Consider the following 93,567-nt stretch of genomic DNA (forward strand, 5'->3'; position numbering starts at 1 on the left):
GCCCGGGGAGGACCAGAACTTTCTCTCCGAATGCATGCAGACGGCCAACTGGCTGACCCGCAGCCTCGACCAGCGCGCAAAGACGATCATGAAGGTGGCAACCGAGATCGTGCGCCAGCAGGATGCCTTCCTGCTTCATGGCGTCGACCACCTGCGCCCGCTCAACCTGAAGACGGTTGCCGATGCCATCAAGATGCATGAATCGACCGTCAGCCGCGTCACCTCCAACAAATACATGCTGACGCCGCGCGGCCTGTTCGAGCTCAAATATTTCTTCACCGTCTCGATCAGCTCGGCCGAAGGCGGCGACAGCCATTCGGCCGAAGCGGTGCGTCACCGCATCCGGCTGCTCATCGAAAAGGAAAGCCCGGACGCCGTTCTGTCCGACGACGATATTGTCGTCAGCCTGAAAAGCACCGGCGTCGAACTGGCGAGGCGGACGGTCGCCAAGTATCGGGAAGCCATGAACATTCCCTCCTCCGTGCAGCGCAGGCGCGAGAAGCGCGCCCGCGCAAAACTTGCCGCCTGCTGATCACGTCCGTTCACGATTCGACCGCCGCTCCAAGGGCAGAGCGGCCACCCCGACCCCTTTGTCGTCCTACCCCGGTTTCGTGCGCGGCCGCACAAGTGGTGCCCGAAGCGTTGACTTTCAGGGCGTGCGCCGCTAGAAGCGCGCCGCACCGGCAATTCAGCACAGGGTCGCCCCAAGGGTAACACTTGATAAAGGGCAATCGAGATTGAAATCGGCTTAGCCATGCGAGAGACGCTTGGATGAGTGGACCGCTTGACGTAGACTGGCACCGCAAGTCACGACAAGAAGGAAAGAATTCCATGAGTGTGCGTGTATCCGGAAAGCATATGGAAATCGGCGAATCGTTCAGAAAACGGATCGAAGACCATATCGGGGAGGCGGTTACAAAGTACTATGACGGAGGCTATTCGGGGCAGGTGATCGTTGAGAAATCCGGCTCCCGATTTGCAACGGACTGCAAGCTTCATCTCGACACCGGGATCGTGCTGCATGCCGCAGGCGAGGCCAATGATCCGCAGGTGAGCTTCGACGCAGCGGCTGTGCGCATTGAGAAGCGCATCCGCCGCTACAAGCGCAAGCTGCGCGACCACCATGCTGGCGAAAGCCAGAATGGCTACGCCGAAATCGCCTATACGGTGATGGACAGCGTGCCTGACGAAGCAGACGAAGTGCCGGAGGACTTTGCGCCCACGATCGTGGCGGAAAGCTCCAAGCCTTTGAGGACCATGACCGTCGCAAGCGCCGTGATGGCGCTCGACATGACTGACGAACCCGTTCTGTTTTTCCGGAATCCGGGCAAGCAGTTGAACATTGTTTATCGCCGCAACGACGGCAATATTGGCTGGATCGACGCCGCCAGTATCAAGGGATAGCCTGACGGGAGTGCCTTCGGGCACTCCCAATCCCCTTCGGGGGCAGAAGGATGAAAAGAATGGCGTTGGCAGACCTGTTGCAGCAAGATGCGATCCTCCCGGCCCTCAAGGTGAATTCCAAGAAGCAATTGCTGCAGGAACTGGCAGCAAGAGCGTCCAAACTCACCGGCGTGCCGGAGCGGGAGATCTTCGACGTCATCTTGCAGCGCGAGCGGCTGGGCTCCACCGGCGTCGGCCATGGCATCGCCATTCCCCACGGCAAGCTCGGCACAATCGGCTCGATCAAGGGCCTGTTTGCACGGCTTGAAACGCCCGTCGATTTCGAAGCGCTGGACGACGAACCGGTCGATCTGGTGTTTCTGCTGCTCGCCCCGGAAGGCGCCGGCGCCGACCACCTGAAGGCCTTGTCCCGCATTGCCCGCGTGCTGCGCGACCAGGAACTGGTGGCGAAATTGCGCGCGACCGATTCGGCTTCGGCCATCTACGCCTTCCTCAACGAAGAACAGGCGTCGAACGCCGCCTGATCCTTCTCACCCGCCTGCGTGCAGGCCGGGGTGCACACCGCACGACAAGCCCCGCTCATGAAAAAGGCCCGCATCCTTGTCGGAAACGGGCCTCTCGTCGTTCTGGGGTATCGTCGGCTCAGTTGCTGTCGCTGGATGCCGCCGTTGCCTCTGCGATGTCGGCGGCCTTCGGGCCACCCTTCGACACACCGACCATGGCCGGGCGCAGCACGCGCTCGCCGATCACGTAGCCGGCCTGCACCACCTGAATCACGGTATTGTTGGCAACCGTCGTATTGGGGATCTCGAACATGGCCTGGTGGAAGTTCGGATCGAACTTCTGGCCTTCCGGCTCGATCTTCTTGACGCCGTGGCGCTCGAGCGCCGAGAGCATGGAGCGTTCCGTCATGTCGACGCCTTCGATCAGCGCCTTGAGGCCCGCATCGCCGGCATCCTTCGTCTCCTGCGGGATCGAATCAAGCGCCCGGCGCAGGTTGTCGGATACCGCCAGCATGTCGCGGGCAAAGGCCGTGACGGCATAGGACTTGGCATCCTTGATCTCGCGATCGGTGCGGCGGCGCAGGTTGTCCATTTCGGCGGCAAGCCGCAGGAAGCGGTCGCGCAGTTCGGCATTTTCCGTCTTCAGGACTTCGATCGGATCGGGCGCTTGCGTCTCGGCGGTCTCGGTCGCGCTCTCGTTCAGCGCTGCGGCCACGGCTTCCGCCGTGTTCTCGTTCGCTGTGGCGTCAGGTCCGTTTTTGGTCGTCTCGTCGGTCATGACGTTCTCCGGTAGAGGGTTGGAATTTGTGCCCGATATCGAGGTTTGTCCCCCAAAAATCAAGACTCCAGGCCGATTAAGCTTGGGTCGTTTCGGACATGGGGTGGTTGAAGGGTCAGAGCGGCTTGCGGCTCAGCCGGGCCAGAAGCTGGGCCGTATAATCCACCATCGGCACGATGCGCGAGTAATTCAGCCGCGTCGGTCCGATGACGCCGACGGCGCCGACGATCCGGTCCTCCTCGTCGCGGTAGGGCGCGACGATCAGCGACGAGCCCGACAGCGAGAAAAGCTTGTTTTCAGACCCGATAAAGATGCGAACCCCCGGCCCGCTTTCGGCAAGTTCGAGGATTTCGATCAGGCTGTCCTTCTTTTCCAGATCGTCGAACAGAAGCCGCAACCGGTCGAGGTCCTCGGCGCCGCCCAGGCCCTCCAGCAAATTTGCCCGGCCGCGCACGATGAGGCGGGCAGGTTTGCCCTCCTCGCTATCGCCCGACCAGATGGCAAGGCCGCGCTTGACGAGATCCTGCGACAGCGCATCGAGCTCCGTCAGCACCTCGTCCTTCAAGGTCTTCAACTGCGTGCGCAACTCCGGCAGCGTCTGGCCGGCAAGATGTGCATTGAGGAAATTGGCCGCCTCGGTCAGCTGCGAGGAGGTAACACCCGCCGGCAGCTCGATGATACGGTTTTCGATCTGGTTGTGTTCGCCCACAAGGATCGCCAGCGCCTTGGTGGGCTCCAGCCGGATGAATTCGACATGCTTCAGCACGGAATCGCTCTTGGCTGTAATGACGATGCCTGCGCCGCGCGACACGCCCGACAGCATGCGGGTCGCCTCCGTCATCAGGCTTTCCATCGGCTGGGCGCGGTCGGCGGCGCGGATCTGCCGCTCGATCTCGGCCTGCTCCTCGATCGAAAGATCGCCCACCTGCATGAAGGCATCGACAAAGAAGCGAAGCCCCGTCTGGGTCGGAAGCCGACCGGCGCTGACATGCGGCGCATAGATGAGGCCAAGCTCTTCCAGATCGCTCATGACATTGCGCACGGAGGCCGGCGACAGCGACATCGGCAGGAGCCGCGACAGGCTGCGCGAGCCGAGCGGCTCTCCGGTATCCAGATAGCTTTCGACGATACGCCGGAAGATTTCGCGTGAACGGTCGTCGAGCATGGCTGAACCACCCTGCCTTCCCCCCGGTGTGTGAACGCCCATCTGCCGCATAGCTTCCGATCAATGACTTTTCCATGACAAATATAATGTCTCTCCGGCCTTTGGCAAAACGGAATTCGCAGGCACTGCAGCAAAGAACCCGCCAGTACCGGGTTTTTCTTTGCAAAAGCCCGGTGAGCCCCTTAAGACGCCCTTCAGACATCCTTTCAGGAGAACGATATGCGACCCTCAGGCAGAAAAACCGACCAGATGCGCAAGGTCAGTTTCGAGCGCAATGTCTCGAAGCACGCGGAAGGCTCCTGCCTGGTGAAGTTCGGCGATACGCATGTTCTGTGCACCGCAAGCCTTGAGGAAAAGACGCCGCCATGGCTGCGCAATTCCGGCAAGGGCTGGGTCACGGCCGAATACGGCATGCTGCCGCGCGCCACCGGCGACCGCATGAAGCGCGAGGCCGCAACCGGCAAGCAGGGCGGCCGCACCCAGGAAATCCAGCGCCTGATCGGCCGCTCGCTGCGCGCCGTGATCGATCTGGAAGCGCTTGGCGAAAAGCAGATCACGGTGGATTGCGACGTGATCCAGGCCGATGGCGGCACCCGGACCGCTGCCATTACCGGTGGCTTCATCGCCCTTTATGATTGCCTGAAGTGGATGGAAACGCGCCAGATGATCAAGCTCGATCGGGTGCTGAAGGATCATGTCGCAGCCATTTCCTGCGGCATCTTTGCCGGCCAGCCGGTGATTGACCTCGATTACCTGGAAGATTCGGCTGCCGAAACCGATGCCAATTTCGTCATGACCGGCTCCGGCGGCATTGTCGAAGTGCAGGGCACGGCGGAAGGCAAGCCGTTTTCCCGCGAGGAACTGTTGAAGCTTCTGGATCTCGCCACCGCCGGCACCGCCGAACTGGTGGCGCTGCAGAAGCAGGCGATCGCCTGAAGCGGAGAACGGCGCGATGATCGACGGCATTCTGGAGACGGCGCTTTACGTGGATGATCTCGACGCGGCCGAGGCGTTTTACGGCGGCGTGCTCGGGCTCGAAAAAATCACACGCGCCGACAATCGGCATGTGTTTTACCGGTGCGGCAAAGGCGTGCTTTTGCTGTTCAATGCGGCCGAAACGATCAAGCCTGCGCCGGAAGGTGCACTGCCGGTTCCCGCCCATGGCACGACCGGTGCGGGACATACCTGTTTTCGCGTCGAGGAACGGGCGCTCGATCAGGTTGTCGAGCATCTTATTGCCTCTAGCATTGCCATCGAGTCCGAGGTGACCTGGCCGCAGGGTGCCCGCTCGATCTATTTCCGCGATCCGGCCGGCAACAGCTTGGAATGCGCAAGCCCCGCGCTCTGGAACATTGAATAGGACATTTGCGATGCGCAAGCTCGAGACCCGCACCATCGTCGTTGCCAGCCACAATGCGGGAAAAATCCGTGAGATTGCCGACCTGATCGGCCCCTTCGGCTTTTCGGCAAAATCGGCCGCCGAGCTGAATTTCGTCGAGCCGGACGAGACGGGCACGACCTTTGAGGAAAACGCCGCCATCAAGGCACTTGCTTCGGCCAAGGCTTCCGGTCTTCCGGCGCTGTCGGACGACAGCGGCCTTGTCGTCGATGCGCTGGATGGCGCACCCGGCGTCTACACCGCCAACTGGGCCGAAACCGAGGATGGCACGCGCGATTTCGCCATGGCCATGCAGAAGGTGGAAACCGCGCTTGCCGAAAAGGGCGCTGTCACACCGGCTGAGCGCACCGCCCGCTTCGTCAGCGTGCTCTGCCTTGCCTGGCCGGACGGCCACACCGAAATGTTCCGCGGCGAAGTGGAGGGCACAATTGCCTGGCCGCCACGCGGCACGGCGGGTTTCGGCTATGATCCCCTCTTTCAACCGGAAGGGTTCGACACCACATTTGGCGAAATGAGCGCCGACGAAAAGCATGGCTGGAAGCCGGGTGACGACCACGCCCTCTCCCACCGCGCGCGCGCCTTCAAGATCTTTGTCGAAACCTGCCTGGAAGGCTGACACACAAGTGCTGACCGACGCCCCCCTGCTGCCCGATACTGGCGAACCGGGTTTTGGTCTTTACGTCCACTGGCCGTTTTGCGCAGCCAAGTGTCCTTACTGCGATTTCAACAGCCATGTGCGCCATCAGCCGGTGGACCAGCCGCGCTTTACCGCAGCCTTCCTGAAAGAAATGGACGCGATGCGGGCCTTGAGCGGACCGAAAACCGTGACCAGCATTTTCATGGGCGGTGGCACGCCCTCGCTGATGGACCCCCAGACGGTGGAAGCCATTCTCGATGGCATCGCCGCGCGCTGGCATGTGCCCGCCGGCATTGAAGTCACCATGGAAGCCAATCCCTCCAGCGTCGAGGCGGATCGTTTTCGCGGCTATCGGGCAGCCGGCGTCAACCGGGTCTCGCTTGGCGTCCAGGCGCTGAACGACCGTGACCTCAAATTTCTGGGCCGGCTGCATGATGTGGCCGACGCGCTGAAAGCCATTCGTCTGGCGCGAGACATCTTTCCGCGCATGAGTTTCGACCTCATCTATGCCCGCCCCGGCCAGACGGTGGAGGCGTGGGAGCGCGAACTGAACGAGGCGGTCTCCTATGCCGTCGATCACCTGTCGCTCTACCAGCTGACCATCGAGGAAGGCACGCCGTTTTACGGGCTGCACAAGGCTGGCAAACTCATAGTACCGGATGGCGACCAGTCGGCCGAGCTTTACGAGGCGACACAACAGATCACCGAGGGCTTCGGCATGCCGGCCTATGAGGTATCGAACCACGCAAAACCCGGCGCCGAAAGCCGCCACAACCTCACCTATTGGCGCTACGGCGATTATGCCGGCATCGGCCCCGGCGCCCATGGTCGCCTGACGACAGGCGGCTCCAAGCTTGCAACGGCAACCGAGCGCAAGCCGGAAGCCTGGCTCGATCTGGTCGAGGCAAACGGTCACGGCATGGTGGACGAGGAAATGCTCGACCGGGAGGCGCAATCGGACGAGCTTCTGCTCATGGGCCTTCGCCTGCGCGAGGGCATCGATCTTGCGCGCTGGAGCGCACTGTCGGGCCGCGAGCTGGATCCGGCGCGGGAAGAATTTTTACTGGGACACGGGTTTCTCGAACGGCTCGGCAATTCCCGCATCCGCTGCACGCCGTCGGGCATGCTGATCCTCGATTCGGTCGTGGCAGATCTCGCCAGCTGATTATTTTCGACGGAAAACCCTACGCGGTGCGCCGCGCACCGACAAATCGGCGCCAGAGCCTGCCGTCGATGGCCGCAAGACCGATCCCGATCAGCACGAGGCCGACGAGATGGCGAAGCGCCAGCTGCTCGCCGAGCACCAGTGCGCTGAGGAGAATGGCGCTGGGCGGAATGAGGATCGTCACCAGCATCAGGTTTGTGGCGCCGGCGGTTGCCAGAATGCGAAAGAACAGCAGATAGGCAACGGCGGTGGAAAGAAGCGCAAGCCCGAACAGCGCAGCCCAGGTGTCAAAGCCTGAAAGCGGCAGGGTCCAGGGGTGCTCGATCAGGAGCGCAAAGGGTAGGAGAAGAATGGCCGACGCCGTAACCTGCCCCGCCGCGGGCATGATGGGTGCCAGCCCCATGCGCTTGAAACGCCGGCCAAAGATGCCGGCAAAGGCATAGGAGATAGCAGCGGCCAGCACCGCCAGTTCACCGGCAAGATCGCCGCCGACATGGCCGAGCACCGAAGGACCGATCATGGCGACGACGCCGGCAATGCCGATCACCACGCCGGCGATGCGGTTGGCCGTCAGCTTTTCATCCGCCGTCAGCCAATGGGCGACCAGCACGCCGAAAAGGGGCGTCGTGGCATTCAGAATGGCGGCAAGTCCGCTGGCGATCTGCGTCTGGCCCCAGACGATCAGCGTGAACGGGATGACATTGTTCAAAAGCCCCATGCCGAAGAAGGACAGCCACACCGCCCGCCCGCGCGGCACGGCAAGGCCGGACAGTTTGACGACCAGCCAGAGGGCGACGGCTGCCAGAAACACCCGCGCCGTGACGATGGTGAGCGGCGGCCAGGCCTTCACCAGAATGCCGTTGAACAGGAAAGAGCCGCCCCACAGCAGCGACAACGCCACGAGCATCAGCCATTCGGTCGCGTTCATCTGTCTCTGCATGGCATGATCCCCTGTTTCTGGCCTGATTATAAGCCCTGTGACGGTGAAGGCGCCACCCGATTCCAGAAGCGACCCGCCATTCCCCGGCTTGAATTTTTCTTTTATATTGTGCCCGAAATTCCTGCGCAAACGAGCCTTTCTGACCCTATGGACGAGAAAAACTAAAGCATGAAGGATGACCTCCCGTCGCTGTCGGGCTTGCGCGCGTTTGAGGCGAGCGCCCGCCACCTCAGCATGAAACGCGCAAGTGAGGAGTTGCACGTCACCCCCGGCGCCATCAGCCTGCAGGTGCGCGAGCTGGAGGCTACGCTCGACGTAAAGCTTTTCGAGCGGCATCCGCGCCAGCTGTCCCTCACAGCCGCTGGAACGGAGTATTTCCTGTCGCTGCGCACCGCCTTTGGCCTGATGCGGGAGGCAACGCAGGCCGTGCGCCACCGTCGCGGGCCGCATATCGTCACCATGAGCTGCACCACTGGCTTTGCCACCCAATGGCTGATGCCGAAGCTCGACGGGCTTCAGGATGCGCATCCGGAGATCGATCTGCGCATCGGAACGACCGCGCGGCTGGTCGATTTCATGAAGGACGACATCGATATCGCCGTGAGGCATGGGCTGGGCGGTTATGCCGGGCTTATCAGCGAAAAGCTGCTCGACGACGACATGATCGTCGTGACCAATCCCGCGCGCGCAAAAATGCTGGGTCCGCAACCGGACCCGAACCAGCTGGACGGCCGGCTGCTGATCCATGATGTCGAACGCGAGCACTGGCGGCTATGGCTTGCGGGCGTCAATGCGCTTTCCGTCGACTGGCGCTCTGGCATCATGATCGCGCCCGATAGCAACGGTGCGCTGGATGCGGCCCGTGCGGGCTTGGGATTTGCCCTGGTGCGGCGCTCCTTCGTTGCGCAGGATCTTGCCGAACAGCGGCTGTGCGCACCGTTTTCGCAAAGTCTGACCAGCCGATACGCCTATTACCTGGTCTATCCGCCAACGGCTCTTGAGCGGCCGGCGGTGCGGCGCCTGCGCGACTGGCTTTGCCAGTGCGCCGGCCGTTGAGGCCGGATGCGTCAGCCAGAACGATGGCGGATCAGCGTCCGGAACGCGCCGTCACATGCAGCCAGCGGGTCGGCTTGCGATCATAGCCGGAGCCCGAAACTTCCTCGATGGCGATAGACGACCAGGCTTTGCCATAGGCGGCCATCAGCCATTGACGGTCGGGATAATTGTAATAGCGGCCGAGATCGTCAAAGCCTTCCGCCTCGCCCGCCTTGTAGCTTGCGTAAAACAGGCCATCCGGGCGAAGGGCATGCGCGATAGCTTGCAGAATGCCAGGCAGATCCTTGCGCGGCACATGCAAAAGGCAGGCATTGGCCCAGACCGCCTCATAGGCTGAGACGGCGGCGATTTCGGCAAAGGGCAGAACCGAAACCGGGACGCCGAGGCGTCGTTCGGCTTCGGCCGCCATTTCGGGCGTCCCATCGGTCGGCGTCACGGCAAAGCCGTGCGACAACAGCACGGCACTGTCGCGCCCGCTGCCGCAGCCAAGCTCCAGCACGCAAGCGCCCGCGGGCAAGGCGGCCATGAAGGCATCGAGATGGCGCGAGGGCGGGCTATCGCCCGTATCGGCGGCATAGCGCGCGGAATTTTGCGCATAAAAGTCGAGAGTGGCCTTCGGTTGATCGACCATGGCCACCCCCGTCCGAATCAGGCGTTGTTTTCGTTGATCAGCCGCTTCAGAAGCTCCACCTCGTGGGAGAGCTTGCTATCGCCGGAGATCAGGTCCTCGATCTTGCGCACGGCATGCAGCACCGTGGTGTGATCGCGCCCGCCAAAACGGCGGCCGATTTCCGGGAAGGAGCGCGGCGTCAGGGTCTTCGACAGATACATGGCGATCTGGCGCGGCTTGACGATGACGCGGGTGCGCCGGTTGGACACCAGTTCCTGGCGCGACACGTTGTAATGGCGCGCCACAATGCGCTGGATGTCCTCGATGCGCACGCGCTTGGCTTCACCGGCGCCGACCAGATGGGCAAGCAACTCGTCCACCCGTTCCAGCGACAGTTCCGGCTCGAACGACCGGCGGAAGATCAGCTGGTTGAAGGCGCCTTCCAGATCACGCCCGCTATTGGCGACATTGCGCGCGACATGGGAGAGGATTGCGTCGGGAATATCGAGCGCCGGATCGTCGCTGCGGGCGATTTCCAGACGGCGCTTCAGCATTTCGAAGCGCATCTCGTAATCGGGAATTTCCATCTCGATGGCAACGCCGCCCTGCAGGCGCGAGCGCACCCGCGGATCGAGCGATTCCAGCTCCCAGGGCGCCCGGTCGGCGGCCACGACCACCTGCTTTGCGCTGTCGAGCAGCATGTTGAGCAGATGGCAGAACTCGTTCTGGATCATCTTGCCCTGCAGGAACTGCATGTCGTCGATGATCAGAAGGTCGATATTGCGCAGGGTTTCCTTGAGCGTCAGGGCGTCATTGTCACGGATGGCGGTGGCAAAGCGCCACATGAAATATTCCGCCGTCAGATAGACCACGCGCGGATTGCGCGAGGAGGATACGGCCGCATTGGCAATGGCCTGCAGAAGATGCGTCTTGCCAAGGCCGACGCCCGAATGGATGAACAGCGGGTTGAAGCGCACGGCGCTCGCGCCGGCTTCGGCAATGGTCTTGGCAGCCGCCAGCGCCACACGGTTTGCCGGTCCTTCGACATAGGTGTCGAACGTGTAGCGGCCGTCGAGCGGCGAGCCGAACAGGGGGGCAGCGGCAGTTGCCGGGCGGGTCGGCGAGGGCTGCTGCTGCGCCGGAAATGCTGCAATCTGGCCGATCTCGCGCGGGGCGCTGACGCTTGCGCGGCGCGGTGCAGGCGCCGGGGCGGCCTCGCTGGCTGGCACCATGCGCTGCTCTTCGCTTGCCGGACGGGTGGCGCGGCTTGCCGTGCGCACCAGGATTTCCACCTTGAGGATTTCACTGTCTTCCGCCTGGAAGATGGTGGTGATGAGATCGAGGTAACGGTTGTTGATCCAGGACTTCAGGAAGGTCGTCGGCACCGTCAGGCGCACGACGCTCTTGGAGACCGAATGGAGCTTCAGGCGACCAAACCAGCTTGCGTAAACTTCCGGGCCAACCTGCGCCTTCAGACGTGCGCTGAACCGCTCGAAGAGCGCATCTGGCTTCATTTCGGATTTTTCCCCCGCCGCCTTGGCGCAAACTGAATCGAGAGGCTCGGACGTCTGGTTCCCGCTGTCCAGCGTCCGGGCTGATACCGTATTCATCTGCATTCTTTGCCGCCTTCTCATGTTTCATCCGCCGCTCGGCGCATGCCGAACGTCAGGTCATTTTTTTCTGTTATCGCCGTTGAAGCCGGTTCTCCTCGTCAGAACCCGCTGCAGCCGCCTTTGTTCGATTCCCCGCGCCATGCGCAGGCCGACACGCCGCAAGAGCGGATTGCCGGTCTGGCGCTCCCCGTGCGCCCAATCCGGTTTGCCACCCTCGCAAGGGCAAACCGACCATGCTCCTTCGTCTGCCACCGCCCCACGCCATGAGACGGCACAAAGAGACTGGCCCGGAATCTGGTCTGATTACCGGCACACAACCTCAAGTTACGTGAAAGAACGGGAAGTTTCCTTGACCCGTCGCAAGAGCCGAAAGATGGACGACCGGTGGTCCGGCTGGCATCCTATGCTTTCTGGAGAGTTCTCCGCGCCTCTTGCTGGATCGTATTAAGGCAGGATCACGGGGGGAGATCAACGATGAATTTTACGCAAAATTAATGGCGCGGCGTTGACTCTGGAGGCCCGATTTGACTCGGAATGGGCCTTCCGGAAAGAATCTCAATCGAATCAAAGAGATTCAAAAATGCCACAGTCGAGAGGGGCGTGTGAACGGTCCAAAATAAATTTCGCTTGACTCGCAGGCGGCGTGAACGGGCTCGTCACAAACTTTGGCGCCAACCAACATCCTCGCGCAAGCCATTGAAAATAAATGATATTTTCTGTCATGGCAGTGTCATCGGGGACAATTGGCCACAGACAACAAGTTCTTACGGGTAAGAATCACAAAAAGCCCGGTCAGGGACCGGGCTTCAATTATGACAGTCATTTTTGACGAAATTAAGCCGTCAGAGACTTCACGCGCTGGGCAAGACGCGACACCTTGCGCGATGCCGTGTTGCGATGCATGACGCCCTTGGTGGCGGCGCGCTGGATTTCCGGCTGCGCGACCTTCAGGGCCTCGGCAGCGAGCGCGATGTCGCCGGTGGCGATTGCTTCTTCGACCTTGCGGATGAAGCCACGAACGCGCGAGCGGCGTGCCTTGTTGACTGCAGTGCGGCGTGCGATCTTGCGGGTCGCCTTTTTCGCCGAAGTTGTATTGGCCATCTCTGCCTCTCTTCGAATTCGAACAAAAACTCCGCCGTCGCCGCGCCGGGTCCTGCGACCTGTCTTCCAGCAATTCGGGAGCAATGGAGGAAGCCGTCAATGGCTTTCCCAACTGTGGGCGGCGATATAACCGGAATACGAAGGGCAGTCAACGCGCAATTTGCGGCCCCGACATGAACCTTTCGCCGTAAGCTGCTGATCGCCGATTCATTTCTGGCACACGGCACAGAAGAAGGACGAGCGGCCGGACTGGACGATGCGCCCGATCGCGCCATGGCAGCCGGCCCGCCGGCAGGCCTTGCCCTCCTGATCATAGACCGAGAAGCTGTGCTGGAAATAGCCGAGCGAGCCATCCGTCTGGATATGATCGCGCAGCGACGAGCCGCCGGCCGCAATCGCATCGGCAATGACCGCACGAATGGATTCCGTGAGCAAAATCAGCGGTGCCGTCGGCTTGCCGGCTTTCGTGACGAGTGTTCCGGCCTTGCGCTCCGGCGAAAGCCCGGCCCGCCACAGCGCCTCGCAGACATAGATATTGCCAAGGCCCGCGATCACCGTCTGGTCGAGCAGGACCGATTTCAGCGGGGCGGCACGGCCGGCAAAGCGGGATGCCAGATGCACCGCATCGAGCGTGTTGCCGGTGGGCTCCGGCCCAAGCCCTGCAAAGGCCGGATAAAGATCGAGATCGGCGCGCACCCACAGATGCATGAAGCCGAACCGGCGCGGATCATTGTAGATGACGCGGATCGTCACGCCCTCGCGCTCCAGATGAAATAGCACGTGGTCGTGTTTCCCATCCTTGGAGCGAGCATGGTGAAACTCGCCCGGCATCGTCTCGGCCCGCTGTTCCTCGATGCGGAAGGAGCCGGACATGCCCAGATGCGCAATGATCGTCATGCCGTCATCAAGGTCGATCAGCAGGTATTTCGCCCGCCGCCCAAGCCCCAAGATGCGCCTTCCGGCCACCCGCTCGGCAAAGGCCTCCGGAAACGGAAAGCGCAGATCGGCGCGGCGCGTCTCCAGTTCCAGGATGACGGCGCCTTCCATGCTGGGGGCAAGGCCGCGCCTGACCGTTTCCACCTCTGGCAATTCCGGCATGGGCTCCCTAACTTCCTGTTTCCAACAGTGTACGCTGTGCTCTATAGACCAGCGGCAGAGTGCCGCAAGCACGCCAAGACATAGTATCGCCCCGCCGACTTCGCTATGGTCGGCGAAAACTGACAGGATGGAGTATCCCCATGGCCGAAAGCCGAACCTCTGCGAATGGCGGCATGGAAACGTCCTATGGATTTCGCGATGTGGCCGAGGGCGAAAAGCAGGCACTCGTCAACGACGTGTTCCACAAGGTGGCCAAGCGCTACGACATCATGAACGACGTGATGTCGGCCGGCCTGCACCGGGTGTGGAAGGATGCGATGATCGCCGCGCTCAACCCGCGCAAGGATTCGTCCTATTCCGTGCTCGACGTGGCCGGCGGCACCGGCGACATCGCCTTTCGCATCGTGGAAGCCTCGGGCCGCCAGGCGCAGGCCACCGTGCTCGACATCAACGGATCGATGCTCGCCGTCGGCGCCGAACGGGCCGCCAAGCGCAAGCTCTCCGACAACCTCACCTTCGTGGAAGCCAATGCCGAGGAACTGCCCTTCGAGGCCGGCACGTTCGATGCCTATACGATCGCGTTTGGCATCCGCAACGTGCCGCGCATCGATGTCGCGCTATCGGAAGCCTTTCGTGTGCTGAAGCGCGGCGGGCGCCTGCTGGTGCTGGAATTTTCCGAGGTGGACATGCCGCTGCTCGACCGGGTCTATGACGAATGGTCGTTCAAGGCCATTCCGCGCTTCGGCAAGATGATCACCGGCGACGCCGAGCCCTACCAGTATCTGGTCGAATCCATCCGCAAATTCCCCAACCAGGAGGATTTTGCCAAGATGATCCGCGCTGCCGGCTTCTCGCGCGTCACCTATACCAATTACACCGGCGGTATCGCGGCCCTGCACTCCGGCTGGAAGCTTTGAGCGGCATGGCAAAGACCGCTGAGAGAGCCGAGGGCATGGCATGAGCACGCTTGGCGCCTATTTTCGCCTGGCCCGCGTCGGCTGGGTTCTGGTGCGCGAGGGCGTGGTGGCGGCGCTGCCGACGGAGGGCCTGCCGGCCGTCGTCGGCCTTGCAAAGCGCGCCGCCCAGCTCTTCACCCGCCCGACCTCGATCCAGGAAAGCCGCAGCGTCCGCCTGACGAACGCCGTGGATCGACTCGGACCGTCCTATGTGAAGATCGGCCAGTTTCTGGCAACCCGGCCGGATGTCGTCGGCGTCGACTGGGCGCTCGACCTCTCCATGCTGCAGGACCGCATGGCTTTTTTCCCGACGGACAAGGCAAAGACGGCCATCGAGACTTCGCTCGGTCGCACGATGGACGATCTTTACGTCCGCTTCGACGAGCCGCTGGCAGCCGCCTCCATCGCGCAGGTCCATCAGGCCAGCGTGCGCTATCCCGACGGCGAGCGCACTGTGGCGGTAAAGGTGGTGCGCCCCGGCGTTCGCCAGCGCTTTGCCCATGATATCGAGAGCATGTACCTGATTGCGCGCATGCAGGAGCGGCTGATGCCCTCCTCGCGGCGCCTGCGCCCGGTCGAGGTGACGCGCACGCTGGAGCAGACCACCAAGCTCGAGATGGATCTGCGCCTTGAGGCAGCCGCCCTTTCAGAAATCGGCGAAAACACCAAGGACGATCCCGGCTTTCGCGTGCCGCAGGTGGATTGGGAACGCACCGGGCGCGACGTCATCACCATGGAGTGGATCGACGGCGTCAAGATGTCGGATATCGAGGGCCTGCGCGTCGCCGGCCACGATCTCGAAAAGCTTGCCGAAACGCTGATCCAGTCGTTCCTGCGCCACACGCTGCGCGACGGCTTCTTCCATGCCGACATGCATCCGGGCAATCTCTTCGTCGATCCGGACGGCATGATCGTTGCCGTCGACATGGGCATCGTCGGGCGGCTCGGCAAGAAGGAACGCCGGTTCCTTGCCGAAATCCTCTATGGCTTCATCACGCGCGATTACCAGCGCGTGGCGGAAGTGCATTTCGAGGCGGGCTATGTGCCCTCGCATCATGACGTGGCAAGTTTTGCCCAGGCGATCCGCGCCATCGGCGAGCCCATCCATGGCCAGCCGGCCGAAACCATTTCCATGGCGCGCCTGCTCGCCCTGCTGTTTGAGGTGACCGACCTCTTCGAGATGCAGACGCGGCCGGAACTCATCATGCTGCAGAAGACCATGGTCGTGGTCGAAGGCGTGTCGCGCATGCTCGATCCGCGCTTCAACATGTGGAAGGCGGCAGAACCCGTCGTCGGCAGCTGGATCCGCGACAATCTGGGCCCGAAGCGGATCGTCACCGACCTGCGCGACGGGCTGAAGGCCGCCGTGAAACTTGCCGAAGCGGCCCCGGAAATCGCTGCCAAGACCGAAAAATTCCACCAGCAGCTTTTGCACATGACCGAGCACGGCGTGCGCTTCGACGATGCCACGGCGGAAGCCATCGGCAAATCGGAAGCCAAACACAGCCGCGGCGGCCGTGCCGCCCTCTGGGTGATTGCGGCAAGCCTCGTCTATATCGCCATTCAGCTGAGCTGAGGGGGCCTGCGCGCAAAACGCGAGCAGGCCTTCATTTTGCCCGTTTCTTCATGGTTTGTTAAGAAAACATTCCTCGGAGAACGACGATCCATGGCGCTTGGCGCTTCGCACCGGCTGCATGACGGGGTTGCCGCCGTCGAAACCATGACACGCTTTGCGCTGGCCGTTCTGGCGCTTGCCTCCGGCGTCTACACCTATCTCGGCGTGCGCAGCATCCTGGATGGATCCGCAACCGCCGTCTTCTTTGCCGCCATCATCTATTCCGGCTCCGTTTCCGTCGCCATCTATGCCTTCTGGTCCTACATGGCGCGGTTTTTCCCGCATGTGACGGGTCCGGCCGCCCGCGGCGCCATGCTCGGCGTCATGGCGCTCGGTTGTGCCATGATCATTGCCATGTCGAGCTGGCTGAACGCGGCAGCGCTTGCCGGTTCGGCCGCGCTTGAACAGCATCTGGCCGAAACCGTCGAAGGCTATACCGGCGATCTCGACCGCGCCCACCAGAATGCGCTTGCCGCCCAGAGCCTGCTTCCCGATATCCAGCGCGCCTCCGAACGCTTTGCGCAGCTTGCAGATGCCGAGCGCCAGTCCGGGGCGCTCACCGGCACCACCGGCGCCGGCAGCGTCGTGCAGCTGCTCTCCCAGATGTCGGCCCAGCTGAAGGAGCTTGGAACCGGCATTGTCGCCTCGCGCGAGCAGGTGGCAAACCTTTTCGAACAAGGCCAGAAGCGGCTGGAGACCATGCGCACGCTCGTTTCCGCCCCCGGCGCCGTCGCCCCGCGCGCCGATCAGTTTTCCGCAGAGGTCGTGGCGCTGACCGGCGTCATCACCTCGCTCAACCAGACCTCGATTGCCCCCTCCATCCGCCGCGCCGCCGACGACCTGTCGCTTGGCTTCATCGCGCCCGTTGCCGATGGGCAGGCGCCGGATCTCGCCAATCGCCAGGATCAGGTCATGGAAACCATCCGGGCTTCCGTCACCGCGCAATCGAAGGTGCTCTCGCAGGCCGCCGACGAAATCCTCGCCCGCCCGCCGGTGGCCGAGCGCCGCTTCGTGCCGCTGTCGTCAGCGGAGGCCGTGCTGCGCTACGCCTCCGATTTCATTCCCGCCTGGGCCGGCGCCATCTCCATAGATCTCCTGCCGGCCGTTCTCGTCTTCATTCTGGCAACCGTTCATGGCGCAATCCGTCGGCAGGAGGAAAAACTGCCCTTCTCGCACCGCATCACGGCAGCCGAGCTTCTGGAGGCGCTGGAGGTGCAGAAGGCGCTCGCCGCGCACGGCATCGATGTCGAGGAAGCTGTTGCCCGCGCCGACCGGCGCAACAGCCACCGGGAGACGCAGGCGGTAGATCTGGCAGACGATCCGGATCGACAAGCACCGGAAGAGGCGGCGCCCGACGCCCGCGCCAGCGACAAGATCACCAGCCTTGACCGCAGCGCGCTTGCCCGCAAGGGGCCACCCGCATCGGGCCTGCCGGCATGAGGTCGGGAGACGCCTTATCCGGCGCCTGGCGCGCCCTTGCCCGCGCCGATGACGGCGTGCTGATGCGTTCTGCCTTCTACGCACTCCTCGTAACGGCCGCCATTTTCCTCGTCGTCGATATCCGCGAATTTGCAAACGAAGCGGCGGGATCGGGTGACGAATATGGTCCCGCCCGCGACCCAATGACCGATCAGCCGCTGCTGCCGCCGGCCGTCACCGATGGCAAGCCGCAGGATGCCCCCGTAGCGCCCAAAACCGATGCGACGGCGCTGCGCCAGCCGATCCGCTTCGAGCTTGCCGCAGGCGGCATCCTGGAGGCGCGCGGTACCATCGATCCGGGCTCGGCGGATCGTTTCAGGACAGAAATCGAGGCGCGCGGCGAATATGTGAAGGTCGTGTCGCTGGATTCGCCGGGGGGCGCGGTAAACGATGCTTTGGCCATATCCGCCCTCATCCGCGAGAAGAAGCTCACGACCCGCGTCCGCACCGGTGCGCTCTGCGCCTCCTCCTGCCCGCTCGTCATGGCGGGCGGCATTCTGCGGGAAGCAGAGAAGGACGCCGTCATCGGCGTCCACCAGGTGTTCAATGGCGGCACCACGCGCCCGACGGCCGAGGAAGCCATGGCCGGCGCGCAGGCGACCACCGCCCGCCTCGCCCGCCATCTCGATGCCATGGGCATCGCCCCCGGCCTCTGGTTCCATGCCTTGGAAACACCGCCGGACCGGCTCTACTATTTGTCCGAGGCTGAGCTGAAGGAATTCAGGCTGGTGACAGCACCCCCACCGCCGGCGGTGGCGCGCAAGAAAACGTAACAGTCTGTCCCTCCGGCGGGCTGCAAATGGCAATTTCTGCGCTTCCGGTCCAAACGTACGCTCCGCTCCGGTTCTCGAAATCACCATTTTCGCCTCACCGAAGGGAATTCTTGAACAGACTGTAAGACGACAGCGACACACTTTCCTGTGCCTCGCCCTCCCAACGATGCCCGACGTCAGGGCCGGCTCTGCTTTGCGCGACACAGCCCTCGATTTTTTATCGTGCAACGCAAACGTGATCACCCTTGCAGTTTCTCGTCTTTTCGGTTCAACTGCGCCGCAGTGCCAAAAAATTTGAGGCTTCAACAAAGAAGCCCGGGAACAGCTGAACCGAACGCGGAGCCAGTGAAACCATGCGCATCTCTCCTCATGTCATTCGCCTAGCCTTTGCCGCCTCTGCCGCGCTTCTCTCTGCCACGGCATCCATGGCGCAGACGACGCTCAACATGGCCAACTGGCTGCCGCCCACCCATCCGCTCGTTACCGAGGTGATGAAGCCTTATGCGGAGGCCGTGAAGACGGCGACCGAGGGCCGCGTGACGGTCAACATCATGCAGGCGCCGCTCGGGCCGCCAGCCGCCCATTTCGATTTTGCCGTCAACGGCGTCGCCGACATCACCTATGGCGTGCAGGGCTATAATCCGGGCCGCTTCAAGACGACCAACATCGCCGAAATCCCTTTCCTCGGCGATACGGCCGAATCCATCTCCGTCGGCTACTGGCGCGTGTTCGACAAGACGCTGCGCAAGGCCGGCGAATATGACAAGGTCCATGTGCTCGGCGTCTTCACCCATGGCCCCGGCCAGATCTTTCTGAAGGGCCGCGACGTTTCCGGGACCGAGCCGCTGAAGGGCGCCAAGATGCGCGTCGGCGGCGGCATCGTCGCCGATCTCGTGAAGGCGCTCGGTGGTGTTCCGGTCGAGGGCCCCTCCTCCAAGACCTATGAGATCATGTCGAGCGGCGTGGCCGACGGCATTACCTTTCCGTTTGAATCGGTTGCCTTCTTCAAGCTGATCCCGATGCTGGATACCGCCCTTGTCGTGCCCGGCGGCCTTTACAACACCTCCTTCTACGTGGCGATGAACAAGGCCAAGTGGGACGCCCTCTCGGACGCCGACAAGAAGGCGATCGACAGCGTCTCGGGCGAAGCACTTGCAAAGCTTGCCGGCAAGGCCTGGGATGCCGCCGACACCGCCGGCAAGGCGGCCATGGATGGCAAGATCAAATTCGTTCCCGCAACGCCCGAGCAGGTGAAGGCGATCGAGACGAGCCTGAAGCCCATCGTTGATGCCAAGCTTGCAGAAACCGCCTCCACCGGCATCGATGCGGCAGCCGCCGTTTCGGCCATGCGGGACGAAATCGCCAAGGCGGCCAAGGGCCAATGAGCGGCACGTCCGGGCCTGCGGGAGCAGGTGGAAAACGGCTGACGGCAACGCATGCGACCCTTTCGGTGATCTGCGGGCTGATGCTTCTTTCCATGATGTTCGTGACGCTGATCGATGTGGTCGGTCGCTACCTGTTTGGCAGTCCGCTGCAGGGGGCGACGGAACTCACCGCGCTGCTTCTCGTCTCCACGATCTTCATCGGCCTGCCGGCGGTCTGCCTGGACGAGGAAAACGTCACGGTCGACCTCCTCACCGACCACCTGCCCGCCTTCATCCACCCGGCGCGGCGGCTTGTCGTCCGGCTGCTGTCGGCCGTGGTGCTGATGGCCGCCGCCTGGTGCATCTTTGCCCACGGGCAGGCGCTCTCCTCCTATGGCGAAACCACCGTCAGCCTGCATCTGCCGGTGGCGCCTTTTGCCTATCTCTGTGCGGCAGCAACTGCTGTTGCCGCGCTCATCACGCTGCGGCACGCCATTTCCCGTTCCTGACCTGAAAGACACGCCATGAGCTGGCCGATCGGATGCCTTCTCTTCCTGGTGCTGATGTTTGCCGGCCTGCCCATTGCCTTTGCCATGGCGCTGATCGGCTTTATCGGTACCCTGTCGATCATCGGTGTGCAGCCGGCGCTCTCCCTGCTCGGCCAGACCTTTTTCGACAATGGCCGCGAATATTCGCTCTCGGTCCTGCCGCTCTTTCTGATGATGGGCAATTTCGTCGTGCAGTCGGGCGTGGCGGATGATCTCTACAAGGCAGCCCATGCCTGGCTGCGGCACCGCAAGGGCGGCCTTGCCATCGCCACCATTCTGGCCTGCGGCGGATTTTCCTCGGTCTGCGGCTCCTCGCTTGCCACGGCCGCCACCATGGCCAAGATCGCACTGCCCTCCATGCGCCGCTACAATTATCCCGACGGCCTCTCCACCGCCTCGATTGCGGCCGGCGGCACGCTCGGCATTCTCATCCCGCCCTCGGTGATCTTCGTCTTCTACGGCATCATTGCCCAGCAGGATATCGGCAAGCTGTTTCTCGCCGGCATCATTCCCGGCATCATCGGCATGGTCGGTTATACGATAGCCGTGATGATTTCGGTGCGCGCCCGTGGCCTCGACCTGCCGACCGAGGAAAAGCTGCCGCTGCGCGACCGGCTCATCGCCACCCGCGGCGTCTCCGGCGCCCTCCTCCTCTTTGCCTTCGTCATGGGCGGCATCTATCTCGGCGTCTTCACCGCAACCGAATCCGCCGGCATGGGTGCGGCCGGCGCCATGGCGCTCACCGTGCTCAAGGGGCGCTTCCGCCTCAAGGAAACCTTTCGCACGCTCTATGACACGGCCAAGAACACCGCCATGATGTTCTTCATCCTGTTCGGGGCGCTCACCTTCACCAATTACGTCAACCTGTCGGGCATGACAGGAGACCTGCAGGCGGCGCTTTCGGGCTTCGACAACCCCTGGGCCATCATCTTCATCATTCTGGCCATCTATCTCGTGCTCGGCAGCCTCCTGGAAAGCCTCTCGATGATCACGCTGACCGTGCCGATCTTCTATCCGGTGGTGGCGGCTGCCGGTTTCGATCTCATCTGGTTCGGCGTGTTCGTGGTGGTGGTGACGGAAATCAGCTACATCACGCCGCCGGTCGGCATGAATGCCTTCGTGCTGCGCTCGGTGGTGAAGGATGTGCCGCTGTCGACCATCTTCCGCGGCCTCGTCCCCTTTGTCGCGCTAGACCTCGTGCGCATCCTTCTCCTGATCTTCATCCCCGCCATGGCGCTCTTCATTCCCTCGCGGATGTGAACGCCGCGGACGAGATTGCTTCTTTGCCGTCAACCGCTTAGGGTCCTGGGCAAAGAGATGGGTGCGGCCTTTGGCGTTATGACCAGCCGCCCCTCACCCCGACGGGAGAGGCTGATGGAGCTTCACGACAAACGCATCCTGCTGATCATTTCCGGCGGGATTGCCGCCTATAAGAGCCTCGACCTGATCCGCCGGCTGCGCGAACGCGGGGCAGCCGTGCGCCCGGTGATAACGCGCTCGGCGCAAGAATTCATCACGCCGCTTGCCGTCGGCGCGCTCTCTGCTTCCCATGTCTATACCGATCTTTTTTCCCGCGAGGACGAGCAGGATGTCGGCCATATCCGGCTGGCGCGCGAATGTGACCTCGTTCTCGTCGCGCCGGCAACCGCCAGCCGCATGGCGAAGATGGCGCACGGCCTTGCCGATGATCTGGCCGGCGCCGTGCTTCTCGCCACAGACCGTCCGGTGTTGATGGCGCCCGCCATGAACCCGAAAATGTGGGACGCACCCGCCACGCGCCGCAACCTTTCCACCCTGCAGGGCGACGGCATCCATGTCATCGGCCCGAAGAGCGGCGAAATGGCCGAAAGCGGCGAGGCCGGCACCGGGCGCATGGCCGAACCGCTGGAGATTGTCGCCGCTGTCGTGGCACTTCTGTCGCCCGGCGAAAAGCCGCTCGCCGGCAAACGTGCCATTGTCACCTCCGGGCCGACGCATGAACCCATTGACCCCGTGCGCTACATCGCCAACCGCTCCTCCGGCAAGCAGGGCCATGCGATTGCCGCTGCCCTTGCAAAACTTGGCGCCGAGGTCACGCTCGTCTCCGGCCCGGTGACGATCCCCGATCCGGCAGGCGTCAGGACCGTGCATGTGGAAACGGCGAAGGACATGCTCTTGGCCGTCACCTCTCACCTCCCCGCCGATATTGCCGTGATGGTGGCAGCCGTTGCCGATTGGCGTGTGGCGTCCTCTTCCGGCCAGAAGATCAAGAAACAGCCGGGCGAAGCGCCGCCGCCACTGCAGCTTGCGGAAAACCCGGACATCCTCAAAACCGTCGGCCACCATGAAAACCGCCCGCGCTTCGTTGTCGGTTTTGCCGCTGAAACGCAGAATGTCGAGGAAAACGGCCGCCGCAAGCTTGCCGCCAAGGGCGCCGACCTCATCGTCGCCAATGACGTCTCGCCGCAGACCGGCGTGATGGGCGGCGAGCGCAACCGCGTCATGCTGATTGCCGAAAACGGCATCGAGACCTGGCCGGACCTCGACAAGGCTGAGGTGGCGGAAAGACTGGCGGCGACGATTGCGAAGCGGCTGAACGCGCTCTGAGCGCGCTCAGAAGCCGCCGAAAGCGAGCCCCATGAGCGCGCCGAGCCCCAGCAGAGCCACTGGGTGCGCGCGGGTAAAGGCTGCAAGGCCACCCGTCACACCCGTGATGGCCGCCAGCAGCCAGGAATGCACCGAGGCCACAGTAATGACGGCGGCACTCGCCGCCACCAGCCCTGCCGTGACCGGCACCAGCCCCGCCTGCACGACAGACCGCCACGGCCGGTCGCGAAACCGGTCCCACAGCGTCACGGCAAAGGCGGCGATCAGCGAAGAGGGCAGGAATTTCGCAATCGAGCTGACGAGAAGGCCGGAAATGCCCGCCACATGCCAGCCGATCAGCGGCACGATCATCATGTTCGGGCCGGGTGCCGCCTGCGCCAGTGCAAAGAGCGCGCTGAATTCGTCGGCCGTGACCCAATGCTGGACCTCCACCACGCGCCTTTGCATTTCCGGCAGCACGGAATTGCCGCCGCCAAAGGCAATCAGGGAAAGTTCGGTGAAGATCACCGCCAGTGCAATCAGCGTCCCACTCATCGTGAAAGCCTCCACGACAGGAAAATGGAAATGGGCGCCATCACCAGCATGGTGGCAAGCAGCGGCAGACGCAGCACGGCAATTGCCACGAACAGCACGACCACTATGGCAAGCGCCAGCGGCCTGTTGAGGAGCGGCTTCATCACCTTCCATGCGAGAGACACGAGCAGGCCGGCCGCGGCCGCCGCCAGTCCGGCAAACAGATGTTCAACAGACGGATCCTGCCGATAGCGGTCATAGATCGCGCCGAGACAAATGACGATGGCCGTGGGGGCCGCGATAAGGCCGAGGATGGAGGCAAGCGCCCCGCGCCAGCCCTGAAATTTCATGCCGACCGCCACCGACATGTTGATGATATTGCCGCCCGGCAGGAACTGGCAGAGACCGAGCAGATCGGTGAATTCCTCCGCCGTCAGCCAGCGCCGGTCATCCACCATCATCCGCCGCGCCATCGGCAGCACCCCGCCAAACCCCATCAGTCCGAGCCCGAGAAACCCTGTGAACAGCGCGCCGATGCCCGGCCTCTGCGTCCTGTCTTCGTCTGTGTCGATCATCGTCATGCGCATGCCTCTGCCTGATGAGAGCCCAAGAGGTATCGCGCGTCTGGCACGATGTCCAATATATGGATATGACGCTTGCCATATGCTGGAGATATGACGATGCTTGAGATCCGCCATCTGCGTTATGCCATTGCGGTGGCCGAGGAAGGCCATATGACGCGGGCGGCCGAACGGCTGGGGCTCCAGCAGCCGCCGCTCAGCCAGCAGATCAAGGCGCTGGAGACACTGGTGGGCGCACCGCTCTTTCGCCGCCTGCCGCGCGGCATGGAGATGACCGATGCCGGCCGCGCCTTCGTGGACCGGGCCCGCCAGGTGCTGGCCGATCTCGATGCCACCGTCGATGCGGCCCGCCGCGCCGCACGCGGCGAAACCGGGGCACTCGCGGTTGGCTTTACCAGTTCGGCAGCGTTTCATCCGCTCGTCTCCTCCATTTTTCGCGGGCTGCGGCAGGCCCTGCCGGACCTTGCGCTGCGGCTGGAGGAAGGCGCGACAGACGAACTGACCGGCGATCTTCTGGCCGGCCGGCTGGATGCCGCCTTCATCCGCTCGGCAAGCGACACCCAGTCATCGCTGGTGATAAACCATGTCGACACGGAGGAAATGCTGCTCGCCATTCCCGACGTCCATCCGCTGGCGCATCCATCGCAGAAGAAGCGGCGGATCGAGCTTGCCGATCTCTGCGAAGATGTGTTCATCCTCTACCGGCGCCCAAGCGGCCAGGGACTCTACGACCGCATCATCGCCGCCTGCCAGAGGGCAGGGTTCAGCCCGCGCGTTGCCCAGGAAGCGCCGAAAATGGTGTCCACCTTAAGCCTTGTGGCCGCCGGCCTCGGCGCCTCGATCATTCCGGAATCCATGGCGCGGCTTGAAACCTCCGGTGTCGTCTACCGCCGCTTCACCCAGAGCTCCGGCCTCGTCGCGCCGCTTTATCTCGCGCTGCGTCGGGATGAACAGACAGGCGCTCTTGCCCGCTTTGTCGAGGAAGTGCGCCGCAACGTCAAAGGCGCCGGCAACCCGCCCGACGCATCCTGAGATCAGGCTGCTTCGAGCGCCGTCTGCGGCTGAAACGCAGTGCGCGAAAGACCGCTTGCCGACACGGTGACGGCGCTGCCGTCGGGGATCTCCTCCCAGGCGTCCACATCGTCATTCAGCGGTTCGGAGACAAGACAGTGGCCGGCAGTGCCGCCCATCGGGGCGGCATAGAGGGTCGGCGGACGGTGATCGGTGGCATAACGCACCGCATAAAGGCTTGCGCCATCGGAGAAGGCCGCCGTGAAGCGCACCAGCGGGCTGACATCGTGAGCGCGCGACAGATCCTCGACCGTCGCAATGGCGCGCGCCATGGCGCCGAGCGGATCCCCAGCCATTCCCATTTCAAGCGCCAGCAGGAACAGAAGCTCCGAATCCGTCGTGCCGTTGCGCGCCTCGAACAGTTCGTCCGACAGAAGCGCTTCCATGCGCCGGCGGATACGGTCAAAGCCGGCGATCTGGCCATTGTGCATGAAAGACCAGTTGCGGTGAACGAAGGGATGGCAATTGTCGCGCCGGGTTGCCCCGTGGGTTGCCGCACGCACATGCGCCAGAAACAGAGGCGAGCGGATCTGCCGCGACAGGCTGCGCAAATTGCAGTCCGACCAGGCCGGCAGGATATCGCGGTAGCGGCCCGGTTCCGGATGATCGCCATACCAGGCAATTCCAAAACCATCGCCGTTCGTCGCGGTCTTGGCACGGCTGGCGCAATGGCTCTGCTCGATGAGCGAATGGGCGGGCGAGGAGACAAGCTCCTCCAGATACAAAGGATTGCCGCGATAGGCAGCCCAACGGCACATGATCTCGTCCTGTTGCCAAACGTGCCACCGGAACGGCGGCTCTCACTGTTAAAAAGATCGACCTAAAAACTTAAGCGAGGGTTACCACGCATGCGCCCGGTTTCAACCCCTCGGCAATGGCGTTCGACCGGCAAGATGTCGATTTGATGACGGCGACCCGTCCTCTCCGAAAGCTCGCGCGCTTGGCCGCGGCCTTGCCTTTTGTTCCAGCCGTCCTACCTCCCCCTCATGTTACCGACCGATACATCACGTGAAGACGGGGCGAGCGCCTTGCAACCGGATGGACAGGCCCTCGACGTCCTTTCGAGCGAGCCTCACGGCTGGGCGGTGTTTCTCGACATCGATGGAACGCTGATCGATCTGGCGGAAACGCCGGAAGGGATCGTCGTGCCGCCGGATCTTGCGGGCCATCTCGAGACCCTGTCGAAACGGCTGGGAGGGGCGCTTGCACTGGTGACCGGCCGTGCCCTGCCCTTTGCCGATGCGTTGTTTTCGCCCCTCGTTCTGCCGATTGCCGGCTTGCACGGCGCCGAGCGCCGCCGCGCCGACGGCAGCATCGACAAGGTGGACGACACTCCGGCCTTTGCCACCCTCAAGCGCTCGCTGGAGCGCGTCACGGCCGACTGGCCGGGTGTCCTCATCGAGGACAAGGGGGCCGCCGTTGCCGCCCACTACCGGCAGGCGCCGGACAGGCAGGAAGCCCTCCTTTCCGTCATGACTTCGGCGCTGGAAGAGGCCGGCCCCGATTACGCCCTGCAGCGCGGCAAGATGGTGATCGAGATCCGGCCTGCCCGCGCCAGCAAGGGGGCTGCCCTGCGCGCCTTCCTGTCCGAACCCGCCTTTGCCGGCAGAAAGCCCATCGCCATCGGCGACGACCTGACGGACGAGGCGATGTTCAAGGTCGCAAACGAATTGGGCGGCCTTTCCATCCGCATCGGCGAGGGCGGTGAAACGGCAGCCCGTCTCAGCCTTCCCTCGGCCGAAGCCCTGCGACAGATCCTGAAGCGACTGGCCTCTGCCTGAGAAAACCCGCGTCCAAAGCCTCAAAAAGGAGTATGTCCCTTGAGCCGTCTCGTCGTCATTTCCAACCGCGTTCCCATGCCGGAGAAAAACGGCGATGCGCCCGCTGGCGGCCTCGCCGTGGCGCTGCAGGCTGCGCTGGAAGAGCGCGGCGGTGTCTGGATGGGCTGGTCGGGCAAATCCAGCGGCAGCAAGGAGCCCGCGCCGCTGAAGCTCACCGAGCGCGGCAACATCACCTATGCGCTGACCGATCTCACCCAGACGGATGTCGAGGAATATTACCACGGCTTTGCCAACCGCGTGCTCTGGCCGATCTGCCACTACCGGCTGGATCTCGCCGAATATGCGCGCAAGGAAATGGCCGGCTATTTTCGCGTCAACCGCTTCTTTGCCCATCGCGTCGCACCGCTGATCCAGCCCGACGACGTGCTGTGGGTGCATGATTATCATCTGATCCCGCTGGCCGCCGAACTGCGCCAGATGGGCTTCAAGAACAAGATCGGCTTTTTCCTGCACATTCCCTGGCCGCCGGCCGATGTGCTGTTTGCCATGCCGGTGCATGAGGAAATCATGCGCGGGCTTTCCCATTACGATCTCGTCGGTTTCCAGACCGATCATGATCTTGAAAACTTTCGCGGCGGCCTGGTGCGCGAAGGCTTTGGCAACGCCATCGGCGATGGCTTGTTCACCTCCAACGGGCGCACCTTCAAGGGCGATTTCTATTCGATCGGCATCGAGACGGCCGCCTTTGCCGAGTATGCCCGCAAGGCCGCCAACAGCGTGATGGTGCGCAAGGCGCGCCAGAGCATGGAAAACCGTGATCTCATCATCGGCGTCGATCGACTGGACTATTCCAAGGGCATCACCCAGCGCATCGATGCGTTCGAATCCTTCGTGCTGCGCAACCCGGCCCACCAGGGCAAGGTCACCTATCTGCAGATCACACCGAAATCCCGCTCCGAAGTGCCGGAATACGAGCAGATGCAGCGCACGGTGGCCGAGCAGGCCGGCCGGGTTAACGGTGCGCTCGGCGCCGTCGATTGGGTGCCGATCCGCTATATCAACCGCTCCATCGGCCGTCCGGTTCTGGCCGGCCTTTACCGGCTGGCGAAGGTTGGCCTCGTCACGCCGCTGCGCGACGGCATGAACCTCGTCGCCAAGGAATTTGTCGCAGCGCAGGATCCGGAAGATCCCGGCGTTCTCGTCCTGTCGCGCTTTGCCGGCGCCGCGCGCGAGCTGAAGGGTGGCCTTCTGGTCAACCCTTACGACATCGAGGGAACCGGAAATGCGATTGCGCGCGCGCTCACCATGGGGCTGGACGAGCGCAAGCAGCGCTGGCGCGGCATGATGGATCATCTCCTGGAAAACGACGTCAAACGCTGGTGCGACGATTTTCTCGCAGACCTCACCACCGATCAGCCGGCAGACGCACGCGAACCTGCAGAGACGGCCACACCAGAGGCAAAGCCGGAGACGAGCCAGGCGCAGAGTTGATCGGTTTCCGCCGTTGCCTCTTCCGGCGGCAGGATCCAGTATCCCCGCTCCGGCGCCTGAAGTACCGGCCCGGTCTTGATGAGCAGCCCGGCCTCCAGGAGCGGATCGACAAGCCCGAGCCAGCCGAGCGCCAGCCCCTCGCCGGCAATCGCTGCCTGTACCACAAGCGCATAGGTGTTGAAGCACAAGACGCCCCGCCCGTCCGGAAGATCATGGCTGGTGCCAAGGTCGCGCAGATAGGCCTGCCAGTCATACCAGGGCGAGGGCCCTTGCGTATCGAGATGCAGCAGGATCGCCCGTGCGATGGCATCGGGACTGTCGAGCGGGCCGTTCTGTTTCAGGAAGCCTGGCGCGCAGACGGGCACCACCCGCTCGGGCAGGATGAGCGTTCCGACCCGCCCCAACTCGTCCCGCGTGCCGAACACCACCGCCACCTCGCTCTCGGCCGGGCGCGCCCGTTCTTCCCGATGGGTGGCGACCAGCTGAATATCGACATCCGGATAAAGCGCGCGATAGGCATGCATGCGCGGCATCAGCCACAGCGCGGAAAAGGCATAGTCGGTGGAAAGCCTGAGCGCCGGGCGGCGTGGACTGCGCCGAAAACCCTGCACCACGCCATCCACATCCTCCACCGCCCGCCGCACCGCCTCGAATAGCCGCCGCCCCTCCGGCGTCAGCGCGACACCGCGATGGCGCCGCTCCAGGAGGGCGACCTGCAACTGCGCCTCGATGCGGCGGATCTGGTAGCTCACCGCGGGCTGGCTCAGCCCCAGTCGCTCGGCGGCGACCGTGAAATTGCCGCTGCGCCCAACCTCGAAGAAGATCCGCATCCACCCCAGGTCAATCGGGCGAGCTGGCATAGAAAATCCTTTTGGCAAGCATCGAAACTAGCCCTCTTCACAGGCGTTCAGGCCTTTGTGATCAATAAACTGCTCGAAGAGAAGGGGAACTTCAATGAAAACCGTTTCGTGCCTTGCCCGGCTGATCGCCGGCCTCACCCTGTCCGCCTGTGTCGCCGGTGGCGCTCATGCCGCAGACGACGCCGCCTGCAAGACCATCCGCCTGTCCGATCCCGGCTGGACGGACATTACCGCCACCAATGCGGTTGCCTCCGTCGTTCTGGACGGCCTCGGCTACACGGCGGATGTGAAGACGCTCTCGGTGCCGATCGGCTACCAGTCGATGAAGAACGGCGAGATCGATGTCTTCCTCGGCAACTGGATGCCGGCCCAGAAGGCCTTTATCGACGACCTGACGAAGGCCAAGGCCATCGAGCAGATGGGCACCAATCTTGAAGGTGCGAAATTCACGCTGGCCGTCCCGACCTATGTCGCGGACAAAGGCGTCAAGGATTTTGCCGACCTGCAGAAACAGGCCGACGGCTTTGGCAGGAAGATTTATGGCATCGAACCCGGCGCGCCCGCCAACGCCAACATCCAGAAGATGATCGACGCCAATGATTTTGGCCTCAAAGGCTGGGAACTGGTCGAATCTGGCGAACAGGCCATGCTGGCGCAGGTGGAGCGGGCGGGCCGCGACAAGGGCGATATCGTCTTCCTCGCCTGGGCACCGCACCCGATGAACACGAAGTTTTCGCTGACCTATCTCTCCGGCGGCGACGCTTATTTCGGCGCAAATTACGGCGGCGCGGAGGTCCATACGCTGGCCCGCACCGGCTGGCCGGCCAAATGCCCGAATGCCGCCATGCTGTTTAAGAACATGCGCTTTGAGATCGGCATGGAAAACGAGCTGATGGGCGCGATCCTTGGCGGCGAGGAGCCGAAGGCGGCGGCAAAGACCTGGCTGAAGGCCAACCCGAAGACCATCGAGCCCTGGCTTGCCGGCGTTTCGACGCTGGATGGCAAACCCGGACTTGCCGCCGTCACCAAAAGCCTCGGCCTCTGATCCCAAAACACGATCGCAGCAGGATATCCGCATGACCCGGCCAAACATTCTCATTCTGATGGTGGACCAGTTGAACGGTACGCTGTTTCCCGACGGGCCGGCGGATTTCCTCCATGCGCCGCATCTGAAAGCGCTGGCAAAGCGGTCCGTCCGCTTTGCCAACACCTATACGGCAAGCCCTCTCTGCGCGCCGGCGCGGGCAAGCTTCATGTCCGGCCAGCTGCCGAGCCGCACCCGCGTCTACGACAATGCCGCCGAATTTGCCTCCGATATCCCGACCTATGCCCATCACCTGCGCGCCAGCGGCTATTATACGGCGCTGTCTGGAAAAATGCATTTCGTCGGACCCGACCAGATGCACGGCTTCGAGGAGCGCCTCACCACCGACATCTACCCCGCCGATTTCGGCTGGACGCCGGACTATACCAAGCCCGGCGAGCGAATCGACTGGTGGTATCATAACCTGGGCTCCGTCACCGGCGCCGGCATTGCCGAAATCACCAACCAGATGGAATATGACGACGAGGTGGCCTTCCATGCCTCCGCCAAGCTCTACGACCTCTCCCGCCGCGCCGACGAGCGCCCGTGGTGCCTGACCGTCAGCTTCACCCATCCGCATGATCCTTATGTCGCGCGCAAAAAATATTGGGACCTCTACGACGATTGCGCCATGCTCGACCCGCCGGGCTACATCCCCGCCTTCGAGGATCTCGACCCCCATTCGAAACGCCTGCTGGAGGCCTGCGACTTTCGCGCGTTCGACATCACGCGGGAACAGGTGCGCCGCGCCCGGCAGGGCTATTTCGCCAATATCTCCTATGTCGATGACAAGATAGGCGAGCTTCTGGACGTGCTGGACCGCACAAGGATGGCAGAGAATACCGTGATCCTCTTCGTCTCCGACCATGGCGACATGCTGGGGGAAAAGGGCCTGTGGTTCAAGATGTGCTTCTTCGAGGGATCTGCCCGCGTACCGCTGATGATTGCAGCGCCCGGCTGGCAGCCGACGCTGGTCGATCAGCCCGTCTCGACGCTCGACGTGACGCCGACGCTTGCGGGCCTTGCCGGCATCGACATCGCTTCGCTGGCCCGCTGGACCGACGGCGAAGACCTGTCCGTGTTGGCAAAGGGTGCCGGGTCACGCGGTGTCGTGCCGATGGAATATGCAGCGGAAGGTTCGATCGCGCCGCTGGTTGCGCTGCGCGACGGCCGCTTCAAGCTGACGCTCTGCGCGGCCGACCCGCCGCTGCTGTTTGATCTCACCTCCGACCCGCACGAGCGCGAAAACCTCGCCGGCAATCCGGACCATGCGGCAACGATGATCCGCATGACGGGCGCCATCCTGGCGCGCTGGGATCTTTCCCGCTTTGATGAGGCCGTGCGCGAAAGCCAGGCGCGACGCTGGGTGGTCTACCCGGCACTGCGCAACGGCGCCTATTTTCCGTGGGATTACCAGCCGCTGCAAAAGGCATCCGAGCGCTACATGCGCAACCACATGGACTTGAACGTGCTGGAAGAGAGCAAGCGTTTTCCGCGGGGGGAGTGAACTCGCAGATTCAACCCGTTCTCGATTCCAGTCCCCCTCTGGCTGCCGCCATCTCCCCCACAAGGGGGGAGAACCCGTGTGGTAAACACCCCGGTTTGAATCGCCAGCAGAACGACTGGGTTAAGCCTCCCCCTTGTGGGGAGGGTGGGGAGGGGCAAGTTGCTTTCAGGCCTGTATCACGCCGCCTTGGCGACGTGGTATTCCTTGATGGCGACCATCTTGATCGCCGGATAGCGCTCCGCCTCGTAACGCAGCGAAAACTGGTCCTGCGCCAGAAACACCGGATCGCCATCAAGGTCGCGGGCGATATCGCCGCGTTTGACGGTGAGGAATTTTTCCAGCTCCGCCGGCTGGTCCGACGAAATCCAGCGGCAGACGGAAAAGCGCGACATTTCGAACGACACCGGCAGCGTATATTCCGCCGACAGCCGCTCCTTCAGCACGTCGAGCTGCAGCGCGCCGACGACGCCGACGATGGCGGGCGAGCCGTCTTCCGGCGAAAACAGCTGCACGACGCCTTCTTCGGCCATCTGCTGCAGCGCTTCCTTCAGCTTTTTCGCCTTCATCGCATCCTCCAGCCGCACGCGGCGCAGGATTTCCGGCGAGAAGTTCGGCACGCCCTGGAAGACGAGGTTTTCGCCTTCCGTCAGCGTGTCGCCGATGCGCAGCGTGCCGTGGTTGGGGATCCCGACCACGTCGCCGGCATAGGCCGTATCGGCGAGCTGCCGCTGCGAGGCAAAGAAGAACTGCGGTGCCGTCAGGCCCATCAGTTTTCCCGTGCGGGCAAGCTTTGCCTTCATGCCGCGTTCCAGCTTGCCCGAGCAGATGCGGGCAAAGGCGATGCGGTCGCGGTGGTTGGGGTCCATATTGGCCTGGATCTTGAAAACGAAGGCCGTCATCTTGTCTTCGGCCGCATGCACCTTGCGCACATCCGCCACCTGGTCGCGCGGCGGAGGGGCAAAATCGCCAAGCGCGTTGATGAGATCGCGCACACCAAAATTCCTGAGCGCCGAGCCGAAGAAGACCGGCGTCATGTGGCCTTCGAGAAAGGCCTGGCGGTCAAACGGGCGACAGGCCTCCCGCGCCAGTTCTAGCTCGTCGATAAAGGCATCGCGCTCGTTTTCCGGAAGGTTTTCCGCCACGCTCTGCGGGCCGTTCACCGGCGTCGGCTCCACCTGCGTATCGGAGCCGCGATAGGTGTTTTGCGCCAGATTGTAGGAGCCGCAGAAATTCTTCGAGCGGCCGACAGGCCAGGTCACCGGGGCCGTATCGAGCGCCAGCTTTTCCTCCACCTCGTCCAGGATCTCAAACGTGTCGCGCGCTTCGCGGTCCATCTTGTTGACGAAGGTGATGATCGGGATGTCGCGCATCCGGCACACTTCAAACAGTTTTAGCGTGCGCGGTTCGATGCCTTTGGCGCCATCGATCACCATGACGGCGGCATCCACCGCCGTCAGCGTGCGATAGGTATCGTCGGCAAAGTCCTCGTGGCCGGGCGTATCGAGAATGTTGAAGACATTGCCATCAAATTCGAAGGTCATCACCGAGGTCACGACCGAAATGCCGCGTTCGCGCTCGATCTTCATCCAGTCGGAGCGCGTCTGGATGCGGTCTTTCTTCGCCTTCACCTCACCGGCAAGCTGGATCGCGCCGCCGAACAGCAGCAGCTTTTCCGTCAGTGTCGTCTTGCCGGCGTCCGGGTGCGCGATGATCGCGAAGGTGCGGCGGCGGGAAACCGCCTCTGCAATGCTTTCGGCCATAGGTCAGAAATCCTTTGAGTTGCCGCGTATCTAGCGATTTAAGGCCGAGTATGCAATTGACCTCGACAACAGGAATGGCCCGCGCCGCAGAAGGAGAGCCTGACATGTCCGACACGCGCCCTGACCCGAATGCGGATCCCGGCTTTAGCAGGAGCGGCCCGATGCTCAGCCCGATGCTCAACCTCGTGCGCCTTGCCCATGGCGAAGGCCTGGAGCTTCCCGCCTATGAGACGGCCGGCGCCGCCGGCATGGACATCCGCGCCGCCGTGACCGAACCGCTCACCCTTGCCCCCGGCGCGCGCTGCCTGGTGCCGACCGGCTTCATCTTCGAGATCCCGCACGGCTTTGAAATGCAGGTGCGCCCACGCTCCGGCCTTGCCTTCAAGCACGGCGTGACCTGCCTCAACACGCCCGGCACCATCGACAGCGACTACCGCGGCGAAGTGAAAGTGCTGCTGATCAACCTCGGCGAGGCCGATTTCATCATCGAGCGCGGCATGCGCGTGGCCCAGCTCGTCATTGCCCCCGTGGTGCAGGCGGGCGTCACGGAAACCGATACGACGAGCGAGACCGCCCGCGGTGCCGGCGGCTTCGGCTCGACAGGCGTCTGATCATGCCCCGGGCCGCCGACACGTCCGGGCTTGTTCTGCGGTCGGATTATTTTGACGATCCCCGGGCCTGGCATGCCTTCTGCGACCTTCTGAAAGATATCTTCGACATCGATGTGACGCCGCTGGAAGGCCTCGGCGGCCCGGACCCGACCTGCAGCCCCACGGGCTTTTTCAACCAGGACGGCTGCTGCATCGCCAATCTCAGCGCCTTCTCCATGCCGCTCATGATGGAGGGAAGGATCGTGCACGCCGCCGGCTGGCAATCCGGCGCGGTACGCCCCGCATGGCGCGACCGCGGCCTGTTCCGGCAGCTCATGGACATCACCTTCGACCGCTGCCGCGCCGCCGGCTATGAGGCAATGGTGCTGACGACCCGGCATCCCGGCCTCTACGAGCCCTACGGCTTCAAAACCCTGCCGCAGGCGCGCTTTTTTTGCCCCACTCCGTCACGGCCAGTCTCTGCACGGGTTGCGTCGACCACATATCCACGCGCACGCCAGCTCGATATCCGCGATGCCTCAGATCTTGCCCTCCTCCGCAAAGCCCTTGCGGACCGCACGCCGGTCTCAAAAAATTTCGCCGTGCTCGATCAGTCCCACATGTTCCTGCTCAACGCCTGGCTTTCTCCCTCCGTTTCCCTGCACTGGCTCGAACACGCAAACTGCATCGTGGCTACGGATGTATCATCGCCCGACCGCCTGTCGCTCCTCGATGTCATCGCAAGCGAGATGCCGACGCTGAGCCGGCTTCAAGCCGCCCTCGCCCCGACGGCCGTTGAGGTGGAGGTCCATTTTCCGCCGGATCTCCTGTCGATCGACGGCGGCTTTGCAACAACAGCTGCCGACGACGGGCTTGCACTGATGATGTGGCACCGCGACGGCATGTTTCCCACGGGCCCGGTGCGGCTTTCACCCATGGCCGATTTCTGATCGGATTCTCCTTCGTCTCCCGCTGGCTTCCCTGAAATTGATGGCGCCTTGCGGCCAGAAGCCGGTTTTCCAATGCGCGATGTTGGAGTATTGGCTTTTCCAGCGGAGGAACCCATGACCATCACCACACTCATTGCCTATGCTGCTGCCCTCTTCATTGCCGCCGCCATTCCCGGGCCCGGCATGACGGCGATCGTCGCGCGCGCATTAGGCTCCGGCTTTCGCCCGACCTTCTTCATGGGGCTCGGCCTCATTCTCGGCGATCTCGTCTATCTTACCGCCGTCGTTCTGGGCCTTGCCATCGTCGCGCAGAATTTCACCACGCCCTTCCTCATCATCAAATATGCCGGCGCCGCCTACCTCATCTACATTGCCTTCAAGCTCTGGACCGCCGGCCTCCTGCCGCAGGAGATCGAGGCAAGGCGCGCCCCAAGCATCGGCCTTTCCTTCCTCTCCGGTCTGCTCGTGACACTCGGCAATCCGAAAACCATGCTGTTCTACGTGGCGCTGGTGCCGACGCTCATTCCGCTGCAGTCGATCGGCCCGAAAGATTATGCAGCGCTGGTCGGGCTGACCTTCGTCGTGCTGATGGCCGTGCTCATTCCCTATATCCTGCTTGCCTCCCGCGCCCGGCTTCTCCTCAAGAGACCGGCGGCGCTGACGGTTCTCAACCGGTCTGCCGCGAGCATCTTGGCCGGCACCGCCGCCTATATCGCTGCCCGCTGACGCCGCTCCGCCTCGGCCGAGGCTTCCCGCCGGTTCCCATACCCCCGCGGCCTCCTTCGTGCACACGTCGCCCGAGCGCATCGGACACGATGAGGGCAGCCGCGCCGTCTACGCCGCAGCCGTCAGCCGCTCGCCGGCAATCCGGTAGGAAATCGCTTCGGCCAGATGAATGCGCCCCACCCGCTCCTGCCCGTCGAGATCGGCAAGGGTGCGGGCAACCTTCAGCACCCGGTGATAGCCGCGCGCCGAAAATTTGAGCTTTTCCGCCGCATCGCGCAGAAGCTGCAGTCCGCCGGCATCCGGTTCGGCAAAGCCCTCGATCAGCGCTGTCGAGCAGCGGGCATTGGTGCCGATGGCCGGAAAGCCGGCCTTTGCAAAACGCTCGCGCTGGCGGTCTCTTGCTGCAGCAACCCTTGCCGCAACCGTTGCGCTGCTTTCCGCCGGGCGCGGGCGGATGAGGTCGGTGGCCGAAACCGAAGGCACGTCGATGCGGATGTCGATACGATCCATCAGCGGCCCGGAAATCCGGCTCTGGTAATCGCTGACGCAGCGCGGGCCACGGGCGCAAGCGTGCCCCGGTTCTCCCGCCATGCCGCAGCGGCACGGGTTCATCGCCGCCACCAGCTGGATGGCCGCCGGATAGGTGATCCGGTGATTGGCGCGAGCAATGACGCATTCGGCCGTTTCCAGCGGTTGGCGAAGCGCATCGAGCACCTGAGGAGAAAATTCGGGAAACTCGTCGAGAAACAACACGCCATGATGGGCAAGCGAGGCCTCACCGGGCTTTGCCCTTAGGCCACCACCGACAAGCGCTGCCATGGTGGCCGAGTGATGCGGCGTGCGAAACGGCCGCCGGTCCGAAAGCTTGCCGCCCGAAAGCTGGCCGGCAATCGAATGGATCATCGAGACCTCCAGCAGTTCCGCCGCCGAAAGCGGCGGCAGGATGGAGGGAAGCCTTGCCGCCAGCATGGATTTGCCCGAGCCGGGAGGCCCCACCATCAGGAGATTGTGGCCGCCGGCCGCAGCCACTTCCAGCGCCCGCTTGGCGCTTTCCTGCCCCTTGATGTCGGCGAGATCCGGCAGGTTGGCAGGGGCTGCCCGCACCGCCGGCTGCGGGCGCGACAGAACCTGCGTGCCGCGAAAATGGTTGGCCAGCGCAATCAGGCTGCGCGGCGCCAGGATATCGATGCCGCTGCCGGCCCAGGCCGCTTCCGCGCCGCTGTCGAAGGGGCAGATCAGGCCCTTATCCTGCGCATTGGCGCCGATGGCGGCCGGCAGCGCGCCGGCAACGGCCGCAAGCGTGCCATCCAGATTAAGCTCGCCCAGCACCACATAGCCGCCGAGCGCATCGGCCGGAATGGCGCCGAGAACCGCCATCAGGCCGAGCGCGATCGGCAGGTCGAAATGCGAACCTTCCTTCGGCAGGTCGGCCGGGGCAAGATTGATGGTGATCTTCTTCGGCGGCAGCGCAAGGCCGGAGGCATGAAGCGCTGCCTGCACCCGTTCCCGGCTTTCGGCCACCGCCTTGTCCGGCAGGCCAACGATATGCATTCCCAGCTTGCCGGGGCCGACCATGACCTGCACATCCACAGGCACGCCCTCTATGCCCTGGAACGCCACCGTGCTGACGCGCGCCACCATGCCCCTGCCCCTTTTTGCGCCCGCGTTCCACTCACTGAAGTTGTTGTGGCGCCTAAATACAATCAAACACAATCACGGGACTAAAACAAGAACATTCGCGGAACAATTTTATCCAGTTACTGTATTAGATTTTTCTGTATTTCCATAAACAGAACAAAGGAGAACAGGGGTGACGAGCACACGGGCGCGACGCAGCATCAGCCCCGCTTTTCTTCGATAGCGTCCCACAACAGAGCTGCAACATCGGCGCCGCCGAACTTCTTCACCTCGCGAATGCCGGTGGGCGAGGTAACGTTGATCTCCGTCATGAAGTCGCCGATGACATCGATGCCGACGAAGAGAAAACCGCGTTCGCGAAGGGCAGGCCCGATGCGGGCGCAGATCTCTTCTTCGCGGGGCGTCAGTTCGGTTGCTTCCGCCCGCCCGCCCACATGCATGTTGGAGCGCGCATCATGTTCGGCCGGCACGCGGTTGATGGCGCCGACGGGCTTGCCGTCGACGAGCAGGATGCGCTTGTCGCCCTTGCGCACCGCAGGCAGATAGCCCTGCGCGATAAAGGGTTCGCCGCGATACATCTGCGAGAACATTTCCAGGAGCGAGGTGAAATTGCGGTCGTCCCGGGCCGAATGGAAGACGCCGGCACCGCCATTGCCATAGAGCGGCTTCAGGATGATATCGCCGATCTCGTCGCGGAAGCGGGTGATTTCGCCGACATCGCGGGAGATCAGCGTCGGCGGCATCAGGTCGGCAAATTCGGTGACAAAGATCTTTTCCGGCGAATTGCGCACCCAGGCCGGATCGTTCACCACCAGCGTCTTCGGGTGCAGCCGCTCCAGCAGATGGGTCGAGGTGATATAGCCCATGTCGAAGGGCGGATCCTGGCGCAGATGAATGACATCCATCGTCGACAGATCGACGCGTTCGCGTTCGCCCAGCGTGAAATGGTTGCCCTTTTCGTCGCGCAGCGCCATCGGCTCGATGGCCGCGAAAATGCGGCCGTCGCGCATGGTCAGCCGGTCGGGCGTATAGTGGTAAAGCTCATAACCGCGCGCCTGCGCTTCCAGCGCGATGGCGAAGGTGGAATCACCCGCGATGTTGATGCTGGACACATGGTCCATCTGGAACGCGACTTTGCGGATCTTGGCCATACCCTGCCCCTTGTCAAATTGCCCGCCAGATGTAGGACGACGGCTCCTGGATGGCAACGGGCTTGCCCTCCTCAAAACGCATCCGGGAAATGGCGCGGCAACCGCCACGGCCTGATGGCAATGATATCATAGCGTTGCGACAGGCGGGCCGCATCGCTACGGCGCGAAAGCCAGAGGTCGCTGGCCGCCCTGATACGCTGTTGCGACAGCGAACCGACGGCATCCACGGCCGCGGTCTCCAGCCGCCTCGCCTTCACCTCGACGAACGCCACAAGGTCACCCTTGCGCGCCACGATGTCGATTTCGCCCAAGGGCGTGCGCACCCGAAGGGCAAGGATGCGGTATCCCTTGGCCATCAGGAACAGGGCGGCGAGATATTCCGAAAAGCGGCCGCGACGCTCGGCTTTTCGGCGCCTCCCCTGCGTGCCGCCCTTAGCCGCCATCTGCGTCCTTCAGTTCGATGAGGCGCTGGTAGAGATCCTTGCGTGACAGGCCGGTGAGACGCGCCGCTTCCGCAGCTGCCTTTGTGGCCGGCATGGAGAGCGCCAGTTCCCTCAGCATCACGTCGACATCGACGGCGGCTGGAATATCGTCATAGGCCGGCGGGCCGATGACGAGCACGATCTCGCCCTTTACCGTGCGCTCTTCGTCGTAATAGGCCGAGAGTTCGCCAAGCGTGCCGCGACGAAACTCTTCAAATGTCTTGGTGAGTTCCCGGCACACGCAGGCCGCCCGCGTCGGCCCCAGCACGTCGGCGGCAATCGCCAGCGTATCGCCGATGCGGTGCGGCGATTCAAAGAAGATCAGCGTGGCCGGAATTTTGGACAGTTCCGCCAGACGGTCGCGCCGGCCCTTGTCCTTCACCGGCAAAAACCCGGCAAACAGGAAGGCATCGGACGGCAGGCCGGAGCCGACAAGGGCTGCGAGCGGCGCCGAAGGTCCGGGGATCGGCACCACCCGGTAGCCCGCCTCGATCGCCATCTGCCCAAGCCGGTAGCCGGGATCGGAGACGAGTGGCGTGCCGGCATCCGAGACCAGCGCCACGGATTTGCCCGCCTCCAGCGCCGCGAGAAGCCGCGGCCCCGCCTCATTGGCATTGTGCTCGTGATAGGCATACGGGCGGTTGACGATGCCGAAGCGGTCGAGCAGCACGCGGGTCACGCGCGTATCCTCGCAGGCCAGCACATCGGCCCCGGCCAGCGTCTCCAGCGCCCGAAGCGTGATGTCGCCGAGATTGCCGATGGGGGTCGCCACCAGATAGAGCGCCGGCTCCAGCGGGCGTGCCGGCACTGCCACATTGGCCACCCGATAGGTGCGCCCCGAGGTATTTTCGTCTTCCGTCACGGTCTCATCAGGCCTTTCATTTTCAGGATGCCTTTATGCGGGACGCGCCTTCATTCAGCAAGCACGCGCCGCATCCTGCGGAAAGCTGTGAGCCGATGAGCCCCTGGCAGGAAATAAACCCCGCCGGACCCGGCCACCCCTTGCCTTTTCGTTAAAAACTCTGCCATTTTGCCCGTCCACATCGTCCGACCAGACTGCGGACAGAAATAACATGCCGGCTCCCCTTGCGAACCGGCACGGTCGAAAGCGGTAGCGTCCATGCGTATAACTCTTGAGCGGTCCAACCTCCTGAAGTCGCTGAACCATGTCCACCGGGTGGTGGAGCGGCGCAACACGATCCCGATCCTGTCGAACGTGCTGCTGAAGGCTTCCGGCAATGATCTGGCCCTGAAGGCGACCGACCTTGATCTGGAGATCACCGAGGAAGTGCCGGCCATGGTCGAACAGGCAGGCGCCACCACGGTGCCGGCGCATCTTCTGTATGAAATCGTGCGCAAGCTGCCGGATGGCGCCGAAGTCCGGCTTGCCACCAATCCGGATGGCGCCAGCATGACGGTGCAGTCCGGCCGCTCAAAATTTTCGCTGCAATGCCTGCCGGAATCGGATTTTCCGGATCTGACGGCCGGCACCTTCAGCCACGGCTTCAAGATCAAGGCGACCGATCTGAAGATGCTGATCGACCGCACGCAGTTTGCCATCTCGACCGAAGAGACGCGCTACTACCTGAACGGCATCTTCTTTCACACGATCGAGGCCGGCGGCGAACTGAAGCTGCGTGCCGTCGCCACCGACGGCCATCGCCTCGCCCGCGCCGATATCATCGCGCCCTCGGGCTCGGAAGGCATGCCCGGCATCATCATTCCGCGCAAGACCGTGGGTGAATTGCAGAAGCTCGTCGACAATCCGGAGACGGTCGTCACCGTGGAAGTGTCGGATGCCAAGATCCGCCTCACCATCGGTCAAATCGTGATGACGTCGAAGCTGATCGACGGCACGTTCCCCGATTACCAGCGCGTCATCCCGACCGGCAATGACAAGGAAATGCGCGTCGATTGCCAGAGCTTTACCCGCGCCGTAGACCGCGTCTCGACGATTTCCTCCGAGCGCGGCCGCGCCGTGAAACTGGCGCTCAGCGAGGGCCAGCTGCTGCTCACCGTAAACAATCCGGATTCGGGCAGTGCGACGGAAGAAGTCGCCGTCGGCTATGACAACGACGCGATGGAGATCGGCTTCAACGCCAAGTATCTGCTTGATATTACTGCACAGCTTTCCGGCGAGGATGCCATCTTCATGCTGGCCGACGCCGGTTCTCCGACACTGGTGCGCGATACCGCCGGAGATGACGCATTGTATGTTCTGATGCCCATGCGGGTATGATTTTGAAAGGGGCCGGTTCGCCGGTCCCTTTTTTTGCCGCATTTTGGATGCGACATTTTTTCATGAATTTGCGTCATCACGACGCGATCACGTGAGGCTTTGATGGCCGGGAGATCATGCATGGAGTTGCGCCTGAAAGAGCGGCTTGGCCGCAAATTCGATGAGGAAATTCGCTTCTTCAAGGGCTGGATGGACGGGCCGAAAAGCGTCGGCGCGATCCTTCCGACCTCCGGCGTCACGGCGCGGCGCATGGCAAGCGTCATTAACCCGCAATCGGGCCTTCCCGTGCTGGAGCTTGGACCCGGCACCGGCATCATCACCAAGGCCATCCTGCAAAAGGGCATTGCGCCGGAAAATCTCGTCTCGATCGAATTCTCGACGGATTTCTACCAGCACCTCACCCGGACGTTCCCGCGCGTGAATTTCATCAATGGCGATGCCTTCGATCTGGACAGAACGCTGGGGGATTTCCGCAACCGCCAGTTCGACGCGGTGATTTCCGCCATTCCGATGCTGAGCTTTCCGATGGAGCGGCGCATTGCGCTTCTGGAAGATCTGCTTGACCGCATGCCGCGTGGCCGCCCGGTGATCCAGATCACCTATGGTCCGGTCTCGCCCATCGTCGCCCGACCTGACCGCTACCAGATCAAGCACTACGATTTCGTCGTGCGTAACATTCCCCCGGCGCAGCTGTGGACCTATACAAGGCCCTGACGGTTTCAACGGGGACGCGCCTTCCATGTTTGCCCTTTACATCACCCATCCGCAGGTGAAGATTTCGGCTGACGTGCCGGTGCCGCAATGGGGCCTTTCCGAGATCGGGATCGAGCGCACGCGCAAGGCGGCGGCCTTGCCTTGGGTGAAGCGCCTGTCGCGTATCGTCTCAAGCGGCGAGACGAAGGCCATCGAGACAGCGGTGATCCTTGCCGAAGCGGCCTCGGTCATACCCGAGGTCGATGAGGCCATGCACGAAAACGACCGTTCGGCGACCGGTTTTCTGCCGCCGCCGGCCTTCGAGGCGGCCGCCGACTGGTTTTTTGCCCATCCGACCGAAAGTTTCAAAGGCTGGGAGCGGGCGGTGGATGCGCAGGCGCGCATTGTCTCCGCCGTCTCCCGTGTGCTTGCCGATCACGATCCGGCGCGGCCCATCGCCTTCATCGGCCATGGCGGCGTCGGCACGCTGCTCAAGTGCCATCTCGCCGGCAAGGCGATTGCGCGGGACGGTGACCAGCCGGGCGGCGGCGGCAATCTTTTTGCCTTCTCGACTGCCCGCTCCCTTGTCGATTGCCGCCTCACATGCGACTGGACGCCGATGGAATTCTGGCAAGGAGACAGACAATGACCCCACGCGACCGCCTGATCGTCGGGCTCGATGTTCCAACCGTCGCCGAGGCTGAAGGTCTTGTCGCAACGCTCGGCGCGGATGTCTCCTTCTACAAGATCGGCTACCAGCTGGTGTTTGCCGGCGGCCTTGAATTTGCCCGCGACCTGGTGGCCGATGGCAAGCAGGTCTTTCTCGACATGAAACTGCTCGACATCGACAATACGGTGGCCAAGGGCGTCGAAAACATCGTCAAGATGGGCGTGACCATGCTGACGCTGCACGCCTATCCGAAAGCCATGCGCGCGGCCGTGGACGCCGCAAAGGGTTCGAACCTCTGCCTGCTTGGCGTTACCGTTCTCACCTCCATGGACGATGCCGATCTGCGCGAGGCCGGCTATGAATACGACCCGCACACGCTGGTGCTGACACGCGCCGAGCAGGCGCGAGCAGCCGGCATGGGCGGCATCGTCTGCTCGGCGGAAGAATCGGCCGCCGTGCGGAAGATCATCGGCCCGGACATGGCGCTCGTCACTCCCGGCATCCGCCCGAAAGGGGCAGACGCCGGTGACCAGAAGCGCGTCGTCACCCCCTACGACGCCCTGAAGGCCGGCTCCAGCCATCTCGTCGTCGGCCGCCCGATCGTCAAGGCTGCGGATCCGCAGGCAGCGGCCCGTGCGATCCTTGCCGAGATGGCGACGGCGCTTTAAGCCTTCGGTTCTGGAAAAATCATGCACAAGGAGAGGCAAGACATGGCCAAGGGATACTGGATCGCCCGCATCGATATCAAGGAGCCGGACCGCTACAAGGATTATGTCGCGGCCGCCAAGCCGGCGTTTGAGAAATACGGCGCGGTGTTTCTGGCCCGCGGTGGCGAGGCCGTGGCGCTGGAAGGCACCGGCCGGGCCCGCAATGTCGTCATCGAATTTCCCTCCGCACAGGCCGCCATCGACTGCTTCCATTCGCCCGAATACCAGATTGCCGCAAAGATCCGCCAGGAAGTGGCAGACGGCGAACTTCTGGTCGTCGAAGGCGTCTGATCCTGCCGAATGCCGGCCATTCGGCCGGCATTCAAACCTGCCTGCGGTTTTTGGCCGCCCGCACGCGCCTGAACCTTGAAGGACACTTCACCTTGCCGGGCGGATCGGCTAGAGACAGAGGACATAGATCTCTCCCAAGGCTTCCGGAGCACTGCCATGACCATGTCCAATCTTCCGCCGCTCGTCACCGTGTTCGGAGGCTCTGGCTTTGTCGGCCGGCACGTGGTGCGCGCGCTCGCCAAGCGTGGCTATCGCATCCGGGTGGCCGTGCGCCGTCCCGATCTTGCAGGCTTTCTGCGCCCGGCCGGCTATGCGGGCCAGATCCAGCTGGTGCAGGCGAACCTTCGCTACCGCGCCTCGATCGATCAGGCCGTTGCCGGTTCGAGCCATGTGGTCAACTGCGTCGGCATCCTGTTTGAAAGCGGCAAGAACTCGTTCGATGCCGTGCAGGAATTCGGCGCCAAGGCCGTGGCCGAGGCTGCCCGCGCCGCCGGCGCCGGCCTGACGCATGTCTCGGCTATCGGTGCCGATGCCAAGTCGGCCTCCTCCTATGCCCGCTCCAAGGGCCGCGCCGAAGAGGCGATCCGCTCGATCCTGCCGGGTGCGGTGATCCTGCGCCCCTCGATCGTGTTCGGCCAGGAGGACAATTTCTTCAACAAGTTCGCCGACATGGCCCGCACCATGCCGTTCCTGCCGCTGATCGGCGGCGGCAAGACGAAATTCCAGCCGGTCTTCGTGGAAGATCTGGCTGAAGCCGTGGCGCTCTCGGTGGACGGCAAGGCCGTGCCCGGCGCCACCTACGAACTCGGCGGCCCGGAAGTGCTGAGCTTCAAGCAGTGTCTCGAGGAAGTGCTGCGCGTCACCTATCGCAAGCGCAGCTTCGTTGGCCTGCCGTTTGGCGTTGCCAGCTTCATCGGCAACATCGCCTCCAAGATCCCGCTCATCACGCCGCCGCTCACCGGCGACCAGGTGACGCTGCTGAAGACGGACAATGTGGTCTCGAGCGTAGCCGAAAAGGAAGGGCGCACGCTGAAAGGCCTCGGCATTGCCCCGACGCTTCTGGCGAGCGTCCTGCCGAGCTATCTCGTTCAGTATCGCGTGCATGGCCAGTTCACCGGTACCGGCAAGGCCGCCTGAGGCGCTTGCATCTTCTATCTGATCCAGGATGCGACACAAACAGGCAGGCGGAGCGTCTGCCTGTTTTCATATCTCCTAATGTGACACAAAAGTCGCAGGCTCTGACCGCATGTCGTTAACCGGCGGTTCATCAAGATGGCCTATTGAAGTCTTGAGGCTCGGCCCGTAAACCGCAGCCTCTCTCAACGACGACTCGTATGGCCGTGACACAGATTTCATCCTCCGAAAGGCACTCCTCCATGGGCAAGTCCATCGCACTGTTTTTTGCGTGTGCGGCACTGGTCATTCTTGCCGGCTCCTTCCTGGCGCCGGGCACGGTTGCGGCCAACAAGGGCGCCTGCGCCCCGGCCTATGGCGTCGATCCGTGCAGCACCACAAGCTCGATCCGTCGCTAATCACGTAAGCGCGTGCCCGCCCCGCCCCCAAGGGGTCTGAGGCACCGATCGCGAACCGAGCCGATCCCATCAAAAAAGCCGGGCCGCTTCTGCGACCCGGCTTTTGTTTTTGGTCCCGTTAACGGTGGATCAGGCGATCATGCCGAAGGAGGCAAAGCCGAGCAGCAGGACGCCGAGGATGATGCGATAAACGGCAAACACGGTGAAGCGGTTGGTCTGGATATAGGAGAGCAGCCATTTGACCGCGATAAAGGCAACCACCGTCGAGGTGACGAAGGCGATGCCGAGCGATGTCCAGTCTTCACCCGCCACGCCCTGGTCCTTCAGCGTTTTCAAAAGCTGATAGGCGCTCGCCGCATACATGGTGGGAATGCCGACGAGGAAGGCAAATTCCGTGGCAGCGGCGCGGTTGCCCGTTCCGGCCAGCATGGCAACGAAGATCGTGGCGCCCGAGCGCGACGTGCCCGGAAATACCCCGGCCACCACCTGCGCAATACCGACCAGAATGGCCGCAAGCCAGGTGATGCGCGTGCTCTGCGGCCGCTTGGCAGCCGCCCATTCGGCAAAGATCATCCAGAACCCGCCGATGATCAGCGCCCAGGCAATCGGGCTTGCATCTTCCGGCAGTTCAAAGCCCAGCTTCTTGACGAGGAGGCCGAGCACGGCGGTGATCAGGAAGGCCACGATGAGCTTCAGCGCATAATCGCGGTTTTCCGGTTCGCGCCAGCCGAGAACGAGGTTCAGAAGCCGGCGCCAGTAGATGATGGTGACGGCGATGATCGCGCCGGCCTGGATCACGATGTTGAACGTGTCGGACCGGCTGCCCAGCCACTGCTCGGCAATGATGAGATGGCCGGTGCTGGAAATGGGCAAAAATTCGGTGATCCCCTCGACCACCCCAAGAATGAACGCGCTAAGTATGCTCTGGTCCGCCATTCTTAATCCTTTATTGAGTAGATGACGACAGTTTGAAGGAGTTGGGTCGGCATTGCTTGTGCTGGGCTTATCAAACCCATATAGCTGCATTACGTCAGGCCTGTGCAAGATGCGAGCCATCCTCCCTGTCGAATAATCATAAAGTTCATGTGTCCATGCCCACCCTCTACCATCACCCGATGTCTTCCGCGTCGCGTTTCGTCCGTCTGATCCTGGCGGAATACGGCTTTCAGACGGATCTGGTCGAAGAGCAGCCCTGGGAGAAGCGGCGCGAATTTCTGGCGCTCAATCCGGCAGCGACGCTTCCCGTCTATGTGGACGACAGCATGCGGGTTCTGTGCGGCCCCAATGTTCTTCTCGAATTCCTCGACGAGACGCACGGCGTCCTGAAACGTGATCGCCGGCTTCTGGCGGAAGATCCGTTCCAACGCGCCGAGATCCGTCGGCTCACCGAATGGTTTCTGCTGAAGATGGAGCAGGACGTCACGCGGCCCCTGACGCGCGAGCGCGTCTACAAGCTGCAGATGACGCCGGCCCAGGGCGGCGGCGCGCCGGACAGCAAGGTCTTGCGCATGGCGCGCGCCAATATCCGCCAGCATATGAAATACCTCTCCTGGCTTGCCGGATCGCGCACCTGGCTTGCCGGCGGGCGCTTGAGCTACGCGGATCTGGCCGCCGCCGCCTCGATCTCGGTGCTCGATTATCTCGGCGAGATCGATTGGCAGGAGACACCGGTTGCCAAGGAATGGTATCAGAGGCTGAAATCGCGGCCTTCGTTCCGCCCCATGCTGGCGGAACGCATCCGCGGCATCACGCCGGTATCTCATTATGCGGATCTCGACTTCTGAGGCGAATAAGCCCGCCGATCCAGACAAGCAGGCCTTGCGAAGCCGCAAGCTTTCCGCCTTCATCCGGCAGGAGGCCGAAGCGCAGGGCTTCGATCTCTGTCGCATCACCCGCCCGGACGCGATCCCCGAGGCACCTGCCCGGCTTGCCAGTTTTATTAAGGCCGGTCGCCACGGCACGATGGAGTGGATGGAAGAGACCTATGCCCGTCGTGCCGATCCGCGCACATTGTGGAGCGAGGTGCGCTCCATCGTCATGTTCGGTCTCAACTACGGCCCGGACGAAGATCCGCGCGGCCTTCAGGCCAAGCCCGATCGCGCCGCCATTTCCGTCTATGCCCGCAACCGCGACTATCACGACGTCATCAAGGGCCGGCTGAAGGAGATCGCCACCCGCTTTGCCGCCCGCGCCGGCGAGGATGTGAAAGTCTTCGTCGACACCGCGCCGGTGATGGAAAAGCCGCTGGCTGCGGCCGCCGGCCTCGGCTGGCAGGGCAAGCACACCAATCTCGTCTCGCGCAGCCACGGCTCCTGGCTGTTTCTCGGCAGCCTGTTTACGACGGCCGAACTTGAAATCGACGAAGGCGAGCGCGACCATTGCGGCTCCTGCCGCGCCTGCCTCGATGCCTGCCCGACCAAGGCCTTCCCCGCCCCCTACCAGATCGATGCGCGCCGCTGCATTTCCTATCTCACCATCGAGCATAAGGGCCCGATTGCCGCAGAATTTCGCCCGCTGATCGGCAACCGCATTTATGGCTGCGACGACTGTCTTGCCGCCTGCCCGTGGAACAAGTTTGCCGCCAGCGCGTCTGAAATGAAGTTTTCCGCACGCGAGGACCTCAAGGAACCTGAGATCGCCTTTCTGCTCGGCCTTGACGACAAAGCCTTTCGCGCCTTCTTCTCCGGCTCGCCGGTGAAGCGCATAGGCCGCGACCGGTTCGTGCGCAATGTGCTGATCGCGGCGGGCAATTCGGGCGAGGCGTCCCTGATCGAGCCCTGTCTTGCCCTTCTGACGGACGCAGCGCCGGTGGTGCGCGCCATGGCGGTCTGGGCGCTGTCGCGGCTGATGCCGGCATCCTCCTTCGCCGGCCTTTGCGCCGGACGCGGCAAGGACGACGACCCGCTGGTGGAAGCGGAATGGCAGATGGCAGGAGCGTGACCCATGCAGATGATGATCTTTGGCGCCGGCTATTCCGGTCAGGCGATTGCCGCAGAGGCTCGCGCGGCAGGGGCGACCGTCTCCGGCACCACCCGCAGCGCCGAGCGGCTGCAGGCTCTGGCCGACCAGGATATTGCTCCCTTCCTGTTTGATGGCGAGCGGCTGTCGGACGCGCTTGTCGCCGAGATGGCGCGCACCACTCATCTCGTCCAGTCGATTGCCCCCGGCCGAACCGGCGATCCGCTGCTGATGCTGACCGGCGGCGATCTCAAGGCATTCTTTCCGAACCTTGCCTGGGCCGCCTACCTCTCCACCGTCGGCGTCTATGGCGATCACGGCGGTCAATGGGTGACGGAAGAAACGCCCTGCCGGCCGGTGTCGCAGCGTTCCGTGGAACGGGTGGCGGCCGAAGAGGCCTGGGCGGAGGCGGCGATGCAGGCGGGCATCCCGATGGCGGTGCTGAGGCTCTCCGGCATTTACGGCCCGGGCCGCAACGGCTTCGTCAACCTGTCACAGGGCACGGCGCGCCGGCTGGTGAAGCCCGGACAGGTGTTCAACCGCATCCGCGTTGAAGATATCGGCGCCGCCACGCGGTTTCTCGCCGCACAAAACCTCGGCGGCATCTTCAACATCACCGATGACGAGCCCGCTCCGCCGCAGGATGTGGTGAGCGAAGCTGCCCGCCTGATGGGCGTGGCGCCTCCCCCGGAACAGGCCTTCGAGACGGCCGATCTCAGCCCCATGGCGCGCTCCTTCTATGGCGAGAACAAGCGCGTCTCCAATGACAGGATCTGCAACCTCGGATTTCAATTTCGCTATCCCGAATATCGCATGTCGTTGGCGCAGCTGTGGGCGGACGGACGCTGGAAGCCTTGATCTGCGGGGTTACGAGTCCCGGAATGAAACAGGTCGCTCCGGGTGAAAATTCCATCCTTCCGGCCTTTTTCGGTCATTCTTTCTTAATCTAATGGGCACGGCGCCACAAATTCTGTCCAAATAAGGCGTTTCGGCCCCTCGCACGATAAAAAAATTTCGGCCGATTTCGTGAGCCGGTGCAGGCCCTGAATCGGGTCGGAACAGTTTTCCAGTTGGTGACTGATTCGGTTAAACTTTTTCCAATTTCAGCGCAAATTTCCTTAGCTGGCTTACGTTCACGAATGTTACAGCCATTAACATTGCGTGATAGCAAACCCCACGTTTTCGCCTTTTTTGGCCGTGCCTAAGCCTCCCACGCGCCAATTCCTGGCGCTGGTCTCAGGGGATACTGAAATTTGACGCTCGTTAAACGCACGACTTTCGTAACGGTTGCCATTGCCACCTTAAGCCTTCTCGGCCCCATCAACGCCCATGCAGCACCCGGTTGTGGTCACGCCTCCTGGTATGCGCTGAATTCCAAGACAGCCTCGGGCGAACGCATGAATGCTTCGACGCTGACTGCCGCGCACAAGTCGCTGGGCTTCGGCACGAAGGTGAAGGTCACCAACAAGCGCAATGGCAAGACCGTCGTCGTGCGGATCAACGATCGCGGTCCGTTCATCAAGGGTCGCGTCATCGATCTCTCCAAGGCTGCCGCCCAGAACATCGGCATGGTGGCCGCCGGCACTGCCCAGGTCTGCTACGAAGTCATCGGCTGACCGGCGCCCGCCGCCCGCCTCTGACGCCCGCCCTTGCTCTTGCCATGGATCGCGGCTAAACGCGGCTCTGACACCGAAGGAGATGGAAGATGCGTTTGGGCGGACGAATGGCGGCGGCCATCGAGGTATTGGCCGATGTCGAGGCGCGCAAGCGGCCCGTCACCGATGCCCTCAAGGACTGGGGCCTTGCGCATCGCTTCGCCGGCTCCGGCGATCGCGCCGCCATCGGCAATATTGTCTATGACGCGCTGCGCATGCGGCTGTCGCATGCCTATCTGATGCAGGACGAAGGCGAAGCCGCCCTCGTCTACGCGGTGCTGCTGCGCCAATGGGGCTTTACGCCGGACACGCTCGGCGCAGAACTCGCCGACGACAAGTTCGCCCCCGCCGCACCGGACCTGACGGCCTTCCTCGCCCGCGATCTGGGGCAGGCGCCGGCGCATGTGCAGGGCGACATTTCCGAATGGCTGGTTGACGCCTTTCAGGCCGCCTTCGGCGCCGACCGCTGGCTCGCCGAGGCGAAGGCCATGGCCGAGCGCCCCTCGCTCGATCTGCGCGCCAACACGCTGAAATCCTCCCGCGACAAGGTGGTGAAGGCGCTGGATCGCTCTGGCGCAAAGCCCACCCGTATTGCCCGCCACGGCATCCGCATCGAGAGCGGCACCGGCGCCTCGCGTCTTCCCAATGTCACGGCCGAACTGTCCTTCCAGAAAGGCTGGTTCGAGGTGCAGGACGAGGGCTCGCAAATCGTTGCCGATCTCGTTCAGCCGTCCGAGGGCCAGCAGGTGCTGGATTACTGCGCAGGCGGTGGCGGCAAGACGCTGGCGCTTTCGGCAGCCCTCAACAACAAGGGCCAGGTCCATGCCTATGATGCCGACCGCAAGCGTCTCGCGCCGATCATCGAGCGCCTGCGCCGCGCCGGCACCCGCAATGTGCAGGTGCATGACGATGTGGCCCAGATGAAGGCCTTCGAGGGACGCCTCGATACGGTTCTGGTCGATGCGCCCTGCACCGGCACCGGCACCTGGCGCCGCCGGCCGGACACGAAATGGAAGCTGACGCAGAAGAATATCGAGGAGCGGCTGGACCAGCAGCGCGACGCGCTTGCCTCCGCCTCCGCCTATGTGAAGCCGGGCGGCGCGCTCATCTACGTCACCTGCTCGGTGCTGCCGGAGGAAAATGCCCGCCAGGTCGAACGCTTCTTGGCGGAAAATCCTTCATTCCAGCCGGTGGCGAGCCTGCCGGCCTACGAAAAGCTGTTTGGCGCAGACGCACCAAAGCCCTATTCCACCGATGGATCGGGCCTGACGCTGACGCCGGCAAGTACCGGTACGGACGGGTTCTTCTTCTGTCGGCTGCAGCGCAACGCATAGCGACGGTTGCGGCCGGACTTGCGCTTCGTCAAATCCGGCGTATTAGAGTGTCCCTGGCCCGACCACCGCTTCAAATCGTTCTAATCTAGATTATTTGACACTGGTTTTTGTTTGCGTCATGACACGGCAATCGAGATCCGCCGACGCAGGAGAAACCATGATCCGTAGAACGCTATTGAACGTGAGCCTTGGAGTGCTGGCCGCCTCCGCCGCTTTCATCGTGACGCCGGCCGGCGCTGCAGAACCGGCAGCGGTTCTCACCCACTACGCCGATCTCGCCCATGCCAAGTATGAGGATGCGCTGACGACGGCAAAGGCGCTCGACGGCGCCATCGACGCGCTTCTCGCAAAGCCCTCCGAGGCAACGCTGATCGCAGCGCGCAAGGCCTGGATTGCCGCGCGCGTTCCCTATCAGCAGTCGGAAGTCTACCGCTTCGGCAATCCAATCGTCGATGAGTGGGAAGGCAAGGTGAACGCCTGGCCGCTGGACGAGGGTCTCATCGATTACGTCGATGCTTCCTACGGCACCGAAAGCGATGCCAATGCCTTCTACACCGCCAATATCATCGCCAATCCGAAGCTGAAGGTGAATGGCGAGGAAATCGACGCTTCGAAGATCACGCCGGAACTGATCCGCAGCCTGCATGAGGCGGGCGAAGTGGAAGCCAATGTCACGACCGGCTACCACGCTATCGAATTCCTGCTCTGGGGCCAGGACCTGCACGGCACCGGGCCCGGCGCCGGCGAGCGTCCCTATACCGATTACGACAAGGCCCATTGCACCAACGGAAATTGTGACCGTCGCGGCGATTACCTGAAGGCGGCCTCCGCCGCTCTGGTCGAAGACCTGCAGGAAATGGTGACCGCCTGGGCGCCCGAGGGCGAAGCCGCAAAGGCGGTCGAAGCCGATCCGAAGGCCGGCCTCACCGCTATCCTCACCGGCATGGGTTCGCTCTCCTATGGGGAACTGGCCGGCGAGCGCATGAAGCTCGGCCTTCTGTTGCACGATCCGGAAGAAGAGCACGACTGCTTCTCCGACAACACGTTCAACTCGCATCTGAACGACGCCATCGGCATCGCGTCGGCCTATAACGGCACCTATACGCGCATCGACGGCACGAAGATGACCGGCCCGTCGCTGTCGGAGATCGTCAAGGCGAAGGATCCGGCGCTCGATGCCGAAATGACCGCCAAGCTCGACAAGACGCTTGCCGCCATGCACGCCATGGCCAAGCGCGGCGAAACCGTCGAAGCCTATGACCAGATGATCGGCGAGGGCAATAAGGAAGGCAATGCCGTGGTGCAGGCCGCCATCGACGGGCTGATCGACCAGACCAAGACTGTCGAGCGCATCGTCACCGCACTCGATCTCGGCACGGTCAAGCTGGAAGGATCCGACAGCCTCGACAATCCGAACGCCGTGTTCAAGTAAGAAGATCGGAGGGCCGGCCGTTGAACCACGGCCGGCCCGCACCTCCTATGACCCAGCGCCCGGCATTTCTCGCCCTCGTCATTGCCCTGTCCGGCGCAGCCTGCCTTGCTCCTGCTGCAGCCCTTGGCGCAGCGCCTGGCGCAGAGCAGCGCACCGATCTTTCGCCAAAGGACCGCCAGCGCGTCGACGCCGTCACGGCCGTCACCACCGACTTTTCAAAGCCGGAACCCTTCGAGGCCATGGCCGGCGGGGCCGCCACGTCGACAGCACCTGTCGATGCAAACGCCTTCTCGCAATTCTCCGCCAATCTGGATTTTTCCGCGCGCGAACAATTTTCGCTCGGCAATGCGCTGTTTTCCAAGCTCTGGGTCGCCGCCCCCTCCTCCACGCAGGCCTCCGACGGGCTCGGGCCGCTTTACAATGCCCGCTCCTGCCTCAGCTGCCATATCCGCGATGGCCGCGGTCATCCGCCGGAGGGATCCGGCGACGCGACCTCGATGCTTTTGCGGCTTGCGCGACCGGCCCGCACGCCCGCCGAACAGGCGATGATCGACCGCCACGATCTCCTCAATTTCCCCGATCCGACCTATGGCGAACAGCTGCAGGATCTGGCGGTGCCCGGCCTTGCCGCCGAAGGCGAAATCGACATCCGCTACGAGGAACAGCCGGTCACGCTAGCCGACGGCACCGTGGTCACGCTGCGCAAACCCCGGTATGACGTGTCCAAACGCGCCTATGGCCCGCTTGCCCAAGACACCACGCTCTCCCCGCGCATTGCCCCGCCCATGCCCGGCATAGGACTGATCGAAGCCATCGCCGAGGCCGATATTCTGGCCAATGTCGATCCGGGCGACCGCAATCATGACGGCGTCTTTGGCAAGGCGGCTGTGGTGAGGGACCACCGCACCGGTCGACTGACGCTTGGCCGCTTCGGCTGGAAGGCGCAGAATGCCAGCGTGCGCGATCAGGTGGCGGCCGCCTTTTCCGGCGACATGGGAATTTCAACGCCCGACCGGCTCGACCCCTATGGCGACTGCACGGTTGCCCAAACCGCCTGCCATGCGCTGGCCAATGGCGTTCAGCCCCGTCTTGGCGACAGCGAGGCGCCCGATCCGGTGATGGATCTCGTCACCTTCTATTCGGAAAACCTCGCCGTCCCCATGCGCCGGGATGTCGATGCGCCGGAGGTTCTGGCCGGCAAGGCGCTGTTTTACGCCTCGGGCTGCGCGTCATGCCACAGGCCGAAATATGTCACGCAACGCAACGCTGATGAAAAGGCGCTCGCCTTCCAGCTGATCTGGCCCTATTCGGATTTTCTGCTGCACGACATGGGCGAAGGCCTGGCGGACGGCCAGACGGTCGGCACGGCCGGTGGCCGCGACTGGCGCACCCCGCCGCTCTGGGGCATCGGGCTCACGAAGACCGTCAGCGGCCACAGTTTTTTCCTGCATGACGGCCGCGCCCGCTCCCTCACCGAAGCCATTCTGTGGCATGGTGGCGAGGCGGAACGCGCCCGTACCGCATTTTCCGCACTTGCCCGGCACGACCGGGATCTGCTTTTGAAATTCCTGGAGACGCTCTGATGTCGAGATGGCTGTCTGCTCTCGCGCTCACCCTGTTCCTTGCCACGCCGGGCCTTGCCGAGGAGGTGGATGCGACGGCCCCGTCAAAAACCTTGAGCGAGGAGGCGACGAAACAGGTGATGGCAAAGGTGGTGGATGACTTCATCCGCCCCGGCTATCGCGCATTTGCCGGAGAGAGCGCCATGCTGACCGATGCCATGGCAGGTCTCTGCGCGGCCCCTTCGCAAAAGAGCTACGAGGCGGCCCAATCGGCCTTCGAACATGCGGCCAGAAGCTGGTCGCGCATCGAGATCGTCCGGGTCGGACCGGTGCTGGATGCCTACCGCTTCGAGCGCATCCTGTTTTATCCCGATCGCAAGGGTACCGGCCTTCGCCAGGTGCAGGCCGTGCTGGCAGGCGCCGACGAAGGGGCGACATCGCCGGCCGGTCTTGCGCAGAAAAGCGTTGCCATACAGGGGCTCGGCGCCCTGGAATTCGTGCTCTACGGCACCGGCAAGGACGTCCTCCTCAGCGAGAAAGACAGTTTTCGCTGCCGCTATGGCCTGTCCATTGCCGGCAATGTACAGCGCATCGCCACCGAACTCACCCAGCTCTGGGACGAGCCGGACGGCATCCAGGAGGACTGGAAGAACCCCGGCGCCGACAGCGCCGTCTTCCGCGACGGCCATGAAGGCGTCACCGAGGCGCTCGGCATCCTCGTGCATTCGGCAGAGGCCGCGCGCGACCAGCGCATTGAAACCTTCTACAAGGGCGAAGCCAACAACACCTTTCCCCGCCAGGCGCTGTTCTGGCGCTCGAAGCTGACCTTCACCATGCTCGCGGGCAATCTCGAGGGCATTCACCGGCTGCTCGACACCTCCGGCTTTCGCGATCTTCTCGCTCCGGACCAGCAGCCGATTGTCGGCTCCATCGATGATCTGCTGATATCGCTGACAAAGCTGGCAAACGAGATGGAGCCCGATGTGGAAGTGGCCGTTGCCGACCAGGCACAGCGCCAGAAGCTCGATGTTCTGCTGAAAGACAGCCGTGACCTCATTCTACGTCTCAGCGACGGGCTGGGGGGCGGCCTGGGGCTCGGTGCCGGCTTCTCCTTCTCGGATGGGGACTGACATGGTGCGCACCGGCGAGATCGACCGGCGCCAGTTCATGCGCGCCGCCGGCATCGGCTTCCTGGCCGCCCTTGCGCCGCAGAACCTTTATGCGCTGGAGCGGGCGGATGCCGTCTTTGCCGCGGGCTTCAGAAGCCCTGATGGCGCCTATGGCATTGCCACGACCACTGCCGAGGGCCGGATCATCGACCGCATTGCGCTTCCTGCCCGCGCCCACGGGCTTGCCTATTGCAAGGCCACCGGACGCGGCGTTGCCTTTGCCCGCCGCCCCGGCACCTTCGCAATGATTTTCGATCCGAAGGGGGGTGAACAACCGGTGCTGATCCATGCGCCGGAGGGCCGCCATTACTATGGCCATGGCTATTTTTCCCCCGACGGGCGCCTGCTCTATGCCAGCGAAAACGACTTCGACGGCAATCGCGGCATGATCGGGCTTTACGATGCAACAAACGGCTTTGCCCGCATCGGCGAGTTCGAGGCCGCCGGCATCGGCACCCACGACATGACCGTCTCCGATGACGGGCGCCACCTGATCGTTGCCAATGGCGGCATAGAAACCCATCCGGATTTCGGCCGCACCAAGCTTAATCTCGACCGCATGCAGCCGTCGCTCGTCCTTCTGGATGCCGCGACCGGCCATGTGGTGCAGCGTCACGCGCTGCCGGCTCATCTCAGCCAGCTCTCCACCCGGCATCTGGATGTGGATGAGGGCGGGCGCATCTGGTTTGCCTGCCAGTATGAAGGGCCCCGCAGCGACCTGCCGCCGCTTGCCGGCTCGTTTGCGCTGGGGGAAGACCTGCGCTTCGTCTCGCTGCCGGACGACACCACGCAGCGGCTGGGCAATTATGTCGGCGCGATTGCGGTAAACAGGGCCGAACGGCTGGTCGGTCTTGCATCGCCCAAACTCGGGGCGGCCGTCATCCTGGATGCGCAGACCGGCCGGGTGATTGCCGAACAGGCGATTGCCGATGCGGCAGGCATTGCCGGTGCGCCGCAGGGTCTTGCCGTTTCCTCCTATGACGGGCGCCTCGCCGCAACCCGCTCGGAGGTTGCCTGGGACCAGCATCTCGTGCACCTTGCCTGAGGGCAAACGTCCGTCGCGATGCTTCGCCTCAACCCATGGTTATCGGCGCAAACTGCCCTAGTTAGGCCGCATGAAAAAGCTTCTCGTCCATCTCCTGTTCATTCTCGTCGTGGTCGGCCTTGGGGCTTTGATCGGCGTCTCAAACGTGCCGGGCCACTGGTACCAGTCCTTGCAGAAGCCCCCTTTCAATCCGCCGAACTGGATTTTCGGGCCGGTCTGGACGGCGCTTTACGTGCTGATCGGCATCGCCGGGGCGCGTCTGTGGCTTCAGGCGCCGGCCTCCAGCCGCACGCAGCTGTGGTTTGGCCAGATGGCGCTGAACTTTCTCTGGACCCCGGCCTTTTTCGGCATGGAAAGCACCGCTCTCGGCCTCTTCGTCATCATCCCGCTCCTTGCCTCTATCCTCGTCTTCATCGGCAAGAACTGGCAGCCGGACCGCGTGAGCGCCCTCCTCTTTGTGCCCTATGCGGTCTGGGTGGGGTTTGCGAGCCTGCTCAACCTTTCGCTTTTCCTTCTGAATTAGCCATAGGCTTGCGGGCCGGCCTCTGCCATGCCACTTTCGCGGCCGCACAAGGAATGGCAGGGCATGGACGATATCGATCCGGGAGATTTTCGCGCACGTGTGAGGCGCAGTTTCGATCGCCAGCAGGCGATGGTGACCATCGGGGGGAAACTGACCCGCGTCGAACAGGCCATGGTCGAGATCGAAATGCCCTTCGATGCAAAACTCACCCAGCAGCACGGCTTTCTGCATGCCGGCGTCATTGCCGCCGGCCTAGATGCCGCCTGCGGTTATGCCGCCTATACGGTGATCGAGCCGGAAGCCTCGATCCTGACCATCGAGTTCAAGGTCAACCTGATGTCGCCGGGACGCGGAGAGCGCTTTCTCTTTCGAGGCGAAATCACCAAACCCGGCTCCACCATCATCGTGGCCGATGGTCGCGCCTATGCTTTGAGCGACGGCCCGGCAAAACTGATTGCCTCGATGAGCGGCAGCATGATGGTGATCCGCGGCAGGCAGGATATTTCCGGATGAGTTTCGAGCTTCTGACCATCGCCGACCGATCCGTCCTCTTCGTCATGGCCGTGGATGCCGAATATGGCCCGCACCTGAGGGCGCGCATCCGCCCGCTGATGACCGGCGTCGGACCGGTGGAGGCCGCCATTGCCGTGGCAGGCACGCTGACGAGGCTTCAGGCGCAGGACAATCTTCCCGATCTCGTCGTCTGCCTCGGATCTGCCGGATCGCGGAGCCTCAAACAGACAGGCGTCTATCAGGTCTCCTCGGTCGGCTACCGCGACATGGATGCCTCGCCGCTTGGTTTCGAAAAGGGCCGCACACCTTTTCTCGATCTGCCGGCCGCAGTCGTCCTGCCGCATGCCATTCCCGGCATCCCCGCAGCCTCGCTCTCCACCGGCGGCCACATCATTTCGGGCTCGGCCTATGATGCGATCGAGGCCGAGATGGTCGACATGGAAACCTTTGCCGTGCTGCGCGCCTGCCAGGGTTTTGGCGTTCCGCTCATCGGGCTTCGCGGCATTTCCGATGGCAAGGCGGAACTTGCCCATGTGGGAGACTGGACCGAGTATCTGCATGTGATCGACGAAAAACTCGCAGATGCCGTCGATCGTCTCGCACAGGCCCTGATTTCCGGCGATTTGGCGCTCTGACCCGGTTGCGAAAAGCGGAAGTTTTCATTAAAGGCTCGCCATGACCCAGACAGCCCATCCCGACAGCATCCTCATCATCGATTTCGGCAGCCAGGTGACGCAGCTGATCGCCCGTCGCATCCGCGAGGCCGGCGTCTATTGCGAAATCCACCCCTTCCAGAATGCGCGCGACGCCTTCCTGAAGCTTTCGCCGAAAGGCGTCATCTTCTCCGGCGGCCCGGCTTCGGTCACCACCGAAGGCAGCCCGCGCGCGCCGGAAGAAGTCTTCGAGACGGGCGTGCCGATCCTTGGCATCTGCTACGGCCAGCAGACGCTCTGCACCCAGCTCGGGGGCACCGTCGAGGGTGGCCATGCCGCCGAATTCGGCCGTGCCGATGTCGAGATCCGGAAGGACAGTCCGCTGTTCGAGGGCTTCTGGACCGCCGGTGGCCGTTATCCCGTCTGGATGAGCCATGGTGACCGCGTGACCGAACTGCCGGACGGCTTCGAGGTCATCGCGACCTCCGAAAATGCGCCCTTTGCCATCGCAGCCGATGAGAAGCGCCGCTACTACACCACCATGTTCCACCCGGAAGTGGTGCACACGCCGGATGGCGCCAAGCTCCTGTCCAACTTCGTGCACAAGATCGTCGGCCTGAAGTCCGACTGGACCATGGCCGCCTACCGCGCCGAAATGATCCGCAAGATCCGCGAGCAGGTCGGCACCGGCCGCGTGCTCTGCGGTCTCTCCGGCGGTGTCGATTCCTCCGTGGCCGCCATTCTCATCCACGAGGCGATCGGCGATCAACTCACCTGCGTCTATGTCGATCACGGCATGATGCGCATGGGCGAGAGCGAGCAGGTGGTCGGCATGTTCCGCGACCATTACAACATCCCGCTTGTTCATGTGGATGCGTCCGACCTCTTCCTCACCGAGCTTGCCGGCGTCACCGACCCGGAAGTGAAGCGCAAGACGATCGGCCGCCTGTTCATCGAGGTCTTCGAAGCCGAGGCCGGCAAGATTGCCAATGACGGCAAGGGTGCGCCAAAATTCCTCGCCCAGGGCACGCTCTATCCGGACGTTATCGAAAGCGTCTCCTTCTCGGGCGGTCCGTCCGTCACGATCAAGAGCCACCACAATGTCGGTGGCCTGCCTGAGCGCATGAACATGGCTCTGGTGGAGCCGCTTCGCGAACTGTTCAAGGACGAAGTGCGCGCGCTTGGCCGCGAACTTGGCCTTCCCGACAGCTTTATCGGCCGCCACCCCTTCCCGGGCCCGGGCCTTGCCATCCGCTGCCCCGGCGCCGTCACCCGCGAAAAGCTCGATATCCTGCGCAAGGCCGATGCGATCTATCTCGACGAGATCCGCAAGGCCGGCCTCTACGACACCATCTGGCAGGCCTTTGCCGTGCTGCTGCCGGTCCAGACCGTCGGCGTCATGGGCGATTACCGCACCTATGATTTCGTCTGCGCCCTGCGCGCCGTCACATCCGTCGATGGCATGACGGCCGATTTCTACCCTTACGACATGAACTTCCTCGGCCGCACCGCCACCCGCATCATCAACGAAGTACGCGGCATCAACCGGGTCGTCTACGACGTAACCTCGAAGCCCCCGGGCACGATCGAGTGGGAATAATCTGAACCGGCGGCCGTGAGCAATCACGGCCGTTTTTTACGACCGATCCGGCCCATTCCTCGCAGCGCGCGCCATCGGCACAGGGCAGCGTCCATCGGAAAGGGCGTCTGCCGGCCTGCCCGCCCCCGCCTCACGCCACCGTGTCGCTCCGACAGGCTGCCGCAAGCTGCGCGCGCAGCCATTTCTGCGCCGGAGAATAATCGCAGCGTTCATCCCAGATCTGGTAGAAATGCGAGTGCGGAAACGGGACCGGACACATGATGACCGCAAGCGGCAGCATGCTGGCGTAATGAACGGCGACGCTGCGGGTGACAGTTGCCACGAGATCCGTTCCAACCAGAAGATAAGGTGATGTCAATTCGTCGGTTGCCGTGATCGTGCGCTCTCGCGTCACCTGCAGTGAGAGGCTGCGCTTCTCCAGGCCGAATGCACCGGTCTCGGCACAATCCTGCGTCACCACATGGCGGGCATTGGCGTAATCGACAAAGGTCGGAGTTGCGCGCGTGAAGGCATGGTCGCGGTCGACGAGACAGACGAAGTCCTCCTCGAACAGCAGAGCCCTGTTGAGGTGAGCCGGCGGGTCGATCCAGGATCCGACGGCCAGATCGGCCACGCCGGCAACCAGCAGGTTCGCGACCTCGTTGACGTCCGTCACCTTTCGCATCAAGAGCTTCACGCCCGGTGCCTGCCGCGTCACCTCGCGAACAAAACGGGCAAGCAGCGATGGCGACAGGTTTCCGCACAGCACCAGTGAAAATGTCTGGTGCAATCTCTGCGGATCGAAATCATCGGGGTTGACAATCAGTTCGTTGAGGTCGGCAAGCGCACGGATTGCGGCGTCGCGCAGCATCAGCGCGCGCTCCGTCGGCACCATGCGCCCGTCGCCGCGCAAGAGAAGCGGATCGCCGAATATTTCACGCAATTGCTTCAGAACAAGACTGGTGGCAGGCTGTGACAACTGCAGCTTGTTGGCCGCCTGCGTCACATTCCTTTCTTCCAGAAGTGTACAAAATACCTTCAGATTAAACGCAGTCAGCGGATTATCCAGTACGCGCAATCCGACCCCCTTCCGCTCACGGAACCCGATCAGATCCTTTGGCCAGAGGGTGGCAAGGACACCTCCCCCCAGGCATTGTCAGGGCCACCAGACCTTGCATACGATCAGGAACAGTTGAAATTCGCAGCCGATCGCATTTCTAATTGAATTATATCAATATTGTCGAGTTGTATTTCCAAAAAATACAAAACTTCTTTATGTAAAGTTTTCGTATTTTATAATATAATTCCCCATTAATAGTTTTTATATCATAAACATCAATGACTTCCAGGCACCTCTACAAGGCAAAGCCTTCTCAGACAAAATTAACGGTCGGGCTATTTCCAAAGCGGCTCATAGGCAAAGAGCGAAAAATCCGCCGCAACGGCTCGGCCGGTGATATCGAAGACGAACATGCCGGTAAAGGCACCGGTGAAGGAACCGTGTTCGCCGCGTCCGCCTTCGTCGGAAATCACGCCGGCATCGAGCACCGGGCCGAAGGGCTGCCAGTCGCCGCCCGGCGAAGTGCGATGGAAGAACTGCAGGTCATTGTCGTTGACCTCCAGCGCCAGATGCACCGGGCCATCCGCCACCGCCTCGCCGCTGCCGACGGGAAAGATCACCCGTGAATGCGGGTAATCGCCGGGGCAGGAGTACAGCGTGATGACGCGGCCGAGCTGTTCATGCAGGGTGACCGCCACCGCATGGAACTTGTGGCGGTTATAATAATGCGTCAGCCCCGCCGCCTGCTGATAGGTATCGGGCGAAAAATCCAGCACGGTTTCCGCCCGAAACGCGTGATGCTCCTGCCGGCGCGCCACAAGCGCCTGCTCGAACCATGATCCGATGCTTTCGCGCCCGTAAAGCCGCAGAGCGCCCGGCCGGGCGGTCAGGCTGAAGATACGCTCCGGTTCCGGCGTGCGCAGCCACTGGAAATCCGCAGGAAGCTCCGGGCCCTCGAAGGTCGTTTCAACGCGGGCGGTTTTCGGATGCGTCTCGGCGCCGTTCGGCGCTTCCACCTCGACAGCCGGTACGGTTCCGCCGTCGGCGAGATACAGCCAGTCGTCCCGCCAGACGCATTTTTGCAGCGCCGTCTCGCGCCCGAGCGTGCAGCGGCGTTTCGGCGCAAGCGGCCGGCCGCAGAGATGGGTGTGATAGGCCTCGCCCTCCGGCGTCTCGACATATTGCCCGTGGCCGGCGCGCTGCAGCGGCGCCTCCGGGTGATCCTTGGACGTGATGAGATGCGTGTCCGGATGCATCTCGTAAGGCCCGTCTATGGTTTTCGCGCGCGCCATCGTCACCGCATGATCATAGCCGGTGCCGCCTTCGGCCGTCGTCAGATAGTACCAGCCGTTGCGCTTGAAGAGATGCGGGCCTTCGACCAGCCCGAGCGTGCTGCCGGCAAAGATGTTCTTGACCGGGCCGACGAGGCGGCCGGCCTTGGCATCCCATTCCTGCAGCAGAATACCGTCGAAGGCCGGCGTTTTCGGCGCGCCGCCATAGCTTTCGGTGCGGTGGTTCCACTGCATGTTGACGAACCACTTTTTCCCGTCATCGTCGTGAAACAGCGACGGGTCGAAACCGGAAGAGTTCACATAGACCGGATCGGACCATTCGTCCTCGATGTTTCTGGCCGTCACGATGTAGTTGTGGGCATCCTTGAAGTTGCCATCCAGCCGCTTCACGTCCGTATAGACCAGGTAGAACAGGCCATCCGCATAGGAGAGGCACGGCGCCCAGATGCCGCAGCTGTCGGGATTGCCGCGCATGTCGAGCTGGCTGCGGCGTTCCAGCGGCCGTCGCACCAGCGTCCAGTTGGCAAGATCCTTCGAATGGTGGATCTGCACGCCCGGATACCATTCGAAGGTGGAGGTGGCGATGTAATAATCCTCGCCGACGCGGCAGATCGAGGGATCGGGGTTGAAGCCCGGCAGAATGGGATTGCGGATCATGGTTGCTCTATCTCCGGTGCAGCGTCGTTCAGGTTACGGCCGACCGCGCCCTGTCCCGAAGGCGCGGCCGGCGTCCGCTCTCAGCGCAGCAAGGCCTGGGCCTCGTCGATGCCCAGTGCCGCCGGCTGTGTGCAGGTCGTGGTCATATCGATGAACCGGCCCTCCTCGCCCGATTTGAGGATAGAGGTCATCACGTCGATGCCATGCAGCGCGCGCTCCAGCGAGCAGCGCGGATCACGCCCGTCGATCAGCGCGATCGCCATGTCGGCAAGGCCGGCGGTGCGATAATTGGCGCGCGGGCCGTTCGGGCTCTCCTGGTTGACCTTGCCGAAGGGATGATCCCAGGCCTCCAACGGCTTGATATCCTTGTTGCGGCCGGAAGCTTCCACGGTGCCACCGAAGAAGTTCGGGTCCGGCACGTAGAGCGAGCCTTCGGTGCCATAAAGCTCCATATTGGCGTGGCGGTGCGACCAGACATCCCAGCTCGCCGACAGCGTGATCGTCGCGCCGCTTACAAATTCCAGGAGCGCGTGAATGTTCGTCGGGGTTTCCACCGGGATCGTCTGGCCTGCCAGCGGCTGGCTGGAGATCGTACGCGTCGGATTTGCCATAGAGGTGAGCGCCCCCACCCGCTTCACCGGCCCGATGAGGTTGATGAGGCTGGCGATGTAATAGGGCCCGAGATCGAGGATCGGCCCGCCGCCGGCCAAGAAGAAGAAGCCGGGGTTCGGATGCCACATTTCCATGCCGGGGCTCATCACATGGCAGGTGCCCGACGTGATGCGGCCAACACCGCCCTCGTCGATATATTGACGGGCCAGCTGATGCGAACCGCCGAGAAAGGTATCAGGCGCACAGCCGACCGCCAGCCCCTTCGCCTTCGCCAGCGCCTGCAGCTCCTCGCCCTCTTCAAGGGACAGAACCAGCGGCTTTTCCGAGTAGACGTGCTTTCCCGCCTGAAGGATCGACTTCGACACGGCAAAATGCGTGGCGGGAATGGTGAGGTTGACGATGACGTCCAGCTCGTCATTGGCCAGAAGCTCGTCGATGGATTGCGCCGCCACGCCATACTCTTCGGCGCGTAGTTCGGCGGCGCTGCGGTTGATATCGGCGCAGGCGCGGATGTTCAGGCCCTTGAACAGCGGGGCCAGCGAAAAATAGGTGGTGGAGATATTGCCGCATCCGATGATGCCGACACCGAGTTCCTTGGCCATGGGGCGCTCCGGGAAGATGACATGTTTGGGAAATAGCGTCTGCCAGCACCCCCTCATCGAATGGCGGGGCCGGCAGTGTTGCGGACGATAGGAAGGGGCAGCCGTCACAGCCCACCCCTTCCAAAAGCGGTCAGTAGCCCTCGAAGGCCGCGATCGAGCGCGTGATCAGCCGGTCGAGATCGTTTGGATTGTCGTGCTCAACGACGTAATATTCGACGGCCGTCGAGGAAAGCGCCGCGACCAGATCCTTCCACGCCACCGTGCCATGGCCGACATCGGCCCAGCCGTCCTCGTCCGTGTTCTCGCCGGCGGGCGCGATGTCCTTCACATGCACGGCGCTGATGCGCTTGCCATAGCTTTCGATCCAGGCGAAGGGATCGGCCCCGCCGCGCACCACCCAGGCAATATCGGCCTCCCAGGACAGTTCCGGCCCGCCGGCCAGGATCTGCTCCTGCGGCGTCGAGCCGTCGGACAACGTCTTGAACTCGAAATCGTGGTTATGCCAGCCGAACACATAGCCCGCATCGCGAAAGGGTTTTCCAGCCTCCTGCAGGCGCTGGCCGAAGGCGAACCAGCCGCTGGCATCGGAGGGGCGCAGGTCCGGCAGCAGATAGGGGCAATAGATGGCCTTGATTCCCAGCGTTTCGGCCACTTTCAGCGCCCGCCGTGGTTCCTTTTCCAGCATGTCGAGGCCGAAATGGCCGGTCAGCATGGTAAGCCCCGCCGTATCGAGATCGGCCCGCAGCGCCTTCAGCGCCGCATCGTCCATCGTCGCATAGATGCCGCCGTAACCTTCCACATGGGCATAGCCTGCCGCCGAAAGCTTGGAGAGCGTTTCGCTGAGCGGCGGAAAGTTGCGGGCACTATAGAGCTGGAAGCCGAGTTTGGTCATGTCATCCTCCCGGGCCGGACGGCCCTTTTCTTGACGTATGGTTCAGCCTGCGACCGATGAAGAGGCAAGGTCGTAGATGCGAAATTGCGGAGCCTCCGACAGCGGTTCGCCGGCGGCGGGCAGATAGGTGATCCGCCGGCTTTCGCCTGCCGCCAGATCAAAGGCATTGTCGGAAAAGCGCCCGGGCGTATCGGTCTCGATCATCACGAAGAGCGCCAGACCGTCGGACTGCACCAGGATGTCGAACCCGCCCGCAGGCGCCGTTGACACGGTGGTGGTGAGCCGCGCCGGCTGAAGATCCAGCCCCTTGTAGGTGCCGGGCACGAAATGTCCCTCGCCGCCCATGCCGTTCGAAGCCGAAAAGTGCCAGGCGAGCAGGCAATCGGGCGGGATGTCCGCCGCCGGAATGGTGATCGCCGTTACCGCCGCATCCGGCGCGACCAGCGAATCGATCGACAGAAGGTCGCGCCGTTCACCCGACAGCGTCAGCAGCGACACGGCAAGGCTCACCGTCACGTCCGACAGCGTATCATTGACCAGCGACATCCGGATCTCGGACCCGTCTTCGGAGGGGATGGCGGCCACGGCAACCGGCTGAAAAAACCGCCGCGCGAGATAATGCAGCAGTTTCCAGCTGCCGCCGTAATCGAGGCTCGACCAGGACGCCACCGGCCAGGTGTCGTTCAGCTGCCAGTAGAGCGTGCCCATGCAATGGGGTTTGAGCGAACGCCAGTAATCGACCGCGGTGCGGATGGCGAGCGCCTGCTGCACCTGGGACAGATAGACGAAATTGGCAAAGCCTTCCGGAAAGCGGAAATACCGGAACATCGTTGCCGCGATCCGCTCATTGCCGCCGGCATTCTTCTGGTGCCATTCCATCACCGGCGAGGCGATGTTCATATCCCGATCACCGGCATAGGTCCCGATCACCGGCAGCGACGTATAGGACTGGAAGCCGAATTCCGAGCAGAAGCGCGGCTTCACCGCACGGTAATCGGCAAACGGCTTGTTCTCGTGCCAGACCGACCAGTAATGCATGTCGCCGGAGCCATCGGCATGCCAGGCATCGCCATAGTCCATGTAGCCGGTGGCGGGGCTCGACGGCCACCAGATCGCCTCCGGCACGGCTTTGCCCAGCGCCTGCTCGATCGTCCGGTTCAGCCGGTCGTAAGAGACGAGATAGCGGTCGCGGTTCTCGACGGATTCCTTGAACCAGGTGAGCGCGCCGACCAGCTCATTGTCGCCGCACCAGAGCACGATGGATGGATGCGAAGAAAGCCGGCGCACCTGGTAATCCACCTCGGCTGCGACATTGTCGAGAAAATCCGGCGTCGAAGGATAGAGGTTGCAGGAAAACTGAAAATCCTGCCAGACCATCAGCCCCAGTTCGTCACAGAGATCGTAGAACCAGTCGGCCTCGTAGAAACCGCCGCCCCAGACGCGGATCATGTTCATGTTGGCATCGACGGCCGATTGCAGAAGGTCGCGCGTCTTGTCGCGGGATGTCAGCGAAAACAGCGCATCGGCGGGGATCCAGTTCGCGCCCCGGCAAAAGATCTCGCGGCCATTGATGGCGAAGGCAAAACGGCTGCCTGCCTCGTCCGGGTCGGTGATGAGTTTTACTGTGCGAAGACCGATCTGCCGAATAACGGTCTCATCGGGCAGGTCCACCGTCAGCCTGTAGAGCGCCTGCTCGCCGTTGCCGGATGGCCACCAGAGGCGCGGCTCATCAATGCGAAAGACATAACTGACGTTTGTCTCGCCGGGCTTTACCCCGCAATCAAGCTTGACGCGCTCATCACCCAGTTCCAGCGTCAGCGCCACGTAGCCTTGTGCTTCGGCATGCAGCGTCACCGTCACCGTGACGTCGACACCGGTCTCATCATGCGCCTGATGGGTGACGACATGCTCGATGCGGGCCGTTTCCAGCTTCTTCAGGGCAATCGTGCCGTAGAGCCCGAGGGGTGCCAGCGCGATATTCCAGTCCCAGCCGAAATGGCATTGCGGTTTGCGCAGCATGTTTCCGTTGGGGATCGGCGAATTGGCGGTGGAATAGGGAATATAGAAGGGCTGGCGGGCCTGCCGCGCGGCCCCTTCGCGGATGCTGGAGGAAAAGACAATGCGGATGCGGTTGTCGCCCGCCTTCAGCGCCTGAGTCACATCCGGCCGGTAGCGGCGAAAGGCATTGTCGGCGGCAAGCACCACCTGCCCGTTGATCTCGATCGTCGCCACCGTATCGAGATCGGTCACGTCGAGATACCAGTCGCCGGCACTATCCTCGAGCCAGAAATCCTGCTCGATCTGCCAGTCGGTCTCAGCCACCCAGCGAAGATCCAGTTCATTGCGCCCGACATAGGGATCGGGGATCAGACCGGCATTCTTCAGCGCGGTGTGCACATCGCCGGGCACCGGCATCAGGGCGGTGGTTTCCTCGTCCAGCGAGGAGAGGCGCCAAGTGCCTGAGAGATCGATCATGGTCATGGCGATTTTCCTTCTGCTGCGCTTTCAGGAGGGAGAAGCCCCCTCTGGCTGCCGCCATCTCCCCCACAAGGGGGGAGAAAGGATGCCGGAAACCGTTCAATCCTCAAGACCGGCCCATGAGACAAAACCCTACCCGTCATGACATCAATGATGGAGCCGGGCCGATCACCACCTGCGGTCTCCCCCCTTGTGGGGGAGATGGCCGGCAGGCCAGAGGGGGCCTTCTGTCGGCACGGCACGACCATCAGATGCGGTCTTCCGTCTCGGCATCGAACAGCGAGGCCATGCTCATGTCGAAGGCCATGCGCACGCGGCTTCCCGGCGCATAGCGGCGCGCGCCCCCGATGCGCACCGACATCAGGTGGCCGGCGTGTTTCAGCCACAAAAGATTGTCGGCGCCCATCGGCTCTTCAATGTCGACCACCGCCTCATGCGCCTCGCCGCCCATGACATCGCTGTCAATGGCGATATGTTCCGGGCGCGCGCCAAGCACCACCTTGCGCCCGGCCGAGAGCGGTTCAGACGTCTGATAGCCGGCAAGCGAGAAATTGACGCCATGGGTGGTGAACACCGGGCGGCCCTCCACCTCGCTGATTTCGCCGCGCAAAAAGTTCATCGAGGGTGAACCGATGAAGCCAGCGACGAAGAGGTTTTTCGGACGGTTGTAAATGACGATCGGATCGTCCAGCTGCTGGATGACGCCGCTTTTCATGATGGCGATGCGGTCGGCGAGCGTCAGCGCCTCGATCTGGTCATGCGTCACGTAGATCATGGTGTTCTTCAGCTGCTGGTGCAGCCGCTTGATTTCGACGCGCAGTTCCGAGCGCAGCTTGGCGTCGAGGTTGGAGAGCGGCTCGTCGAACAGGAAGACGTCGACATCGCGCACCAGGGCACGCCCGATGGCGACGCGCTGGCGCTGGCCGCCGGACAGTTCCGCGGGCTTGCGCTTCAAAAGCGGGCCGATCTGCAGGATTTCGGAGGCGCGGGCGACGCGTTTGTCGATATCCGGCTTCGGCATCTTGGCGACCTGCAGGCCGAAGGAGAGGTTTTTCTCCACCGTCATCTGCGGATAAAGCGCGTAGGACTGGAACACCATGCCGATGCCGCGATCCTTGGGTTCTTCCCAGGTGACGTTGCGGTCCTTGATGTAGATCTGCCCTTCGGTCGGCTCCAGCAGGCCCGCAATGCAGTTCAGAAGTGTCGACTTGCCGCAGCCGGACGAGCCGAGCAGCACGAGGAATTCCCCGTCATGGATGTCGAGGTTCAGGTCCTTCAGCACTGTCACGGCGCCGAAGGAGAGCGATAGATCGCGGATGGATACGCTGTTGGCCATGAAGTTCAGCCCTTTACTGCGCCGGCGGCAATGCCGCGGACGAACAATCTGCCGGAGACGAAATAGACGATCAGGGGCACGGCGCCAGTCAGAAGCGTGGCGGCCATGTTGACGTTGTATTCCTTCACCCCCTGCACGGAGTTGACGATATTGTTGAGCTGCACGGTCATCGGATAGCTGTCCGGCCGGGTGAACACGACGCCGAACAGGAAGTCGTTCCAGATGCCGGTCACCTGCAGGATCATGGCGACAACGAAGATCGGCAGCGACATGGGCAGCATGATGCGCAGAAAGATCTGCCAGAAACCGGCGCCATCGATACGCGCCGCCTTGAACAGTTCCTCCGGCAGCGAGGTGAAATAGTTGCGGAAGAGCAGCGTCAGGATCGGCATGCCGAAAATTGTATGGACGATGATCAGGCCGGTCAGCGTGCCGTAGATGCCCAGTTCCCGGAGCAGGATAACGATCGGATAGATCATCACCTGATAGGGAATGAAGGCGCCGACGATGAGGATCGAGAAGAACACGTCCGATCCCTTGAAGCGCCAGTTGGCGAGCGCATAACCGCTGACCGAGGCAACCGCGATGGAGACCACGACGGAGGGAACGAGGATGCGCACGGAATTCCAGAAGCCGCGCGACAGCCCGTCGCAGTTGAGACCCGTGCAGGCGCTCGCCCAGGCTTTTGCCCAGGGCTCGAAGGTAATTTCCATGGGCGGCGAGAAAATGTTGCCAAGCCGGATTTCCGGCATGCCCTTCATCGAGGTGACGATCATCACATAGAGCGGCAGAAGGTAGTAAAGGGCGGCAACGATCAGCAGTCCGTAGAGGATGATATTGCGCTGCGACAGCACCTTGCGGGGCCTTGCGCCGCTCGGGCCGGAGCCGAGCCGGCCGGATACGGCATCAAGGCCGGCGGCGGTGGTGTTGAGGGTGGAAATGTTAGCCACGCTTCTTTCCTCCGAATTCCAGATAGGCCCAGGGGATGATGATGATGGCGACGGTAAGCAGCATCATGGTGGAGGCGGCAAAGCCCTGGCCGAGATTCTGCGCCTGGAACATGTAGTCGTAGACATACTTTGCCGGCACTTCCGATGCGATGCCCGGACCGCCGCTCGTCTGCGCCACCACGAGATCGTAGACCTTGACGATGCCGCTTGCGATGATGACGAGCGTGGTGATGAAGACCGGCCGCATCATCGGAATGACGATGAAGAGATAGGTGCGCCACATCGGGATGCCATCGACGCGCGAGGCCTTCCAGATGTCTTCGTCAATGCCGCGAAGCCCCGCCAGCATCAGGCACATCACGAGCCCCGTTCCCTGCCAGAGACCGGCAATCAGGACGCCGTAGATGACGATGCTGGAATCATAGAGCGGATCGAAGGTGAAGGTGGACCAGCCGAGGCTGCGCACGATGGACTGCACGCCATATTCCGGGTTGAGGATCCACTGCCAGACGAGGCCGGTGACGATGAAGGAAAGCGCAAAGGGATAGAGAAAGATCGTGCGGAAGGTGTTTTCAAAGCGGATCTTCTGGTCCATCAGGGCGGCCAGCAGAAAGCCGATGGCGAGGCTGAAGATCAGCGACAGCACGCCGTAGATGGCGAGATTCTGGATCGAGATCACCCAGCGCGGCGCATCCCACAGGCGGTAATACTGGTCGAGCCCGACAAAACTGGAGCGCGGCAGAAGCTTGGAATTGGTAAACGAATAGACCACCGTCCACAGCGTGCCGCCGAGGAACACGCAGACCGCGACAAGGATCATCGGGATCGAGGCGATCTTGGAATTCAGGTTTCGAAAGAGCTGGTTCGGCCGGCGGGTTACGGCGCGGCTCCCGGAGCTGGAACTTGAACCGGCACCGATGCCGGGCTGGGCGCTGGCGGTCGCGCGGGTGCTCATGCGGGCATCCTCCTCAATGGCTGCCTCGGGCGGCAAAGCCTTACCTATGTCAGGCAAGGCTTCGCCGTCAGGCGGTCGCGCAAGTGGCCGCCGCTCAAGGCTGTCTGACGTCTGCAGGATAAGCCTTCCGGGCAACGGATTGGCCCGCGCCCGAAAGAAGTCGTGCCGGCCTCACGCAAAGAACCGGCACGATGCTGATCAGTCGGCCGCGGCAATGATCTCGGCAAACCGCTTCTGGGCGGCATCCGGGGTCATGGCGGGCTTGGCGAAGAATTCCGAGAACAGATCCTCCAGCTGCTTCTGGCTGTCGGCCGACATCAGCTGGTTGGTGGAGCGCACCACATTGCCCTTGGCCAGGATTTCCAGACCCTTCTTCATGCAGTCATTGGCGGCGGCAAGATCGATATCGCCGCGGATCGGCAGCGAGCCCTTCTTCAGGTTGAACGCCACCTGCACGCCGGGGCTGACGATGGTCGACGCCAGCACTTCCTGCGCCTTGGACTTTTCCGCATCCTTCAGAAGCGGGAAGTAGAAGGCATCGCCATCGGTGGAGATGACTTCGTTGACGCCGAGGCCCGGAAGGCAGGTGTAATCGACGCCGGCCTTCTGGTTGGCGAGCGCGAATTCGCCCTGCGCCCAGTCACCCATGATCTGGCCGCCGGCCTTGCCGGTGATGACCATGTTGGTGGCCTGGTTCCAGTCCTGGACATTGCTGCCCTTGGACATGCGGCGCGCATCGTCGGCTGCCTTGAAGACCTTGGCGATCTCAGGACCGGCCGCCACCTTGGCGTCCTTGTCGGCAAACACCTTCTGGAACACGTCCTTGCCGCTGATGGCAATCATCAGAACGTTGAAGGCGCCCGTCGACTGCCAGGGCTGTCCGCCGATGGCAAGCGGAATGATGCCGGCCTTTTCGAGCGCCGGCGCGGCTGCGACGAATTCGTTCCAGTTCTTCGGCACGGCGACGCCGGCCGTCTTGAAGGCGGCGTTGGACAGCCACAGCCACTGCCAGGAATGGATGTTGACCGGGGCGCAATAGATCTTGCCGTTGATCGTGCAGCTGTCGAGCAGGCTTGCCGGCTTGATGATGTCCTTCCACTTTTCCTTTTCGGCAACCGCCGTCAGGTCGCGCATCAGGCCGGATTGCGCCAGTTCCTCGGCCTGGCGGCCATGGTTGAACTGGGTGGCGCCCATCGGGTCGCCGCCGGTAATGCGGGAGATCATGATCGGGCGGGCGGTGCCGCCAGATCCGGCGATCGCGCCGTCGATCCATTTGTTACCGGTGGCGTCAAAGGCCTTGGCCAGCTCCTTGACGGCTGCGGCCTCCCCTCCGGAGGTCCACCAATGGGTCACTTCCAGGTCCGCCGCCCCTGCATAGGTTGCGGGTAACATCGCGCTTGCCACGAGAATGGCCTTCAATGCACGCATATTCATGAGTCTCCTCCCTCACTGAAACGTTGCCGTAAAAAAACCTATGCCAAAGTCAGATCGCATGCAACCGGCCTGAGACGGATTTTTTACCAAGCCTCGCTCAATCAACCTGAACGGGCGAAGATAGCCGTTACGATCCGAACCCAATGTTTGCCTAACCTTTTGATTTTAATTTATAATTTTAGGTTTTAAACCGGCTGAAAGAATTCATACCTTCGCAGGTGCAAAATTTATTCCGCGCATGCGTTGTACAACCAGCGGGGCATGAATTGCGGAGCAAGGCACATTTAGCCCTCGACATTTCGACTGTAACGTTACAGTTTGTCGATCCGGAAAAATCCGGAAGGCGAGGAGGCATTCGTATTCAGGGACGAAGAAGGCGGCTATAGTGCCGCGCCTGAACCGGATGGATGTGCATGGACGACAGCAGCATTTTAAAGATCCCCGAGCGCACCGGCAGCGCGCGCCCGACCTTGAAGACGATCGCCTATATGACCGGGCTTGGCATCACCACCGTCTCGCGGGCGTTGAAGGATGCACCCGATATCGGTGCCGACACGAAAGAGCGCGTGCGTCTTGTGGCAGCCCAGCTCGGCTACCAGCCGAACCGCGCCGGCGTGCGCCTGAGGACCGGCAAGACCAATGTCATCGCGCTTGTTCTGAGCATCGAAGAAGAGCTGATGGGTTTCACCAGCCAGATGATGTTCGGGATTTCCGAGGTTCTGGCCGGCACGCAATATCATCTCGTGCTGACGCCGCATGCCCATCAGAAGGATCCGATGGCGCCGGTGCGTTACATCCTGGACACCGGCTCGGCCGATGGCGTGATCATCTCGCGCACTTTGCCCGACGATCCGCGCGTCGCCCTGATGACGGAGCGCAATTTCCCCTTCGCCACCCATGGCCGCACGGATATGGGCGTCTGCCATCCGTTTCATGATTTCGACAATGAAAGCTTTGCCTATCAGGCGGTGGAAAAGCTGGCCTCGCGGGGAAGACGCCGCATCGCGCTTCTCGCCCCGCCGGCCAAGCTGTCCTATTACCTGCACACCCGCATCGGCTTCGAGCGCGGCCTGAAGGCCTTCGGCGCCACGGAAGTTGCGATGGGCCGCCTCACCAGCGAGGCGTCTCTGGATACGATCCGCACCCATATGCAGGGGCTGATGTCCTCGGCGGAGCCGCCGGATGGCATCATCTCGATCAGCGGCAGTTCGGCAATTGCGCTGGTGGCCGGGCTTGAAGCGGCCGGCGCCCGCCTCGGCGACAGCATCGACATGGTGTCGAAGCAATCGGCGGAGTTCCTCAACTGGATCCGCCCGGAAATTCACGCCATCAACGAGGATGTGCGCCAGGCCGGCCGGGAACTGGCCAAGGCCGTCATCGCCCGCATCGATGGCGTGGCACCGGAGCTCCTGCAAAGCGTGAGCAAACCGGTCTGGTCAGACATGACGCCGAAGGACTAGCGGCCGATTGCGGGCGCCTTGTCCTTGGATAGACCGGCCGCAGGTCAGGCGATGGTGTCGAAGGCCTTGGGATCGATGCCGAGCGTCACGAGGTCGCGCTTCAAGGGCTTGCGGCCACCTTCAACGGCAGCAGACGCAGCAGCAGCGGCACCGAAGACAGCGATGGCACGACCAATGAAGCCACCGCGCATCCTGCTCAAATTCGTAGACATGTTCATCTCCTTTGTGATGACTGAGATATGGGAGCCAGAGCCCCCGATCACAACGCACAAGGCAGGATGGGAGCCATGCAGCGCCCGCATGTCACGGCACTTCAGGCTTTACCATTTGGCAATTTTATAGACAGTGGCGGGCCGACTGACCCGAAGGGAGACACGCATGATCACGCTTTACGGCATCAAGGCCTGCGACACGATGAAGAAGGCCCGCAGCTTTCTGGACGCGCAGGGCGTTGCCTATCGCTTCCACGACTACAAGACCGATGGCATCGATCGCGCCCATCTGGAGGAATGGACGGACAAGCTCGGTGTCGACACGATCCTCAACCGCGCCGGCACGACATTTCGCAAGCTCGATGAGGTCGACAAGGCCGAACTCACCCGCGAAAAGGCCATCGAGCTGATGCTGGCGCAGCCCTCGATGATCAAGCGGCCGGTGCTGGAGACCGAAGGCGGCTTGACGGTCGGCTTCAAGCCTGAAACCTATGAGGCCCTGTTCTCCAAATCCTGATCCCGCCTTCGAAAACCAGCGTTTCCACCATGTCGAAAACCACCCGCGCCACGCAGGCGCTTGCCAAAGCCGGCGTCGCCTTTACCGTCCACACCTATGATTACGATCCGAATGCCGAACGCATCGGCCTTCAGGCGGCAGAGGCGATCGGCGAGGAACCGCACCGCGTGTTGAAAACGCTGATGGCGGAAGTGGATGGGAAGCCGGTCTGCGTCGTCGTGCCCTCGGATCGCGAAGTCTCGATGAAGAAGCTCGCGGCGGCCTTTTCGGGCAAGTCGGCGGCGATGATGAAACCGGCCAATGCCGAAAAGGCAACCGGTTATGTCGTCGGCGGCATCAGCCCGTTTGGCCAGAAGAAGACGGTGCCGACCGCCATCGAGGCGGCCGCCATGGATGAGCCGCTCGTCTACATGAACGGCGGCCAGCGCGGACTTCAGGTGCGCCTTTCGCCATCGGATGCAAAAACGGTGCTGGCGGCGATCGTCGCCAGCGTCGTTGCAGAGGCTTAGCCCACGACCTATCTCCCCGTCACACCCGTTCTGAAACTTTGCAAGGAAGCAGGCCGCCCATGACCCAATCGCTCGTTGAGACCAGCGCCATCGATCCCGTCAAGCTGGAGAAGCTGGCGGAAGTGGCCGTGAAGGTTGGCCTGCAGCTGCAGAAGAACCAGGATCTCATCATCACCGCGCCGATTGCCGCTTTGCCGCTCGTGCGCTTCATCACGCGCCATGCCTACCGCGCCGGCGCCGGCCTCGTCACCACCTTCTATTCGGACGAGGAAACCACCCTTGCACGCTATGCCGAAGCGCCGGATGAAAGTTTCGACAGGGCATCCGGCTGGCTCTACGAAGGCATGGCAAAAGCCTATGCCGGTGGCGCGGCCCGCCTTGCCATTTCCGGCGACAATCCGATGATGCTGGCCGCCCAGGATCCGGAAAAGGTGGCGCGCGCCAACAAGGCCAATTCCATCGCCTACAAGCCGGCGCTCGAAAAGATCTCCAATTTCGATATCAACTGGCATATCTGCTCCTATCCAAACCCGGCCTGGGCGCGGCAGGTGTTTCCGGATATGGCCGAAGACGATGCCGTGCGGGCGCTTGCCGAAGCGATCTTTTCCGCCTCGCGCATCAATACGCCGGACCCGATTGCCGCCTGGGCAGACCACAACGCCAACCTGAAGAAGCGCTCGAGCTTTCTCAATGGCGAACGGTTTGCCGCGCTGCATTTTTCAGGTCCCGGCACGGACCTGACGGTGGGCCTTGCCGACGGTCACGAATGGCATGGCGGCGCATCGAAGGCTAAGAACGGCGTCACCTGCAACCCCAATATCCCGACGGAAGAAGTCTTCACCACGCCGCATGCGCTGAAAGTGGAAGGCCATGTCTCCTCGACCAAGCCGCTGTCCCACCAGGGAACGCTCATCGACAACATCCAGGTGCGCTTCGAGGCAGGCCGCATTGTCGAGGCCAAGGCGTCGAAGGGCGAAGAGGTGCTGAACAAGGTTCTCGATACGGATGAAGGCGCCCGTCGCCTCGGCGAAGTGGCGCTGGTGCCGCATTCCTCACCGATTTCCGCCTCCGGCGTGCTCTTCTACAACACGCTGTTTGATGAAAATGCCTCCTGCCACATCGCACTTGGCCAGTGCTATTCAAAATGTTTCCTCGACGGCGCATCGCTGACGCCTGAGCAGATCAAGGCGCAGGGCGGCAATTCCTCGCTCATCCACATCGACTGGATGATCGGCTCGGACAAGGTGGATATCGATGGTGTCCGGGCCGATGGCACCAAGGTTCCGGTCATGCGCAAGGGCGAGTGGGCGTAAGCCTTCTCTGACGCTTCCTGTCAGGCCGCCGGGGCTTTGCGCCCGGCGGCAGAGGCGGCGCGCTGGCTTGCCCAGACGCTGGTGAGGACCACGACGACACCGGCCACCTGCACCGCATCCAGCGCCTGCCCCAGAAGCCCCCAGCCCAGCAGCACCGCAACCAGCGGACTGAGGAAGCCGAGCGCCGACGCAGCCTGCGGGCCGATACGGCCGAGCCCGCGGAACCAGAGAATATAGGTCAGCGCCGCACCAATCAGCCCCAGATAGACAAAGCCCATATAGTTTTGCGCCGAGAGTACCGGAAGCCCCGGCTCCAGCAGAAAGGCAACCGGGGCCAGCAGCAGACCGCCCGCCGTCAACTGCCATGCGGTAAACGTCAGCGGCGACACCGCCGGCTTCCAGTGGCGGCTGAGAACGGTGCCGAAGGCCATCGACAATGCGCCGGCCAGTCCGGCTGCGATACCGAGCGGATCAAGCGCGGCTCCCGGCCGCAGCACCAGAAGCGCCACACCGCAAAGCCCGGCAATGCCGGCTGCAATCGACAGCGGCCGCACCGGCGTCCCCATCACCAGCCGTGACAGCACAATCACGATCAACGGCTGCACCGCGCCGACCGTTGCCGCGACACCGCCCGGCAATCTGTAAGCTGACACGAACAGAAAAGCCCAGAACAGCGCAAAATTGAGGGCGCCCAGAACAAGGCTTTTCCACCACCAGGCCCCGGTCGGAAGCTCGCGCACGATCAGCAACAGCAAAAGCCCCGCAGGCAGGGCCCGCAGCATGGCAACCGTCAGCGGCACGCCCGGCGGCAGAAGCTGGGTCGTCACGATATAGGTCGATCCCCAGATTGCCGGGGCGAGAGCCGTAAGGCCGATATCACCAACACGGGACATACGTCATGCTCCATTTATCTTGACATCAAGATAGTTGGAGAAATCTTGACGTCAAGATATATTTCGCCATAGTGGCCGCATGGACCATGTCGACAAAATTCTGGCGCAGTGGCGCGCCGAGCGCCCGGACCTCGACACCGCACCGATGGGCCTGCTTGGCCGGCTTGGTCGTCTCCACGCCCATCTCATCCGCGAGACGGAAGCCGTGCTAGCTGCCCACGGCCTGTCGCGCGCCAGTTTTGACGTGATGGCAACGCTCAGGCGCTCCGGGCGGCCCTACCGCCTGTCACCGGGCGATCTGCTTGCCGCCACCATGGTCACGTCAGGCACCATGACCAACCGCATCGATCAGCTGGAAAAGCAGAGCTTCGTGGAGCGCATCGCCAATCCCGGCGACGGCCGCAGCGTGCTGATCGGCCTCACGGCCAAAGGCCTGTCCCTCATCGATGAGGCCGTCACGGCCCATGTCGAAAACCAACACCGGCTGACAGCGGCGCTGGATGAGCCCGATTTTCAGGAGCTGGATGCGCAGCTCAAAAAATATCTCGCGGCTTTCGAGGGGTAAGCTTGCCTTAAAACAGGCTGCCCTGCTCCGTTCCATCCGGCGCGGATTTTGGCGCCTTTTTCTTCGGTGCGGGCGAAGCGGCCGGTGGCGGGGATGCGGGGGAGACGGCGGGCGCCGCTGTGTCGCCGGCGGTTGCCGACACCGCACCATCGGCAAACTGTATGGCGAGCGCCTGTCCGCTTGCTACCTCGGCTGCGCGCGTCAACAGTTTGCCCTCGGCCGTCTGGATCACCGCATAGCCGCGCTTCAGCACGTTCTTGTAGGAAAGCGATTGCAGCACGCGGTCCTGCGCCATGACGGCCGCCTTGCGCCGCCCCATGGCATTTTGAAGCGCGCTGTCGGCATGGCGCATCAGGGAGGCCAGTTGCAGGCGTTCGCGGCCGATATGGGTGAGCAGCCGGCCCGGAAGCCCGGAGAGAGCCACCTGCGCCCGTTCGATGCGGCCGCGCTCGCGTAAGACCTGCCGTTCCACGCAGCGGTCTGCGCGCAATGCCTGCTCCACCAGATGGCGTCTGCGTTCTGCAAGCCGCACGGTGAGAAGATCGAGCCTCAAGCCCGCACTTGCCCGCTCCAGACTGCGGCGCTTGGCAATCGCGGTTTTCTCCAGGCCCCGCCCCAAGCCCGTTGCCGCCTCGTCGAAACGCCGGCGCGGCAGCGCCAGCAGCTGGTCGAGCGACGGCAGTGCCCGCACCAGCGCGCGAAGCCCCTGGCGGCGGTTGTCCATCTGGCGCGATGTCGATCCCTGCAGGCGCGCGCCAAGATTGGCAAGCTGCGCCTGCAGCTCGGCCTTTACAGGCACCGCCATTTCGGCAGCCCCTGTCGGCGTCGGCGCCCGCACATCGGCGGCATAATCGATGAGCGTCCAGTCGGTCTCGTGGCCGACGGCCGAGATCAGCGGGATGTCGCTCGCCGCTGCCGCCCGCACCACCGCCTCGTCGTTGAAACTCCAGAGATCCTCGAGACTGCCGCCACCGCGGGCCACGATCAGCACGTCCGGGCGCCGGATCGGCCCGCCGGGCAAAAGTGCATTGAAGCCGCGGATGGCGTTCGCCACCTCGTCGCCCGACCCCTCGCCCTGCACCTTCACCGGCCAGACGATGACATGCACCGGAAAGCGGTCGGCAATGCGGTGCAGAATATCGCGGATTACCGCGCCGGTCGGCGATGTGACGACGCCGATCACCTGCGGCAGAAACGGCAGCAGCTGCTTTGCCGCTGGGTCGAACAGGCCCTCGGCAGAAAGCTTTCGCTTACGCTCCTCGATCAGCGCCATCAGCGCGCCGGCACCGGCGGGTTCGAGGTTCTCGATGACGATCTGGTATTTGGAAGAGCCCGGGAAGGTCGTCACCTTGCCGGTGGCAATCACTTCCATGCCCTCTTCCGGGCGGAAGCGCAGTTTCGAAAATGAACCCTTCCAGATGACAGCGTCGATGCGCGCCTTGTCGTCCTTCAGCGAGAAATAGGCGTGGCCGGAGGAATGCGGCCCGCGATAACCGGAAATCTCGCCGCGCACCCGCACGTGATCGAATGCGGTTTCCACCGTCCGTTTGATCGAGCCCGAAAGCTCCGAGACAGTTTGCTCTGCAAGATTGGTCTGGGGGTCGGAGGAGGACAGCCTGTTCATGCCGGGGTTTTAGCGCAGATCGGGTGCCATTTCACCTGTCTTGGCGCGAGAAACGGCTCTTCTTTCCCGATGCTACAAGAAACCAATGACTACAATTCGAGTTATCCGCTTTAAGGCCCGTTAAAGCTAGGAACGATCATTTAGGGCCAAGGCGGCCTGGAGCCGGACTCTGTTAGCGTTTTTCCGTCTAATCGTGGACGCAACGCCCAGAGAGACAAAAGGAGACCGAGCGTGCTCTTACTGACGGCTACCTGCATCGGCTTTACAACGGGCGCCCTGCGCTCGATGTTTTCCATCGCCTTCGTCGCAGCGATGATCCTGGTCATCTTCGCCGTGGCCGCTTTCGTGTCGCCCGCACCGGTTTCGTTCTGGAATCTGGCCATCGCCATTGCCGGTTACAATCTCGGCATCATCGGCCTGATGGGCGCCATCTTCGTCACCGAAGGCCGCAGCCAGACCGCCTGAGCCAGACCGGCCGATCGCCGCAGGCCCGTCGGTAAGCGGTCGGCAATGCATGCGTCAGCGTGGACGCACCACGTAAAGCTGAAAACCTGTCATCGCGGCCGCCACCGGCCGCAGGTATTCCGGCAGATCCCCGCGCGCCAGATGCGCATAGAGCCCGTCCGGCTTCAGCCGGATCAGATCGCGCGTCTGCGGATCCGCCGGACAGAATGCGATGATTGCCACATTCGCCCCATCGAGGAAGGCCTTGGCCTCCGCAGGCGTCGCAAGCCCGATATGCAGTTCCGTCAGCATGCCCGCCTGGTTGCGATGGTAAGGCGCCGACAGCACCCGGTGATGGGTGAAGCGCAGGATGGCCGCACCGCTGTCGGAGGGGGCCGCCACCGTGCGGGCCGGCAGACGCTTCAACAGCGCCATGTCCGCCTCGCTCCGGCAGCCGTTTTCCGCCTGCATCGGTGTGGCTGCCTGCGTCAGCGCATTCATGCTGAGCGAAGCCTCAAGGCCGCGCGCTCCGACAATGCCGGCAAAGAACCACACCACCGGCACCGAGGCGAGCACGGTAACGATATAGGCAAAGCCGGCATTCATGTTTTCCGGCTCGGCATGGGACGTCCGGCGCAGATCGTTGATGAGGAGGGACAGCGGCAGGATGGCCAGCGCATTGGAGAAATAGGCGCCGCGCACCTGGATCAGCGCCACGGCAAGAGCTGCCACAAGGAGTGCGCCGAGAAGCATGTGCTGCTCTACGCGGGCGGCATCCTCGCCGCGAAAATCCAGCGCGCGAAAAATGCACACGGCAATGGCAAACAGGCCGACGGCATAAAAGCCGCCCGCCGCCTCAGGTGCGAGGCGGATCTGCGACAGAACCGGCTGCGCCTCGCTGACCTTGCTCAGCCAAAGCTCCTGCAGCATCGGATCAAGGCCGGCAAGCGGGTTTGCCAGGCATTCGGGCGCAATCACCATGGCCGTTCCGAGAACCACCAGGGCAAGCAGGCCAAGCAGCAGCAGGCGGCCGGGCACCCCGGCGTGTCCCCCGAAACGGGCCAGAAGAAACAGCCCGCCGCCGCCGACGGCTGCCAGCGCGTAGAAGCCGAGAGACAGGTTATCGCAGGTGACCACCCGATAGGCCGAAGGCGGCACGGTCGCGAAAAAGAAGAGGCTGATCGAGATCGCCAGCGACAGGCCGAACTGCCCGGCCTTTCGGGAAAACGCCGTCCCGTGAACCGCCCATTGTACGGCAACGCAGGCACAGGCGACTGCCACCAGCGGCAGCGTCTCGGCGCCGATGGCCATGGCGAGCGCCGCAAGACAGCCGGCAATCGCATGGCTTGGCCCTTCGCGCCGCTCCACCAGCGAGGCCGCCAGAAACATCATCACCACCATCTGGATATTGTGGTGGTCGATCGCGCCGGGATGGAATTTCAGCGAGGTAAAGACCGAGAGCGCCGCAAGCCCGAAGGCGATATGCATGGTGGCGGCCCCGCCGAGCCTGCGCCCACCAAGCCCCGCCGCCACCATGAACAGCACAGCCATTAAAAGCGGCCAAACGGCAAGCGCCAGCGCCTCTGCGCGCTCCTGCGTCTCACCCGCGAGCTGGAACAGCCGGACAAGGCCCGCAATCGGCAGATCCACCAGCCGCGACCAGTGCATCAGCGTGCCGCCGTCAAGCCCCAGCCGGTATTGCTTGAGATCGAACCAGCCTTGGCCGGCCAGAAAATCGCGCACCTCGACAAGGCGCATCACATCGTCATTGTCCGGCCCGACATAATCGGCGCCGCTGCCCATAACCGCGATGGCGGCAACCACCACCACGGCATAGGCCATCAGCGAGGGAAAGAACCGCTGCCAGGAGCCGGACTGTCCGGCACCGGTCCCGGCATGTTTGCGGGCCTCTGTCATGCCGCCGCGCGTGGTCTTCGTCATCTGTCTCATCCCGCTGGCGGCCGCGCGAGGCCTTTTTGAGCAGAGGCGTAACGCCGTCCTGAGGGGCTTTCGCCGGATTGCCCTTGCGGCGAAACCTAGCCTTAACCTTCTCAAGAAATAGTAAAGTCAGGCGTGCCGGCACCGCGCTCAAGGATTGATGTGTAGCCGAGTGACATCCATGGACAGTTTTGCCGCCGGCCATCGCAGGATTGCCGTGCTTCTTCCCTGCTATAACGAGGCGCCGTCGATTGCAGCGGTGGTGCGCGGCTTCCGTTCGGCCCTGCCGGAGGCGCGCATCTATGTCTATGACAACAATTCCACCGATGGCACGGCGCTTCTGGCCATGCTTGCCGGCGCCGAGGTGCTGCGCGAGCGCCGCCAGGGCAAGGGCCATGTGGTGCGCCGCATGTTTGCCGATATTGATGCCGATATCTACCTGATGGCCGATGGCGACGGCACCTATGGGCCAGACGATGCGGAAGACCTGATCCGCACCCTGATTACCGAACGCGCCGACATGGTCGTCGGCACCCGCCGGGACCTGTCCGACACGGCCGGACGCCACGGCCACGCCCTTGGCAACCGCCTGTTCAACCATCTTTACCGGCGCCTGTTCGCAGACGGTTTCACCGATATCTTTTCCGGCTACCGCGCCTTTTCCCGCCGCTTCGTCAAAAGCTTTCCCGCCGTCTCCGACGGGTTCGAGGTGGAAACGGAAATGTCGGTGCATGCCTTTCGCCTGAAGATGCCGGTCTGCGAACTGCCGCTCGATTACGGACGGCGGCTGGAGGGATCTGCCTCGAAACTGTCGACGCTTGGCGATGGCGCGCGCATTCTTCTGATGTTTGCCATGCTGCTCAAGGAGACCCGGCCCTTCGCGCTGTTCGGCGGCCTAGCGCTGGTCCTGATGGCGGCGGGCCTTGGGCTCGCCTTGCCGGTTCTCACCGAGTATCTTCAGACGGGCCTCGTGCCGCGCCTTCCCACCTGGGTCCTGTCGCTTGCGCTTGCCGGTCTCTCGGCCATGTCTCTGACGGCCGGCGTGGTGCTGGATAGCGTGGCGCGCGGGCGCGCCGAACTGCTGCGCCTGCATTATCTGAGCGCGCCCCACATCTCCTTTGACGTGAGCCGGCCTGCGGCTGCCGACCGCCCAAAGGTCGAAAAAGGTTCGCCGCCCGCCATCGCGCTCAAACGAAAGCGGCGTGCGTGAAAAGGCCTGTCGGGTTCCTGGTGGCCGGCGGTTTTGGCTTCATCATCGATGCGGGCCTTACCCATCTGCTGATTTCCGCTGCAGGCTTCAGCCCTTTTGCGGCGCGCATGCCGGCGATTGCCGCCGCCCTCTCCTTCACCTGGGTGTTCAACCGCACCTTCACCTTTGGCCGCTCGCCGCATTCGCTGGCGGGAGAAGGTTTTCGCTACTGGGCCGTCGGCGCAACGTCTGCCGTTCTGAATTACGGGATCTATTCGGCGCTTATCCACCGCCTGCCGATGATCCAGCCCGTGGCGGCGGTGGTGCTGTCGTCCGCCGCCGCCACGCTCTATTCCTTCTTCGGCTATTCCCGCTTCGTCTTTCGCCACCGCAACGGCCCGGCGAAAGACGAATGAACGACGGTGATCAGACGGCTTCCCACCCATCCTTCTCGCTTGCCCGGTAAATGGCATCGATGAAGCGCTGGTTCGCGGCAGAGCTTTCAAGCGACACGACCTCGGCATCCCCGCCCAACGCCTTTTTCGCAAAGGCTTCCGCCTGGCGCCGATACTGGCGGCTGTCGGGAAAGCGGAAGATTTCCGAACGGCCATGCTTCTGGTCGGTCAGTTCCACCTCCTCGGCTCCCCAGCGGTCGGCATTGAACGGCGATTTCACCTCGATGAAGCCTTCGGTGCCGTGGAACACCATCAGCTGGCGCGCGGCAAGCTGGGTGGAGATGTAGAAGGTCAGGTCGAAATCGCCGAAATCGGCCTTCACGGTGGAATAGATGTCGGTGCCGAATTCCTTGTCGCGCTCCGTCGTCGCCTGCACCCGGATCGGCTCGCGGCCCGTGGAGAAGCGCGTCGTAATCGTCGGGTAGACGCCGATATCCGGCAGGCCGCCGCCACCAAGCTCCGGAATGTTGCGCATATTGGACGGATCGCGGTTGAAATAGGTGAACGCGCCCTGCACGTGGCGCAGCCGGCCGATGGCGCCGGAGGCCAAAAGCTCGCGCACCTTCAGCCACACCGGTGCATAGGTCACCATGAAGGCTTCGGCAATCAGCACGCCATGGCGGTCACGCGCCGCGATCAGCTGGTCGATCTCGTCGGCCTTCAGCGAAATCGGCTTTTCGCACAGCACATGCTTGCCGGCAGCGGCCGCCTTCAGCGACCATTCCACATGCTGGCTGGTCGGCAGCGGAATATAGACTGCATCGATCACGTCGGACGCCAGCATCTCCTCGTAGGAGCCAAAGGCGTGCGGCACCGAAAACCGATCCGCCATTTCGCGTGCGCGGGAAAAATCGCGGCTGGCAATGGCGCTCACCACGCAGTTTTCCGCATCCTGAATGGCCGGCACCACGGCATCGCGACCGATCTTGGCGGTGGAAAGAATACCAAAACGCAACATGAGTTCCTCCTGATCATTGTGCGGCGGCACCCTAGCGCATGTCCCTTTCGTCTGCGCAGCAAATTTATCGGAGTTTTTGCAGGCGGAGCGTTTTCGACCCCTCAATGCCAGGCGCTTTTCCGGCTCGCGCCATCGCCTCGGCACCAGCACCGGGCGTCACCATGAATGGCCGAAAATGTCCGCTCTTCGTCCGAAGGCGTGCTTTTGCCTTTTGGGCAAACAGCTATCTTCGTGCTATCTTCACAAACCGGAGAACAAGAAATGTCCGATACCGCCCTTCTCGTCATCGACGTGCAGCAATCCTTCCCGCATCGCCCTTACTGGGATGCGGCCGATGTGCCGCGTTATCTGGAGCGCCAGCAGGCGCTGATCGACGGGGCCACGGCCCGCGGCATCCCCGTGCTGCAGATCTTTCACCTTGCAGACAGCGGCGACTTTTCGAAGGAGAGCGGGCATGTGCGCACCCTGGACGGCATCACCATCGCGCCGACCCGGATCTTTGAAAAGCATCGCCATTCCGCCATGGTCGGCACCGGTCTGGATGTCTGGCTGACCGAAAACGGCATCCGCAATCTCATTGTCTCCGGCATCCGCACCGAACAATGCTGCGAAACCACCACGCGCCATGCTTCCGATCTCGGTTTTACCGTCACCTATGTGGCGGAGGCGACGCTGACCTTCCCGATGACCGATGCCGATGGCGTAACCCATTCGCCCGAAGACATCCGCCGCCACACGGCCATGGTGCTGAAGGACCGCTTTGCCCGCATCGCAACCGTCGAAGAAGCCCTCTCGGGCGCCGGGGCCCGCGCATGAGCCTTCCCGGCACCGCCTCGCCCCAAAATGTTCCGGTGGTGATCGTGGTGCCGCCGCAGGCGCTGCTTCTGGATATCGCAGGGCCGATGGAGGTCCTGCGCTATGCCAACCAGCACCAGAACGGCATCCGCTTCGACTGCCGCTACGTCTCGGCGAGCCCGCGCCAGACAACCTCGATCGGGCTCACCCTCGACGGCCTGGAGCCGCTGCCGCAGACGCTTGCGCCCCACACGCTTCTGGTGGTCTCGGGCGCGATCGAAGGGGAGAAGAAGCAGGCGCTGGCGACCGAGCGCGCGGTGCTTGCGCGCTGGATGCGGGATACGGTGCGCCCCGACACCCGCATTGCCAGTATCTGTTCCGGCGCCCTGCTGGTGGCCGAGGCTGGGCTTCTGGAGGGACGCCGCTGCACCACCCATGCCGATTGCATTGCTGAACTGCGCCAGAAGGCACCGACCGCGCAGGTGCTGGAAAACCGCCTCTATGTCGAGGACGATCACTGCTTTTCCAGCGCCGGCATAGCAACCGGCATCGACCTGATGCTGCATATCGTGGGGAAGATGACCTCTGCACCGGTGGCGCTTGCGGCCGCGCGCAAGATGGTGATCTACCTGCGCCGGAACGGGAGCGATCCGCAGATTTCGCCCTGGCTTTCGGGCCGCAACCATGTCCACCCGGCCATTCATCAGGTGCAGGATGCCATCATGGCCGATCCCGCCGCCGACTGGCCGGTGGCCCGTCTGACGGCTCTTGCACATGTGAGCGAGCGACACCTGTCGCGGCTGTTTCGCGAGCATGCCGGCCTGTCGCTGATCGATTACGTCAACCAGATGCGGGTGGCGCTGGCGCGCGATCTCCTGTCGCAGACACGGCTCGATCTTGAAAATGTCGCAGCCCGCTGCGGCTTTTCCTCCGCACGGCACCTGCGCCGTGTCTGGCGCCAGCACCATGCCGATCCGCCGAGCCTCCACCGCGCAGCCTGCTGATCGACCCATCACGGAATTTGAATGGCGCAAGCCTTCCCGGGACCCTAGGTTAACCACATATCGAGGTTACACATCCCCTTAACCCACGAGGTCTCCCATGCAGTTGCGCCCGCTCGGCCGAACCGGCCTTTCCATCGCCCCCGTCGTCTTCGGCGGCAATGTCTTCGGCTGGACGGCGGACGAAAAGACCTCGTTCGACCTGCTCGATGCCTTCTTCGACGCCGGCTACAACACGATCGATACGGCAGACGTCTATTCAGCCTGGGTCGACAGCCATGTCGGCGGCGAAAGCGAGACGATCATCGGCAAATGGCTGAAGCGCGGCAGCGTCTCGCGTGACAGGGCGGTTATCGTCACCAAGGTCGGCTTCGACAACAAGGGCAACAAGACCGGCCTGTCCAAAGGCTGGATCGCAGAGGCGGTCGAGGCCTCGCTGAAGCGTCTCGACACCGACTATATCGACCTTTACCTCGCCCACAAGCCGGACACGGAAACGCCTGTCGAGGAAACACTGGAAGCCTTTTCCAAGCTGAAGGACGCCGGAAAGATCCGCGCCATCGGCTGCTCCAACTATGACGAAATGCAGTTGAAGGCCTCTCTCGATGCCGCCGAGAAAGCCGGGCTGCCGCGCTTCGACGTGCTGCAGCCGGAATATAATCTCTACACGCGCCAGAAGTTCGAAGGCCCGATTGCCGATCTCTGCATCGCGGAAAACATCGGCGTCATCAGCTATTATGCGCTCGCCGCCGGCTTCCTCACCGGCAAGTACCGCAAGGTGGAAGATGCCGCCGGCAAGGCGCGCGGCGGGCGCGTCGGCGATTATCTTAATCCGCGCGGGGAAAGCGTGCTTGCAGCACTCGACGAGGTGGCCCGCGAAACCGGCACCAGCATGGCAACCGTTGCCATCGCCTGGGTCGCCGCCCGCCCCGGCATTACCGCCCCGATCGCCTCGGCCACCAGCCTCGAGCAGCTGACGGCGATGACCGCCGCCGGCACGCTTACCCTGTCCGACGCGCAGATGGCCCGCCTCACCGAGGCCGGCGCATGAGCACACCGGTTGTGGTGCGCGACGCAACCGCGCAAGACGAAGCCGCCTGGAGAAAACTCTGGGCGGATTATCTTGCCTTCTACAAGGTGACGCTGGCCGATGACGTGACCGATTACACCTGGGCTCGCATTCTCGATCCCGCCTCGCGTGTTGCCATGCGCGTGGCGGAGGTGGAGGGGCAGCTTGCCGGTTTTGCCATCCACCACTTTCACGATTCCACCTGGGTGAAGGCCCCGGATTGCTATCTCGAAGACCTGTTCCTCGACGAGACTTTTCGCGGCCGTGGCATCGGCCGCGCGCTGATGGAGGATCTGGTGGCAATCTGCCGCAAAGACGGCTGGGCGCGCCTCTACTGGCACACCGACGAGGGCAATGTGACGGCGCGCAAACTCTACGACAGCTTTGTCGCCTCCGATGGACATGTGCGCTACCGGATCAAGCTCTGAGCCTGACCATCACCCTCGAAAGCGGAAGAAATCGATGAAGGCGCGCAGCGACGGGCGCATCTGCCGGCGCGAGGGATAGTAGATGTAGAACCCGTCGAAGGGCGGGCACCACGCTTCAAGCACCCGCACCAGCCGTCCCGCGGCAATATCGGTCTCGACGGCCGGATCAAACAGGAAGGCAAGCCCGACGCCGTCGCAGGCGGCGCGGCGCATCAACCGCTGGTCCGGCAGGATCAGCGGACCATCCACGTTCACCACCACCGGCTTGCCATCCTTTTCCAGCTCCCAGCGATAGACGCGGCCGCTGGCAAACCGGCGCCGGATGCAGCGGTGGTCAACGAGATCGCGCGGATGCTGCGGCACCGGATGCTGTTCGAAATAACCCGGCGATCCGACGATGACGCCCTGCCAGGGGCCGCTTGCGCGCACGGCAATCATGTCTGCCTGCAGATGCTCCCCGAGCCGCAGGCCTGCATCGCATTCCTGCTGGACGATGTCCTCGAAACGGTCGTCGGTGCGGATTTCAAGCTCGATATCGGGATAAAGCGCCAGAAACGCGCCGATCCGGGGCGCCACGATCTCGTCAGCCGCCAGCATCGGCATGGTGATCTTCAGCGGCCCGGCCGGTCGTTCGCTGCGCTCAGACAGAGCCCGCATCGCCGCATCGATATCCGACAGCGCCGGCGCAAGGGCTGCGATCAGAAGCCGCCCTTCCTGGGTTGGCGCCACAGACCGTGTCGTGCGCTGCAACAGGCGCACGCCAAGGCTTTCTTCCAGCGCCGAGACCGCATGACTGACGGCGGACGGCGCAATGCCAAGATCGGCCGCCGCCTTGCGAAAACTCTGGGCTTCGGCAGCGGCTGCGAAAACGGCCATTTGAGACAGTTGGATACGGTTCATTGTTCTATTCTATAGAACAGCCCGCGCCCGATTGCAGCGGTTTTCACCGATGCCCGAAAGCCCTAGATTGATCTCTACGACGGCACCTTCGCCGCGCCTGTCTCAATGACCCCTCAAGGAGATCCCATGCACACCCGCACACTTGGAACGCTCAATGTTTCCGCCCTTGGCCTTGGCTGCATGGGCATGACCCATGCCTATAGCCCGGTGGCGGACGAAACCGGCGCGCTCGCCACACTTGCCCGCGCCGTCGAACTGGGCGTCACGCTGTTTGATACAGCCGAAGTCTACGGCCCCTACACAAACGAAATCCTTGTTGGCAAAGGGCTGAAACCCTACCGCGACCAGGTGCAGATCGCCACCAAGTTCGGCTTCACCATCGGTGACGACGCCAAGGCCGCCCGCCCCTCCGGCACCGATAGCCGGCCGGAAAATGTCCGCGCCGTTGCCGAAGCCTCCCTGAAACGCCTCGGCGTCGAGGTGATCGATCTCTTTTACCAGCACCGCGTTGATCCCGATGTGGCGATTGAAGAAACCGTCGGCGCCATGGCCGATCTCGTGAAGGCCGGCAAGGTGCGGGCACTTGGCCTGTCTGAAGCCAGCGCCGAAACCCTTCGCCGCGCCCATGCCACCCATCCGATTGCCGCCATCCAGAGCGAATATTCACTCTGGACGCGCGATCCGGAGGAAAACGGCGTGCTGGCCACCTGCCGCGAGCTTGGCATTGGCTTCGTGCCCTTCTCGCCGCTCGGCCGCGGTGCCCTCACCGGGGCGCTGAAAAACCTCGACGGCCTCTCCGACACGGATTTCCGCCGCGGCCTGCCGCGTTTCCAGGCGGAAAATTTCGATGCCAACCTGGCGCTCATCGCGGCGCTGGAACAGATGGCCGCGGACAAGAACACCACGGCGGGCCAACTGGCGCTCGCCTGGGTTCTGGCGCAGGGCGATTTCATCGTGCCCATCCCCGGCACCACCAAGATCGCCAATCTCGAAAAGAACGTCACCGCCGCCGATATCAAGCTCTCGCCGGATGAGGTGAAGCAGCTCGGCGATCTCCTGTCGCCCGACAAGGTGAAGGGCGCGCGCTACCCGGAATCGATGGCGAAAATGGCCAACCGGTAGAATGAGGCGGGAGGACGTGGCCAGTAGGCAGTAGGCCGTAGAAGCGGTGCGATATGTGATGGCCTTCCCTCGTGGGGAGGCTTTTGCCGCGGCCTCTGACTCCGACAACCCCTTGCAGTCCAACGAAAATGGCCGGCATCACGCCGGCCATGTCGTATCAAGTATCGGGTTGAAAATTCAGCGGACGGCGCCGACCACGATTTCGCGGCCGTCCTCGATGGTGACCCAGCGGCCCGTGTTGAACGAGGCCTGACGCTTCAGGTAGGTATAGGGCGTCTGGGTCCAGAGCTTCACGTCGTCCGTCAGGTTGTCGAGGATGAAGTCGCCTTCGGAGGTGCGCACCGTCAGCACCGCATGACCTTCGCCATCGGGCTTGCGCACGACGGTGATCAGCAGGTCGGCGAGCGAAAAGCCGCGCTCGGACAGTTCCTTGCGCTTCTGCAGGACATAATCCTCGCAGTCGCCGGCATCGACCGGATAGGCCCAGACTTCTTCCCGGCCATAGACTTCCATGTCGGTGCGGGCGGTAATGCGGGAGTTTACCGAGCTGTTGACCTCGTGGATCATCTGCCAGCCATAGTCGGTGACTTTCGGCGGTGGCGAGGAGGCGAAGCGGATGTTGCACTCGTCCTTGTGCAACTGGCAGAATTCGTAATGGCCGATCGGCTGCGAGGTGATGTTGCCCGTCACCATATGTAAGGTGGGCTGCGGTGCCGGAACGGCTGCGGTCGCCGGCGCAAACATGGCAATGAGCAGCAGCGCAATGTGGCGCGCTTTCAGGGCATTCATCATGGACCCGTCCCTCTAAATCCTAACAAAAGGTTAAGGCCGGGAAGGCGGGGGTGTCAATTATGAACAGAGTCTTAACAGCGGGGCTCTGCGATTATGGTTAAGATTGCGGCTTTTCAGTCGCAGCTTATGGACGAGCGACAGCGCGGCGAACCGCACCGCCCTCCTCTGCATGTTAAGCTTGAAGGTCTCAGACCAGCGCCTTGATGGCGGCGCGCATCCGCTCGATATCCTGCGGGCGTGACAGGCGGTGGTCGCCGTCGCGCACCAGCGTCAGCACCACGTCGTCGGCAGGCAGGTGTTCAACCAGCATCAGCGCATGACGATAGGGCACATCGGCATCCTGCATGCCCTGCAGGATGTGAACAGGGCAGCCGGTTTCGATGATGCCGGTCAGCACCCGGTTCTGTCGCCCGTCCTCGATGAGGTCGCGGGTAAAGATGTTCGGTTCCGGACTATACTCCGAATGTTCCTCGAAATAGCCGCGCTCTTCCAGAGACCGGCGTTCGGCCTCCCCAAGCGCCGGCTCGATCAGGGCGCTGGTGAAATCGGGAGCCGGTGCGATGAGAACCATGCCGCGGACCTTTGGCGCCGCGGGGCTCCGCTTCAGCTCCGCCACGGCCCTCAGCGCAATCCAGCCCCCCATGGAGGAGCCGACAAGGATGATCTCGCGCGCCGCAAGGGTCGCGATGGCCGCAAGGCTTTCCTCCAGCCAGCGGCTGATCGTGCCCTTGCGGAATTCGCCACCCGACTGGCCATGGCCGGAATAGTCAAGCCGCAGTGCTGCAAGGCCGAGTTCGCCAGCGAGCGCATCCATCTCGACCGCCTTGGTGCCGGTCATGTCGGAGCGGTAGCCGCCAAGCCAGACGAGCACGGGTCCATCCACGCCGTCTGCCGCGGGGCGGATGAGCATGGCAATCGAGCGGCTGTCGCCGTCTACGCCGACCTCGATACGGGAAAGTCCGGCCGGTGGCGTGTCGTCTGTCATGGCATTCTCCTTGAAGGCTTTTCCGCCTTCTATAAAACAGATTCGCGAAAAGGCGACAGCAGGTGATTTCCTGCGCGGATTATGCTATTGACTTCGCCGCAGCGTTGACGACATTGACCCGCAATCGCGCCAGGCGCCGATGTGCGCCGCTGCATTTCGAAATAATTCGAGGAGAATACGACCATTCGCAGACCTTTCAAAGCCGACGCTCCAGTCAAGGACGGGCCGCGCTCCAACCGGGAAATCCGCGTACCTCGCGTTCAGCTGATCAACGCAGAGGGCGAAAACCTCGGCCCCGTGCCGACCGATCAGGCTCTCAGGATGGCGGAAGAGGCCGGTCTCGACCTGGTCGAGATTTCGCCCAACAATGATCCACCGGTGTGCAAGATCCTCGACCTTGGCAAGCTGAAATACGCCAACCAGAAGAAGGCGGCCGAAGCGCGCAAGAAGCAGAAGATCGTCGAAATCAAAGAAATCAAGATGCGCCCGAACATCGACACCCATGACTATGAGGTGAAGATGAAGTCGATCCTGCGTTTCTTCGAAGACGGCGACAAGGTTCGCGTCACGCTGCGTTTCCGCGGCCGCGAAATGGCGCACCAGGAACTGGGCATGAAGCTTCTGCTTCAGGTCAAGGACGACACGGCAACGATTGCCAAGGTGGAAGCCGAGCCGAAGCTCGAAGGCCGCCAGATGATGATGGTGCTGGCCCCTCGCTGAGGCCGGCACTTGCCCTGGCCCGACTGGCAGGGCTTTCGCGGATCACGGTTCGCACGAGGGGTTCCTGCCCTTCGTTCGCTGAACCTTTTTTGCCTTATCTTTCCCCATTGCGCTTTTGACCGCCTGCCGGTATAAGCGCGCGTCCGAACGGCCCGGCAGGGCATGCCGTGGCCGTTCCAGAAGAGCTTGAAGCCCGCCTTTCGTCAGCGGGGTTCGATACAAGATATGGAGTAGCAAAATGCCCAAGATGAAGACGAAATCCGCGGCCAAGAAGCGGTTCAAGATCACGGCGACCGGCAAGGTCGTTGCGGCTGCCGCCGGCAAGCGCCACGGCATGATCAAGCGGTCCAACAAGTTCATTCGTGACGCACGCGGCACGATGGTTCTGGCCGAACCGGATGGCAAGAAGGTCATCAAGAACTACCTGCCGAACGGTCTCTGAGACCCTTTCGCTTTTTGGATCAGTTAAGGAGATCATGACATGGCACGCGTAAAACGTGGCGTAACCTCTCGCGCCAAGCACACCAAGACCCTCAAGGCAGCCAAGGGCTTCTACGGCCGCCGCAAGAACACCATCCGCGCCGCAAAGGCGGCCGTGGATCGTTCGCGCCAGTTCGCCACCCGCGACCGCAAGGTCAAGAAGCGCAATTTCCGCGCTCTGTGGATCCAGCGTATCAACGCTGCCGTTCGCGAATTCGGCCTGACCTACGGCCGCTTCATCGACGGCCTGAACAAGGCTGGCATCGAAGTGGACCGCAAGGTTCTCTCCGACCTCGCCATCCATGAGCCGGCCGCTTTCGGCGCCCTCGTCGATGCGTCCAAGAAGGCTCTCGAGTACCTCAAGGAAGCCGGCACCACCAACGAGTTTGAAAGCGCGGTCAAGTAACCAGCGCTTCCCAAGCTTATTGCTTCACTGATTTGGGAAACCCGCGCTGGTCTGGGCTGGCGCGGGTTTTTCACGTTTTATTCGCCGTCGCGCGTCCGGCTGGCTTTGGCCAAACCCACCCGATCTTCACACGGAAACCATCATGTCCGATCTGGAAAACCTGAAGACCTCGCTTCTTGCCGAAATCGCCGCTGCCGCAGACGAGCCGGCCATCGAGGCAGTGCGTGTGGCAGCCCTTGGCAAGAAGGGATCCGTATCCGAGCTCCTCAAGACGCTGGGCACCATGACGCCGGACGAGCGCCAGACCCGTGGCGCGGCGATCAATGCGCTGAAGACCGAGGTGACGGAGGCGCTTGCCGCCCGCAAGGCCGTGCTGCGCGATGCCGCGATCAACGCCCGTCTTGCCGCTGAAACGCTCGACGTGACGCTGCCGGTGCGCTCCTCGCCGGCCGAGCGCGGGCGTATCCATCCGATCAGCCAGATCGTCGACGAGATCACCGCGATCTTTGCCGACATGGGCTTTTCCATCGCGGAAGGTCCCGATATCGAGACCGACTACTACAATTTCACCGCGCTTAATTTCCCCGAAGGCCACCCGGCCCGCGAGATGCACGACACCTTCTTCCTGCCCCCGGACGAAAAGGGCGAGCGCAAGGTTCTGCGCACGCATACCTCGCCGGTGCAGGTGCGCACGATGGAAAACCAGAAGCCGCCGATCCGCATCGTCGTTCCCGGCAAGACCTATCGCCAGGACAGCGACGCCACCCATTCGCCGATGTTCCACCAGGTCGAGGGCCTCGTCATCGACAAAAAGAGCCATGTCGGCAATATCCGCTGGGTTCTCGAAGAATTCTGCAAGGCCTTCTTCGAGGTGGACAATGTCACCATGCGCTTCCGCCCGTCCTTCTTCCCCTTCACCGAGCCGAGCTTCGAGGTGGACATCCAGTGCGACCGCTCGTCTGGCCCGATCGTCAAGTTCGGCGAAGGCACCGAC

Annotated in this window: 95 protein-coding genes (1 of these 95 only partly in view); 61 read left to right on the plus strand and 34 right to left on the minus strand. The window is 62.9% G+C overall.

Translation table 11 applies throughout. The features are described from left to right. From rpoN to ptsN, 3 genes are all read left to right on the plus strand, one after another. A protein-coding gene (gene rpoN, locus ACEXP3_RS12690) for an RNA polymerase factor sigma-54 (RefSeq protein WP_377297584.1) crosses the window boundary here: on the plus strand, nt 1–532 show its 3' end. The gene continues 1,031 nt to the left of window position 1, outside the view; the window shows 532 of its 1,563 coding nt (coding positions 1,032–1,563); its start codon lies beyond the left edge, outside the window; it ends in the stop codon at nt 530–532. A 299-nt stretch (nt 533–831) separates the two neighbouring features. Continuing rightward, on the plus strand, nt 832–1,404 hold the full coding sequence (gene hpf / locus ACEXP3_RS12695) for a ribosome hibernation-promoting factor, HPF/YfiA family (protein WP_210104154.1): 573 nt from the start codon (nt 832–834) through the stop codon (nt 1,402–1,404). A gap of 59 nt (nt 1,405–1,463) precedes the next feature. Next, nucleotides 1,464–1,928 carry a PTS IIA-like nitrogen regulatory protein PtsN gene (gene ptsN, locus ACEXP3_RS12700; RefSeq protein ID WP_210103751.1) on the plus strand — a complete coding sequence of 155 codons (465 nt, stop codon included), beginning with the start codon at nt 1,464–1,466 and terminating at the stop codon, nt 1,926–1,928. Nucleotides 1,929–2,046: 118 nt separating this feature from the next. On the opposite strand, the gene grpE is transcribed toward ptsN, so the two are convergent. Together grpE and hrcA are read right to left on the minus strand one after the other, a co-directional pair. Beyond that, on the minus strand, nt 2,047–2,685 hold the full coding sequence (gene grpE / locus ACEXP3_RS12705; RefSeq protein WP_377297585.1) for a nucleotide exchange factor GrpE: 639 nt from the start codon (nt 2,683–2,685) through the stop codon (nt 2,047–2,049). A 115-nt stretch (nt 2,686–2,800) separates the two neighbouring features. After that, nucleotides 2,801–3,892, minus strand: a complete 1,092-nt coding sequence (gene hrcA, locus ACEXP3_RS12710; RefSeq protein WP_210103753.1) for a heat-inducible transcriptional repressor HrcA — start codon at nt 3,890–3,892, stop codon at nt 2,801–2,803. Between the two features lie 177 nt (nt 3,893–4,069). Here hrcA and rph point away from each other — a divergent pair, with 177 nt between their 5' ends. The 4 genes from rph to hemW are packed head-to-tail and all read left to right on the plus strand — an operon-like array spanning nt 4,070 to nt 7,051. Further along, complete coding sequence (gene rph / locus ACEXP3_RS12715) at nt 4,070–4,786, plus strand: ribonuclease PH (RefSeq protein ID WP_377297586.1); 717 nt, start codon at nt 4,070–4,072, stop codon at nt 4,784–4,786. Between the two features lie 16 nt (nt 4,787–4,802). Then, entirely contained in the window at nt 4,803–5,210 is a 408-nt protein-coding gene (locus tag ACEXP3_RS12720) for a VOC family protein (protein ID WP_377297587.1), read from the plus strand. Between the two features lie 10 nt (nt 5,211–5,220). Next, entirely contained in the window at nt 5,221–5,865 is a 645-nt protein-coding gene (gene rdgB, locus ACEXP3_RS12725) for an RdgB/HAM1 family non-canonical purine NTP pyrophosphatase (protein ID WP_377297588.1), read from the plus strand. A 7-nt stretch (nt 5,866–5,872) separates the two neighbouring features. After that, nucleotides 5,873–7,051, plus strand: coding sequence for a radical SAM family heme chaperone HemW (gene hemW / locus ACEXP3_RS12730; RefSeq protein ID WP_377297589.1), 1,179 nt, complete (start codon nt 5,873–5,875; stop codon nt 7,049–7,051). A gap of 19 nt (nt 7,052–7,070) precedes the next feature. On the opposite strand, the gene ACEXP3_RS12735 is transcribed toward hemW, so the two are convergent. Beyond that, entirely contained in the window at nt 7,071–7,991 is a 921-nt protein-coding gene (locus ACEXP3_RS12735) for a DMT family transporter (protein ID WP_377297590.1), read from the minus strand. A gap of 168 nt (nt 7,992–8,159) precedes the next feature. Between ACEXP3_RS12735 and ACEXP3_RS12740 the strand changes: the two genes are divergently transcribed. After that, nucleotides 8,160–9,047, plus strand: coding sequence for a LysR substrate-binding domain-containing protein (locus ACEXP3_RS12740; RefSeq protein ID WP_377297592.1), 888 nt, complete (start codon nt 8,160–8,162; stop codon nt 9,045–9,047). Nucleotides 9,048–9,078: 31 nt separating this feature from the next. Here ACEXP3_RS12740 and ACEXP3_RS12745 read toward each other — a convergent pair whose 3' ends face one another. From ACEXP3_RS12745 to mutM, 4 genes are all read right to left on the minus strand, one after another. Then, nucleotides 9,079–9,678 (minus strand): class I SAM-dependent methyltransferase, encoded by a 600-nt coding sequence (locus ACEXP3_RS12745; protein ID WP_210103759.1) that lies wholly within the window; start codon nt 9,676–9,678, stop codon nt 9,079–9,081. 17 nt (nt 9,679–9,695) lie between these two features. Further along, nucleotides 9,696–11,273 (minus strand): chromosomal replication initiator protein DnaA, encoded by a 1,578-nt coding sequence (dnaA, locus tag ACEXP3_RS12750; protein WP_377297593.1) that lies wholly within the window; start codon nt 11,271–11,273, stop codon nt 9,696–9,698. An 831-nt stretch (nt 11,274–12,104) separates the two neighbouring features. After that, the gene (rpsT, locus tag ACEXP3_RS12755) at nt 12,105–12,371 is read right to left on the minus strand and encodes a 30S ribosomal protein S20 (RefSeq protein WP_210103761.1); all 267 of its coding nucleotides are present in this window, start codon (nt 12,369–12,371) and stop codon (nt 12,105–12,107) included. Between the two features lie 207 nt (nt 12,372–12,578). Continuing rightward, nucleotides 12,579–13,469, minus strand: a complete 891-nt coding sequence (gene mutM, locus ACEXP3_RS12760; RefSeq protein WP_377297594.1) for a bifunctional DNA-formamidopyrimidine glycosylase/DNA-(apurinic or apyrimidinic site) lyase — start codon at nt 13,467–13,469, stop codon at nt 12,579–12,581. Nucleotides 13,470–13,609: 140 nt separating this feature from the next. On the opposite strand from mutM, the gene ubiE reads away from it, so the two are divergent. From ubiE to coaBC, 8 genes are all read left to right on the plus strand, one after another. Continuing rightward, nucleotides 13,610–14,386, plus strand: coding sequence for a bifunctional demethylmenaquinone methyltransferase/2-methoxy-6-polyprenyl-1,4-benzoquinol methylase UbiE (gene ubiE / locus ACEXP3_RS12765; protein ID WP_377297595.1), 777 nt, complete (start codon nt 13,610–13,612; stop codon nt 14,384–14,386). Nucleotides 14,387–14,426: 40 nt separating this feature from the next. Further along, nucleotides 14,427–16,001: a 2-polyprenylphenol 6-hydroxylase gene (ubiB, locus tag ACEXP3_RS12770; protein WP_377297596.1), complete on the plus strand. Its 1,575-nt coding sequence runs from the start codon at nt 14,427–14,429 to the stop codon at nt 15,999–16,001. Between the two features lie 90 nt (nt 16,002–16,091). Continuing rightward, nucleotides 16,092–17,480 carry a hypothetical protein gene (locus ACEXP3_RS12775; protein ID WP_377297597.1) on the plus strand — a complete coding sequence of 463 codons (1,389 nt, stop codon included), beginning with the start codon at nt 16,092–16,094 and terminating at the stop codon, nt 17,478–17,480. Next, nucleotides 17,477–18,292 carry a COG3904 family protein gene (locus ACEXP3_RS12780; RefSeq protein WP_377297598.1) on the plus strand — a complete coding sequence of 272 codons (816 nt, stop codon included), beginning with the start codon at nt 17,477–17,479 and terminating at the stop codon, nt 18,290–18,292. The genes ACEXP3_RS12775 and ACEXP3_RS12780 overlap by 4 nt, the downstream gene beginning before the upstream one ends. 353 nt (nt 18,293–18,645) lie before the next feature. Continuing rightward, nucleotides 18,646–19,677, plus strand: a complete 1,032-nt coding sequence (locus ACEXP3_RS12785; RefSeq protein WP_377297599.1) for a TRAP transporter substrate-binding protein — start codon at nt 18,646–18,648, stop codon at nt 19,675–19,677. Then, complete coding sequence (locus ACEXP3_RS12790; RefSeq protein ID WP_377297600.1) at nt 19,674–20,165, plus strand: TRAP transporter small permease; 492 nt, start codon at nt 19,674–19,676, stop codon at nt 20,163–20,165. Before ACEXP3_RS12785 ends, ACEXP3_RS12790 begins: the two co-directional genes overlap by 4 nt. Before the next feature lie 15 nt (nt 20,166–20,180). Beyond that, nucleotides 20,181–21,464 (plus strand): TRAP transporter large permease, encoded by a 1,284-nt coding sequence (locus ACEXP3_RS12795; RefSeq protein WP_377297601.1) that lies wholly within the window; start codon nt 20,181–20,183, stop codon nt 21,462–21,464. Between the two features lie 114 nt (nt 21,465–21,578). Beyond that, nucleotides 21,579–22,790 carry a bifunctional phosphopantothenoylcysteine decarboxylase/phosphopantothenate--cysteine ligase CoaBC gene (gene coaBC / locus ACEXP3_RS12800; protein WP_377297602.1) on the plus strand — a complete coding sequence of 404 codons (1,212 nt, stop codon included), beginning with the start codon at nt 21,579–21,581 and terminating at the stop codon, nt 22,788–22,790. Between the two features lie 6 nt (nt 22,791–22,796). Here coaBC and ACEXP3_RS12805 read toward each other — a convergent pair whose 3' ends face one another. Both ACEXP3_RS12805 and ACEXP3_RS12810 read right to left on the minus strand, forming a co-directional pair. Next, on the minus strand, nt 22,797–23,324 hold the full coding sequence (locus ACEXP3_RS12805; protein ID WP_377297603.1) for a chromate transporter: 528 nt from the start codon (nt 23,322–23,324) through the stop codon (nt 22,797–22,799). Next, on the minus strand, nt 23,321–23,884 hold the full coding sequence (locus tag ACEXP3_RS12810) for a chromate transporter (protein WP_377297604.1): 564 nt from the start codon (nt 23,882–23,884) through the stop codon (nt 23,321–23,323). Before ACEXP3_RS12810 ends, ACEXP3_RS12805 begins: the two co-directional genes overlap by 4 nt. A gap of 99 nt (nt 23,885–23,983) precedes the next feature. Between ACEXP3_RS12810 and ACEXP3_RS12815 the strand changes: the two genes are divergently transcribed. Next, a complete protein-coding gene (locus ACEXP3_RS12815; RefSeq protein WP_377297605.1) occupies nt 23,984–24,916 on the plus strand; it encodes a LysR family transcriptional regulator in 933 nt (310 codons plus the stop codon). A 2-nt stretch (nt 24,917–24,918) separates the two neighbouring features. Here ACEXP3_RS12815 and ACEXP3_RS12820 read toward each other — a convergent pair whose 3' ends face one another. After that, nucleotides 24,919–25,713 (minus strand): class II glutamine amidotransferase, encoded by a 795-nt coding sequence (locus ACEXP3_RS12820; protein WP_210103774.1) that lies wholly within the window; start codon nt 25,711–25,713, stop codon nt 24,919–24,921. Nucleotides 25,714–25,983: 270 nt separating this feature from the next. Here ACEXP3_RS12820 and otsB point away from each other — a divergent pair, with 270 nt between their 5' ends. Both otsB and otsA read left to right on the plus strand, forming a co-directional pair. Further along, complete coding sequence (gene otsB, locus ACEXP3_RS12825; protein ID WP_377297607.1) at nt 25,984–26,736, plus strand: trehalose-phosphatase; 753 nt, start codon at nt 25,984–25,986, stop codon at nt 26,734–26,736. A 39-nt stretch (nt 26,737–26,775) separates the two neighbouring features. After that, nucleotides 26,776–28,227 (plus strand): alpha,alpha-trehalose-phosphate synthase (UDP-forming), encoded by a 1,452-nt coding sequence (gene otsA / locus ACEXP3_RS12830; RefSeq protein ID WP_377297609.1) that lies wholly within the window; start codon nt 26,776–26,778, stop codon nt 28,225–28,227. Here the strand turns inward: otsA and ACEXP3_RS12835 are convergent. Further along, a complete protein-coding gene (locus ACEXP3_RS12835; RefSeq protein WP_377297610.1) occupies nt 28,149–29,087 on the minus strand; it encodes a choline sulfate utilization transcriptional regulator in 939 nt (312 codons plus the stop codon). The two genes, otsA and ACEXP3_RS12835, sit on opposite strands and share 79 nt — an antisense overlap. A gap of 94 nt (nt 29,088–29,181) precedes the next feature. On the opposite strand from ACEXP3_RS12835, the gene ACEXP3_RS12840 reads away from it, so the two are divergent. Continuing rightward, the gene (locus ACEXP3_RS12840; RefSeq protein ID WP_377297611.1) at nt 29,182–30,132 is read left to right on the plus strand and encodes a choline ABC transporter substrate-binding protein; all 951 of its coding nucleotides are present in this window, start codon (nt 29,182–29,184) and stop codon (nt 30,130–30,132) included. A gap of 31 nt (nt 30,133–30,163) precedes the next feature. Then, nucleotides 30,164–31,678, plus strand: coding sequence for a choline-sulfatase (gene betC, locus ACEXP3_RS12845; RefSeq protein ID WP_377297612.1), 1,515 nt, complete (start codon nt 30,164–30,166; stop codon nt 31,676–31,678). Nucleotides 31,679–31,854: 176 nt separating this feature from the next. Here the strand turns inward: betC and ACEXP3_RS12850 are convergent, their stop codons facing one another. Continuing rightward, complete coding sequence (locus ACEXP3_RS12850; RefSeq protein ID WP_377297613.1) at nt 31,855–33,438, minus strand: peptide chain release factor 3; 1,584 nt, start codon at nt 33,436–33,438, stop codon at nt 31,855–31,857. A gap of 161 nt (nt 33,439–33,599) precedes the next feature. On the opposite strand from ACEXP3_RS12850, the gene dut reads away from it, so the two are divergent. The 3 genes from dut (at nt 33,600) to ACEXP3_RS12865 (ending at nt 35,704) form a co-directional block, all read left to right on the plus strand. Continuing rightward, nucleotides 33,600–34,049, plus strand: a complete 450-nt coding sequence (gene dut, locus ACEXP3_RS12855) for a dUTP diphosphatase (RefSeq protein WP_377297772.1) — start codon at nt 33,600–33,602, stop codon at nt 34,047–34,049. A gap of 113 nt (nt 34,050–34,162) precedes the next feature. Further along, nucleotides 34,163–34,978 carry a GNAT family N-acetyltransferase gene (locus tag ACEXP3_RS12860; RefSeq protein ID WP_377297614.1) on the plus strand — a complete coding sequence of 272 codons (816 nt, stop codon included), beginning with the start codon at nt 34,163–34,165 and terminating at the stop codon, nt 34,976–34,978. 114 nt (nt 34,979–35,092) lie between these two features. Then, a complete protein-coding gene (locus tag ACEXP3_RS12865; RefSeq protein WP_210103783.1) occupies nt 35,093–35,704 on the plus strand; it encodes a LysE family translocator in 612 nt (203 codons plus the stop codon). A 108-nt stretch (nt 35,705–35,812) separates the two neighbouring features. On the opposite strand, the gene ACEXP3_RS12870 is transcribed toward ACEXP3_RS12865, so the two are convergent. The 4 genes from ACEXP3_RS12870 to rsmI all read right to left on the minus strand — a co-directional run bounded on the left by ACEXP3_RS12870 (nt 35,813) and on the right by rsmI (nt 39,837). Continuing rightward, nucleotides 35,813–37,345 carry a YifB family Mg chelatase-like AAA ATPase gene (locus ACEXP3_RS12870; protein WP_377297615.1) on the minus strand — a complete coding sequence of 511 codons (1,533 nt, stop codon included), beginning with the start codon at nt 37,343–37,345 and terminating at the stop codon, nt 35,813–35,815. 197 nt (nt 37,346–37,542) lie between these two features. Beyond that, the gene (gene gshB / locus ACEXP3_RS12875; RefSeq protein WP_377297616.1) at nt 37,543–38,493 is read right to left on the minus strand and encodes a glutathione synthase; all 951 of its coding nucleotides are present in this window, start codon (nt 38,491–38,493) and stop codon (nt 37,543–37,545) included. 71 nt (nt 38,494–38,564) lie between these two features. Continuing rightward, on the minus strand, nt 38,565–38,936 hold the full coding sequence (locus tag ACEXP3_RS12880) for a YraN family protein (protein ID WP_377297617.1): 372 nt from the start codon (nt 38,934–38,936) through the stop codon (nt 38,565–38,567). Further along, a complete protein-coding gene (rsmI, locus tag ACEXP3_RS12885) occupies nt 38,926–39,837 on the minus strand; it encodes a 16S rRNA (cytidine(1402)-2'-O)-methyltransferase (protein WP_377297619.1) in 912 nt (303 codons plus the stop codon). Before rsmI ends, ACEXP3_RS12880 begins: the two co-directional genes overlap by 11 nt. Before the next feature lie 258 nt (nt 39,838–40,095). On the opposite strand from rsmI, the gene dnaN reads away from it, so the two are divergent. The 7 genes from dnaN (at nt 40,096) to ACEXP3_RS12920 (ending at nt 45,107) form a co-directional block, all read left to right on the plus strand. Next, on the plus strand, nt 40,096–41,214 hold the full coding sequence (dnaN, locus tag ACEXP3_RS12890) for a DNA polymerase III subunit beta (protein ID WP_377297621.1): 1,119 nt from the start codon (nt 40,096–40,098) through the stop codon (nt 41,212–41,214). A 120-nt stretch (nt 41,215–41,334) separates the two neighbouring features. Continuing rightward, nucleotides 41,335–41,928: a phospholipid N-methyltransferase PmtA gene (gene pmtA, locus ACEXP3_RS12895; RefSeq protein ID WP_210103789.1), complete on the plus strand. Its 594-nt coding sequence runs from the start codon at nt 41,335–41,337 to the stop codon at nt 41,926–41,928. Between the two features lie 25 nt (nt 41,929–41,953). Continuing rightward, nucleotides 41,954–42,556: a histidine phosphatase family protein gene (locus ACEXP3_RS12900; RefSeq protein WP_377297622.1), complete on the plus strand. Its 603-nt coding sequence runs from the start codon at nt 41,954–41,956 to the stop codon at nt 42,554–42,556. Beyond that, nucleotides 42,553–43,245, plus strand: coding sequence for an orotidine-5'-phosphate decarboxylase (gene pyrF, locus ACEXP3_RS12905; RefSeq protein ID WP_377297623.1), 693 nt, complete (start codon nt 42,553–42,555; stop codon nt 43,243–43,245). Before ACEXP3_RS12900 ends, pyrF begins: the two co-directional genes overlap by 4 nt. A gap of 42 nt (nt 43,246–43,287) precedes the next feature. Continuing rightward, the gene (locus ACEXP3_RS12910; protein ID WP_377297624.1) at nt 43,288–43,575 is read left to right on the plus strand and encodes a DUF1330 domain-containing protein; all 288 of its coding nucleotides are present in this window, start codon (nt 43,288–43,290) and stop codon (nt 43,573–43,575) included. Between the two features lie 156 nt (nt 43,576–43,731). Further along, nucleotides 43,732–44,712, plus strand: a complete 981-nt coding sequence (locus ACEXP3_RS12915) for a complex I NDUFA9 subunit family protein (RefSeq protein ID WP_377297625.1) — start codon at nt 43,732–43,734, stop codon at nt 44,710–44,712. A 239-nt stretch (nt 44,713–44,951) separates the two neighbouring features. Continuing rightward, nucleotides 44,952–45,107, plus strand: coding sequence for a hypothetical protein (locus tag ACEXP3_RS12920; RefSeq protein ID WP_210103794.1), 156 nt, complete (start codon nt 44,952–44,954; stop codon nt 45,105–45,107). 129 nt (nt 45,108–45,236) lie between these two features. Here the strand turns inward: ACEXP3_RS12920 and ACEXP3_RS12925 are convergent, their stop codons facing one another. Continuing rightward, a complete protein-coding gene (locus ACEXP3_RS12925; protein ID WP_210103795.1) occupies nt 45,237–46,043 on the minus strand; it encodes an undecaprenyl-diphosphate phosphatase in 807 nt (268 codons plus the stop codon). Between the two features lie 155 nt (nt 46,044–46,198). Here ACEXP3_RS12925 and ACEXP3_RS12930 point away from each other — a divergent pair, with 155 nt between their 5' ends. The 13 genes from ACEXP3_RS12930 (at nt 46,199) to guaA (ending at nt 59,551) form a co-directional block, all read left to right on the plus strand. Beyond that, nucleotides 46,199–46,891: a glutathione S-transferase family protein gene (locus tag ACEXP3_RS12930; RefSeq protein ID WP_210103796.1), complete on the plus strand. Its 693-nt coding sequence runs from the start codon at nt 46,199–46,201 to the stop codon at nt 46,889–46,891. Further along, nucleotides 46,872–48,047, plus strand: a complete 1,176-nt coding sequence (gene queG / locus ACEXP3_RS12935) for a tRNA epoxyqueuosine(34) reductase QueG (protein WP_377297626.1) — start codon at nt 46,872–46,874, stop codon at nt 48,045–48,047. The genes ACEXP3_RS12930 and queG overlap by 20 nt, the downstream gene beginning before the upstream one ends. Before the next feature lie 3 nt (nt 48,048–48,050). After that, nucleotides 48,051–48,923: an NAD-dependent epimerase/dehydratase family protein gene (locus ACEXP3_RS12940; protein ID WP_377297627.1), complete on the plus strand. Its 873-nt coding sequence runs from the start codon at nt 48,051–48,053 to the stop codon at nt 48,921–48,923. Between the two features lie 434 nt (nt 48,924–49,357). Next, entirely contained in the window at nt 49,358–49,681 is a 324-nt protein-coding gene (locus ACEXP3_RS12945; RefSeq protein WP_348635457.1) for a septal ring lytic transglycosylase RlpA family protein, read from the plus strand. A gap of 89 nt (nt 49,682–49,770) precedes the next feature. Then, entirely contained in the window at nt 49,771–51,054 is a 1,284-nt protein-coding gene (locus tag ACEXP3_RS12950) for an RsmB/NOP family class I SAM-dependent RNA methyltransferase (RefSeq protein WP_377297628.1), read from the plus strand. Between the two features lie 157 nt (nt 51,055–51,211). Then, nucleotides 51,212–52,486, plus strand: a complete 1,275-nt coding sequence (locus tag ACEXP3_RS12955; RefSeq protein WP_377297629.1) for an imelysin family protein — start codon at nt 51,212–51,214, stop codon at nt 52,484–52,486. 47 nt (nt 52,487–52,533) lie between these two features. Next, nucleotides 52,534–54,069, plus strand: coding sequence for a di-heme oxidoreductase family protein (locus tag ACEXP3_RS12960; protein WP_377297630.1), 1,536 nt, complete (start codon nt 52,534–52,536; stop codon nt 54,067–54,069). Beyond that, a complete protein-coding gene (locus tag ACEXP3_RS12965; protein ID WP_377297631.1) occupies nt 54,069–55,178 on the plus strand; it encodes an imelysin family protein in 1,110 nt (369 codons plus the stop codon). Before ACEXP3_RS12960 ends, ACEXP3_RS12965 begins: the two co-directional genes overlap by 1 nt. Before the next feature lies 1 nt (nt 55,179). Beyond that, entirely contained in the window at nt 55,180–56,262 is a 1,083-nt protein-coding gene (locus ACEXP3_RS12970) for a DUF1513 domain-containing protein (RefSeq protein WP_377297632.1), read from the plus strand. Nucleotides 56,263–56,332: 70 nt separating this feature from the next. Continuing rightward, nucleotides 56,333–56,785 carry a TspO/MBR family protein gene (locus tag ACEXP3_RS12975; protein WP_377297633.1) on the plus strand — a complete coding sequence of 151 codons (453 nt, stop codon included), beginning with the start codon at nt 56,333–56,335 and terminating at the stop codon, nt 56,783–56,785. Nucleotides 56,786–56,848: 63 nt separating this feature from the next. After that, on the plus strand, nt 56,849–57,298 hold the full coding sequence (locus tag ACEXP3_RS12980) for a PaaI family thioesterase (protein WP_377297634.1): 450 nt from the start codon (nt 56,849–56,851) through the stop codon (nt 57,296–57,298). Further along, entirely contained in the window at nt 57,295–57,933 is a 639-nt protein-coding gene (locus tag ACEXP3_RS12985) for a 5'-methylthioadenosine/S-adenosylhomocysteine nucleosidase (protein ID WP_377297635.1), read from the plus strand. Before ACEXP3_RS12980 ends, ACEXP3_RS12985 begins: the two co-directional genes overlap by 4 nt. Before the next feature lie 40 nt (nt 57,934–57,973). Further along, on the plus strand, nt 57,974–59,551 hold the full coding sequence (gene guaA, locus ACEXP3_RS12990; protein WP_377297636.1) for a glutamine-hydrolyzing GMP synthase: 1,578 nt from the start codon (nt 57,974–57,976) through the stop codon (nt 59,549–59,551). A 130-nt stretch (nt 59,552–59,681) separates the two neighbouring features. On the opposite strand, the gene ACEXP3_RS12995 is transcribed toward guaA, so the two are convergent. The 9 genes from ACEXP3_RS12995 to ACEXP3_RS13035 form a co-directional block, all read right to left on the minus strand. Further along, nucleotides 59,682–60,608 carry a LysR family transcriptional regulator gene (locus ACEXP3_RS12995; RefSeq protein WP_377297637.1) on the minus strand — a complete coding sequence of 309 codons (927 nt, stop codon included), beginning with the start codon at nt 60,606–60,608 and terminating at the stop codon, nt 59,682–59,684. A 317-nt stretch (nt 60,609–60,925) separates the two neighbouring features. Beyond that, a complete protein-coding gene (locus ACEXP3_RS13000; protein WP_377297639.1) occupies nt 60,926–62,539 on the minus strand; it encodes a glycoside hydrolase family 43 protein in 1,614 nt (537 codons plus the stop codon). Nucleotides 62,540–62,619: 80 nt separating this feature from the next. Further along, nucleotides 62,620–63,753: a Gfo/Idh/MocA family protein gene (locus tag ACEXP3_RS13005; RefSeq protein WP_377297640.1), complete on the minus strand. Its 1,134-nt coding sequence runs from the start codon at nt 63,751–63,753 to the stop codon at nt 62,620–62,622. 130 nt (nt 63,754–63,883) lie between these two features. Continuing rightward, complete coding sequence (locus ACEXP3_RS13010; RefSeq protein ID WP_377297641.1) at nt 63,884–64,645, minus strand: sugar phosphate isomerase/epimerase family protein; 762 nt, start codon at nt 64,643–64,645, stop codon at nt 63,884–63,886. A gap of 42 nt (nt 64,646–64,687) precedes the next feature. Further along, a complete protein-coding gene (locus tag ACEXP3_RS13015) occupies nt 64,688–67,126 on the minus strand; it encodes a beta-mannosidase (RefSeq protein ID WP_377297642.1) in 2,439 nt (812 codons plus the stop codon). Between the two features lie 244 nt (nt 67,127–67,370). Next, nucleotides 67,371–68,459, minus strand: a complete 1,089-nt coding sequence (locus tag ACEXP3_RS13020) for an ABC transporter ATP-binding protein (RefSeq protein WP_377297644.1) — start codon at nt 68,457–68,459, stop codon at nt 67,371–67,373. 5 nt (nt 68,460–68,464) lie between these two features. Beyond that, nucleotides 68,465–69,409: a carbohydrate ABC transporter permease gene (locus ACEXP3_RS13025; protein ID WP_210103814.1), complete on the minus strand. Its 945-nt coding sequence runs from the start codon at nt 69,407–69,409 to the stop codon at nt 68,465–68,467. Continuing rightward, complete coding sequence (locus ACEXP3_RS13030) at nt 69,402–70,364, minus strand: carbohydrate ABC transporter permease (RefSeq protein WP_377297645.1); 963 nt, start codon at nt 70,362–70,364, stop codon at nt 69,402–69,404. Before ACEXP3_RS13030 ends, ACEXP3_RS13025 begins: the two co-directional genes overlap by 8 nt. Nucleotides 70,365–70,562: 198 nt before the next feature. Next, the gene (locus ACEXP3_RS13035; RefSeq protein WP_210103815.1) at nt 70,563–71,798 is read right to left on the minus strand and encodes an ABC transporter substrate-binding protein; all 1,236 of its coding nucleotides are present in this window, start codon (nt 71,796–71,798) and stop codon (nt 70,563–70,565) included. Between the two features lie 413 nt (nt 71,799–72,211). Here ACEXP3_RS13035 and ACEXP3_RS13040 point away from each other — a divergent pair, with 413 nt between their 5' ends. Continuing rightward, nucleotides 72,212–73,258, plus strand: a complete 1,047-nt coding sequence (locus ACEXP3_RS13040) for a LacI family transcriptional regulator (RefSeq protein WP_377297646.1) — start codon at nt 72,212–72,214, stop codon at nt 73,256–73,258. A gap of 44 nt (nt 73,259–73,302) precedes the next feature. On the opposite strand, the gene ACEXP3_RS13045 is transcribed toward ACEXP3_RS13040, so the two are convergent. Continuing rightward, entirely contained in the window at nt 73,303–73,470 is a 168-nt protein-coding gene (locus ACEXP3_RS13045; RefSeq protein ID WP_210103817.1) for a hypothetical protein, read from the minus strand. Between the two features lie 166 nt (nt 73,471–73,636). Here ACEXP3_RS13045 and ACEXP3_RS13050 point away from each other — a divergent pair, with 166 nt between their 5' ends. The 3 genes from ACEXP3_RS13050 to ACEXP3_RS13060 are packed head-to-tail and all read left to right on the plus strand — an operon-like array spanning nt 73,637 to nt 75,809. After that, complete coding sequence (locus ACEXP3_RS13050; RefSeq protein ID WP_377297647.1) at nt 73,637–73,987, plus strand: ArsC family reductase; 351 nt, start codon at nt 73,637–73,639, stop codon at nt 73,985–73,987. 29 nt (nt 73,988–74,016) lie between these two features. Beyond that, a complete protein-coding gene (ybaK, locus tag ACEXP3_RS13055; protein ID WP_377297648.1) occupies nt 74,017–74,496 on the plus strand; it encodes a Cys-tRNA(Pro) deacylase in 480 nt (159 codons plus the stop codon). A gap of 59 nt (nt 74,497–74,555) precedes the next feature. Further along, entirely contained in the window at nt 74,556–75,809 is a 1,254-nt protein-coding gene (locus tag ACEXP3_RS13060; protein ID WP_377297649.1) for an aminopeptidase, read from the plus strand. A 20-nt stretch (nt 75,810–75,829) separates the two neighbouring features. Here the strand turns inward: ACEXP3_RS13060 and ACEXP3_RS13065 are convergent, their stop codons facing one another. Then, entirely contained in the window at nt 75,830–76,702 is an 873-nt protein-coding gene (locus ACEXP3_RS13065; RefSeq protein WP_377297650.1) for an EamA family transporter, read from the minus strand. Between the two features lie 79 nt (nt 76,703–76,781). Here ACEXP3_RS13065 and ACEXP3_RS13070 point away from each other — a divergent pair, with 79 nt between their 5' ends. Then, nucleotides 76,782–77,267: a MarR family winged helix-turn-helix transcriptional regulator gene (locus tag ACEXP3_RS13070; protein WP_377297651.1), complete on the plus strand. Its 486-nt coding sequence runs from the start codon at nt 76,782–76,784 to the stop codon at nt 77,265–77,267. Between the two features lie 7 nt (nt 77,268–77,274). On the opposite strand, the gene xseA is transcribed toward ACEXP3_RS13070, so the two are convergent. Then, on the minus strand, nt 77,275–78,891 hold the full coding sequence (gene xseA, locus ACEXP3_RS13075; RefSeq protein WP_377297652.1) for an exodeoxyribonuclease VII large subunit: 1,617 nt from the start codon (nt 78,889–78,891) through the stop codon (nt 77,275–77,277). Nucleotides 78,892–79,122: 231 nt separating this feature from the next. On the opposite strand from xseA, the gene ACEXP3_RS13080 reads away from it, so the two are divergent. Next, entirely contained in the window at nt 79,123–79,356 is a 234-nt protein-coding gene (locus ACEXP3_RS13080; RefSeq protein ID WP_210103823.1) for a hypothetical protein, read from the plus strand. A 54-nt stretch (nt 79,357–79,410) separates the two neighbouring features. Here the strand turns inward: ACEXP3_RS13080 and ACEXP3_RS13085 are convergent, their stop codons facing one another. Beyond that, on the minus strand, nt 79,411–81,276 hold the full coding sequence (locus tag ACEXP3_RS13085) for a hypothetical protein (RefSeq protein ID WP_377297653.1): 1,866 nt from the start codon (nt 81,274–81,276) through the stop codon (nt 79,411–79,413). A gap of 178 nt (nt 81,277–81,454) precedes the next feature. On the opposite strand from ACEXP3_RS13085, the gene ACEXP3_RS13090 reads away from it, so the two are divergent. Continuing rightward, a complete protein-coding gene (locus tag ACEXP3_RS13090) occupies nt 81,455–82,483 on the plus strand; it encodes a glycosyltransferase (RefSeq protein ID WP_377297654.1) in 1,029 nt (342 codons plus the stop codon). Further along, on the plus strand, nt 82,480–82,878 hold the full coding sequence (locus tag ACEXP3_RS13095) for a GtrA family protein (protein WP_377297655.1): 399 nt from the start codon (nt 82,480–82,482) through the stop codon (nt 82,876–82,878). The genes ACEXP3_RS13090 and ACEXP3_RS13095 overlap by 4 nt, the downstream gene beginning before the upstream one ends. Before the next feature lie 10 nt (nt 82,879–82,888). On the opposite strand, the gene ACEXP3_RS13100 is transcribed toward ACEXP3_RS13095, so the two are convergent. Next, a complete protein-coding gene (locus ACEXP3_RS13100; protein ID WP_377297656.1) occupies nt 82,889–83,875 on the minus strand; it encodes a Gfo/Idh/MocA family protein in 987 nt (328 codons plus the stop codon). A gap of 261 nt (nt 83,876–84,136) precedes the next feature. Between ACEXP3_RS13100 and ACEXP3_RS13105 the strand changes: the two genes are divergently transcribed. From ACEXP3_RS13105 to ACEXP3_RS13120, 4 genes are all read left to right on the plus strand, one after another. Beyond that, nucleotides 84,137–84,691 carry an isochorismatase family protein gene (locus ACEXP3_RS13105; protein ID WP_377297657.1) on the plus strand — a complete coding sequence of 185 codons (555 nt, stop codon included), beginning with the start codon at nt 84,137–84,139 and terminating at the stop codon, nt 84,689–84,691. Further along, a complete protein-coding gene (locus ACEXP3_RS13110; RefSeq protein WP_377297658.1) occupies nt 84,688–85,674 on the plus strand; it encodes a GlxA family transcriptional regulator in 987 nt (328 codons plus the stop codon). The genes ACEXP3_RS13105 and ACEXP3_RS13110 overlap by 4 nt, the downstream gene beginning before the upstream one ends. A 97-nt stretch (nt 85,675–85,771) precedes the next feature. Then, nucleotides 85,772–86,722, plus strand: a complete 951-nt coding sequence (locus ACEXP3_RS13115) for an aldo/keto reductase (protein ID WP_377297659.1) — start codon at nt 85,772–85,774, stop codon at nt 86,720–86,722. Then, nucleotides 86,719–87,168: a GNAT family N-acetyltransferase gene (locus ACEXP3_RS13120; RefSeq protein ID WP_377297660.1), complete on the plus strand. Its 450-nt coding sequence runs from the start codon at nt 86,719–86,721 to the stop codon at nt 87,166–87,168. Before ACEXP3_RS13115 ends, ACEXP3_RS13120 begins: the two co-directional genes overlap by 4 nt. A gap of 9 nt (nt 87,169–87,177) precedes the next feature. Here the strand turns inward: ACEXP3_RS13120 and ACEXP3_RS13125 are convergent, their stop codons facing one another. Next, complete coding sequence (locus ACEXP3_RS13125; RefSeq protein ID WP_377297661.1) at nt 87,178–88,068, minus strand: LysR family transcriptional regulator; 891 nt, start codon at nt 88,066–88,068, stop codon at nt 87,178–87,180. 126 nt (nt 88,069–88,194) lie between these two features. Here ACEXP3_RS13125 and ACEXP3_RS13130 point away from each other — a divergent pair, with 126 nt between their 5' ends. Beyond that, nucleotides 88,195–89,190 (plus strand): aldo/keto reductase, encoded by a 996-nt coding sequence (locus tag ACEXP3_RS13130; protein WP_377297662.1) that lies wholly within the window; start codon nt 88,195–88,197, stop codon nt 89,188–89,190. Between the two features lie 177 nt (nt 89,191–89,367). On the opposite strand, the gene ACEXP3_RS13135 is transcribed toward ACEXP3_RS13130, so the two are convergent. After that, nucleotides 89,368–89,934: a transglutaminase-like cysteine peptidase gene (locus tag ACEXP3_RS13135; protein WP_377297775.1), complete on the minus strand. Its 567-nt coding sequence runs from the start codon at nt 89,932–89,934 to the stop codon at nt 89,368–89,370. A 235-nt stretch (nt 89,935–90,169) separates the two neighbouring features. Further along, nucleotides 90,170–90,967: an alpha/beta hydrolase gene (locus ACEXP3_RS13140; RefSeq protein WP_377297663.1), complete on the minus strand. Its 798-nt coding sequence runs from the start codon at nt 90,965–90,967 to the stop codon at nt 90,170–90,172. A gap of 183 nt (nt 90,968–91,150) precedes the next feature. Here ACEXP3_RS13140 and infC point away from each other — a divergent pair, with 183 nt between their 5' ends. The 4 genes from infC to ACEXP3_RS13160 all read left to right on the plus strand — a co-directional run. Further along, on the plus strand, nt 91,151–91,687 hold the full coding sequence (gene infC, locus ACEXP3_RS13145) for a translation initiation factor IF-3 (RefSeq protein WP_210104159.1): 537 nt from the start codon (nt 91,151–91,153) through the stop codon (nt 91,685–91,687). Between the two features lie 238 nt (nt 91,688–91,925). Next, complete coding sequence (gene rpmI, locus ACEXP3_RS13150) at nt 91,926–92,129, plus strand: 50S ribosomal protein L35 (protein WP_037079683.1); 204 nt, start codon at nt 91,926–91,928, stop codon at nt 92,127–92,129. A 39-nt stretch (nt 92,130–92,168) separates the two neighbouring features. Beyond that, on the plus strand, nt 92,169–92,573 hold the full coding sequence (rplT, locus tag ACEXP3_RS13155) for a 50S ribosomal protein L20 (RefSeq protein ID WP_377297664.1): 405 nt from the start codon (nt 92,169–92,171) through the stop codon (nt 92,571–92,573). A gap of 142 nt (nt 92,574–92,715) precedes the next feature. Then, on the plus strand, nt 92,716–93,567 hold an 852-nt coding region (locus ACEXP3_RS13160; protein ID WP_377297665.1), incomplete at its 3' end, for a phenylalanine--tRNA ligase subunit alpha.

Source organism: Neorhizobium fuzhouense (genome assembly GCF_042611105.1).
Lineage (GTDB): Bacteria > Pseudomonadota > Alphaproteobacteria > Rhizobiales > Rhizobiaceae > Neorhizobium > Neorhizobium galegae_A.

Coding starts and splice junctions, on each gene's coding strand:
- ACEXP3_RS12785 (WP_377297599.1), top strand. CDS start 18,646: ATGCGCATCTCTCCTCATGTCATTCGCCTAGCCTTTGCCGCCTCTGCC.
- dnaN (WP_377297621.1), top strand. CDS start 40,096: ATGCGTATAACTCTTGAGCGGTCCAACCTCCTGAAGTCGCTGAACCAT.
- ACEXP3_RS13090 (WP_377297654.1), top strand. CDS start 81,455: ATGGACAGTTTTGCCGCCGGCCATCGCAGGATTGCCGTGCTTCTTCCC.
- xseA (WP_377297652.1), bottom strand. CDS start 78,891: ATGAACAGGCTGTCCTCCTCCGACCCCCAGACCAATCTTGCAGAGCAA.
- ACEXP3_RS13140 (WP_377297663.1), bottom strand. CDS start 90,967: ATGACAGACGACACGCCACCGGCCGGACTTTCCCGTATCGAGGTCGGC.
- dnaA (WP_377297593.1), bottom strand. CDS start 11,273: ATGCAGATGAATACGGTATCAGCCCGGACGCTGGACAGCGGGAACCAG.
- ACEXP3_RS13030 (WP_377297645.1), bottom strand. CDS start 70,364: ATGAGCACCCGCGCGACCGCCAGCGCCCAGCCCGGCATCGGTGCCGGT.
- ACEXP3_RS12850 (WP_377297613.1), bottom strand. CDS start 33,438: ATGGCCGAAAGCATTGCAGAGGCGGTTTCCCGCCGCCGCACCTTCGCG.
- ACEXP3_RS13105 (WP_377297657.1), top strand. CDS start 84,137: ATGTCCGATACCGCCCTTCTCGTCATCGACGTGCAGCAATCCTTCCCG.
- gshB (WP_377297616.1), bottom strand. CDS start 38,493: ATGGCCAAGATCCGCAAAGTCGCGTTCCAGATGGACCATGTGTCCAGC.
- grpE (WP_377297585.1), bottom strand. CDS start 2,685: ATGACCGACGAGACGACCAAAAACGGACCTGACGCCACAGCGAACGAG.
- ACEXP3_RS13110 (WP_377297658.1), top strand. CDS start 84,688: ATGAGCCTTCCCGGCACCGCCTCGCCCCAAAATGTTCCGGTGGTGATC.
- ACEXP3_RS12720 (WP_377297587.1), top strand. CDS start 4,803: ATGATCGACGGCATTCTGGAGACGGCGCTTTACGTGGATGATCTCGAC.
- pyrF (WP_377297623.1), top strand. CDS start 42,553: ATGACCCCACGCGACCGCCTGATCGTCGGGCTCGATGTTCCAACCGTC.
- rpmI (WP_037079683.1), top strand. CDS start 91,926: ATGCCCAAGATGAAGACGAAATCCGCGGCCAAGAAGCGGTTCAAGATC.
- ptsN (WP_210103751.1), top strand. CDS start 1,464: ATGGCGTTGGCAGACCTGTTGCAGCAAGATGCGATCCTCCCGGCCCTC.
- ACEXP3_RS12965 (WP_377297631.1), top strand. CDS start 54,069: ATGTCGAGATGGCTGTCTGCTCTCGCGCTCACCCTGTTCCTTGCCACG.
- ACEXP3_RS13015 (WP_377297642.1), bottom strand. CDS start 67,126: ATGACCATGATCGATCTCTCAGGCACTTGGCGCCTCTCCTCGCTGGAC.
- betC (WP_377297612.1), top strand. CDS start 30,164: ATGACCCGGCCAAACATTCTCATTCTGATGGTGGACCAGTTGAACGGT.
- ACEXP3_RS12910 (WP_377297624.1), top strand. CDS start 43,288: ATGGCCAAGGGATACTGGATCGCCCGCATCGATATCAAGGAGCCGGAC.
- ACEXP3_RS13070 (WP_377297651.1), top strand. CDS start 76,782: ATGGACCATGTCGACAAAATTCTGGCGCAGTGGCGCGCCGAGCGCCCG.
- ACEXP3_RS13115 (WP_377297659.1), top strand. CDS start 85,772: ATGCAGTTGCGCCCGCTCGGCCGAACCGGCCTTTCCATCGCCCCCGTC.
- ACEXP3_RS12925 (WP_210103795.1), bottom strand. CDS start 46,043: ATGGCGGACCAGAGCATACTTAGCGCGTTCATTCTTGGGGTGGTCGAG.
- ACEXP3_RS13125 (WP_377297661.1), bottom strand. CDS start 88,068: ATGAACCGTATCCAACTGTCTCAAATGGCCGTTTTCGCAGCCGCTGCC.
- queG (WP_377297626.1), top strand. CDS start 46,872: ATGCGGATCTCGACTTCTGAGGCGAATAAGCCCGCCGATCCAGACAAG.
- guaA (WP_377297636.1), top strand. CDS start 57,974: ATGACCCAGACAGCCCATCCCGACAGCATCCTCATCATCGATTTCGGC.
- ACEXP3_RS12950 (WP_377297628.1), top strand. CDS start 49,771: ATGCGTTTGGGCGGACGAATGGCGGCGGCCATCGAGGTATTGGCCGAT.
- ACEXP3_RS12870 (WP_377297615.1), bottom strand. CDS start 37,345: ATGGTGGCGCGCGTCAGCACGGTGGCGTTCCAGGGCATAGAGGGCGTG.
- ACEXP3_RS13135 (WP_377297775.1), bottom strand. CDS start 89,934: ATGTTTGCGCCGGCGACCGCAGCCGTTCCGGCACCGCAGCCCACCTTA.
- ACEXP3_RS13130 (WP_377297662.1), top strand. CDS start 88,195: ATGCACACCCGCACACTTGGAACGCTCAATGTTTCCGCCCTTGGCCTT.
- ACEXP3_RS13010 (WP_377297641.1), bottom strand. CDS start 64,645: ATGACCAAACTCGGCTTCCAGCTCTATAGTGCCCGCAACTTTCCGCCG.
- ACEXP3_RS12740 (WP_377297592.1), top strand. CDS start 8,160: ATGAAGGATGACCTCCCGTCGCTGTCGGGCTTGCGCGCGTTTGAGGCG.
- rpsT (WP_210103761.1), bottom strand. CDS start 12,371: ATGGCCAATACAACTTCGGCGAAAAAGGCGACCCGCAAGATCGCACGC.
- ACEXP3_RS12795 (WP_377297601.1), top strand. CDS start 20,181: ATGAGCTGGCCGATCGGATGCCTTCTCTTCCTGGTGCTGATGTTTGCC.
- ACEXP3_RS13100 (WP_377297656.1), bottom strand. CDS start 83,875: ATGTTGCGTTTTGGTATTCTTTCCACCGCCAAGATCGGTCGCGATGCC.
- rph (WP_377297586.1), top strand. CDS start 4,070: ATGCGACCCTCAGGCAGAAAAACCGACCAGATGCGCAAGGTCAGTTTC.
- ACEXP3_RS13120 (WP_377297660.1), top strand. CDS start 86,719: ATGAGCACACCGGTTGTGGTGCGCGACGCAACCGCGCAAGACGAAGCC.
- ybaK (WP_377297648.1), top strand. CDS start 74,017: ATGTCGAAAACCACCCGCGCCACGCAGGCGCTTGCCAAAGCCGGCGTC.
- coaBC (WP_377297602.1), top strand. CDS start 21,579: ATGGAGCTTCACGACAAACGCATCCTGCTGATCATTTCCGGCGGGATT.
- ubiE (WP_377297595.1), top strand. CDS start 13,610: ATGGCCGAAAGCCGAACCTCTGCGAATGGCGGCATGGAAACGTCCTAT.
- ACEXP3_RS12930 (WP_210103796.1), top strand. CDS start 46,199: ATGCCCACCCTCTACCATCACCCGATGTCTTCCGCGTCGCGTTTCGTC.
- ACEXP3_RS13020 (WP_377297644.1), bottom strand. CDS start 68,459: ATGGCCAACAGCGTATCCATCCGCGATCTATCGCTCTCCTTCGGCGCC.
- mutM (WP_377297594.1), bottom strand. CDS start 13,469: ATGCCGGAATTGCCAGAGGTGGAAACGGTCAGGCGCGGCCTTGCCCCC.
- ACEXP3_RS13000 (WP_377297639.1), bottom strand. CDS start 62,539: ATGATCCGCAATCCCATTCTGCCGGGCTTCAACCCCGATCCCTCGATC.
- ACEXP3_RS12790 (WP_377297600.1), top strand. CDS start 19,674: ATGAGCGGCACGTCCGGGCCTGCGGGAGCAGGTGGAAAACGGCTGACG.
- ACEXP3_RS13045 (WP_210103817.1), bottom strand. CDS start 73,470: ATGTCTACGAATTTGAGCAGGATGCGCGGTGGCTTCATTGGTCGTGCC.
- ACEXP3_RS13085 (WP_377297653.1), bottom strand. CDS start 81,276: ATGACGAAGACCACGCGCGGCGGCATGACAGAGGCCCGCAAACATGCC.
- ACEXP3_RS12775 (WP_377297597.1), top strand. CDS start 16,092: ATGGCGCTTGGCGCTTCGCACCGGCTGCATGACGGGGTTGCCGCCGTC.
- ACEXP3_RS12805 (WP_377297603.1), bottom strand. CDS start 23,324: ATGAGTGGGACGCTGATTGCACTGGCGGTGATCTTCACCGAACTTTCC.
- ACEXP3_RS13060 (WP_377297649.1), top strand. CDS start 74,556: ATGACCCAATCGCTCGTTGAGACCAGCGCCATCGATCCCGTCAAGCTG.
- ACEXP3_RS12955 (WP_377297629.1), top strand. CDS start 51,212: ATGATCCGTAGAACGCTATTGAACGTGAGCCTTGGAGTGCTGGCCGCC.
- ACEXP3_RS12820 (WP_210103774.1), bottom strand. CDS start 25,713: ATGTGCCGTTGGGCTGCCTATCGCGGCAATCCTTTGTATCTGGAGGAG.
- ACEXP3_RS12980 (WP_377297634.1), top strand. CDS start 56,849: ATGGACGATATCGATCCGGGAGATTTTCGCGCACGTGTGAGGCGCAGT.
- ACEXP3_RS12960 (WP_377297630.1), top strand. CDS start 52,534: ATGACCCAGCGCCCGGCATTTCTCGCCCTCGTCATTGCCCTGTCCGGC.
- ACEXP3_RS13050 (WP_377297647.1), top strand. CDS start 73,637: ATGATCACGCTTTACGGCATCAAGGCCTGCGACACGATGAAGAAGGCC.
- ACEXP3_RS13065 (WP_377297650.1), bottom strand. CDS start 76,702: ATGTCCCGTGTTGGTGATATCGGCCTTACGGCTCTCGCCCCGGCAATC.
- ACEXP3_RS12810 (WP_377297604.1), bottom strand. CDS start 23,884: ATGACGATGATCGACACAGACGAAGACAGGACGCAGAGGCCGGGCATC.
- dut (WP_377297772.1), top strand. CDS start 33,600: ATGCTCAGCCCGATGCTCAACCTCGTGCGCCTTGCCCATGGCGAAGGC.
- rplT (WP_377297664.1), top strand. CDS start 92,169: ATGGCACGCGTAAAACGTGGCGTAACCTCTCGCGCCAAGCACACCAAG.
- ACEXP3_RS12780 (WP_377297598.1), top strand. CDS start 17,477: ATGAGGTCGGGAGACGCCTTATCCGGCGCCTGGCGCGCCCTTGCCCGC.
- ACEXP3_RS12970 (WP_377297632.1), top strand. CDS start 55,180: ATGGTGCGCACCGGCGAGATCGACCGGCGCCAGTTCATGCGCGCCGCC.
- ACEXP3_RS12985 (WP_377297635.1), top strand. CDS start 57,295: ATGAGTTTCGAGCTTCTGACCATCGCCGACCGATCCGTCCTCTTCGTC.
- ACEXP3_RS12840 (WP_377297611.1), top strand. CDS start 29,182: ATGAAAACCGTTTCGTGCCTTGCCCGGCTGATCGCCGGCCTCACCCTG.
- ACEXP3_RS13040 (WP_377297646.1), top strand. CDS start 72,212: ATGGACGACAGCAGCATTTTAAAGATCCCCGAGCGCACCGGCAGCGCG.
- ACEXP3_RS12745 (WP_210103759.1), bottom strand. CDS start 9,678: ATGGTCGATCAACCGAAGGCCACTCTCGACTTTTATGCGCAAAATTCC.
- ACEXP3_RS12915 (WP_377297625.1), top strand. CDS start 43,732: ATGACCATGTCCAATCTTCCGCCGCTCGTCACCGTGTTCGGAGGCTCT.
- ACEXP3_RS12735 (WP_377297590.1), bottom strand. CDS start 7,991: ATGCAGAGACAGATGAACGCGACCGAATGGCTGATGCTCGTGGCGTTG.
- hrcA (WP_210103753.1), bottom strand. CDS start 3,892: ATGGGCGTTCACACACCGGGGGGAAGGCAGGGTGGTTCAGCCATGCTC.
- pmtA (WP_210103789.1), top strand. CDS start 41,335: ATGGAGTTGCGCCTGAAAGAGCGGCTTGGCCGCAAATTCGATGAGGAA.
- ACEXP3_RS12880 (WP_377297617.1), bottom strand. CDS start 38,936: ATGGCGGCTAAGGGCGGCACGCAGGGGAGGCGCCGAAAAGCCGAGCGT.
- ACEXP3_RS12940 (WP_377297627.1), top strand. CDS start 48,051: ATGCAGATGATGATCTTTGGCGCCGGCTATTCCGGTCAGGCGATTGCC.
- ACEXP3_RS13035 (WP_210103815.1), bottom strand. CDS start 71,798: ATGAATATGCGTGCATTGAAGGCCATTCTCGTGGCAAGCGCGATGTTA.
- ACEXP3_RS12865 (WP_210103783.1), top strand. CDS start 35,093: ATGACCATCACCACACTCATTGCCTATGCTGCTGCCCTCTTCATTGCC.
- ACEXP3_RS12900 (WP_377297622.1), top strand. CDS start 41,954: ATGTTTGCCCTTTACATCACCCATCCGCAGGTGAAGATTTCGGCTGAC.
- ACEXP3_RS13005 (WP_377297640.1), bottom strand. CDS start 63,753: ATGGCCAAGGAACTCGGTGTCGGCATCATCGGATGCGGCAATATCTCC.
- ubiB (WP_377297596.1), top strand. CDS start 14,427: ATGAGCACGCTTGGCGCCTATTTTCGCCTGGCCCGCGTCGGCTGGGTT.
- hpf (WP_210104154.1), top strand. CDS start 832: ATGAGTGTGCGTGTATCCGGAAAGCATATGGAAATCGGCGAATCGTTC.
- ACEXP3_RS12975 (WP_377297633.1), top strand. CDS start 56,333: ATGAAAAAGCTTCTCGTCCATCTCCTGTTCATTCTCGTCGTGGTCGGC.
- rdgB (WP_377297588.1), top strand. CDS start 5,221: ATGCGCAAGCTCGAGACCCGCACCATCGTCGTTGCCAGCCACAATGCG.
- ACEXP3_RS12920 (WP_210103794.1), top strand. CDS start 44,952: ATGGGCAAGTCCATCGCACTGTTTTTTGCGTGTGCGGCACTGGTCATT.
- ACEXP3_RS12835 (WP_377297610.1), bottom strand. CDS start 29,087: ATGCCAGCTCGCCCGATTGACCTGGGGTGGATGCGGATCTTCTTCGAG.
- ACEXP3_RS12815 (WP_377297605.1), top strand. CDS start 23,984: ATGCTTGAGATCCGCCATCTGCGTTATGCCATTGCGGTGGCCGAGGAA.